Source organism: Taklimakanibacter albus, assembly GCF_016595235.1.
GTDB classification, from domain to species: domain Bacteria; phylum Pseudomonadota; class Alphaproteobacteria; order Rhizobiales; family Aestuariivirgaceae; genus Taklimakanibacter; species Taklimakanibacter albus.
In genome coordinates this window covers 2,101,282-2,215,258 of the sequence record NZ_JAENHL010000007.1, presented here as the reverse complement: position 1 = coordinate 2,215,258, position 113,977 = coordinate 2,101,282, and the positions used below count along the sequence as shown (strand labels likewise).

The 113,977-nt window shown below is 62.7% G+C and carries 107 protein-coding genes and 1 tRNA gene (2 of these 108 running past the window's edge); 56 read left to right on the top strand and 52 right to left on the bottom strand.

The annotated features are described in order from the left end of the window. Positions 1-431 carry the 3' end of a signal peptidase I gene (gene lepB / locus JHL16_RS22010; RefSeq protein ID WP_200186957.1) on the top strand. It extends 559 nt beyond the left edge of the window, so the window shows 431 of its 990 coding nt (coding positions 560-990); the start codon falls outside the window, past its left edge; it ends in the stop codon at positions 429-431. On the opposite strand, the gene JHL16_RS22005 is transcribed toward lepB, so the two are convergent. From JHL16_RS22005 to obgE, 17 genes are all read right to left on the bottom strand, one after another. Next, positions 418-1,092 (bottom strand): RES domain-containing protein, encoded by a 675-nt coding sequence (locus tag JHL16_RS22005; protein ID WP_200186956.1) that lies wholly within the window; start codon positions 1,090-1,092, stop codon positions 418-420. The two genes, lepB and JHL16_RS22005, sit on opposite strands and share 14 nt — an antisense overlap. After that, entirely contained in the window at positions 1,089-1,625 is a 537-nt protein-coding gene (locus JHL16_RS22000; RefSeq protein WP_200186955.1) for an MbcA/ParS/Xre antitoxin family protein, read from the bottom strand. Before JHL16_RS22000 ends, JHL16_RS22005 begins: the two co-directional genes overlap by 4 nt. Before the next feature lie 82 nt (positions 1,626-1,707). Next, the gene (locus JHL16_RS21995) at positions 1,708-3,003 is read right to left on the bottom strand and encodes a DEAD/DEAH box helicase (protein ID WP_200186954.1); all 1,296 of its coding nucleotides are present in this window, start codon (positions 3,001-3,003) and stop codon (positions 1,708-1,710) included. A gap of 216 nt (positions 3,004-3,219) precedes the next feature. Beyond that, complete coding sequence (locus JHL16_RS21990) at positions 3,220-3,885, bottom strand: HAD family hydrolase (RefSeq protein WP_200186953.1); 666 nt, start codon at positions 3,883-3,885, stop codon at positions 3,220-3,222. A 13-nt stretch (positions 3,886-3,898) separates the two neighbouring features. Then, positions 3,899-4,396, bottom strand: a complete 498-nt coding sequence (locus tag JHL16_RS21985; protein ID WP_200186952.1) for an RNA pyrophosphohydrolase — start codon at positions 4,394-4,396, stop codon at positions 3,899-3,901. A gap of 89 nt (positions 4,397-4,485) precedes the next feature. Further along, positions 4,486-5,673, bottom strand: a complete 1,188-nt coding sequence (locus JHL16_RS21980) for a divergent polysaccharide deacetylase family protein (protein WP_200186951.1) — start codon at positions 5,671-5,673, stop codon at positions 4,486-4,488. 107 nt (positions 5,674-5,780) lie between these two features. Next, complete coding sequence (locus JHL16_RS21975; protein ID WP_200186950.1) at positions 5,781-6,215, bottom strand: hypothetical protein; 435 nt, start codon at positions 6,213-6,215, stop codon at positions 5,781-5,783. An 11-nt stretch (positions 6,216-6,226) separates the two neighbouring features. Beyond that, the gene (locus JHL16_RS21970) at positions 6,227-6,568 is read right to left on the bottom strand and encodes a hypothetical protein (RefSeq protein ID WP_200186949.1); all 342 of its coding nucleotides are present in this window, start codon (positions 6,566-6,568) and stop codon (positions 6,227-6,229) included. A 117-nt stretch (positions 6,569-6,685) separates the two neighbouring features. Next, a complete protein-coding gene (locus JHL16_RS21965) occupies positions 6,686-7,057 on the bottom strand; it encodes a hypothetical protein (protein ID WP_200186948.1) in 372 nt (123 codons plus the stop codon). 127 nt (positions 7,058-7,184) lie between these two features. Beyond that, positions 7,185-8,537, bottom strand: coding sequence for a S41 family peptidase (locus JHL16_RS21960; protein ID WP_200187227.1), 1,353 nt, complete (start codon positions 8,535-8,537; stop codon positions 7,185-7,187). 14 nt (positions 8,538-8,551) lie between these two features. Then, positions 8,552-9,823 carry a murein hydrolase activator EnvC family protein gene (locus JHL16_RS21955; protein WP_200186947.1) on the bottom strand — a complete coding sequence of 424 codons (1,272 nt, stop codon included), beginning with the start codon at positions 9,821-9,823 and terminating at the stop codon, positions 8,552-8,554. A gap of 92 nt (positions 9,824-9,915) precedes the next feature. After that, positions 9,916-10,398, bottom strand: coding sequence for a 23S rRNA (pseudouridine(1915)-N(3))-methyltransferase RlmH (gene rlmH, locus JHL16_RS21950; protein WP_200186946.1), 483 nt, complete (start codon positions 10,396-10,398; stop codon positions 9,916-9,918). A 101-nt stretch (positions 10,399-10,499) separates the two neighbouring features. Continuing rightward, positions 10,500-10,868, bottom strand: a complete 369-nt coding sequence (gene rsfS, locus JHL16_RS21945; protein WP_348647250.1) for a ribosome silencing factor — start codon at positions 10,866-10,868, stop codon at positions 10,500-10,502. 160 nt (positions 10,869-11,028) lie between these two features. Beyond that, positions 11,029-11,652 (bottom strand): nicotinate-nucleotide adenylyltransferase, encoded by a 624-nt coding sequence (locus JHL16_RS21940; protein WP_200186945.1) that lies wholly within the window; start codon positions 11,650-11,652, stop codon positions 11,029-11,031. 7 nt (positions 11,653-11,659) lie between these two features. Then, positions 11,660-12,940, bottom strand: coding sequence for a glutamate-5-semialdehyde dehydrogenase (locus JHL16_RS21935; RefSeq protein ID WP_200186944.1), 1,281 nt, complete (start codon positions 12,938-12,940; stop codon positions 11,660-11,662). After that, complete coding sequence (gene proB, locus JHL16_RS21930; protein WP_200186943.1) at positions 12,937-14,064, bottom strand: glutamate 5-kinase; 1,128 nt, start codon at positions 14,062-14,064, stop codon at positions 12,937-12,939. The genes JHL16_RS21935 and proB overlap by 4 nt, the downstream gene beginning before the upstream one ends. Further along, entirely contained in the window at positions 14,061-15,107 is a 1,047-nt protein-coding gene (gene obgE, locus JHL16_RS21925; protein ID WP_200186942.1) for a GTPase ObgE, read from the bottom strand. The genes proB and obgE overlap by 4 nt, the downstream gene beginning before the upstream one ends. A 182-nt stretch (positions 15,108-15,289) precedes the next feature. Between obgE and JHL16_RS21920 the strand changes: the two genes are divergently transcribed. Beyond that, positions 15,290-16,000 carry a transglycosylase SLT domain-containing protein gene (locus JHL16_RS21920; protein WP_200186941.1) on the top strand — a complete coding sequence of 237 codons (711 nt, stop codon included), beginning with the start codon at positions 15,290-15,292 and terminating at the stop codon, positions 15,998-16,000. 98 nt (positions 16,001-16,098) lie between these two features. Here JHL16_RS21920 and JHL16_RS21915 read toward each other — a convergent pair whose 3' ends face one another. The 3 genes from JHL16_RS21915 to JHL16_RS21905 form a co-directional block, all read right to left on the bottom strand. Continuing rightward, a complete protein-coding gene (locus JHL16_RS21915; RefSeq protein ID WP_200186940.1) occupies positions 16,099-16,644 on the bottom strand; it encodes a GNAT family N-acetyltransferase in 546 nt (181 codons plus the stop codon). A 115-nt stretch (positions 16,645-16,759) separates the two neighbouring features. Then, complete coding sequence (rpmA, locus tag JHL16_RS21910; protein WP_137857092.1) at positions 16,760-17,026, bottom strand: 50S ribosomal protein L27; 267 nt, start codon at positions 17,024-17,026, stop codon at positions 16,760-16,762. A gap of 18 nt (positions 17,027-17,044) precedes the next feature. After that, complete coding sequence (locus JHL16_RS21905) at positions 17,045-17,719, bottom strand: 50S ribosomal protein L21 (RefSeq protein ID WP_200186939.1); 675 nt, start codon at positions 17,717-17,719, stop codon at positions 17,045-17,047. Between the two features lie 223 nt (positions 17,720-17,942). Between JHL16_RS21905 and JHL16_RS21900 the strand changes: the two genes are divergently transcribed. Next, positions 17,943-18,032: transfer RNA gene (locus JHL16_RS21900), tRNA-Ser, on the top strand. Positions 18,033-18,053: 21 nt separating this feature from the next. Here JHL16_RS21900 and JHL16_RS21895 read toward each other — a convergent pair. Continuing rightward, positions 18,054-19,748, bottom strand: coding sequence for a tetratricopeptide repeat protein (locus JHL16_RS21895; RefSeq protein WP_200186938.1), 1,695 nt, complete (start codon positions 19,746-19,748; stop codon positions 18,054-18,056). 1,148 nt (positions 19,749-20,896) lie between these two features. Between JHL16_RS21895 and pcaF the strand changes: the two genes are divergently transcribed. The 8 genes from pcaF (at position 20,897) to JHL16_RS21855 (ending at position 29,437) form a co-directional block, all read left to right on the top strand. Next, complete coding sequence (pcaF, locus tag JHL16_RS21890; RefSeq protein WP_200186937.1) at positions 20,897-22,102, top strand: 3-oxoadipyl-CoA thiolase; 1,206 nt, start codon at positions 20,897-20,899, stop codon at positions 22,100-22,102. A 22-nt stretch (positions 22,103-22,124) separates the two neighbouring features. Next, positions 22,125-23,183: a maleylacetate reductase gene (locus JHL16_RS21885; RefSeq protein ID WP_200186936.1), complete on the top strand. Its 1,059-nt coding sequence runs from the start codon at positions 22,125-22,127 to the stop codon at positions 23,181-23,183. Between the two features lie 152 nt (positions 23,184-23,335). After that, on the top strand, positions 23,336-23,611 hold the full coding sequence (locus tag JHL16_RS21880) for a DUF1427 family protein (RefSeq protein WP_200186935.1): 276 nt from the start codon (positions 23,336-23,338) through the stop codon (positions 23,609-23,611). After that, the gene (locus tag JHL16_RS21875; RefSeq protein WP_200186934.1) at positions 23,611-25,587 is read left to right on the top strand and encodes an amidohydrolase family protein; all 1,977 of its coding nucleotides are present in this window, start codon (positions 23,611-23,613) and stop codon (positions 25,585-25,587) included. The genes JHL16_RS21880 and JHL16_RS21875 overlap by 1 nt, the downstream gene beginning before the upstream one ends. A gap of 36 nt (positions 25,588-25,623) precedes the next feature. Beyond that, on the top strand, positions 25,624-26,052 hold the full coding sequence (locus JHL16_RS21870) for a DoxX family protein (protein ID WP_200186933.1): 429 nt from the start codon (positions 25,624-25,626) through the stop codon (positions 26,050-26,052). After that, positions 26,049-27,689, top strand: a complete 1,641-nt coding sequence (locus tag JHL16_RS21865) for an MFS transporter (protein WP_200186932.1) — start codon at positions 26,049-26,051, stop codon at positions 27,687-27,689. The genes JHL16_RS21870 and JHL16_RS21865 overlap by 4 nt, the downstream gene beginning before the upstream one ends. 61 nt (positions 27,690-27,750) lie before the next feature. Beyond that, positions 27,751-28,437 carry a hydrolase gene (locus JHL16_RS21860; RefSeq protein WP_200186931.1) on the top strand — a complete coding sequence of 229 codons (687 nt, stop codon included), beginning with the start codon at positions 27,751-27,753 and terminating at the stop codon, positions 28,435-28,437. A gap of 85 nt (positions 28,438-28,522) precedes the next feature. After that, positions 28,523-29,437, top strand: a complete 915-nt coding sequence (locus JHL16_RS21855; RefSeq protein WP_200186930.1) for a ring-cleaving dioxygenase — start codon at positions 28,523-28,525, stop codon at positions 29,435-29,437. A gap of 10 nt (positions 29,438-29,447) precedes the next feature. Here the strand turns inward: JHL16_RS21855 and JHL16_RS21850 are convergent, their stop codons facing one another. Genes JHL16_RS21850 through JHL16_RS21840 form a run of 3 tightly spaced genes read right to left on the bottom strand, consistent with a single transcriptional unit; the run spans position 29,448 to position 32,008 of the window. After that, positions 29,448-30,374 (bottom strand): helix-turn-helix domain-containing protein, encoded by a 927-nt coding sequence (locus JHL16_RS21850; protein WP_200186929.1) that lies wholly within the window; start codon positions 30,372-30,374, stop codon positions 29,448-29,450. A 42-nt stretch (positions 30,375-30,416) separates the two neighbouring features. Further along, positions 30,417-31,073, bottom strand: coding sequence for an alpha/beta hydrolase (locus tag JHL16_RS21845; RefSeq protein ID WP_200186928.1), 657 nt, complete (start codon positions 31,071-31,073; stop codon positions 30,417-30,419). A 2-nt stretch (positions 31,074-31,075) separates the two neighbouring features. Beyond that, positions 31,076-32,008 carry a ring-cleaving dioxygenase gene (locus JHL16_RS21840; RefSeq protein WP_200186927.1) on the bottom strand — a complete coding sequence of 311 codons (933 nt, stop codon included), beginning with the start codon at positions 32,006-32,008 and terminating at the stop codon, positions 31,076-31,078. 129 nt (positions 32,009-32,137) lie between these two features. Here JHL16_RS21840 and JHL16_RS21835 point away from each other — a divergent pair, with 129 nt between their 5' ends. The 4 genes from JHL16_RS21835 to JHL16_RS21820 all read left to right on the top strand — a co-directional run bounded on the left by JHL16_RS21835 (position 32,138) and on the right by JHL16_RS21820 (position 38,546). Further along, the gene (locus JHL16_RS21835; protein ID WP_200186926.1) at positions 32,138-33,034 is read left to right on the top strand and encodes a LysR family transcriptional regulator; all 897 of its coding nucleotides are present in this window, start codon (positions 32,138-32,140) and stop codon (positions 33,032-33,034) included. A gap of 138 nt (positions 33,035-33,172) precedes the next feature. Beyond that, positions 33,173-34,579 carry an alginate export family protein gene (locus tag JHL16_RS21830; protein ID WP_200186925.1) on the top strand — a complete coding sequence of 469 codons (1,407 nt, stop codon included), beginning with the start codon at positions 33,173-33,175 and terminating at the stop codon, positions 34,577-34,579. Positions 34,580-34,728: 149 nt separating this feature from the next. Further along, complete coding sequence (locus tag JHL16_RS35435) at positions 34,729-37,401, top strand: CHAT domain-containing protein (protein ID WP_200186924.1); 2,673 nt, start codon at positions 34,729-34,731, stop codon at positions 37,399-37,401. Then, positions 37,401-38,546 carry a serine hydrolase domain-containing protein gene (locus JHL16_RS21820; RefSeq protein ID WP_200186923.1) on the top strand — a complete coding sequence of 382 codons (1,146 nt, stop codon included), beginning with the start codon at positions 37,401-37,403 and terminating at the stop codon, positions 38,544-38,546. Before JHL16_RS35435 ends, JHL16_RS21820 begins: the two co-directional genes overlap by 1 nt. A 117-nt stretch (positions 38,547-38,663) precedes the next feature. Here JHL16_RS21820 and JHL16_RS21815 read toward each other — a convergent pair whose 3' ends face one another. Further along, entirely contained in the window at positions 38,664-39,635 is a 972-nt protein-coding gene (locus JHL16_RS21815; protein ID WP_200186922.1) for a sugar-binding transcriptional regulator, read from the bottom strand. 141 nt (positions 39,636-39,776) lie between these two features. On the opposite strand from JHL16_RS21815, the gene JHL16_RS21810 reads away from it, so the two are divergent. Genes JHL16_RS21810 through JHL16_RS21780 form a run of 7 tightly spaced genes read left to right on the top strand, consistent with a single transcriptional unit; the run spans position 39,777 to position 46,661 of the window. Continuing rightward, positions 39,777-41,168 carry an ABC transporter substrate-binding protein gene (locus tag JHL16_RS21810; RefSeq protein WP_200186921.1) on the top strand — a complete coding sequence of 464 codons (1,392 nt, stop codon included), beginning with the start codon at positions 39,777-39,779 and terminating at the stop codon, positions 41,166-41,168. Between the two features lie 29 nt (positions 41,169-41,197). Further along, positions 41,198-42,103 (top strand): carbohydrate ABC transporter permease, encoded by a 906-nt coding sequence (locus tag JHL16_RS21805; protein ID WP_200186920.1) that lies wholly within the window; start codon positions 41,198-41,200, stop codon positions 42,101-42,103. Beyond that, entirely contained in the window at positions 42,093-42,959 is an 867-nt protein-coding gene (locus JHL16_RS21800; RefSeq protein WP_200186919.1) for a carbohydrate ABC transporter permease, read from the top strand. The genes JHL16_RS21805 and JHL16_RS21800 overlap by 11 nt, the downstream gene beginning before the upstream one ends. After that, positions 42,956-43,900 carry a carbohydrate kinase family protein gene (locus tag JHL16_RS21795; protein WP_200186918.1) on the top strand — a complete coding sequence of 315 codons (945 nt, stop codon included), beginning with the start codon at positions 42,956-42,958 and terminating at the stop codon, positions 43,898-43,900. The genes JHL16_RS21800 and JHL16_RS21795 overlap by 4 nt, the downstream gene beginning before the upstream one ends. Continuing rightward, a complete protein-coding gene (locus tag JHL16_RS21790) occupies positions 43,897-44,697 on the top strand; it encodes an amidohydrolase family protein (RefSeq protein ID WP_200186917.1) in 801 nt (266 codons plus the stop codon). Before JHL16_RS21795 ends, JHL16_RS21790 begins: the two co-directional genes overlap by 4 nt. 23 nt (positions 44,698-44,720) lie before the next feature. After that, positions 44,721-45,557: a BtpA family protein gene (locus tag JHL16_RS21785; protein WP_200186916.1), complete on the top strand. Its 837-nt coding sequence runs from the start codon at positions 44,721-44,723 to the stop codon at positions 45,555-45,557. Between the two features lie 39 nt (positions 45,558-45,596). Beyond that, positions 45,597-46,661, top strand: a complete 1,065-nt coding sequence (locus JHL16_RS21780; protein WP_200186915.1) for an ABC transporter ATP-binding protein — start codon at positions 45,597-45,599, stop codon at positions 46,659-46,661. Positions 46,662-46,671: 10 nt separating this feature from the next. On the opposite strand, the gene JHL16_RS21775 is transcribed toward JHL16_RS21780, so the two are convergent. Next, positions 46,672-47,226: a hypothetical protein gene (locus JHL16_RS21775; protein ID WP_200186914.1), complete on the bottom strand. Its 555-nt coding sequence runs from the start codon at positions 47,224-47,226 to the stop codon at positions 46,672-46,674. A 246-nt stretch (positions 47,227-47,472) separates the two neighbouring features. Between JHL16_RS21775 and JHL16_RS21770 the strand changes: the two genes are divergently transcribed. The 4 genes from JHL16_RS21770 to JHL16_RS21755 all read left to right on the top strand — a co-directional run bounded on the left by JHL16_RS21770 (position 47,473) and on the right by JHL16_RS21755 (position 51,676). Continuing rightward, positions 47,473-48,735 (top strand): ABC transporter substrate-binding protein, encoded by a 1,263-nt coding sequence (locus JHL16_RS21770; protein WP_200186913.1) that lies wholly within the window; start codon positions 47,473-47,475, stop codon positions 48,733-48,735. A 126-nt stretch (positions 48,736-48,861) separates the two neighbouring features. Further along, positions 48,862-49,728, top strand: a complete 867-nt coding sequence (locus JHL16_RS21765) for a carbohydrate ABC transporter permease (protein ID WP_246771001.1) — start codon at positions 48,862-48,864, stop codon at positions 49,726-49,728. Positions 49,729-49,738: 10 nt separating this feature from the next. Further along, complete coding sequence (locus JHL16_RS21760; RefSeq protein ID WP_200186911.1) at positions 49,739-50,581, top strand: carbohydrate ABC transporter permease; 843 nt, start codon at positions 49,739-49,741, stop codon at positions 50,579-50,581. An 18-nt stretch (positions 50,582-50,599) separates the two neighbouring features. After that, positions 50,600-51,676 carry an ABC transporter ATP-binding protein gene (locus JHL16_RS21755; protein WP_200186910.1) on the top strand — a complete coding sequence of 359 codons (1,077 nt, stop codon included), beginning with the start codon at positions 50,600-50,602 and terminating at the stop codon, positions 51,674-51,676. On the opposite strand, the gene JHL16_RS21750 is transcribed toward JHL16_RS21755, so the two are convergent. The 11 genes from JHL16_RS21750 to JHL16_RS21700 form a co-directional block, all read right to left on the bottom strand. Continuing rightward, positions 51,673-52,074, bottom strand: coding sequence for a VOC family protein (locus tag JHL16_RS21750; protein WP_200186909.1), 402 nt, complete (start codon positions 52,072-52,074; stop codon positions 51,673-51,675). The two genes, JHL16_RS21755 and JHL16_RS21750, sit on opposite strands and share 4 nt — an antisense overlap. Then, on the bottom strand, positions 52,067-52,471 hold the full coding sequence (locus tag JHL16_RS21745; RefSeq protein WP_200186908.1) for a RidA family protein: 405 nt from the start codon (positions 52,469-52,471) through the stop codon (positions 52,067-52,069). The genes JHL16_RS21750 and JHL16_RS21745 overlap by 8 nt, the downstream gene beginning before the upstream one ends. Next, on the bottom strand, positions 52,472-53,161 hold the full coding sequence (locus JHL16_RS21740; protein ID WP_137857061.1) for a GntR family transcriptional regulator: 690 nt from the start codon (positions 53,159-53,161) through the stop codon (positions 52,472-52,474). A 30-nt stretch (positions 53,162-53,191) separates the two neighbouring features. After that, entirely contained in the window at positions 53,192-53,584 is a 393-nt protein-coding gene (locus JHL16_RS21735; protein ID WP_200186907.1) for a VOC family protein, read from the bottom strand. A gap of 84 nt (positions 53,585-53,668) precedes the next feature. After that, positions 53,669-54,859 (bottom strand): tetratricopeptide repeat protein, encoded by a 1,191-nt coding sequence (locus tag JHL16_RS21730; RefSeq protein WP_200186906.1) that lies wholly within the window; start codon positions 54,857-54,859, stop codon positions 53,669-53,671. 114 nt (positions 54,860-54,973) lie between these two features. After that, the gene (locus JHL16_RS21725; RefSeq protein WP_200186905.1) at positions 54,974-57,832 is read right to left on the bottom strand and encodes a patatin-like phospholipase family protein; all 2,859 of its coding nucleotides are present in this window, start codon (positions 57,830-57,832) and stop codon (positions 54,974-54,976) included. A gap of 16 nt (positions 57,833-57,848) precedes the next feature. Beyond that, a complete protein-coding gene (locus JHL16_RS21720; RefSeq protein WP_200186904.1) occupies positions 57,849-59,381 on the bottom strand; it encodes a c-type cytochrome in 1,533 nt (510 codons plus the stop codon). A gap of 9 nt (positions 59,382-59,390) precedes the next feature. After that, complete coding sequence (locus JHL16_RS21715; protein ID WP_200186903.1) at positions 59,391-60,971, bottom strand: c-type cytochrome; 1,581 nt, start codon at positions 60,969-60,971, stop codon at positions 59,391-59,393. After that, positions 60,968-61,933, bottom strand: coding sequence for a hypothetical protein (locus tag JHL16_RS21710; RefSeq protein WP_200186902.1), 966 nt, complete (start codon positions 61,931-61,933; stop codon positions 60,968-60,970). The genes JHL16_RS21715 and JHL16_RS21710 overlap by 4 nt, the downstream gene beginning before the upstream one ends. Continuing rightward, positions 61,851-62,795: a hypothetical protein gene (locus JHL16_RS21705; protein WP_200186901.1), complete on the bottom strand. Its 945-nt coding sequence runs from the start codon at positions 62,793-62,795 to the stop codon at positions 61,851-61,853. Before JHL16_RS21705 ends, JHL16_RS21710 begins: the two co-directional genes overlap by 83 nt. A 2-nt stretch (positions 62,796-62,797) precedes the next feature. Beyond that, positions 62,798-65,260 (bottom strand): cytochrome c, encoded by a 2,463-nt coding sequence (locus JHL16_RS21700; RefSeq protein WP_200186900.1) that lies wholly within the window; start codon positions 65,258-65,260, stop codon positions 62,798-62,800. A gap of 225 nt (positions 65,261-65,485) precedes the next feature. Between JHL16_RS21700 and JHL16_RS21695 the strand changes: the two genes are divergently transcribed. The 4 genes from JHL16_RS21695 to JHL16_RS21680 all read left to right on the top strand — a co-directional run bounded on the left by JHL16_RS21695 (position 65,486) and on the right by JHL16_RS21680 (position 68,541). After that, entirely contained in the window at positions 65,486-66,232 is a 747-nt protein-coding gene (locus tag JHL16_RS21695) for an SDR family oxidoreductase (protein WP_246771000.1), read from the top strand. Positions 66,233-66,356: 124 nt separating this feature from the next. Continuing rightward, the gene (locus tag JHL16_RS21690; RefSeq protein WP_200186898.1) at positions 66,357-67,337 is read left to right on the top strand and encodes a SphA family protein; all 981 of its coding nucleotides are present in this window, start codon (positions 66,357-66,359) and stop codon (positions 67,335-67,337) included. A gap of 92 nt (positions 67,338-67,429) precedes the next feature. Then, positions 67,430-68,215 (top strand): DUF2092 domain-containing protein, encoded by a 786-nt coding sequence (locus tag JHL16_RS21685; protein WP_246771118.1) that lies wholly within the window; start codon positions 67,430-67,432, stop codon positions 68,213-68,215. Next, the gene (locus JHL16_RS21680) at positions 68,212-68,541 is read left to right on the top strand and encodes a hypothetical protein (protein WP_200186896.1); all 330 of its coding nucleotides are present in this window, start codon (positions 68,212-68,214) and stop codon (positions 68,539-68,541) included. Before JHL16_RS21685 ends, JHL16_RS21680 begins: the two co-directional genes overlap by 4 nt. A 31-nt stretch (positions 68,542-68,572) precedes the next feature. Here JHL16_RS21680 and JHL16_RS21675 read toward each other — a convergent pair whose 3' ends face one another. Then, a complete protein-coding gene (locus JHL16_RS21675) occupies positions 68,573-68,977 on the bottom strand; it encodes a response regulator transcription factor (RefSeq protein WP_200186895.1) in 405 nt (134 codons plus the stop codon). Between the two features lie 171 nt (positions 68,978-69,148). Then, positions 69,149-70,612 (bottom strand): MltF family protein, encoded by a 1,464-nt coding sequence (locus JHL16_RS21670; protein WP_200186894.1) that lies wholly within the window; start codon positions 70,610-70,612, stop codon positions 69,149-69,151. Between the two features lie 160 nt (positions 70,613-70,772). Between JHL16_RS21670 and JHL16_RS21665 the strand changes: the two genes are divergently transcribed. Then, on the top strand, positions 70,773-71,957 hold the full coding sequence (locus JHL16_RS21665) for a patatin-like phospholipase family protein (RefSeq protein WP_200186893.1): 1,185 nt from the start codon (positions 70,773-70,775) through the stop codon (positions 71,955-71,957). 3 nt (positions 71,958-71,960) lie between these two features. Here JHL16_RS21665 and JHL16_RS21660 read toward each other — a convergent pair whose 3' ends face one another. The 4 genes from JHL16_RS21660 to JHL16_RS21645 all read right to left on the bottom strand — a co-directional run bounded on the left by JHL16_RS21660 (position 71,961) and on the right by JHL16_RS21645 (position 76,758). After that, positions 71,961-73,904: an adenylate/guanylate cyclase domain-containing protein gene (locus JHL16_RS21660; RefSeq protein WP_246770999.1), complete on the bottom strand. Its 1,944-nt coding sequence runs from the start codon at positions 73,902-73,904 to the stop codon at positions 71,961-71,963. Positions 73,905-73,916: 12 nt separating this feature from the next. Next, positions 73,917-74,732: a transporter gene (locus tag JHL16_RS21655; RefSeq protein ID WP_246770998.1), complete on the bottom strand. Its 816-nt coding sequence runs from the start codon at positions 74,730-74,732 to the stop codon at positions 73,917-73,919. Positions 74,733-74,822: 90 nt separating this feature from the next. Next, a complete protein-coding gene (locus JHL16_RS21650; protein ID WP_348647249.1) occupies positions 74,823-75,440 on the bottom strand; it encodes a response regulator transcription factor in 618 nt (205 codons plus the stop codon). Next, positions 75,427-76,758, bottom strand: coding sequence for a PAS domain-containing sensor histidine kinase (locus JHL16_RS21645; RefSeq protein WP_200186891.1), 1,332 nt, complete (start codon positions 76,756-76,758; stop codon positions 75,427-75,429). The genes JHL16_RS21650 and JHL16_RS21645 overlap by 14 nt, the downstream gene beginning before the upstream one ends. Before the next feature lie 454 nt (positions 76,759-77,212). On the opposite strand from JHL16_RS21645, the gene JHL16_RS21640 reads away from it, so the two are divergent. Together JHL16_RS21640 and JHL16_RS21635 are read left to right on the top strand one after the other, a co-directional pair. Further along, positions 77,213-78,034: an alpha/beta hydrolase family protein gene (locus JHL16_RS21640; RefSeq protein WP_200186890.1), complete on the top strand. Its 822-nt coding sequence runs from the start codon at positions 77,213-77,215 to the stop codon at positions 78,032-78,034. Between the two features lie 95 nt (positions 78,035-78,129). Then, positions 78,130-79,245, top strand: coding sequence for an ABC transporter substrate-binding protein (locus JHL16_RS21635; RefSeq protein ID WP_200186889.1), 1,116 nt, complete (start codon positions 78,130-78,132; stop codon positions 79,243-79,245). A 52-nt stretch (positions 79,246-79,297) separates the two neighbouring features. On the opposite strand, the gene JHL16_RS21630 is transcribed toward JHL16_RS21635, so the two are convergent. After that, positions 79,298-80,107: a helix-turn-helix transcriptional regulator gene (locus JHL16_RS21630; protein WP_200186888.1), complete on the bottom strand. Its 810-nt coding sequence runs from the start codon at positions 80,105-80,107 to the stop codon at positions 79,298-79,300. Between the two features lie 268 nt (positions 80,108-80,375). Between JHL16_RS21630 and JHL16_RS21625 the strand changes: the two genes are divergently transcribed. The 16 genes from JHL16_RS21625 (at position 80,376) to JHL16_RS21550 (ending at position 98,880) form a co-directional block, all read left to right on the top strand. Then, positions 80,376-82,412, top strand: a complete 2,037-nt coding sequence (locus JHL16_RS21625) for a N,N-dimethylformamidase beta subunit family domain-containing protein (protein ID WP_200186887.1) — start codon at positions 80,376-80,378, stop codon at positions 82,410-82,412. 19 nt (positions 82,413-82,431) lie between these two features. Next, entirely contained in the window at positions 82,432-83,394 is a 963-nt protein-coding gene (locus JHL16_RS21620) for an ABC transporter substrate-binding protein (RefSeq protein ID WP_200186886.1), read from the top strand. Positions 83,395-83,455: 61 nt separating this feature from the next. Beyond that, on the top strand, positions 83,456-84,271 hold the full coding sequence (locus JHL16_RS21615; protein WP_246770997.1) for an ABC transporter permease: 816 nt from the start codon (positions 83,456-83,458) through the stop codon (positions 84,269-84,271). Next, positions 84,268-85,068, top strand: coding sequence for an ABC transporter ATP-binding protein (locus tag JHL16_RS21610; protein WP_200186885.1), 801 nt, complete (start codon positions 84,268-84,270; stop codon positions 85,066-85,068). The genes JHL16_RS21615 and JHL16_RS21610 overlap by 4 nt, the downstream gene beginning before the upstream one ends. 15 nt (positions 85,069-85,083) lie before the next feature. After that, positions 85,084-86,403, top strand: a complete 1,320-nt coding sequence (hisD, locus tag JHL16_RS21605) for a histidinol dehydrogenase (RefSeq protein ID WP_200186884.1) — start codon at positions 85,084-85,086, stop codon at positions 86,401-86,403. Between the two features lie 100 nt (positions 86,404-86,503). Continuing rightward, the gene (locus tag JHL16_RS21600) at positions 86,504-87,028 is read left to right on the top strand and encodes an invasion associated locus B family protein (RefSeq protein ID WP_348647263.1); all 525 of its coding nucleotides are present in this window, start codon (positions 86,504-86,506) and stop codon (positions 87,026-87,028) included. Between the two features lie 61 nt (positions 87,029-87,089). Continuing rightward, positions 87,090-87,437 (top strand): DUF488 domain-containing protein, encoded by a 348-nt coding sequence (locus JHL16_RS21595; RefSeq protein ID WP_200186882.1) that lies wholly within the window; start codon positions 87,090-87,092, stop codon positions 87,435-87,437. 198 nt (positions 87,438-87,635) lie between these two features. Beyond that, complete coding sequence (locus tag JHL16_RS21590; RefSeq protein ID WP_246771115.1) at positions 87,636-88,619, top strand: substrate-binding domain-containing protein; 984 nt, start codon at positions 87,636-87,638, stop codon at positions 88,617-88,619. Between the two features lie 61 nt (positions 88,620-88,680). Further along, complete coding sequence (locus JHL16_RS21585) at positions 88,681-90,201, top strand: sugar ABC transporter ATP-binding protein (protein ID WP_200186880.1); 1,521 nt, start codon at positions 88,681-88,683, stop codon at positions 90,199-90,201. Between the two features lie 5 nt (positions 90,202-90,206). Further along, positions 90,207-91,217 (top strand): ABC transporter permease, encoded by a 1,011-nt coding sequence (locus JHL16_RS21580; RefSeq protein ID WP_246771114.1) that lies wholly within the window; start codon positions 90,207-90,209, stop codon positions 91,215-91,217. Positions 91,218-91,225: 8 nt separating this feature from the next. After that, entirely contained in the window at positions 91,226-92,197 is a 972-nt protein-coding gene (locus JHL16_RS21575; protein ID WP_200186878.1) for a sugar-binding transcriptional regulator, read from the top strand. Positions 92,198-92,201: 4 nt separating this feature from the next. Continuing rightward, a complete protein-coding gene (locus JHL16_RS21570) occupies positions 92,202-93,203 on the top strand; it encodes an aldo/keto reductase (protein WP_200186877.1) in 1,002 nt (333 codons plus the stop codon). A 20-nt stretch (positions 93,204-93,223) separates the two neighbouring features. Next, a complete protein-coding gene (locus JHL16_RS21565; RefSeq protein ID WP_200186876.1) occupies positions 93,224-94,987 on the top strand; it encodes a glycerol-3-phosphate dehydrogenase/oxidase in 1,764 nt (587 codons plus the stop codon). Continuing rightward, positions 94,938-95,783, top strand: coding sequence for a class I fructose-bisphosphate aldolase (locus JHL16_RS21560; protein ID WP_200186875.1), 846 nt, complete (start codon positions 94,938-94,940; stop codon positions 95,781-95,783). Before JHL16_RS21565 ends, JHL16_RS21560 begins: the two co-directional genes overlap by 50 nt. Then, positions 95,780-97,279 carry an FGGY-family carbohydrate kinase gene (locus JHL16_RS21555; RefSeq protein WP_200186874.1) on the top strand — a complete coding sequence of 500 codons (1,500 nt, stop codon included), beginning with the start codon at positions 95,780-95,782 and terminating at the stop codon, positions 97,277-97,279. Before JHL16_RS21560 ends, JHL16_RS21555 begins: the two co-directional genes overlap by 4 nt. Continuing rightward, entirely contained in the window at positions 97,276-98,880 is a 1,605-nt protein-coding gene (locus JHL16_RS21550) for a GMC family oxidoreductase N-terminal domain-containing protein (protein ID WP_200186873.1), read from the top strand. Before JHL16_RS21555 ends, JHL16_RS21550 begins: the two co-directional genes overlap by 4 nt. Before the next feature lie 9 nt (positions 98,881-98,889). On the opposite strand, the gene JHL16_RS21545 is transcribed toward JHL16_RS21550, so the two are convergent. Next, entirely contained in the window at positions 98,890-99,237 is a 348-nt protein-coding gene (locus tag JHL16_RS21545; protein ID WP_200186872.1) for a COG4315 family predicted lipoprotein, read from the bottom strand. A 194-nt stretch (positions 99,238-99,431) separates the two neighbouring features. Here JHL16_RS21545 and JHL16_RS21540 point away from each other — a divergent pair, with 194 nt between their 5' ends. Further along, positions 99,432-100,595 carry a M20 aminoacylase family protein gene (locus tag JHL16_RS21540; RefSeq protein ID WP_200186871.1) on the top strand — a complete coding sequence of 388 codons (1,164 nt, stop codon included), beginning with the start codon at positions 99,432-99,434 and terminating at the stop codon, positions 100,593-100,595. 6 nt (positions 100,596-100,601) lie between these two features. On the opposite strand, the gene JHL16_RS21535 is transcribed toward JHL16_RS21540, so the two are convergent. From JHL16_RS21535 to JHL16_RS21505, 7 genes are all read right to left on the bottom strand, one after another. Then, complete coding sequence (locus JHL16_RS21535; RefSeq protein WP_348647248.1) at positions 100,602-101,378, bottom strand: ABC transporter permease; 777 nt, start codon at positions 101,376-101,378, stop codon at positions 100,602-100,604. After that, on the bottom strand, positions 101,375-102,598 hold the full coding sequence (locus JHL16_RS21530; protein ID WP_200186870.1) for an ABC transporter permease: 1,224 nt from the start codon (positions 102,596-102,598) through the stop codon (positions 101,375-101,377). Before JHL16_RS21530 ends, JHL16_RS21535 begins: the two co-directional genes overlap by 4 nt. Then, a complete protein-coding gene (locus tag JHL16_RS21525) occupies positions 102,595-103,638 on the bottom strand; it encodes an ABC transporter substrate-binding protein (protein WP_200186869.1) in 1,044 nt (347 codons plus the stop codon). Before JHL16_RS21525 ends, JHL16_RS21530 begins: the two co-directional genes overlap by 4 nt. Before the next feature lie 38 nt (positions 103,639-103,676). Beyond that, positions 103,677-104,768 (bottom strand): ABC transporter ATP-binding protein, encoded by a 1,092-nt coding sequence (locus JHL16_RS21520; protein ID WP_246770996.1) that lies wholly within the window; start codon positions 104,766-104,768, stop codon positions 103,677-103,679. A 100-nt stretch (positions 104,769-104,868) separates the two neighbouring features. After that, on the bottom strand, positions 104,869-106,173 hold the full coding sequence (locus tag JHL16_RS21515) for a pyridoxal phosphate-dependent decarboxylase family protein (RefSeq protein ID WP_200186867.1): 1,305 nt from the start codon (positions 106,171-106,173) through the stop codon (positions 104,869-104,871). A 76-nt stretch (positions 106,174-106,249) separates the two neighbouring features. Continuing rightward, the gene (locus tag JHL16_RS21510; protein WP_200186866.1) at positions 106,250-106,798 is read right to left on the bottom strand and encodes a helix-turn-helix domain-containing protein; all 549 of its coding nucleotides are present in this window, start codon (positions 106,796-106,798) and stop codon (positions 106,250-106,252) included. A 95-nt stretch (positions 106,799-106,893) separates the two neighbouring features. Further along, positions 106,894-107,613: a FadR/GntR family transcriptional regulator gene (locus JHL16_RS21505; protein ID WP_200186865.1), complete on the bottom strand. Its 720-nt coding sequence runs from the start codon at positions 107,611-107,613 to the stop codon at positions 106,894-106,896. 79 nt (positions 107,614-107,692) lie between these two features. Here JHL16_RS21505 and JHL16_RS21500 point away from each other — a divergent pair, with 79 nt between their 5' ends. The 6 genes from JHL16_RS21500 to JHL16_RS21475 all read left to right on the top strand — a co-directional run. Further along, a complete protein-coding gene (locus JHL16_RS21500) occupies positions 107,693-109,255 on the top strand; it encodes a sugar ABC transporter ATP-binding protein (protein ID WP_200186864.1) in 1,563 nt (520 codons plus the stop codon). Further along, positions 109,252-110,274, top strand: coding sequence for an ABC transporter permease (locus JHL16_RS21495; protein ID WP_246770995.1), 1,023 nt, complete (start codon positions 109,252-109,254; stop codon positions 110,272-110,274). The genes JHL16_RS21500 and JHL16_RS21495 overlap by 4 nt, the downstream gene beginning before the upstream one ends. Before the next feature lie 70 nt (positions 110,275-110,344). Then, the gene (locus JHL16_RS21490; protein WP_246770994.1) at positions 110,345-111,271 is read left to right on the top strand and encodes a substrate-binding domain-containing protein; all 927 of its coding nucleotides are present in this window, start codon (positions 110,345-110,347) and stop codon (positions 111,269-111,271) included. An 81-nt stretch (positions 111,272-111,352) separates the two neighbouring features. Continuing rightward, positions 111,353-112,414, top strand: coding sequence for an alanine racemase (locus tag JHL16_RS21485; RefSeq protein ID WP_200186862.1), 1,062 nt, complete (start codon positions 111,353-111,355; stop codon positions 112,412-112,414). Beyond that, positions 112,414-113,184 carry a 2-dehydro-3-deoxy-D-gluconate 5-dehydrogenase KduD gene (gene kduD / locus JHL16_RS21480; RefSeq protein ID WP_210346040.1) on the top strand — a complete coding sequence of 257 codons (771 nt, stop codon included), beginning with the start codon at positions 112,414-112,416 and terminating at the stop codon, positions 113,182-113,184. The genes JHL16_RS21485 and kduD overlap by 1 nt, the downstream gene beginning before the upstream one ends. 57 nt (positions 113,185-113,241) lie before the next feature. Then, positions 113,242-113,977: the 5' portion of a transporter substrate-binding domain-containing protein gene (locus JHL16_RS21475; protein ID WP_200186861.1), read on the top strand. 95 nt of this gene lie beyond the right edge of the window; 736 of the gene's 831 nt are visible here — the first part of the coding sequence; its start codon is at positions 113,242-113,244; its stop codon lies off the right edge, out of view.

The window sequence follows — 113,977 nt, the reverse complement described above, 5'->3', positions numbered from 1 at the left end:
ATGAGACCGACTACATCAAGCGGTTGATCGGCATTCCCGGAGATCGGATCCAGATGAAGGATGGGATAGTCCATCTCAATGGCCAGGCGTTGCCGCTGACCCGCGTTCAGGACATTCCCTGCATCGAGGGGGAAAGGTGCAATTTCTTCCGTGAGACGCTGCCGAACGGGCGATCCTATGTCATCAACAACGCGACGCAGAATGGTTCGGTCGACAATACGGAAGAGTATGTCGTCCCCGAAGGTCACTATTTCATGCTCGGCGACAATCGCGACAATTCGCTGGATAGTCGCTTCGGCGAGCCGAATGGAATCGGGTATATTCCGTATGAGAATCTCGTCGGGCCTGTAACGCTCATCTTCTGGAATTCGATGGGCATGCGGATTGACGACCGGCTTGCGGGTTATCCCAGCCGGCTTACGACGCCGTGAGCTTCCTGACCTCGATACGCTTTGCTTCGGCCGCGACCGAAATCTCGAAATGATCGGCCTGGGTCACATCCAGGATGGCGGTCGGGCGGAAGACGGCGGCGTTGAGGCCGCCGGTGAAGCGCACGCTGTCATAGAGGAGTCCGGTCTCGCCGTTCTTGCGCAGATTTTCGCCGAAGGCTTGCGAGGCCTGGTAGGCGTCCGGCGCATAGAGTTCCGGCAGCACGGATTGCCGGCCTCTGATATCGACATAGGTGCCATCGAGACGCGCCGAATAAGCCCTGAAGGTGCGTGACAGAGTGGGGATGCGACGCGCTACCGCCTCGCGGCGCAGATGATGGCCGACTTCCGCCGCCGCCGTCTTGATATCGGCCGAGGCATACCAGGCGCCGAGATCGCGGCCATTGAAGCGCGCGCCGGTTGGCGCGGCATGCAGGAAAGCCGCCATCACGATGCTCGAATTGGCGCGGCCGAAGATCCATTCGGTCTGTGGCAGGCGCGCGACGCGCTCGGCGACGAGGCGGTCATTGGTCCAGCCGGCGAGCTCCATCACCGCGTCGAGATCGGCGGCGGTCGTGACCGTGTCGAAAAGGCCGATCGGCGGAAAACGTGAGGGAATCAGCCGATAGGACGGATGAAAGGCCGGCGCATGCGCATGGCTCACGTCAGCACGATGTCCGTTTGCGAATAGGGCGTGAAGCCGGCATCGATGCGGTTCGGCTCCATATACTGGCCGCCGCGCGCGGCATCGAGGAACCGGCGCACCAGCAGGATACCGTCCTGCGCGCCGCTGGTGATCAAAGTGAGCGGCGGCTTGCCGCCGAAGACGATGCCGTCATGGGGATTGCGCAGCCAGGCCACGGCGTCGTGCTCATGGGCGTGGAGAACCCCCAGCGCCTGGTGGATGCCGAAGACGGCCGACAGGCGCATGAGCACATCGACATCGAGGGTGATGTCGTGGTGCTCACGCGCGAGCTTGGCCCAATGGTGATAGGTGGAGCGCGACGGATAACCGAGCACGAGCCGGCGCTCTTCCTCGTTGAGGCCCCACAGATCGGCTATGGCGAGGAAGCTGCGCAAAGCCGGCGCGCTGAGGCGCCGGCGATTGGCTGGTGCGAAACGCTCGAGATCCAAAGCCAGATAAGGCCGCGAAGTTTCTTCGAGGCCTTTCTGGCGTCGGCGTTGAAGTGAAGCCATCGTTCTCGTCCTTGTCTGTATTTGAATATAGTCCAAATATGGACATTAGACAAGGTATCAGAAATCCAGGCTTCTCAAAGGGTTAGCGGGACTGGCCGCCGCCACCGCCGCCTTGACGCTGCTTGGGACGCCACTTGCCATTGCCTTGCGGGCGCTGGCCGGGCTTCTTGCGCCAGGACGGCTGGTTCTGCTGCGGCCGGTGATGGCCCTGCGGAGCCCCCGAGCGCTCATTACCCTCCGGTGTGGCGATGCTCAGCGCATGCTGGGTGACCGGCACCTTCTGGCGGATGGTGCGCTCGATGTCGCGCAGCAACGGACGCTCTTCCGGATCACAGAAGGCCACCGCTTCGCCCGAGGCGCCGGCGCGCGCGGTGCGACCGATGCGGTGCACATAGGAATCCGGCACGAAAGGCAGGTCGTAATTCACCACATGCGACACGCCATCGACGTCGATACCACGTGCGGCGATGTCGGTTGCCACCAGCACGCGCAGCTTGCTGCTCTTGAAGCCGGCAAGCGCGCGCTCGCGCTGGCTCTGCGACTTGTTGCCGTGGATCGCCGCCGCTTCGACGCGCTCCTTGACCAGCCCCTTCACCACCTTGTCGGCGCCGTGCTTGGTGCGGGTAAAGACCAGCGTGCGCGGCATGGCGTTGTTCTTGAGGAGATCGAGCAGCAGGTTGAGCTTGTTGCGGGTCTCGACATGGATGATGCTCTGCGTGACGCGCTCGGCAGTGGTCGCCACCGGCGTGATCTCGACACGCACCGGATCTCTGAGGAGAGCCGCGGCAAGGCCGGCGATTTCCTTCGGCATGGTCGCCGAGAAGAACAGGTTCTGGCGCTTAGCCGGAAGCAGGCCGGTGATCTTGCGGATCGCATGGATGAAGCCCAGATCGAGCATCTGATCGACTTCATCGAGAACGAAGACCTCGATCTTGGAGAGGCTCAGCACACGACGATCGATGAGATCGACAAGCCGTCCGGGCGTGGCGATCAGGATATCGACGCCATTGCCGACGGTACGAATCTGGTTGTTGATCGAGACGCCGCCGAAAACGGTCGCCTGCGTCAGACGGAGAAACTTGCCATAAGTGCGGAAGCTCTCGCCGATCTGGGCGGCGAGCTCGCGCGTCGGCGAGAGGATGAGGGCGCGGCAGGTGCCGCGGTCGGGACGGCCCTTCAGCTTCGACAGACGATCGAGGATCGGCAGCGCGAAAGCCGCGGTCTTGCCGGTGCCGGTCTGGGCAATGCCGAGCAGGTCGCTGCCCTTCAGGAGTTCGGGAATGGACGCCGACTGAATTGGGGTAGGGGTCTGATAGCCCTGCTGCTCCAGCGCTTTGAGGAGCGCAGCGTCAAGGCCGAGGTCTTTGAAATGAGTCAAAATACTGCTTTCAAATCGGAACGGATGAGCAGCACCGACCTGTCCGATACGGGCATACGCGATGAGGCGCAGACCCTGGGCGCGGCGCTGAAACCTTCCGCGTGACAGGAATGTTTGGAGATGCTCGCAAAAGCCGGACGGGGCGCTTAGGCGCCACTTCACGCATCCGTTGTTGTGCAACGAGCAGGCTTCATATGGGACACAGGGGCCGGAAAGTCAAAGACTTAAAGTAGAAGCAATTGCCGCAGGCAAATCGGCATGATCGGAGATAACTTTCCTAGCCCCGAGGCGCAGAAGTGCCTCACCGAGGATGTTGCCGTCATGGGCGAGCCCGGTGAAGCCGATGACGGCGCAGCCGGCAGCCACGGCCGAGGTCACGCCCGCTTTGCTGTCCTCGATGGCGAGACAGGCCTCGGGCTCATAACCGGCGCGCCGTGCCGCCTCGACATAGACGTCGGGCGCCGGCTTGCCTTGCGCGACATCCTCGAAGGTGGTGATGCGGCTGCCGAAGAAAGGCGTGAGGCGCGCGATGCGGAAGGCCGCCTCGACGCGGTGGCGCGGGCTGTTGGAGGCGACGCTTGTCGGCAGCGCCATCGCGCTCAGTATGTCGTGGATGCCGGGCGCGGCCGTGAGCTTGCGCTCATAAAGCGCGAGCAGGCGGCGGTTCTTGTCTTCGGTCACATCGGCCGGCAGCCTGATGCGGTAATCGCTTTCGATCTTCCGCACGAAGTCCTCGAAAGTAAGGCCGATGAATTGTGCGCCGACCTCTTCGGTCGTCATGGCGATGCCGTTCTCGGCCAGGATGTCGCGATCGACTTCCATCGACAGCGGCTCGCTGTCCACCAGTACGCCGTCACAATCGAAAATTACGTGCTTGAACATGATAGAGGCCCGCTCACGCGCCGAGATGGCGGAAAGCGGCGATCACCTGGACATAGACCTCACGCTTGAAGGGCACGATCTGGTCCTGGATATCGTCCATGCCGGCCCAGCGCCATTTGTCGAATTCCTGCTTATGGCCGGGCGGACTGAGATCGATCTCACTGTCCTTGCCGGTGAAGCGCAAGGCGAACCACTTTTGCGTCTGGCCGCGATATTTGCCGTTCCAGGATTTGCCGATGAGATGTTCCGGCAAATCGTAATTGTACCATTGAGGCGACTCGGCGAGCACTTCCGCCGAAGTGACTGAGGTTTCCTCCTGCAATTCGCGCAACGCGGCTTCGCGCGGATCCTCGCCCTTGTCGATGCCGCCTTGCGGCATCTGCCACCACTGGCCGGAACCTTCGTCATTGGGCTTGTCGGCGCGCCGGCCGATCCAGACGAGGCCTTGGCGATTGATCAGCATGACGCCCACACAGGGACGGTAGGGCAGGTCGGAAAATTTCTTGTTCATGAAGGCGGAATTCCTGTCGGTGCGAGCGGCCTTATATCAGGAACCTCGTGCCCGGCACATAGCGCTGTCGCGCTAAGACTAGATTCCGCCTAGCTCGCGCGGCCGCGATAGGCGGCGCTGACGGGAACCAGCAATATGCCCTTTTCGGCGAGCGAGCGCGCCCATTGATCGACGGCATCGATGGTGACGTCGAGGCCGGTTCCGGTACCGATCGCGAAGCCTTTCTCGCGGGCCTCGGTCTCGAGCTCGGTCAATGCCTGATCGATGCCCTGCTCGGTCGGATCGGCGTCGATCACCTTCATGCCATTGCGCACCGGCAGGCCGACGATCTGGCCGATCTGAGATGACATGCTGCGGCCCGCCGTGCCGTCATCGAGGAAGACCAGGCCGCGTTTCTTCATCTCGGCGAAGACCGGCCGGAGCGCCTGGACCTCGGTGAGGAACCGCGCGCCCATGTAATTGGTGATGCCGGAATAGCCGGCGAAACGACCCATATGCCAGGTGAGCGCGTCGAGATTGGCTTCGGCCTTTCCCCCGGCCATCAATGTCTTGGGGCCGGGATTGGCGGCCGGATAGCCGAAGGGCTCGAGTGGCAGCTGCAGCAGGATCTCATGGCCTTGGGCGCGGGCCCGGTTCACTTGCGCCTGCAGATCCTCGCCATAGGGCGCGAAGGCGAAGGTCACCTCGCCGGGCAGGGTCTTGACCGCCTTCTGGGTCAATTCCGCATTGAGGCCCATGCCGCCGAGGACGATCGCCACTTTCGGCATGTCGGAATGAATGATGCTGGCGGAAACCGGCCGCGCATAGACATTCTGCGGCTTGCGGTTGCCGTTGCCGATGCGCGGCAAGGGGCCGTAGGGTCCGTCTTCGCTCACTTCGGCGAAGGGGGCTGGCTTCAGGCTGCGGCGGGGCGAAACGATGATCGCCGCTTCGGTCTCCACCGTTTCCTGCGGCTGCGCTTCCAGAATCTCGACCTTCCGGCGATCATCGTCTTCAGGAGGGGCTTCGGCCGGCTCCGCCTCGGCGGACTCCGCCGCTTCGGGTTTCGGCGCCTTGTCGGTCGAGGCCGTCGCCAGCTCAACGACGGGGGGAATCTTGACCATCACCACCGGTTCACCGGCATAGGGATGGGGGATGCGGGCGAGGCCAAGGGCGGCGGCGGTGAGGAGGAGGGCGGCCGAAACCGAAGCTGCCGACAGAGCGGACGGCCGCTTGGCCCAGAGCTTTTCCCAAGCTCCGCGCCGGCGCAAAGGCTGCCGCAGTTCGTTTCGCCGCATGGCCGAATCGTCTCCCTCCCGGCCATGCTGCGCCCGGAAGGGTTAATTTCGGGTTTACCTGTTGAATTACAACGGGAATTTCAGGCAGGCCGGCGCCGGGAGAGGGCTTACTCCCAGACGTTGACGAAACCGGTATCCTTCTTGTCGTCGGCCGCCGTCTTGCAAAAGCTCTCCTTCTTGGCATTGCCCTCGGCCAGGAAAAGACCATAGGTCGTCCCCAGCGTGAGCAGGATGTTGGTGTGGCGGGCGAGCTTCTGCTGGTCGTCGAGCTTGTCGGCGTTCGACAGGATGATGTCGTTCACGCCCTTGGCGTATTTGTCGAGATGGAGCTTGAAGCCGTCGCAGACACGCGCCACCGCCGCCTGATAGGCGAGCAGATTGAGCTGAGCCTGCTGTTGCGGCGTCACGACCCCTTCGAAATCCTCGAGCGCATCGCGCCAGGCTTCATCGAGCCGGTTGTCGTCAGGCTGTTGGGACAGCGCGGCCGTTGCCGTCAGGACGCTGAAGGCCGACGCGGCGAGCATGTTGGTCTTGCGGGTCATGTGCCGTCTCCTCAATAGCCGAAGGTGCGGGCGGTCCAGCCGCCGGCGAAATCACCGTCGAGGTGATAGCAGGCACGCTGCGCCGGATAGCAGACGACGCCCGGACTGGGCGAGAAGGATTGATTGAAATAGGGATTGTAGCCGCCGGCAGGATAGGGCGGCGCATAGCTCGGATAGTAGATGGTCTTGTCGTGGTGATGATGGCTCGACAGCGCCGCGCCGGCCGCCAGGCCGATGATGCCGCCGGCGATGGCGGCACCCACGTCGTCATGGGCGATGGCCGGGGTGGTCAGGGACAAACAGGCCGGAAGCAACGTCATGGCCAAAGCAAGACGAATATCGGAGAGTTTCATGGAGCGCTCCGTGCAGGGATATGGTTCGCCAATGCTGGAAAGATCGCCGCGGCGAGTCAAGGACATCCGCCCTGAACCCGGCTAGTTGCTCCCTTAATGATTAATCGGCGGGTGGGGTCAGTTCCGCTTGCCGTCGCGCTTGGTCTTTTTATTGCCGTCGAAGAAGTTGTTGCGCGTATCCGCCTTGGCCGACTTCTTGGTTTTGTCCACCTTCTTACGCGCGACCCGTTCGAAGCCCCGGGCCTTCATGCAGTCCTTGATATAGCTGTCGCGGGCAACCATCATGCCGATGACACCGGCGATGATCGTGCCGGCAATTACTTTGCCCGACCCTTGGGCCTGCGCAGAGCATTCGTCCTCGGCGATCTGGGCCGCAGAACGTTTGTCGGGACCGACCTTCTTGTAGTCGGCAAAGGCGCTCTGGGGTTGCAACAAAAGAACCGTGGCGAGGCTCGCAACCGCGAGCCGGCCGGAAAGCCGTCCAAACATAAGAGATTATTCCCCCGGGATAGTGTTAGTACCGGCACAATAGCGAAGTTGCGCGGGCGCTACAATGGCCAACAAAAAACGCGGCCGTTTCCGGCCGCGTCTTGAATTCTTGGGCTTAAGCCTAACCTCAGTTGGCGTTGGTCTCGTCGTCCGCGCCGCCCGTCTTCTGATTGGGCTTTGCGGCTTCCTTGGGCTTGGCGTTGCTCGCTACCTTCACGCCATGCAGCACGTCGATCGCCGCCTTGAGTTGCAGGTCCTTGGTCTTGTCTTCCGGCACATAGGCCGAAGATCCGCCGCCCTCGTCGCCGCCGCCTTCATTGGTGAGGTGGCCCTTGAGGCTCGCCTCGCCCTTGGTGGAGGTGTCCTTGCCGAGGAGCTCCGGCGGCAGGTCCTGCTCGATCACGGTATCGGGATCGATGCCCTTGGCCTGGATGGAACGGCCGGCCGGGGTGTAATAACGCGCTGTCGTCAGGCGGAGCGCGCCCTGGCTGCCGAGCGGAATGATGGTCTGCACCGAACCCTTGCCGAAAGAGCGCGTGCCGATGACGGTGGCGCGCTTGTGATCCTGCAGCGCGCCCGCGACGATTTCGGAGGCCGAGGCGGAGCCGCCATTGATCAGGACGACCACCGGCTTGCCGTCGGAGCCGTCACCCTTCTGGGCGTTGAAGCGCTGCGTCTCGTCGGCATTGCGGCCGCGTGTCGAGACGATCTCGCCGCGATCGAGGAACGTATCCGACACCGAGATCGCCTGGTCGAGCAGGCCGCCCGGATTGTTACGCATGTCGATGATGTAGCCCTTGAGCTTGTCGCCGGCGTCCTTGCGCAGCTGGGTGATTGCCTGATCGAGGCCTTCCTGCGTCTGCTCGGTAAATGAGGAGATGCGGATATAGCCGACGTCCTTCTGCGGACCCTCGACCTCGAACTTCACCGATTTCACGCGGATGATGTCGCGCACCAGCTTGAATTCGAGCGGCTCCTTGGCACCCTGGCGGGCGACCGTCAGGGTGATCGGCGTGTTCACCTTGCCGCGCATCTTGTCGACCGCCTCATTGAGGGAAAGCCCCTGCACTTCGGCGCCGTCGAGCTTGATGATGAGGTCGTTGGCCATGACGCCGGCCTTGGCCGCCGGCGTGTCGTCGATCGGCGCCACCACCTTGACCAGGCCGTTCTCCATCGTGACCTCGATGCCGAGGCCGCCGAACTCGCCCTTGGTCTGCACCTGCATTTCCTGGAAACGCTTGGCGTTCATGTAGCTCGAATGCGGGTCGAGGGAGGTGAGCATGCCGTCGATGGCGGCCTCGATCATCTTCTCCTCATCCGGCGGCTCGACATAGTCGGAGCGCACACGGTCGAACACGTCACCAAACAGATTGAGCTGTTTGTAGGTGTCGGAGTTGGACGCCGCGATGGCGCCACTGAATGCCTGCCACAGTACCGTCGCCGAGACAGCGCCTGCCAGAACCAAACCAACTGATTTCATCTTCATTTCAGGCCTCATCCTCGGGCTTGCGCGAAACCGCCGATCCACCAGGGTGATGAATCGATCGCCTCGCCGTTCTTCCGGAATTCTATATATAGTACGGGCCGGCCGTCTTGCAGCTGGTCACCCGTCAGCGTCCCCGGTGCGGCGCTTTTTCCCATTATTCCTACAGGCTCTCCGGCTCGCAGAAACTGTCCCTGCTCGGCCGTAATCTCACCCAAGCCTGCGAGCAGAACATGATAGCCGCCGCCGGTGTTCAAGATCAAGAGTTGGCCATAGGAGCGGAAGGGACCGGCAAATTCCACATGGCCGTCGGTCGGGGTGATGACCTGGGCGTCGGCCCGGGTGGCGACGAATATTCCTCGCGTGGTTCCGCCGAAGCCGTCATTCGCGCCATAGACTTTGAGGATCTGGCCCTGGGCCGGATATTGCAGGCTCGCCTTGATGTCGGCGAAGGCCATGCGCGGCTGGAGCTTCTTGGCGGCGTCGATGCGGGCCTGGGCCTCTGCCTTGGCCTTGACCTCAGCCGCCGTCTTGGCTTCCGCCTCGGCCCTGGCCTTTTCGGCGGCCTCGGCCTTGAGCCGCTCCTCCTCCAGGGTGGCGAGGAGCTGCTTCATGTCCTTGGCCTTCGCGGCCAGCTCGCGGGCGCGCTGTTTCTCGGCCTTGAGCCGTTCATTGGTGTCGGCGAGCAATGATTTCTTACGGGCCTGGAGGTCGGTCATCTCGCGGCGCGACGACAGGAGCCGGGTGACATGGTCCTTGAGGCTCTCGCGCTCGCTCAGGGTCTGGGCCTGCAAGGTTTCGAGCCGGGCCAGCTGGGCCGAAAGGGCGGCCGCCTCCTGGCGCAGCTCCGGAACGATCGTCCCGAACATCATGGCGCTGCGCAGAGCGGACAGGACGTCGGTCGGCTCGACAACCAGAGGCGGCGGCGGATTGCGTTCGATGCGCTGGAGGCCGGCGAGCAGCCGGGAGATTTCCTCGCGCCTTGCGGCGAGGCCGGTGTGGATCTTCAATTGTTCGGCATCGAGTTCCTGCAGGCGCTCCTCGGCGGCGAGGATGGCGGCCTCGCGCGACTGGATCTTTTCGGCGAGCGCGATCAGCTTCTGCGACAGCGCCGCCTGTTCCTGGACGATCGCCTCTCTTTCGGCGGCGATCTGCTGCTGGAGACTCTTGGAGGCGTCGAGCTGCTGCTCCAGGGTGTTGAGATCATCCGCCGTCTGCGCCCAGGCAGTCGGCGTCAAGGCGGCAAAAGCCGCCAGGGCCGCCAGTATCGGGCGCAGTTTCAAGAGTGATGAGCTCATTGGGTGGGCAAGCTATCCAGGTGAGATGTCCAAAGTAGGGCTTCCGTAAGGCAATACCTGTCCGCCCGCATCCGGACTCAAATGCGATGATAGGGATGTTTCACTAAAATGGTGACCGCCCGGTAAATCTGCTCGGCCAGCATGACCCGGGCGAGCCGGTGCGGCCATGTCATGGTTCCGAGCGACAGCAGAAGACCGGCCTTCTTGCGCAAGTCCGGCCCATGCCCATCCGGCCCACCGATGAGAAAAGCGAGCGAGGACGTGCCCTGATCGAGATGGCGCTGGAACAGCTTGGCGAAATCGTCGCTGGTGATGGATCTGCCGCGCTCGTCGAGAACGACGGTGAAAGCAGAATCAGGAATGGCGTCGGTGAGGAGGGTGGCTTCGGCCGCCATGCGGCCCGGCGCGTCGGCGAGCTTCGATTCCGCGAAGTCGCGCGCGGCGAGGTCGGTTATGCCGCAGGTGCGGCCGAGGCCACGGGTCCGCTTGGCATAGTCGTCGAACAGTTCCAGCTCAGGACCGGCCTTGAGCCGGCCTATCGCCAGAATAGCGAGCTTCACTCTAGAGCGCCTGGTGTTCGGGCGGAATCACCGGGGCACCCCATTTGCCTGCACATCGAATGAGCCGAAAACCGCTTCGCACTTTTCGGTCCGATGCGCTCTTATACCGCGACGCGTTCGTCGGGCGCGTGATCCGACCAGAGCTTCTCGAGATTGTAGAAGCTTCTGACTTCCGGCCGGAAGATATGCACGACGATGTCGCCGGCATCGACCAGGACCCAATCGGCATGCGGCAGGCCCTCGACGCGGAGGTCCTTGTGGCCTTCGCCCTTGAGCTTCTCGACCAGCTGGTCGGCGATGGCGCCGACATGGCGGTTCGAGCGCCCGGAGGCGACGATCATGCCGTCGGCGATGACGGCCTTGCCATTGAGATCGATGGTGACGATGTCCTCGGCCTTGGCATCTTCGAGATGGCTGAGGATGGAGGTGAGGAGAGGGTTCTTCGTCTTGCGCTTCGGCGCAGACTTCACCGCTACGGCGCGCTTAGGCGCGCCGGTTTTCTGTCTTGGCGCTGTCAGTTGGGATGTCCTCTTCAATAAGGCAGTGCTTCATAGAGACTGCGTCAGTATCCTTCAGGGATCACGACACCCTAAGAATAGGTGTACGAACGATTCTATTCAAGCGCTTCGCTCATGACGCGGTCATGACGATTTGTTTCCGCTTTTTGGCGCGCTCACGGATCGCGGTGGAACTTTCCGACCGCAGCGGCATAGGAATAAAGCACCAGGCCGGGGGTGGCGCACCGGGAAGCTCGCGGGCCTCTTCGGTGGCGATCCGCCGGCTCTCATAGCGCAGCGCCGCCGGGCTCTCCAGCGCCCGCATGGCAAAGCCGGGACGCGCCAGGATGGCGAGCGGAATGGCCTCCGGAATATCGGTCCAGTCGTTCCAGTGGTGGAGATTGGCGAAGCTGTCGGCGCCCATGATCCAGACGAAACGGCCGCGCCTGAGCACCGGGGTCAGAGCGGCGAGCGTCGCCGCGGTGGTACGGGTGCCAAGCTGCTCCTCGAGATCGGTGACGACGAAGCGCGGATGGCGGGCCACCAGCCGGGTGATCTTGAGACGCTCGTCATAGTCGCGATAGTCGCCCGCATCCTTCAGCGGATTCTGCGGCGAGACCAGCCACCAGACCCAGTCGAGCGCCAGGCGCTTCAGCGCATAAAGCGCCACAGCGCGATGGCCGCTATGGGCCGGGTTGAAGGACCCGCCGAAAAGCCCGATGCGCTGGCCGGCGCCGAAGGGAGGGGGGAGGATCACGCAGCGCTCACGGGCGGATCTGCCCCGTGCCCGACACCTGATATTTGAAGGTGGTCAGCTGCTCGAGGCCGACCGGGCCTCTGGCATGCAATCTCCCGGTGGCGATGCCGATCTCGGCACCGAAGCCGAATTCGCCGCCATCGGCGAATTGCGTCGAAGCATTGTGCAAGGTGATGGCGCTGTCGACTTCGGTGAGGAAACGGCGCGCCGCCACCTCATCGGCGGTGATGATCGCATCGGTATGCTGCGAGCCATAGCGGGCGATATGATCCATCGCCGCGTCGAGGCCGGCGACGACCTTCATCGAGACGATGGCGTCGAGATATTCGGTCGACCAGTCCTCCTCGCTCGCCTTTGTGACGCGCGGATCGGCCGCCTGGGTCTCGGCGCACCCTCGCACCTCGCAGCCGGCATCGGCCAGGGTGGCGATGAGCGGCTTCAGATGCGTCGCCGCCACGGCGCTGTCGACGAGAATGGTCTCGGCGGCACCGCAAATGCCGGTGCGCCGCATCTTGGCGTTGCGGACGATCTCTCTCGCCATGTCGAGATCGGCGGCCTTGTCGACATAGACATGACAGATGCCTTCGAGATGGCTGAAGACCGGCACGCGCGCTTCCTGCTGCACCCGCGCCACAAGACTCTTGCCGCCGCGCGGCACGATGAGATCGACGGTGCCGTCGAGGCCCGACAGCAACAGGCCGACGGCGTCGCGGTCCATGGTCGGCACCATCTGGATCGCTTCTTTGGGCAGGCCGGCCTCGGCCAGGCCGCGCTGCAGCGCCGCCACGATGGCGGCGGAGGAGCGATAGCTGTCGGAGCCGCCGCGCAGAATGGCGGCATTGCCGGATTTCATGGCGAGCGCGCCGGCATCGGCGGTCACATTGGGCCGGCTCTCATAGATGATGCCGATGACGCCGATCGGCACGCGCACCCGGGCGATCCTCAGGCCATTGGGTCTGGTCCAGCTTTCGGTGACATGTCCCACCGGATCCGGCAGTGCGGCGATTTCGTCGAGTCCCTTGGCCATCGCCTCGATGCGTTCGGGCGTCAGCGTCAGGCGGTCGACGAAGGAGGATTTGAGCTCCTTGTGCTTCGCCGCCTCGAGATCGGCGGCGTTTTCGCGCGCGATGAGCGCGGCATCGGCGCGGATCGCTTGCGCCATGAGGCCCAGCGCCTTGTTCTTGGTCTCCGAGGAAGCGAGCGCCAGCTGGCGGGCGGCGCGGCGGGCGGCCTTGCCCATGGCGAGGAGGGCTGCTCTGGTGTCGGAGGTGGATTCGATCTTGTTCATATACGCGCTCCTGCCGTCATCACCAGGTCGTCCCGATGCACCATCTCGTCACGGCCCCTGAAACCCAGGGCATTTTCGATCTCGCTCGTCTTGCGCCCGGCGATGCGTGCCGCATCGTCGCGATCATAGGCGACGAGGCCGCGGGCGATCTCGGCGCCGGTGGTGCTCACAATACTCACCGCATCGCCCCTGGCAAAGCTGCCTTCGATGCGCTTGACGCCGGCGGGCAACAGGCTCTTGCCCTTATTGAGGGCGGCGGCGGCGCCGTCATCGATATGCAGGCGGCCCATCGGCACCAGCGTGCCGGCGATCCAGCGCTTGCGCGACTGCAAGGGATTGGCGCCCGACAGGAACCAGGTGCAGGTCTCGCCCGTCTCGATGCGCTGGAAAGGATGCAGCGCATGGCCGGAGGCGATCACCATGTTGCAGCCGGCCGCCAGCGCGATCTTGCCGGCCTCGATCTTGGTGATCATGCCGCCCGAGCCCAAGCCCGACACCGGCTTGCCGGCCATGGCCTCGATCTCGGGCGTGATCTCGCTGACCTCGGGGATGAGCTGGGCGCCCGGCGTGCCGGGCGGCGCCGTATAGAGCCCATCGATATCGGAGAGCAGCACCAGGCAATCGGCCGACATCATGGAGGCGACGCGGGCGGCGAGGCGATCATTGTCGCCATAACGGATCTCGGATGTGGCGACCGTGTCGTTTTCGTTGATCACCGGCACGGCGCCGCGCGCGAGCAGCGTCGAGAGAGTCGAGCGGGCGTTGAGATAGCGGCGGCGCTCCTCGGTGTCGTTGAGCGTCACCAGCACCTGCGCCGCGACGATGCCGTGTTTGCGCAAGGCTTCCGACCACGCATGGGCGAGCGCGATCTGGCCGACCGCGGCCGAAGCCTGGCTTTCCTCGAGGCGGATGACACCTGAGGCGAAGCCCAGATTGCGGCGGCCGAGCGCGATGGCGCCCGAGGAAACGATGATCACATCCTGGCCGCGCGCGCGGGCTTTGGCCAGGTCTTCGACCAGTGACGCAAGCCAGTCGGCCTTGATCGCGCCGGTCTTGCCGTCGACGAGCAGCGCCGAGCCGATCTTGACGACGATGCGGCGGGCTTTGTTCAGTCTCTGGGTCACGGCTGCCAGTTCTCGATCTTGACCTTGTCGCTCGTCTCGCCCCTTTCGGCGCGGCGCGTGTCGCTGATGACCTTGAGGAGTTTCTTCATGACGTCATCGACATTCGTGCCGGTGGCGCCCGACATCAGGATGGGGGTCTTGCGGATACGGCGCTTGAAGTCGGCGAGCTTCTGGGCGAGATCATCCTCCGAGACGGCATCGACCTTGTTGAAGGCGATCACTTCCGGTTTCTCGGAGAGATGCCCGCCATAGGATTTGAGCTCCTTGCGGATGATGCGATAGGCGGCAGCGGGATCATCGGCGGTCACGTCGATGAGATGGAGCAGCACGGCACAACGTTCGACATGGCCGAGAAAGCGGGTGCCGAGGCCATGGCCCTCATGGGCGCCCTCGATGAGGCCCGGTATGTCGGCGAGGACGAAGCTCGATCCCGCCGCGCGCACGACGCCCAATTGCGGCGTGAGGGTGGTGAAGGGATAGTCGGCGATCTTCGGCTTTGCCGCCGAAACGGCGGCGAGCAGCGTCGACTTGCCGGCATTGGGCAGGCCCAGAAGACCGGCATCGGCGATGAGCTTGAGGCGCAGCCACAGCCAGCGCTCCTCGGCGTCTTCGCCTGGATTGGCGCGGCGCGGCGCGCGGTTGGTCGAAGATTTGAAATGGGCATTGCCGAAGCCGCCATTGCCGCCGCGCGCCAGCCGGATGCGATCGCCGATCTTGGCGAGATCGCCAACCAGGGTTTCGTTGTCTTCCTCAAACACCTGGGTGCCGGCCGGCACCTTCAGCGTGATGTCGGGCGCATTGGCGCCGGCGCGCAAACGGCCCATGCCATGGACGCCGGTCTGCGCCTTGAAATGCTGCTGATAGCGATAGTCGATGAGGGTGTTGAGCCCGTCGACAGCCTCGATCCAGATGTCGCCGCCGCGGCCGCCATCGCCGCCGTCGGGTCCGCCCAACTCGATGAACTTCTCACGGCGAAAGCTGACGCTGCCCGCGCCGCCATTGCCGGAGCGGATGTAAATCTTCGCCTGATCCAGAAATTTCATAATTTTTGCCTAACTCGGTAAGTCTCAATTGTGGCAAATGTCCTTACGTAATTTGCCTGCAAATGGCACAGAAAGCTCCTCATTCTGGACACATCCGGCAGGCTTTTAGCACCCTTCATTGCTGAGTGTGACAGGGACAGTACACCAGCAAGGGGACATCTAAAAAGACGAGGGATTCCTGAATGAAGTCTGTTTTTGCGTTGATTCCGGCCGCTTTCCTGGCCGGTACCGTCCTTGCCGCGCCCGCTTACGCTAATAAAAGCGGAGATCCGGGCGCCCATGCCGAGCGCGTCAGCGCGCAAAAGAAGCATTTCAAGTCGCTGACGGCGAAGAAGCCCGGCAAGCGCGCCAAGGCGGCAACGCTCAAGACCCGCAAGAAGGTGGCCGCCAAGACGGCGCGCAAGGCCGCCCAGGCCAAGACCCCCAAATTTTCGCAGACCAGCCTGACCAAGAAGATCAAGCCGAAGCGCCAGGTGACGGCGATGAAGATGTCGGGCACCAAGATGAACATGTCCGACCAGGCGCTCAATATCAGCGGCGCCAGCGACATGCGCGTCGCCCAGATCATCCGCGACATGGCGCCGTCCTATGGCGTGCCGACCTGGTTCGCCTTGCGCATCGCCAATGTCGAATCCGGCTACAATCCCTACGCCCGCGGCCGTGCCGGCGAGATCGGCGTCTATCAGCTCAAATGCCAGACGGCGCGCGGCATGGGCTTCGAGGGCAACTGCTCGCAGCTCACCGATGCGCGCACCAATGTGCGCTGGGGCCTGCAGCATCTCTCGCTCGCCATCCAGTCGTCGGGCGGCAATCTCAAGCTCGCCGCGTCGAAGCATAATGGCGGTCTCGGCCGCAAGTCCCTGGTGCACAGCTACGTCGCCAAGGTTTTTTGATCTGCTCGAACGCCGGACGCTGTCCGGCATTCCAGCTCCCTGTTTTTGCGCATCGGCTTCTCCGAAAACCGCGCACACTTTTCGGGCCGATGCTCTCGTCATCGCGCCAGGCTTTCCCAACGCTCGCGCGTGAGGACAAAACGATGGCCCGGCACTTTTGCTTTGAGCACCAGCGAGTCGATTTCATGCTGACCGCTGTGCTCGAAGCCAGCCTTCTCCAGAACCCGGCGCGAGGCCAGATTCTGCAAGCGGCAGCCTGAGAGCAGGCGCTCATGCCGCGCCACCGTGAAGGCATGCGCGATCACCGCCTTCACCGCCTCGCTCATATAACCTTTGCCCCAATAGGGTTCGCCCAGCCAGTAGCCGAGCTCCGGATGCTCGCCGTCGCGGCGTTCATAGCTGCACACGCCGATGAAGGTGCGGGCTTCGTCTCTGAGACAGAGAACGAAGATCGTGTGGCCTTCGGGCTGCCCTTTGACCCAATCGATGAACTGATGCGCATGCTCGATGCTGTAGGGATAGGGCAGGCGCGCCAGCATCACGGCGACCTTGTAGTTGTCGGCGAGCGCCGCGATGGCTTCCGCGTCGCTCGCCGCGACAGGGCGTAAGATGAGACGCTCGGTGGTGATCAGAAAATCGGTCATGGGTTTCGTCCAAACAAAAAGGGGAGATGGTTTGCCCATCTCCCCGTTTGTCGAATGTCGAAACACTTTCATTCGCACCGGTTCGATGAGCCCGGTGGAATGATATGATCCACCGTTATTCTGCGGCCTTCGGCGGGATCACGGACACGAGCTGCTTGTTGTCCTTGCTGGCGCGGAAGTTCACCGTGCCGGCTACGACGGCGTAGATCGTGTGGTCGCGGCCGATGCCGACGCCCGTGCCCGGATGCCACTTCGTTCCGCGTTGGCGGATGATGATGTTGCCCGGGATGACGGCTTCGCCGCCGAAATGCTTGACGCCGAGACGACGGCCGGCCGTATCGCGTCCGTTGCGGGATGAACCGCCTGCTTTTTTGTGAGCCATGGGGTGGTGCTCCTTACCTTATTCTTTGCTCTTGGTCGCCTTAGCCTTCTCGGCCTTGGCTTCCTTGTCGACCTTGGCGCGCGGCGGCTTGCCGGCGGCGAGTTCCTTGGCCTGCTCGATCCATTCCTCGCGGCCGATACGGCCCGTCGACTTGATCTCGGTCTCGATCTTCTCGATCTCGTCGGCGGTCAGATTGGCGATCTGGGCATAAGTCGTGTAGCCCATGTCGGTCAGGGACTTGAGGATCTTGGGGCCGACGCCGCCGATGAGGGAGAGATCGTCAGCCGCCTTCTTGTCGCCCACCGGGGCGGCGAGGGGAGCGGCTTCAGCCTTCTTCTCGGCCTTGGCGGGCTTCGCGGCCTGCTTCGCCGGCTTGGCGCCGCCGGTCAGGATCTCGGTGATCTTCACCGAGGTCAGGTCCTGGCGATGGCCGTTCTTGCGGCGGAAATGCTTGCGGCGATGCTTTTTGAAGATGATGACCTTGGGGCCGCGCACCTGGCCGAGGATCTCGGCAGCGACGGTGGCGCCGGCCACGAAGGGCGCGCCCACATCGACGGTGCCGTCGGAGCCGACCATCAGCACATCGGTGAATTCGATGATGTCGCCGGCTTCACCGGGAAGCTTTTCGATCTGGAGCTTGTCGTCGGCTGCAACGCGATACTGCTTGCCGCCGGTCTTGATGACTGCGTACATTTCTGTTCCTTTTCCCGCGCCCATCGGCGCCGCCAGATGGCGGACTTCGGTCGAATTTGGCCTGAGGCAGCGTTTTAGATGCGGGGACAGAGGTCCCCACAAGTCGGCGCGGTTCTAGCCAGGGGGAAATATAATGTCAAGGAAATCACAGTCCGGGGTTGCCCGGCGCGGTTTCATTCGCTATCTAGCCCCCGCCGCTTAAAAAAGCGCCTCGTTTCTCTGCGGAGAGGTGGCTGAGCGGTTGAAAGCACCGCACTCGAAATGCGGCATACGGGCAACTGTATCGGGGGTTCGAATCCCTCCCTCTCCGCCATAAATCTTTGATTTAGTTGTATTATTCTGATGTGCTACAGCACTGAGCGGGTGCCTTTGGGCTTGTCCGGCACAGGCAGGACGAGCTGACCAATATATCGGCCTTGGCGAGGGCGGCGGCGAGCGCGGCCTGCAGCACCGGAAGCTCGGCGGTGTCGCCGCGCAGTTTCAGACATTCGACCAGGCCGTGCAGCGCCCAGACATTGCCAGGATGCTGGGTGCAGCGCTGGACCTTGCCGGAGAGGCCCAGGTCGTCGCGATAAACCGCTTCGGCCTCCGCGCAATGGCCCTGGTCGAGAAGCAATGCCGCCAGAGCGTGGCGCGGCGGGTGCATCCAGGCCCAGGGCTCGGTGTAGGAGAGGTTGTCGTCGAGTTCCACCGCCGCGCGCAAATGATCATAGGCTTCGGCATGCCGGCCCTGGTGATAAGCGAGTTCGCCGTCGAGCAAAGCGGCGCCCACCGCGAGTGAGGCGCGGGTCGGGTTGCTCAGAAAACGCCGCTCAGGCGGAATGAGTGCGAGACGCCGGTGAAAGCTTTCGCGCTCCCGGTCCGCCTCGGCAAACTCTTTCAGCGTCGCATGCGCGACGCCTTTCGCATAATGCTGCAGGACCGAGGTCAGCACATAGAGTTCAAGCTCCTCGACCATCGGCTCGGCGATGATGTCGTGCCAGCGGCCGAAGCGGACCAGCACATGTGATTTCATCGCATGATAGCCTTCCACCGTCTGGGTGAATTTCGGCCGGTCCGCCAGGCTCACGACATCGCGCGTCACCAGGCTCCGCACTTTGTCGGCCGCCCACAGCGCGGGTTTGTGCTGGCCGAGGAACATGCAGGTGAACATCATCAGATGCAGGTCATGGCAGCAGCCCAGCAGATAGTAGGTGGGCTCACCTGCATAGTTGAGATACTTGTCATTGGCGCGTACCGCCTTTTCACTGGCGAGCTTCGCCTTCTCATATTCGCCGCACAGGACATAGATATGTCCCGGCATGTGATTCATGTGGCCGGCATCAGGGCACATTTCGCCGAGCCGATCGGCCGAGCGCAGCGCGCGTTCCGGCATGGTCGACATTTCCAGCAAATGAATATGCAGATGAAGGATCGCCGGATGCGGTGCAGTGCCGGCCGCGTCGGTGAGGCTGATGGAGCGCTCGCAGACTTCCAGCGCTTCGACTGCGTCGGAGTCGGGCGCGGGCGCACCGGTCTTGAGATCCCACAGTTTCCGCACATTGCGCATCATCAACGCCTCGACGAACAGCGCCATGACATCATGGTCGTCGGGAAAGTCGTGATAAACCTGCCGCATCTCGGCGGCATAGGCGTCATCCCACTGCTTGAATTCCGGCATCGTCACCCGGCGCGGCTCTTGGAAACGCTTGCCGAGCGCTTCGATCAATCGTCTTTCGACGGCGCTGGCGGAGTCCGCTTTGGCGCGCGCCAGCTGGACATGGTCGAAACATCTTTTCGCCGTCCTCTCCGCTTCGACCTCGCCGAGTTCTTTCCAGGTCAGGTTGTAGAAAGGCCCGGCCGCATAGGCTATGCCCCAATGGACAAAGGCGCAGTCCGGATCCGTCTCGAGCGCCTTATCGAAGCATTTGATGCCTTCGTCGTGATTGAAGCCGTAGCACCAGTTGAGGCCGATATCGAACCAGCGCTGCGTCTCCGCCGATCCGGTGGAGATGCGGCGTCCATAGGTGCCGAGATTAAAGCGGTCCATGCCTTCATCCGCGATTGCCCATAGCGGGCGAGTCTTGCCTCGCACGCACCTTATCATCCTTGCTCGCGGTGTGCAGGATGCCGTTGGTCCCAGAGTGAATGCGGTAAATCACCGGCTGAGGCGAAGATCAGTATCTGCGAGACCAGTTCATTCTCACCGATGATCAGGAGAGCTCAGTCTCAACGATCCAAGCTCTCGTTTCTGGCGGCCACCCTCGTGTGATAAGCGTTTCGATCGCTTCATTCCTTGACGGATGGCCGGGTTGGCGTCCACGCCAGGCATCGAGAAGCTCCAGCACGATCGGCATGGAGGCAGGGAGAGGTTCGTCACTTTCGGCCAATGCCGATGCGGATCGGCCCAAATTCGACCCCCCTTTTCTTCCCGGAAAAACTAGCAAATGTGGATCCTGCATGAGGCGCGCCCGGAGCGATCATTATTCCTGTCGTATCGCTTTAGCCCCCAACTTCCGCCGGAGGCCGGCAATCGAACGTCCCAAGCGAGCCAGCCAATTCGGCTGGTAAGGGGAGGCGTTGCCCAGGCAGTGGTCACATCTTTGCGTGTTGTTGAATTTCGGCAGCATTCGGGCCGCATAAGCCTCGGCTTCAAAAAGAGTAGGGAGAGCTGGTGACCAACCCATGCTGTTGCGGGTCTCGCTATCAATGGCGCTTCCGTTTCGACAGTAAAGGCAATGGCCCAAGTGAATGCGACTCTTCCTGATGCGGGAAGAGAAGGATACGTAGAAAGCCATTTTTGCCTCTCGCCGCGGTTTGTGCTGATTTTCGCCCGCGCACCGCTATGGGCGCTCAATTCTTGGTGAGCGGTCGGCGATATAGGTTTGCGATGAGAGTAAGAAGAGTTGAAATTTTCATGAGTAGCCTCCCATGCCTGTCGGCGGGAGCAGCTATCTCTCTGCCATCGGGGTGCCAGGGGATCAACGGCGATGGTGGTCCACATATGCGCTCTAATATGCTGATCACCTAGCTAATTCTTCGGTGGACAGACTGTTTCACCGGCCGAATGCCGTCTTCTGCTCCGCGCTTGCTCCGGCCTATGCGGTGATATAGATGCCGGCGGTCCAGGCCTGCCGCGGCACACTGTCGAGACGAGGACCGCGTGGTGCCAAAGCGGGCCGAATGAGGGAATATCCAATGCGTAACGCCGTCCTTCTCGATTTCATCCGCACGCCGATCGGCCGCTTCGCCGGCGCCCTGGCGCCGGTGCGCCCGGATGATCTCGCCGCTCATGTGCTCAAGGCGCTGCTGGCGCGTCATCCCGCGCTCGACCCGGCGCTGATCGAGGAAGTCGTGCTCGGCTGCGCCAACCAGGCGGGCGAGGACAATCGCAATGTCGCCCGCATGGCGCTGCTGCTCGCGGGGCTCCCTGTCTCGGTACCGGGCAACACGATCAACCGGCTCTGCGCGTCCGGGCTCGATGCGGTCGGCAATGCCGCCCGGGCCATAGAGGCGGGCGAAATCTCGCTCGCCATTGCCGGCGGCGTCGAGTCGATGTCGCGCGCGCCCTTCGTGCTGCCGAAAGCGGAAACGCCGTTTCAGCGGCAGACCTCGATCGAGGACACCACCATCGGCTGGCGCCTCGTCAATCCGCTGATGAAGAAGCAATATGGAATCGACTCGATGCCGGAGACGGCGGAAAATGTCGCCGCCGAGCATCAGGTGGCGCGCGCCGACCAGGATGCCTTCGCGCTCAGAAGCCAGGAGCGTCATGCACGCGCCCAAGCGGCCGGCTGGTTCGACGGCGAGATCGCGCCCGTCGAGATTCAGGGCCGCAAAGGCGCCGCCCGGGTGATGGCGGATGAACATGCGCGGCCCGATACGACCCTCGACGGTCTCGCCAAGCTCAAACCGATCGTGCGCGACGGCGGCACGGTGACGGCCGGCAATGCCTCAGGCGTCAATGATGGCGCGGCAGCGTTGCTGATCGCGTCGCAAGCCATGGCGGAGAAGCTTGGTGTGAAGCCGCTGGCGCGCATCATCGGCATGGCCTCGGCCGGTGTCGCGCCGCGGGTGATGGGCATCGGCCCGGTGCCGGCGGCGGCCAAGCTCTGTGAACGCCTCGGCCGCAAGGTTTCCGATTTCGACGTCATCGAGCTGAACGAGGCCTTCGCCGCCCAGGCGCTCGCCTGCACGCGCCAGTTCGGGCTCGCCGATGATGCCGAGCATGTAAATCCACATGGCGGCGCCATCGCGCTCGGCCACCCGCTCGGCATGTCGGGGGCCCGGATCGCCGGGACGGCGGCGCGGGCGCTTGTGGCGCGCGGTGGACGTTATGCGCTCGTGACGATGTGCGTCGGCGTCGGCCAGGGCGTCGCCATGGCGCTGGAGAGCATCGACTGAGCAGGGTGCCGGGAGGCCGACGATGCGGAGTTTCATCTACGAAGCGCTTCCGAGCCGCGTCATCTTCGGCGTGGGCGCCCTCGATCAACTCGCTGGAGAGATCGAGCGGCTTGGTCTCGCCAAGGTCATGCTGCTGTCGACGCCGCATCATCGCAAATTGAGCGAAGCGGTGGCCGCGGCGCTCGGCGAGCGCTCCGCCGGCGTCTATGACCAGGTGGTGATGCATGTTCCCGTGGAAGCGGCGCAGGCGGCGCGCACGGAGGCGGTGCGGCGAGGCGCCCAAGGCTGCGTGGCGCTCGGCGGCGGATCGACTATCGGTCTCGGCAAGGCGATCGCGCTTGTCTATGATCTGCCGATCATCGCAGTGCCGACGACCTATGCCGGCTCGGAGATGACGCCGATCTGGGGCATGACCGAGAACGGCGTGAAGAAGACGGGACGCGACGCGAAAGTCCTGCCCCGCACGGTGATCTATGATCCTAATCTGACCATCTCGCTGCCCGTGCCGCTTTCGGTCGTCAGCGGCATGAATGCCATCGCCCATGCGGTCGAGGGGCTCTATGCGCAAGACGCCAATCCGATCGTGTCGCTGATGGCGGAGGAGGGGATCAGGGCGCTCGCCGCGGCGCTGCCTCTCATCCATGCCGACCCGCGCGATCTCGCGGCGCGTGCCGATGCGTTATATGGCGCATGGCTGTGCGGCGCGGTGCTGGGCGCCGTCGGCATGGCGCTGCATCACAAGATCTGCCACACATTGGGCGGCACCTTCAGTCTGCCGCATGCCGAGACACATGCCGTCATCCTGCCGCACGCGGCCGCCTATAACCGCGCCGCCGCGGCGTCCGCCATGGCGAAGGCCGCGCGCGCCCTTGGAGCGAACGACGCACCGGCCGCTCTTCACCATCTGGCCAAGCGACTCGATGCCCCTCTGGCGCTCAAGGATCTGGGCATGCGCGAGGCCGATCTCGATCGCGCCGCCGAACTCGTCGTTGCGCAGCCCTATTGGAATCCGGCGCCGGTGGAACTGAAGCGGGTCCAAGCTCTGCTGGAGCGCGCCTGGCGGGGACTGCCGCCGGCATAGAAGCGGTGCCGCGCCGGCGCGGGCGCGCAAAATCAGGCAAATGACCTGCCAATCCGACAAGACTTATCGGCTCCCGTTCCGCACCCTGCCGCGCTATGGTCGTCTGGCATGGAATGTCCGAGCGGCCTCCTTTTCGTGGTAGGAGCACATGCATGAAGGTCTATCTGATATCCCTGGGCGCGGGCCTTCTCGTCGGCGTCATCTATAGCCTCATCAGTGTCCGCTCGCCGGCGCCGCCGGTCGTGGCGCTCCTCGGTCTTCTGGGGATGCTGATCGGCGAGCAACTGCCGCCGCTTGTCCGAAATCTTCTGTCCAAGGAGCCCGTGCTCCAGTCCTGGCATCATCAGGTCAAGCCGCATGTCTTCGGCCATCTGCCGCGCGGCGCCAAGCCGGCAGTGGACGAGACGTCAGACAAGGAGAAAGCGTGATGTCGACACGTCGTACCGTTCTTGGCGGCCTTGTTTTGCCCGGTTTCGCCCTGGCCGCCTTCGCGCAAGACCAATCCCAGCAATCCGGAGAAAAGCCCATGACGGCAGATGTCATCCTCCATAGCGGCCTCATCACCACGCTCGACCGAACGAAGCCGACGGCGAGCGCGGCCGCGATCAAGGATGGCGTGTTCCTCGCGGTCGGCGGCGAGGCGGAGGTCATGGCCCATGCCGGCCCGGAGACGAAGATCATCGATCTCAAGGGGCGCCGGGCTCTCCCCGGGCTGTTCGACAATCATCTCCACATCATCCGCGGCGGCTTGAACTTCAACATGGAGCTGCGCTGGGACGGGGTGCGCTCGCTGGCGGATGCGATGAGCATGCTGAAGCGCCAGGTCGCGGTGACGCCGCCGCCGCAATGGGTGCGCGTGGTCGGCGGCTTCACCGAGCATCAATTCGCCGAGAAACGGCTGCCGACGATCGAGGAGATCAATGCCGTCGCTCCCGATACGCCCGTCTTCCTTCTGCATCTCTATGACCGCGCGCTGCTCAATGCGGCTGCGCTCAGAGCCGTGGGCTATACCAAAGACACACCCAATCCGCCCGGCGGCGAGATCACCCGCGATGCGAATGGCAATCCGACCGGCATGCTCATCGCCAAGCCCAATGCCGGCATTCTTTATTCCACCCTCGCCAAGGGTCCGAAGCTGCCTTTCGAATATCAAGTCAATTCGACGCGTCATTTCATGCGCGAGCTCAACCGGCTCGGCGTGACCGGCGCCATCGATGCCGGCGGCGGATTTCAGAACTACCCGGACGACTATGCCGTCATCCAGAAGCTCGCCGACGAGAAGCTCCTCACCATCCGTCTCGCCTACAATCTCTTTACGCAGAAGCCGAAGCAGGAAAAGGACGACTTCCTCAACTGGACCAGGACCTCGAAATACAAGCAGGGTGACGACTATTTCCGCCACAATGGGGCGGGCGAGATGCTGGTCTTCTCGGCCGCCGATTTCGAGGATTTCCGTGAGCCGCGTCCCGACATGCCGCCTGAGATGGAAGGCGACCTCGAGGCGGTGGTGCGTATACTTGCCGAGAACCGCTGGCCGTGGCGGATGCATGCGACTTATGACGATACGATCTCGCGCGCCCTCGACGTCTTCGAGAAGGTCGACCAGGACATCCCGTTGCAAGGCCTCAACTGGTTCTTCGATCATGCCGAAACGATCTCCGAACGCTCGATCGACCGCATCGCCGCGCTTGGCGGCGGCGTCGCGGTGCAGCATCGCATGGCCTATCAGGGCGAGTATTTCGTCGAGCGTTACGGCCTCGGCGCCGCCGAGGCGACGCCGCCGGTGAAACGTTTGCTGGACAAAGGCGTGAAAACGTCCGCCGGCACCGATGCCACTCGCGTCGCCTCCTATAATCCATGGGTTTCGCTCTCCTGGCTCGTCACCGGGCGCACCGTCGGGGGCTTGCGCCTCACCCCGCAACGCAATTGCCTCGACCGCGAGACCGCGCTCAGGATGTGGACCGAGAAGGTCACCTGGTTCTCCAACGAGGAAGGCAAGAAAGGTCAGATTGCCGTCGGCCAGCTCGCCGACCTGATCGTGCCGGATCGCGATTTCTTCTCCTGCCCGGAAGATGAGATCTCGCATATCACCGCAGAGCTAACGGTGGTCGGCGGCAAGGTCGTCTATGGCGCGGGAGACTTCGCGCGCCTCGATGAGAGCGCGCCGCCGCCCGCCATGCCCGACTGGTCGCCGGTCAGAACGTTCAAAGGTTATGCCGCCTGGGGTGAGCCGGACGGCGCCGGCAAGAATTCGCTGCGCCGCACCGCCATGACCAATTGCGGATGTGCCAGCGCCTGCGGCGTCCATGGCCATGACCATGCCGGCGCCTGGTCGAGCAGCCTGCCGGTCTCGGATCTGCGCAGTTTCTGGGGGGCGCTTGGCTGCGCCTGCTGGGCGGTATGAGATGGCGCGCGCGATGATGAGGAACAGGAGGTTGCGATGGCGATAGCGGATTTTGCGGCCGCGATGGCGCAGCGTGTTCCGGCCTTGCGCTGGCTCGCGCTGCTGCTGCTCTGTGCCGCCTATATCCAGGGGCCGGTGACCAAGATCCTCGATTTCGACGGGGCCATCGCCGAGATGACCCACTTCGGACTCGCGCCGGCGTCTCTCTTCGCCGTCCTGGTCATCATCTTCGAACTCACGGCGAGCGCACTGATCCTGATCGGCCGCTGGCGCTGGCTCGCGGCGCTCGGCCTGGCTGGCTTTACGCTGATGGCGACCTTCATCGCCCTGCGTTTCTGGGAAATGCCCGCCGGACATGAGCGTTCGATGGCGACCAACTCGTTTTTCGAGCATCTCGGCCTGATCGGTGCTTTCCTGCTGGTCGCGCTCGACGATCACGCAAAGTCCCGAGGAGCACAGAAGTGAGCCCGACCTCTCCACAGCCCGCGGCTTCCGGCTTTGCGCCGCTCCGTCAAAAGGTCTTCGCCGTTCTCTGGCTGGCGACCATCGTCGGCAATATCGGCAGCTTCATGCGTGATGTCGCCAGCGCCTGGCTCGTCACCGATCTCTCGGGCGCGCCGGCGGCCGTGGCGCTGGTGCAGGCCGCGGCGACGCTGCCAATTTTCCTGCTGGCGATACCCGCCGGCGTTTTGTCCGACATCCTGGATCGCCGGAAGTTCCTGATCGCCATTCAGGTCATGCTCGGACTGGTCAGCCTGTCGCTGATGGCGCTGTCGCTGAGCGGCCTTCAGAGCGTCAGCTCCCTGGTGGCGCTGACCTTTCTCGGCGGCGTGGGTGCGGCACTCATGGCGCCGACCTGGCAGGCGATCGTGCCCGAGCTCGTCGCCAAGAGCGATCTCAAGAGCGCCGTCGCGTTGAACTCGCTGGGCATCAACATCGCGCGCTCCATCGGTCCCGCTCTGGGTGGCCTGATCCTCGCCGCCTTCGGCGCGGGCGTCACCTATGGCGCCGACGTCGCGAGCTACATCGTCGTCATCGGGACGCTGCTCTGGTGGCGGCGGGCACCTGATGCCGACGATGCGCTGAGCGAACGCTTCGGCGGCGCCTTCCGGGCCGGTCTGCGTTATGCGAAGGCCAGCCCGGAACTGCACGTCGTGCTGCTGCGCGCGGCGGTCTTTTTCGCCTGCGCCAGCGCCGTCTGGGCGTTGCTGCCGCTCGTCGCCCGCAATCTCCTGGGCGGCGGGGCGGGCTTCTACGGCGTGCTGCTTGGTGCGGTCGGGGCCGGCGCCATTCTGGGCGCGATCGTCCTGCCGCGCCTGCGGGCCAGATTGTCGGCCGACAGGCTGCTGCTCTTGTCGGTGGTTCTGACCGCGGCGGTGATGGCCGCGCTCACCATCGGCATGCCGCAATGGCTCGCGGTGGCGATCCTTCTCCTGCTCGGCATGGCCTGGATCATCGCGCTCACGACCCTCAACGGCGTCGCGCAGGCGATCCTGCCGAACTGGGTGCGCGGGCGTGCGCTTGCCGTCTATCTGACCGTCTTCAATGGCGCGATGACCGCCGGCAGCCTCGGCTGGGGCGCGGTCGCGGAAGCGGCGGGTATCCGCGGCACGCTGCTCATCGGCGCCGCCGCGCTCCTTGTCGCGGGCCTCGTCATGCATCTCGTCAAGCTGCCGGTGGGCGAGGCCGATCTCACGCCCTCCAACCACTGGCCGGAGCCGCTTGCCGCATCACCCGTCGAGAACGACCGGGGTCCGGTCGTGATCCTGATTGAATACCGGGTTCCGCAGGCCGAACGGGAAGCGTTCCTGCAGGCGATCCACACGCTCTCCATCTCGCGCCGGCGCGACGGGGCTTATGGCTGGGGCATCACCGAGGATACGGCCGACCCGGAGAAACTCGTCGAGTGGTTCATCGTTTCGTCCTGGGCCGAGCATCTGCGCCAGCATCACCGTGTGTCGAAGGCCGATGCCGATCTGCAAAGCGAGGTCGCGCGTTTCCATGCTGGCCCCGATGGCCCGGTCGTGCGGCATTTCATTCATCTCAACAAGCCGCCGTCGCGGCGCAAATCGCCAAACCGCGAGGCTGATATGCAAGCTTGAAACGACGCGTCCGCCGATAATGCCACCACCTGGATCAAAGAATCGTCACCTGGAGAAAGCCATGTCCAAATATCTGGAAGTCCTCACACCCAAGAACAGCCAGCTCATCATCATCGACCAGCAGCCGCAGATGGCGTTCGGCGTGCAGTCGATAGACCGGCAGGTTTTGAAGAACAACGTCGTGGGCCTGGCGAAGGCCGCGAAGGCGTTCAAGGTCCCGACGACGATCACCACGGTCGAGACGGAAAGCTTCTCGGGCCATACTTACCCTGAGCTGCTGGCGGTATTTCCCGAGAACAAGATTCTCGAGCGCACCTCGATGAATTCCTGGGACGACCAGAATGTCCGTGACGCGCTGGCCGCGAATGGGCGCAAGAAGGTCGTCGTCGCCGGTCTGTGGACCGAGGTCTGCAATACGACCTTCGCGCTGTGCGCGATGCTCGAGGGTGACTACGAGATCTACATGGTCGCCGATGCGTCGGGCGGCACCTCTGTCGATGCTCACAAATATGCCATGGACCGCATGGTCCAAGCCGGCGTCGTGCCGGTGACCTGGCAGCAGGTGCTGCTGGAATGGCAGCGCGATTGGGCGCGCCGCGACACCTATGATGCGGTGATGGCGATCGTGAAGGAGCATTCCGGCGCCTATGGCATGGGCGTCGACTATGCCTATACCATGGTGCACAAGGCGCCCGAGCGCGTCAGCCATGGCCAGCGCATTGGGCCAAACCCGGCAAAGGTTTCTTGAGCCCCGGAGCCGCGCGGGACGTGACGAGCGCTCCTGCGGCGGCAATGGCGGGCGACCACTCCGCTTAACTGACGGATCCAGGAGAATGACTTCGCGCGGAATCCACCATCTCACGACGATCATCAGTAATGCCCCGCGGATCGCGCGTTTTTATTCCGCTGTCCTGGGGCTCAGATGTGTGAAGAAGACCGTTTGCTACGACGATCCAGGAAGCTATCACATCTATTTCGGTGATCCGGCCGGCAGGCCGGGCACGGTCATCAGCGCGCTTGCCTGGCGATGCGTGCCGCATGGGATGGTTGGGGTTGGTGAAGTCGTGCAGACGACTTTCCGAATTCCATTGGGATCACTGGATGCTTGGGCCGAGCGCCTGGGCGAAGCCCAGGTCGCTTTCGCGCGTCACCTGTCTCCGTTCGGAGAGCCGATGATGTGTTTCACCGATCCCGAAGGGACCTCCCTTGCCTTGGTCGAAGCAAAGGCAACCCGTCCCGTCGGGTCGACCGCGGACGCTGACTGGCCGGTATATGGGCTTGACGATCTCACTCTCAATGTTCGCGCGGCTGATGCCACCATCGATATCGTGCAGGATGTTCTGGGGTTCGAGTGTGTGGCCAGCAGAAACGAGGTGATGCGATTCGTTGCGCATGACGGACCTGGCGGCCAGCTCACCCTGCGCGTGATCGGGCCCTCTTCACGAGGGCGTTTGGGCGGCGGCACCATTCGCCATGTCGCCTTTCGTTGCGCGGATGCTGACGATCAGTCGCAGATGGTGGAAAAGCTCCGCTCTACCTACGGCATGACGGTCAGCGATCCTATCGAGCGGACTTATCTGAATACGGTTTGCTTTCGGGCGCCATGCGGCGTGCTTTTCGAGATTGCGACCGACGGCCCTGGCTTCGTCGTCGATGAGGCGCTGGACAGGCTTGGTGAGGGGCTGCAGCTTCCCACTTTCCTCGAAGACCGTCGCCACGAGTTGCAGGCGATCTTGCCGCCTCTCTAAAACGGCATCGCTATCCCGCTGACCGGGTGCGGCGCCAGGCTCCCGGGCTCTCGCCGACATTGCGGGAAAACATGCGCGTGAAATAACTCTGATCGCCAAATCCGCAGATCAGCGCGATATCAATCAGCGCAAGCTCGGTGCTCAGCATCAAGCGTTTGGCCTCTTCGATCCGCAGTCGCAAGAGATATTCATGCGGAGCGATACCCGTGCTGCGCCGGAACGCGCGGGCGAAGTGGCTCGGAGTCAACCGGCACTCGGCCGCGATATTGGCGATCGTCAATTGGCTGGCCAGCCGCGACTGCATGATCTCCTTGGCGCGCCGCTCCTGCCAAGGTGCGAGACCGCCGTTGGAGCCTCCCTCGGATACACGCAGTCCCCCATAGGACTGCGCGAAATGCGCGATCAGGCTGAGCCCGATTTGATCGACAAAGAGCTGATTCGTCGCGCGATCCTGCTCTACGGCGCTCAACAGGATGTTCGATAGCGTCGACAGGAAGGGGTCGCGCTGATCCCTGTGCCATTTCAGCGTGGAAACGGGCTTGGCCCTGTGCTCGTGCGCGAATTCATCGAGAGCCTTCTGCGGAACGTAATATTGGATCGCGTCGATCGGGCCCTTGAATTCAAATTGCGGGCTGTCGCGAAGATCGATCACACTCACCGACCCGGCGCTGAAGGCTCCTGAATATTGTGGCCGTCCGGCAAGCCAGCAGGAATGGCGCTCGAGATCGCCGAGCTGATGCAGAATGCTGAAGGCCGCCTCGGCAGGGACCGGCGCACTGCGCTCGCGGATAAAACGCGAGCAAGTGAGCCGGGTCACTGCGAGAGCCAATTGTCCATTGCGCCTGATGCGCCAGAGACAATCACCGTCCATGCCGAGGTGCTGAGTGAGACGGCTGCCGTAGAAGCCTTCGGGCGTACTGTTGGACCGTTCGATCATGGAAGTGCCTCAGCTGCAGACGCAATCGCGTTTCGATCCCTGTCAGCAGGCCGATACGGCATGCTTCTGTCGGCCGGAGGCGAGTGCCACATCGGCCAGCCATGTCCTGGCGAGCGCGATATCGGTCTGCGAAAGCTGATGTCCGGTGGGGAGGATCTGGTGGTCCACCTTCGCTCCCGCTTTTGACAGGATGGTCGATAGCCGGCGCGCATTGTCGGCGGGAACGATCGGGTCCTGCCGTCCCGACAGGATCAGCACAGGTTTTCCGTCGAGATCGACCGCGGGCGGATCGGACAACGGGACCATGGCGCGCAGCAGAACTGCGCCCGCCAATGTTTCCGGCCGCGTCAATAGAAGGGCCGCGGCTATATTGGCGCCGTTGGAAAAGCCCACCGCGATCGGCGCGCCGATACCGTAGCGATCCCGCGCATAGGAGACGAAATCTCCGAGCTCCACGGCGCGGTAGCGGACGTCCTCTTCATCGAACCTGCCTTCGGAGAAGCGGCGGAAGAAACGCGGCATGCCGTTTTCGAGGACACGGCCGCGCGGCGACAGAAGCGCCGAGCCGGATGACATCATCTGACCCAGTTGCAGCAGATCGTTTTCGTCGCCGCCGGTGCCGTGCAGGAGCAGAAGCGGCGGCGCCTCTGCCTGGGCGCCGGCTTCGAAGCGATAGGTGAAGGGAGACTTCGCGGTCATACTCAAGCTCCTTGAAGTTCGGGCAGCACGCCCTCGATCTCGCTGCGATGCGGCTCGAGGAAACGCGGCAGTTTCAGATCGCGGCCGAGCGTTGCGACAGGCTCGTCCACCGCAAAACCCGGAATATCGGTGGCGATCTCGAACAGGACGCCGCCGGGCTCGCGGAAATAAATCGAGCGGAAGTAATTGCGGTCCTTCTGCTCGGTGGCATGGAGGCCGTGATTGCCGACCAGCTTCTCGGCCATCAAGGCCTGTTCGGCATCATCCTTGGCGCGGAAGGCGATGTGATGCACCGAGCCGCGGCCCTGACCGCCCCGCGCCAGGCCTTTCACCTCCTGGATATCGACGATGCTGCCTTCCGCGGCACCCGAGGCCTTGAAGCGGATCACCGAACCCTCGCGCGCGATCTCGCGGAAGCCGAACACATCGGTCAGGACTTTGGCGGTTTTGCTCGCGTCGGCAACGAGGAGCGTCACACCATGGAAGCCACGGATCGCGTGCTCGGCCGGTATGTCGTCATTGCTCCAGGCAGGATCATCTTCCGCGCCCGCCGCGCCGACAAGCGCCAGCGCCGTGCCGTCCGGGTCAGAGAAGGTCAGGACCGGTTCGCCGAACCGATTTTCCGGCGTCTCGAACGTAATGCCCTTCTGCTGAAGGCGCTGGCTCCAATAGCTCAAGGACCCTTGCGGGACGCGGAACGCCGTCTCCTGGGTTTCACCGACGCCGCGGCGGCCGGCCGGCGCGCCTTCCCATGGGAAGAAGGTGAGGATGGTACCGGGCCGGCCCGACTCGTCCCCGTAGTAGAAATGATAGGTGCCCGGATCGTCGAAATTGACGGTCTTCTTGACGAAACGCAGGCCGAGATCGCGCGTATAGAACGCGAAGTTCCTGAGCGGATTGCCCGCGATGGCTGTGACGTGATGAATGCCCGACATCTCTATTTTCTCCTCCGAATTCAAATGAAGGCCCTTGCCTCGCCCGCAAATATTGGGCAGCTTTGAATTGGAGACAATCCATGGTTCTGTGCATGGTCTGTCTATGATTTGGAGACAATCGGATTTCACATGGATAAGGTGGCCAGCCTTCGGGCATTCGTAAAAGTGGTGGAAAACGGCAGTTTTGCCGAAGCGGGCCGGCAATTGCGGCTGTCCCGGTCGGCAGTCAGCAAATACATCGCGGATCTGGAGGAAAGCCTCGGGGTGCAGCTCCTGACCCGCACGACGAGGCATGCGAGTCCGAATGAGAACGGCCAGCTCTATTTCGAGCGGGCGCTCGTCATCCTGTCGGAGATCGATGCTGCCGACCAGGCCGTCACCAGCCAGCAGTCCACGCCGCGAGGGCTTCTGCGTATCAACGCGCCGATGTCCTTCGGCACGATCAAGCTCGGGCCGGCACTGGCCGATTTCATGATCAGCTATCCCGAGATGCAGCTCCAGCTCGTGCTCAGCGACGATCTCGTCGATCCGGTGGAGGGCGGGTTCGACGTGACGCTGCGCATCGCCGAACTCGAATCGTCGAGCCTCATCGCCCGCAAGATCGCGCCGATGCCGAGGCTGGTCTGCGCTTCACCCGACTATCTGGAGCGCCATGGCGCACCGACTCATCCGGAGGATTTGCGCAAACACCACACTCTGACATACGGATTTCTTTTGACGGGCAACCAGTGGAAGCTGACGGGTGACGACGGCGTCCATTGGATCCAGCCCGCCTGGTCATTGTGCGTCAACAATGCGGAAGTGCTGCGCGACGTTGCCGTGAAGGGACGAGGAATTGCGCTGATTCCCAAATTCATCGCCGACGAGGCCTTGAAGAACGGAAAGCTCAGGACCATTCTCGATGAGTTCCAGGCCCCGCCGCTTTCGCTCTACGCGGTCTATCCTTCGACCAGGCATTTGTCGATCAAGGTCCGTCTGTTCATCGACTTCCTCGTCGAGCGCTTCGGGCGCGAGGATGCCGGGTGACCTTCCGCTTGTCCAAAAGACGGACAAAAGGGACAAGACGTTCGTGAGAGCTCTCCGCACTATGCCGACGTTATTCGGCCAATAGTAAAAGAGGATATCCATGCCGATCGAGGCGGCCGCGACCGGCGGCTTGGCTCCATGAGGTGGGCAGGTGCAGCCATCGGCGCCGGACTCGCGGTGGCATTGTTGGGGATCGGTCTGGGCGATGCGGCGCGAGCCGACGGGAGCAGGCCGGCTTATTCCAGCTCGCGCTTCAACGAGGATTGGTCCGTTCTTCGCGATCCAGCTCTGCGCAGTGATCCATTCGATCCGATCAAGTGGATCCCGCTGAATGAAGACGGCTCCTGGTACGCCACATTGGGCGGTGAGCTGCGGGCCCGCTACGAAGCCTCAAACAAGCCGGTTTTCGGCCTCGGTGCGCCGGACCAGAACGACTATCTGCTGAATCGCTTGTTCCTGTTCGGCGATATCCATTATGGCCCGCATCTGCGAACCTTCGCCGAACTGGCGAGCGGATATGCGCCGGGCTTCGATGGAACGCCGCCGCCGACGCAAGAAGACAAGCTCGACCTCCTGCAGGGATTTGGCGAGCTGTCTGCGCCCATATTCGACGGTGAGGGCAGCCTGCGCGCCGGTCGCCAGGAAATGAGCTTCGGATCGTCACGTCTCGTCTCGGTGCGGGAAAGCCCCAATATCCGCCGCTCCTTCGACGGTGTGCGCGTCTCATGGTCCGATCGGCAGGACATCCGCATCGACGGCTTCCTGGCGAGACCGGTATTGCTTTTCCCGGGGACCTTCGATGATGAAAGTGATCCCGGCCAGCTGTTCTGGGGCGTCTATATCACCGCCGCCGTGCCGGGTGTTTCCGGCCTGAAGGCGGATTTGTACTATCTCGGTCTCGAGCGGGAGGATGCGCGTTTCGCGCAAGGCCTCGCGACAGAGCGCCGCCACACAATCGGGACACGCTTGTTCGGTCAGCGCTCGGGCTTCGACTGGAATGTCGAGGCGGCAGTCCAGTTCGGATCGTTCGGCGCCTCCGATATCGATGCGTGGACGGTTTCTTCCGACATCGGTTACACTTTCTCGGATTGGACATTCTCACCGCGTTTGGGATTGAATGCCGACGCGATCAGCGGCGATGACGATCTCAATGACCGCACGCTTGGCACATTCAATCCGCTCTTTCCCAAGCTGCCTTATTTCTCCGAGGCCAATCTCGTGGCGCCGGCAAATCTGCTCGATATCCAGCCTAATCTGACACTGTCCTTGACCAGCACGGTGGATCTGAACATCGGCTGGAATCCTCTATGGAAGGAAAGCACGGAGGATGCGATCTATGGCGCCTCCCTTTCGCCCCTCAAGGGCACGGCGGGCGGTTCGTCCCGCTTCATCGGGCAACAGGTCAGCACGACGGTGAACTGGGCGGCGACAGATCACGTGAATATCGGCGGCACTTACGTGCATTATGAGCCGGGCGATCGCGTTCGGGACGCCGGGGGGCGGGCCGGAGACTTCGCCGCCATCTGGGCGCAGTTCCTCTTCTGAAGATCCGTTGAGGGCGATCCGATCCCATTGACGTTGGGGAATATTGTTGTCTAATGTTATCCCGCTTCTCCTGCGAAGGCGGGGCTTTCGAGGGCAGATGATCTCATACCAAGGCACGCCGGTTGTCCGGTCGTGCGGGAGCAATGCTCGTGACAAAGATCATTTGTCGACCGAAGGTACTGACGCTCGCTCAGCACGAGAATTTTCTGCGCCGCAGCGTCGAAATCAATCCGGCAAATGAGGACGAGCGACGCACCGTCGAGCGCACCCCCGTCGGGCGGCGTGGCGGGCCGCGGCGCCTCACTCTCATTGTCGGGCGCAAATGGCCGAAGTCCGGCGTCCGGCTCAGCGTTCAGTTCCTCGATACGCCGCCGCGCGATCTGCGCGAGCGCATTCTCTTGCATATGAATGCCTGGGCGAAGACCGCGAATGTCCGGTTCGACGAGACCAACGGCGTCGGCCAGGTGCGCATCTCGCGGCTCGATTCGCCGGAGGACATGGCAGGCTATTGGTCCTATGTCGGCACCGAGATCCTCGGGATCGAGGAGGACCAGCCGACCTTCAATCTCGATGGCTTCACGATGAAGACGCCGGAATCGGAGTTCAAGCGCGTGGTGCGCCATGAGGCGGGCCATACGCTCGGTTTCGATCACGAGCATATGCGGGCGGAGCTGATCAAGAAGATCGATCGCCGGAAGGCCTTCGCTTTCTTCGATCAGGATCAGGGCTGGGATGAAAAGGAGACGACCGAGCAGGTTCTGACGCCTTTGTCCAAGTCCTCGATCATGGGGACGCGCGAGGCCGACCCGCTGTCGATCATGTGTTACGAGATTCCGGGTGCCATCACCAAGGACGGCAAACCCATCGTGGGCGGTCGCGACATCAATCCGCGCGACTTCGAATTTGCCGCCAAGATCTATCCGAAGCCGGCCCGCCGCGACATGCCGGTTCCTGAGCCTGAAGCCGCGCCGGAAGCGCCGGCTGTCGCGCCGCCGCGCGCTCGGCGCTCTCCTGTTGCGGGCGACACGTTCCATATCGTCATCTTCGATCGTTTCACGCCTGATGCGCCGGCGACCGGCACTGAAACGGGGCCAGTGAAATATGTCCGCCTCTATGCGAGTTATGCCGGCGCCAGGGTGACGGTCCCGATGCGGGTGCGCGCCGACAAGGGCGAGGAGCCCACCGCCTTCGGAACGATCATCCGTATGCATGAGCGCATCCAGAGCTACACCAATCGGGAAAGCGGAACCCTGCCCGGCGACAGTGAGATGATCGAGTTCGGCAGCAGTCTCTTCGAAACGATTTTTCAGGGCGATGTGCGGCGACTCTATGACGAGGCGCGCTCGCGCCAGCATGGCAACAGGCTCGATTTCGTCTTCACCTCCATGGTGCCGTGGATCGCCGAGAAGCCGTGGGAATTCGCCTATGATGCGTCACGGCGCAGCTTCCTCGCCACCGAGGACGTGCATTTCATTCGCAATGTGCTGACCGCCGTTCCGGCCGATGATATTCCGCTCAGCACCGGCCCATTGCGCATTCTCGTCGCTTCGGCGCAACCGGTCGGCTTCGGGCAGTTGTCGATCCAGCAGGAGGAAGCGGTCATCCGGCGCGGCTTCGATCCGCTGATCAAGGCCGGCCTCGTCGAGGTCGTGCCGCTGGCGCGCGCGACACCGCGGAGCATTCACGCCGCTTTGTCGACCGGAGAGTTCGCCATCGTGCATTTCATCGGCCATGGCGCGTTTGACGAGGAAACCCAGGAAGGTTCACTGGTGTTCGAGAATGACCGCGGTGGCGAGGCCCGCCTCGGCGAGCGCTCGGTGCGCGAGATTTTCTGCCAGCGCGGTATCAAGCTGGTCTTCCTGAATGCCTGCCAGTCCGGCTCGGGAGGACGGGCGGATTTCAACAAGGGACTGGCGCAGTCGCTGGTGGCGCATGGCCTGCCGGCGCTTGTCGCCAACCAGTACAGTGTGCTCGATGTCTCGGCCACGGAGTTCGCCCGGCATTTCTACTGGGCGGTGGCCAATGGCTTCAGCGTCGGCGAGGCGGCGCGCGAAGCCCGCATCGCGGTCAATTATTCGCTGCAGGGCGAGATCATCGATTGGGCGGTGCCTGTCGTCTATGCCCGCGATCCCGACATGACATTGTGCCTGAAGACGGACGGTGCCGCCGCGGCCTCGGTCACAGCGGCGCGGGCGCTGAGGCGCGGCGCCACCGATGGCCGGCCGGTCAAGGTCGCGGTCTGGGACATCGACAGTATTTTCCCGTCGCTTAGCGCGACGCTCGATCGCATGAATGCCGGGCAGACCCATATCGGTTTCGAGCTCGTCGATCTATCGGCGCCGGTCGATGCCTGGGACCTGAAGAAGCGGGCCAGGGACGGCACACCCTATCTGTGGGCCGAGCCCTTCGCGAAGCGCCTCGCCGGCTTTCCTCTCGAGCTGCATGTCAATGTGCTGGCCTGTGTCACCCGGCATTGGCTGCGCTCCAACACGGATGTCGACATCTATTCCTGGTGGCCCGGTGAAAATGGCCCGCCGGTCTTGATCTTTTCCTGTGCCGGCTTCGAAGGCATGTCGGCGGAAGGGCCGGCGACCGACCGCGCCATCGCCAATGCGCTGGTGCAGGCTCTGGCAGGTTTCCTGGGCCAGATCGATACGCATAAGAGAGGCTCCAAGGATTGTCCGATGGCCAATAATGCCGAGCGGAATATTGCCCATATCGCCGGCATGCAGGCCTTCGATGCGGACTGCCGGCGCAAGCTCGAGAAGAAGATTCCAGACGAGCTTCCGGCCCTCGAGGCGCTGCTGCAGGTCTTTCGCTGATGCGCCATGGGCTGGCCGTGCTGATCGGCGCGGCGTTCGTTGCTCTTTGGCCGGTCTCGTCTTCAGCGCAGGATCGACTGTGTGGTGTTCCGGTTTCCGGTATCGACGACTGGAAGATCGCGACGCAAGCCGAAGCCGGATTCGATCCGCGCAAATTGTGCGCGATGATCGACGAGCTCGATCGCCGCGATTCCAATATTCATGGGGTCGTCGTGGTCCGTCATGGCTCACTGATCTTCGAGCACTACCGCGCCGGCCAGGATGAAAGATGGGGCACGGATCAGGGCCGGGTCGAGCATGGGCCCGATGTGAAACATGACCTGCGCTCGGTCAGCAAAAGCGTGACGTCGCTTCTCGTCGGCATCGCGCTCGACCGCAAGATCATCAGTGATATCGACCAACCCGTCTTCAGTTACTTTCCCGACATGGCGGCCCTGCGCACAGCGCAGAAGGACCGCATCACGCTGCGCCATCTTCTCACCATGGCATCCGGCCTCGCCTGGGATGAAACGCGCCCCTATGACCGGGAGGCGAATGACGAGCGGCGGATGATCTATTCGGCCGATCCTTATCGCTTCACGCTCGGCAAGCCGGTCGCCGCGAAGGCCGGCGCCAAATGGAACTACAGCGGCGGCGATACGCAACTCCTGGCCGGTATGCTGCAGCGGTCGAGCGGAAAATTCATTGCCGACTTCGCCAAGGAGGCCTTGTTCACGCCACTCGGCATCGGCGATTTCGAATGGCTGAAGATGCCGGGCAATGGCGAGCCCGCGGCGGATTCGGGTGTGAGGCTACGCCCGCGCGATATGGCCAAGCTCGGCGAGCTCGTGCTGCGGCGCGGACAATGGAACAAGCGGCAGGTCGTTTCGCAAGACTGGATCCATGAATCGACACGCACCCATATGGCGCATTTCGACAGCTACCCATCGATCGGCTACGGCTATCAATGGTGGACGGATTACGAGGATAAGGATGGCCGGCGCTCGTCGTGGATTTCCGCGCAAGGGTTGGGTGGCCAGCGCATCTATATCCATCCTGGGCTCGATCTCGTCGTGGTGATTACGGCGGGTTTCTATGCCGATGATCGCCAGGATGCGCTGCCCTATGAGATCTTCAGCACCTATGTGATCAACGCGATCCGGTAGATCACGATGAATTTGGATCGTTACGATCCAAATTCATAAACGTGATCGATTCTCATATGTTAGCGCGGGATTCTCGCGAAAAACCGGCATCCACTTTTTCGCATCCCGCGCTAATGATCAGTCTCCCTTAGTCAAGACCTTGGCGAGATCACCATCGACGATGAGTCGATTGATCAGCCCTGAGCGCAGCAGGGCTTGCGCCGCTTCCGCCTTGGCGAGGCCGGCAGCGAGCAGGACGATCTCATGCTTCGCCAGATCGTCCATCGAAACGCTGGGGGTGCGGAAGTTCAGCTTGCTCGGGACGAGCTCGCCCTTCTGGTTGAAGAACTTGCCGAACATGTCGGCCACCGCGCCCGAGGCGAGGACGTCCTCGATCTCGCCTGAGCTCAACAGGCCATATTGGTGGATGAAGGAGTTCATCGAGCAGTCGCCGAAGCTCGCTATATAGAAGTCGGCCTTGCGCGCCAGAGCGAGGGTCTCGCGCACCAGGCTCTGCGCCATGATGATCTGATAATCTTCCTCGCTGTCGGTGATGAAGGGCGCGGGGAGGATATAGGCCTCGCCGCCGCAGGTCTCGGCGAGCTTCTGGACGACTTCAAAGGGATTGGTGCGGGCGGTGCGGCTCAGCGATCCCATCAACGACACGAAACGGGCGTCGGGGCGGTTGAGCTTCGGCATCTCATCGACCATCGCAGCGATGGTGCGGCCCCAGGCCAGGCCCACGACCGGCGGGGTGGCGCCTTGCAGCCGGCGCGCCAGAAAGGCCGCGGCGCAGATGCCGACGGCGCGGCGGGCGCGCATGTCATCGGCATTTGGATCGGAGGTGGCGCCGAGCGGCGGCGTCACGATGCATTCGACCAAGCCGAAGCGGCGGGTCAGCGCATCGGCGAGCTGATGCGTCTCGATCGAATGATGGTCGATCGAGATCTTCACGATCTTCGCCTCGCGGGCCTTTGACAGGAGCCGCAAGATCTTGAAACGCGACAGACCGGTCTGCTCGGAAATCTCCTCCTGGCTGTGGCCGCCTACGTAATAGAGCCAGGCTAGGCGGACGAGGAGTTGCTGTTCCTGATCGGTGTTGTGATCCATGGCTTCACTTTACTGCACTTTGTGCACTTTTGTGTTGACGGTCAATCTGAGCATGATACGTTTATGTGCATGGATTGCACAAAAGTGCAATTCCTTTGCGTCATATCGAGCGAGCCGGCAAACGGCCTGGAGGAAACAGACATGTTCGAGTTGAAGCGTGGAGCCGCGATCAGGGGTTCGGTGCGCGGGATGGCTTTCGCCCTTATGTGCTCCCTGGCGGGTGTCGCCATGGCGCCGGCGACCGCCTGGGCCGAGGTCAATTGGAAGCAGGCCGAGGGCGCGACCCTCAATCTCCTGCTGATTTCGCATCCTTTCGTCGATGCGCTGAAGCCGATGCTGGCGGAATTCACGGCCAAGACGGGAATCAAGGTCACCTTCGAGGAGCTCGCCGAGCAGCCGGGCTTCGAAAAGTTGCTGGCCGACCTCTCCTCCAAGACCGGCGCCTATGATGTCTTCATGACGTCGCCTTTGAACAACTGGCAATATGCCTCGGCGGGCTGGCTCGAGCCGCTCGACGACTACATCGCCAATGACAAGCTCACCGACGCCGCCGAATATGACGTCAAGGACTTCATCCCCGGCATTCTCGCCTCCGGCCGCTGGACTCTCGAACCGATGAAGGGGCTGGGTGAAGGCAAGCTCTGGGCGCTGCCGATCAATGCCGAAAGCTATCAGATCGCCTATCGGCCGAGCCTCATGAAGAAGCTCGGTCTCGAGGTGCCGAAGACCTATGCCGATCTTCTCGCCATGGCGTCCAAGCTCAAGACCGAAGGTCCCGACGGACCGATCCATGGGCTGATCACGCGCTTCGATAAATATTGGGATCTGCCCTATCTCACTTTCGGAACCATGCTGCAGTCCTATGGCGTCGAGATGGTCGATGCCTCGGGCAAGCTGCAGATCTGCTCCGATGCGAGCGTCAAGGCGACGGAAGATTTCGTCAAGCTGATCCGCACCGCCTCGCCCGAAGGGGCTGGCGCCTTCACCTGGGACCAGGCCATGCAGGGTTTCGCTTCCGGGCAATATGTGATGTCGCTCAACGAGGCCAATCTCTTCGCCTCCGTCTACGAGGATCCGAAACAGTCAAAGATCGCCGACGATGTCGGTTATGCGCTGACGCCGCTCGGGCCCGACGGTAAGCGCGCCGCCGCCGCCTGGGTGTGGTCGATGTCGCTGAACTCGGCCTCGAAGCAGAAGGATGCCGCCTGGCTGTTCCTCGAATGGGTCACGTCGAAGGACGTGATGGTCAAGATGCATCTCGCCGGCAATATGAACCCGGTCCGTCATTCAGCCTGGGCCAATCAGGAACTTGCCGCCAAGGTCGAAAGCTGGGGCGCCGAGCCTGGCCAGTATCGCAAAGTCACCGAGGAGGAGAGCGAGGTCGCCGCGGTGCGTTTCCCGCCGCATCCGGAGCTGACGCGCATGCTCGACCGTTGGGCAGAAGCCGTCCAGCAGTCCTATTTCGACAATGGTAATGTGAAGGAAAATCTCTGCGCGGCGCAGGACGCCGTCCAGCAGATGCTGGACGAGTAAGGCGCTCGGGATAGAGATCGGATCGACAGATGGCCAGCGCGGCAAGCGGAAAAGGTGCCCTCGCGGGCGGGCGGGTGGTCTACATCGCCATGCTCGCCCCGGCGCTGTGCCTTCTGTTCCTCACCATCGTGCCGTTTCTCGACGGCGTCTATACGAGCCTCACCAATGAGAAGCTCTATGCCGGCGTCACGCGTTTCGTCGGCTTCGCCAATTATCTGAAGCTGGCGCAGAACCCGACCTTCTGGATCGCCCTCGGCAATACGCTGCTTTATGCCGGGCTCGCGACACTGATCCAGATTCCGCTCGGTCTCGCCGTGGCACTGCTGCTCGATGTGCCGAGCAAGGTGCAGTGGTTCTTCCGCAGCACCATCGCGCTGCCGCTCCTCATCCCGCCGGTCGTCGCCGGATTGATGTGGAAGACGATGATGCAGCCGCAAAGCGGTGTCTTGAACTGGCTCCTGGCGCAGGTCGGCTTGCCACCCTTCGCCTGGCTGAGCGATCCTTCGACGGCGCTGGTCTCGATCGTGCTCATCGACACCTGGCTGTTCATGCCGCTCGCCGCGATCATCCTGCTCGCAGGATTGCAATCGATCTCGGGCGAGGTGCTCGAAGCGGCACGTATCGACGGGGCGAATGCTTGGCAGACGATCCGCCATATCAAGCTGCAGGCGTTGAAACCCTATATCGTGCTGGTGGCGATGTTCCGCATTCCGGACGCGCTCAAGTCGCTCGAGATCATCTATGCGACCACGCGGGGCGGGCCGCTCAATGCGACACGCACATTGCATGTGATGGCTTATGAAGAGGCCTATCGCTGGTCGAGCCTCGGCCGCGCCATGGCCATCGTCTTCATCCTCTGGGTGCTTTCCTACATCTTCAGCGCCATCCTGCTCACGCTGTGGCGCAAGGAGGAGACGAGGTTCCATGGCCGCTAAGCTCACGCCACGCAAGATGACGCATGGGGCGCTGCTCACTTTGGGCTATGCGCTGCTCGGCTGCTTCGTCCTGTTTCCGATCTATTGGATCTTCACGATGTCGCTCAAGGAGTTTGGCGACATCATCGCCTATCCGCCGCGCTTCAGCTTCGTCCCGACGTTCGAAAACTACCGGGAGATCCTGTTCGGCAACGAAGCGGATCAGGCGGGCGGCGTGATGCCGGACCTCCTGCGTTTCCTGCGCAATTCGGTGATCATCTCCTCGGGCGCCGTGCTGCTGTCTGTCATTCTTGGCCTGCCGGCGGCCTATGCGCTGGCGCGTGGCGAGGCGAAACGGGCCAATCGCGCGCGTTTCACCATCCTGTCCTTCCGCTTCGCGCCGGAGCTCGCGATCATCCTGCCGCTCTACGCTTTCTATACGAGGACCGGCCTCTATGACAGCTATGTCGGCATGATCCTGGTGCATCAGCTCATCACGCTGCCGCTGATGATCCTGATCCTCATGAGCTTCATCCGCGACATCCCGATCGAGATCGAGGAGGCGGCGCGCATCGATGGCGCAGGTCCCCTCACCATCCTCCTGCAGATCATCGTGCCGATCGCCAAGCCCGGTCTCGCCAGCGCGATGATCATCGCCTTCATCTTCAGCTGGAACAATCTGATCTTCGGTCTCGTGCTGGCGGGTGGCGAGACGCGGCCGATCACCATGGGCATCCTGCAGGCGATGACGTTCGACCAGATCAAATGGGGATTGATGGCCGCTGCGGCGATGGTCTCCGCCGTGCCGGGCATGATCGCGTCGCTTCTCTTCCAGCGCCAGATCACGCGCGGCCTCACACTGGGAGCGGTCAAATGAGCGGGCTCGAACTCTTCTCGATCGGCTCGTGGTCGATCTTCGATCATCTGCTGCGCATGCAGCGTCTTCCACAGGAAGGCGAGACGGTGCCGCTCGACATGCCGATCAGCGAAATGGAGCGTCTCCATTTCGGCGATTGCAGCGCCAATATCGCCGCGGTGGCGGCGCGGCTCGGGGTGCGCACCGGTCTTGGCATGGTGGTGGGGGATGATTTCGAGACTTCGGGGTATGCCGCGCATCTGCGGAACCTGGGCGTTGATCTCTCCGGCGTGGAAATTCGCGCGAACGAAAAATCCGGTCACAGCTTCAATTTCTTCGATGCCGAAAACCGCAGCTTCTGCGTGTCGCATCTGGGCGTCGCCGCGCAGCAGGACGATTGGCGCATTCCGGAAGCGATTATCGCGAGCGCCAAGGCGCTGGTGGTGAGCGAGATGTTCAGCGTCTACACGCTCGCCGCCATCGAGGCGGCGAAACGCGCCGGCCGGCTCACGGCGATCAACGGCATGGTGGCGACCGCCGGCGATCTCGCCTCGCGCTTTCTCGCAGCTGCCGATGTGCTGATCCTCAGCCGCGGGGAGGCTGCGGATCTCATGACAAGGCTTTCTCTCGGCTCCCCGAGCAAACTTCTCGATCTCGGCCCGCGCCTGGTGGTGGTGACGGAAGGCAGCAACGGCAGCCGCTGGTATCAGGCGCAAGGTGAAATTCATCTGCCGGCGGTGAAGACCGACCATTTCGTCGATTCGACGGGCGCCGGCGACAGTTTCGCTGCTTCAGTCATGTGCGGCCTCGTGCGCGGCTGGCCGGTCGAGCAGATCGGCAAATTCGCCGCGACCGTCGCGAGCTTCGTGGTCGAGGCTTGGGGCTGCCAGACCAATCTGCCCGACATGGACCAGGTGGCCGAGCGCTACCGCAATTTCTTCAAGGAGGTACTGATCCGATGAAGGTCATCGACTCTCACATGCATTACGGCACCGACGCCAATGTGGCGGCGCATACTTGCGTGCCGTATCTGGTGAACGGCCAGCCCGACAGCGTCATCCGGCTGCTCGACGAGCAGAATGCCTCACATGGCGTGCTCTTCCCGCATGACCGGCGCATGAGCCCACCCTGGGACTGCGATTACGACAAGGCGAACGCGCTGATCGGCGAGGCGGCCCGCAAATATCCCGACCGCATCGTCGGCGTGGCGCGCATCGACCCTACTTTCGGCGCCCAGCATACTCAGGCGCTCATCGACCGGTATGTCGGGGAATGGAACTGCCGTGGCCTCAAGCTCGTCGCCGGCTACGACTTCTACCGGCCGAACGATATGAAGGTGATGGGGCCGATGCTCGACAAGGCCGAGCAATATGGCCTCACCGTGCTCTTCCATTCGGGCGATGCGCCGCGCGACCTGCCCTATCTGCAGGCGCAGGCGGCCAAGGCCTATCCCAAAGTGCAGTTCGTGCTCGCCCATATCGGCATGCACGCCTTCCTGTGGGAATGCATCCTCGCCTGCCAGGAATATCCCAATATCAGCGTCGACATGTCCCAGGCTTTCGCCTTCGACATCATGACCTTCATCAAGAATGTCTCGGCCGACCGGCTCCAATATGGCTCCGACGTTCCCTATCAGTCGACGAAGATCGAGCAGTTGAAGCTCCGCGAGATCGGCCTCAGCGATGCCGATCTCGAAAAGGTCTTCTGGCGCAACGCCGCCCGCGTCTGGGGCATCGACCGGACCGACAATCAATCATGAACCCGCAGATCAGGACGACAACCATGCTCGATCAACCGCCCGCCAGCTCCAATCCCTTGCGCCAGCTCTTTTCGGTGAACAAGCCGATCATCGGCATGGTCCATGTCAAGCCGCTGCCCGGCTCGCCGCGCGCCAAGGCCGTCGATCTCTCAGCGGTTTACGACGCCGCGGTGGAAGAGGCGTTGCGGCTCGTCAAGGGCGGCGTCGACGGACTTCTGCTCGAGAATGCCGGCGACATTCCCTTCCTCAAGCCCGAGGATATCGGCTACGAGACGGTAGGCGCCATGTCGGTCGTCGGCGATCGCATCCGCAAGGAAACGCGCGTTCCCCTGGGCTTCAACATCGTCGCCAATGCCGCGCGCGCCTCGCTCGCCTGCGCCCGCAGCTCGAACGCCGATTTCGTGCGCGTCAATCAGTGGGCCAATGCCTATGTCGCCAATGAAGGCATCATCGAGGGCGCCGCGCCGCGCGCTCTGCGTTACCGCAGCGCCATCGGCGGCGACAATATCCTCGTCTTCGCCGATGTGCATGTGAAACACGGCAGTCACGCCATTGTCGGCGACCGCGATCTTTCCGAGCAGACGCGCGACGTCGAATTCTTCGGCGCCGATGTGCTGATTGCCACCGGCAACCGCACCGGCCATGCCGCCGAGGTCGAAGAGATCGAAGGCATCCGAAAAGGCGCGACGCGGCCGATCCTCGTCGGCAGCGGCATCACACCCGACACCGCAGAAACGCTGCTCACCGCGGCGGATGGCGCCATTGTCGGCAGCTGGTTCAAGGACACTAACAACATGTGGGGCGTCGTGGTGCCCGACAAAGTGTCCCGTCTCATGGAGAAGGTGCAGCGCTTCCGCTAGCTGCCGCCGTCCACTCATATACAAGCGAGACGAGGGCCCATGGCATCGGTCGTGATCAAGGACGTTCGCAAAGCCTTCGGGCAGGTCGAGGTCATCAAGGGCGTTTCGCTCGATATCGCCGAGGGTGAATTCGTGGCGCTGGTCGGTCCCTCGGGCTGCGGAAAGTCGACGCTGCTGCGGATGATCGCCGGTCTCGAAGCCGTCTCCGATGGCGAGATCCGGATCGGTAATCGCGTCGTCAACGACATCGAGCCGAAGGACCGCGATGTCGCAATGGTGTTCCAGAGCTACGCACTTTATCCGCATATGACGGTCGCGGAGAATTTGAGCTTCGCGCTCCGCCTCAAGAAGACGGCGCGGGACAAGGTCGACAGCCGCGTCGATCATGCGGCACGGATGCTGGGTCTCTCCGACCTCCTGCAACGGCTGCCGCGCCAGCTGTCCGGCGGCCAACGGCAGCGTGTCGCCATGGGGCGTGCGCTGGTCCGCAATCCGCAAGTCTTCCTGTTCGACGAGCCTCTGTCCAATCTCGACGCCAAATTGCGTGTCCAGATGCGGGCCGAGATCAAGAAGCTGCATCAGAGCCTCAAAGTGACGACTGTCTATGTCACCCATGATCAGATGGAGGCGATGACGCTGGCCGATCGCGTCGTCGTGCTGCAAGGCGGCGTGATAGAGCAGGCGGGCCGGCCGCTCGATCTCTATGACCGTCCGGCCAATGCTTTCGTCGCCGGCTTCATCGGCTCGCCGGCGATGAATCTCCTGTCCGGCCGCATCTCCGCCGATGGCGCCGATTTCGAGCTTTCACCGCAGACAAGACTGCCGCTGCCGGAGCCGCTCAGGTCTTTCGCCGGCCGGCCGGTCACCCTGGGCGTCCGGCCTGAACATCTGAACGTTGCCAGGAATAAGGACGGGGCACCGGCAAAGGCGCTCGTCATCGAGCCCACCGGGGCCGAGACCCATGCGGTGCTCGATCTCGGCGGCCGGGAGCTGACGACCGTCTTCCGTGAGCGTATTCCGATTGCCCCAGGCGAAATGGTCGCCATGTCGATCGCGCCCGGCGCCGTGCATCTCTTCGATCCGGCTTCGGGTCAGCGAATCTGACGCCTGACACCTATTGCGTACCGATATCGATCGAGTCGAGCGTCAGAAGCACGGAATCCGCTTTCGACTGCCGCTTCACCGTCAGCGTGGCGCCGATCACGAAAGGATCGGGCAAACGGCTGCCGACCGTGTCGACCGTGAAGGTCCGGTAGACTTCCTCGGAGATCGGCTTGCCGCTTTCCCACTTATAAGTCTGCTCGGCATTTCCGACCGTGACCTTGAGCTCGGCCGAGCCGTTCCCGATGGTCGTCACATGGCCGCGAATATCCGCGTTGAACTTTTGAATAGGCAAAGACTTCGGCTGGCTCAGCGCGAAATGGCGCTTAAAGACGATCTCCGGCCCTTCCTTCTCGCCATCCGATTGGGTCACGAGGCGATCGAACAGGATGGATACGCTCGACCCGTCCGGACTCTCGCTCACCGCCCAGAATTTCTGCTCCTCGGGCGCGCCGTCCTCGGCGAGCAGGTCGCCCCAGACCAAATGCGGAATGTCGGCGGCAAAGGCCTTGGCGCTGTGACACAGCGCGAAGCCCGTCAGCATCGTCACGAAATAGCGTCTCTCCATCAGCGTGCGCTCCTTGGCTCGCAGAGAGGCTCCCATATGCCGAGGGAATAGACAATGCCCTAGGGGAAGATAAGAGTGGACGATTGACTTTGATCAAATGATCTTTATATTTTTTGACCAAGAAGGTACCGAGCAACTGTCTCGGCGCCAGGGGGAAGCCAAAATCGGTCGGGTAACGGCCAAGTACCGTGACCTGCCGCCAAGAATTCGAACGCCATTCGTTCGAAGACCACAGGGAGGGTTTCAATGATCAGGAAGATGCTGCTTGCCGCGACCTTGTTGAGCGGATTCTGGGCCAGCCAAGCCCAGGCCGACACGACGCTGCGGTTCGTCCAGACCAATACCAGCGACGAGTCGCTCGCCGTCCTCAATACGCTGATCAAGAAGTTCGAGGCGGAGAATCCCGGCGTCAAGGTCGAGCTCATCTCGATCCCCTGGGACAATTCCTTCGAGAAATTCGCCACGATGATCGCCGCCGGCGATATCCCCGATGTGGCGGAGATGCCGGACAATTGGGTGGCGCTCTATGCCAATGCCGGACATCTCGAGAATCTCGAGCCCTATCTCGAGAAGTGGGAACATACGAAGGATCTCAACAGCCGCGCGCTGGAGCTCGCCCGCAAGGTCAAGGATACGGCCTATGTCATTCCCTACGGCTTCTTCGTGAAATCCCTGTTCTACAACAAGAAGCTCTTCGCCGAAGCCGGTGTCGCCGGGCCGCCCAAGACGGTCGACGAATTCATGGAGGCGGCGAAGAAGGTGTCGGCGCTCCCCGGCAAATTCGGCTATTGCCTGCGCGGTGGTTCGGGCAGCTTCAATGGCTGGGCGATGATGGGTGCCGCCGCCAATGGCGACAACACCTTCTTCGACAAGGACGGTAAATCGGCCTTGGGCGAACCGGGCTGGGTCGCGGGATTCCAGAACCTGATCGACATCTACAAGAATGGCTGGGCGCCGAAGGACGCCGTCAACTGGGGCTATAAGGAAACCGTCGCCGGCTTCTATAGCGGAACCTGCGCCATGCTCGACCAGGATGCCGATGCGCTGGCGCCGATGGCCGAACATATGGGCGCCGATGACTTCGGCGTCGTGCCGATGCCGAAAGGCAAGGACGGCAAGGCTTTCCCGGTGCTGAGCTATGGGGCCTGGGGCATCATGGCGAAAAGCCAGAACAAGGAGCTCGCCTGGAAATTCCTGACGACCATCGACAGCCCGGAGGCCGATCCGCTCTGGACGAAAGCGGTCGGCGCGCTGCCCATTTACACCAGCGCCGAGAAGGATCCGGGCTATGCGGATCCCAAATACCGCGCCTGGTTCGACACGCTCGCCGACAAGGACACCACGCCCACCCTCACGCCGTCCTATCTGCCGGAATATGGTCTCTTCGCCGGCTCGACCGCGGTGAAGCTCGGCCAGCAGGCGCTGCTCGGCCAGATCACGGCCGAGGAGCTCGGCAAGCAATGGGCGGAGCATCTGACCAAGGCGCAGCAGAAATATCTCGCGAAGTAGTCACAGGCGATTCACGATGGTGGTGATGCCACAAGTCATCACCGCCATCGCGGATGAACAACAGGGCCGGGCATGAGCGCGACTGTTTCCCTACCAACCGGCAGTCGCGCGCGGCGGCGGCTCCTGATGTTCGAGCCCTATCTCTACAGCGCGCCCGCGCTGCTGCTCGTCGCTGCCACGACGCTGATTCCGATCGTCATCGGCATCTCCTATGCCTTCCGCAACATCATGCTGCTCGATCCGACATCGGGCGACTTTGTCGGGCTCGATAATTTCCGTGAGCTGCTGCGTGATGCGAGCTTCTGGAACGCGCTGAAGAACACCGTCGTCTGGACCGCGAGCTGCGTCGGTTTCCAGTTCCTGTTCGGTCTGATCCTGGCGCTGATGCTCAACCGTCCGTTTCCCGGCCGCGCGCTCATCCAGGCCACTATCTTTCTGCCCTGGGCCATTCCAACCTTTCTCGTCGGGATGAACTGGTCGTGGCTGCTCAATCCGGCGATCGGGCCTCTGCCACATTGGGCCTATGCGCTCGGCCTCATGAATGCGCCCGACAATATTCTCTCCGATCCCGACTATGCTCTATGGGGACCGATCTTCGCCGGCATCTGGTGGGGCACGCCGTTCTTCGCCATCACGCTCCTGGCGGCGCTGCAGTCGATCCCGCGCGAGATCTATGAAGCCGCCGAAATCGACGGCGCCGGCGGTCTCGAACGCTTCCGCTCGATCACGCTGCCCTTTCTCGCGCCCACCATGGTGATCACCGTCCTGCTGCGCACCATATGGGTCGCCAATTCGCCGGAGCTCATTGTCGTCATGACCAAAGGCGGGCCGGCCGATGCCTCGCAGATCGTCGCCAGCTATGTCTTCACCCAGGCCTATCAGGGGCTGAATTTCGGCTATGCCTCGGCGGTCGCGACCGCATTGGTTCTTCTACTTCTCGTCTATGCATTTCTGCTGATTGCGATCCGGCAGACGATGCTGGGTCGCAGGTGAGGAACGGCAGATGCGCGGTTCACCACGAGTCCGATTGATCAAATGGAGCCTTCATTACGGCGTGCTCTTCTTGTTCGTCGTGGCGGCGCTGTTTCCGCTCTACTGGCTGGTGAAGATTTCGCTCACGCCCAATGATAGCCTCTATACACACAGCATCGATCTGTGGCCGGCGACGATCAGCCTGGAGCATTACGCCACGGTGATCGGCAACAGCGACTTCCTGCTGTTCTTCCGCAATTCGATCATCGTTTCCGGCGTCACCGCGATCGCCTCGACGCTGCTCGCGGCGGCCGCGGGTTATGCCTTTTCGCGCTTCGTCTTCCGCGGGCGGTATTGGATCGTCGGCGTGATGCTCGTCACCCAGATGTTTCCGCTGGTGATCGTCATCACACCCATCTTCAGCATCTTCGGGCCGCTCGGACTCACCAACAGTCTTACCGGCCTCATCATCATCTACACCGCCTTCAACATTCCCTTCGCCACCTTCCTGATGCAGTCCTTCTTCGACGGTATCCCGAAGGAGCTGGAGGAGGCGGCTATGATCGACGGCGCGACGCGCTTCAAGGCGCTCCTCCAGATCATCGCGCCACTGACCTTGCCCGGCATCGCCGCGACGATGGGCTTCTGCTTCACCGGCGCCTGGGGCGAGATCCTGTTCGCGCTGCTCCTCAATTCGGCGGCCTCGACCAGCACGTTTCCGGTCGGGCTGCTTCTCTACTCGACCCGCGCGACGATCGAGTTCGGGCCGATGATGGCGGCGGGCGTCTTGGCGCTGCTGCCGGTCTGCATCTTCTTCTTCCTCATCCAGCGCTATCTCGTGCAGGGCCTGACCGCCGGCGCGGTGAAGGGCTGAAACAACGGGTTCCCGGGCATGGCCTCGATCGACATCAAGAATGTACGGAAGGATTTCGGTCCCGTTTCGGTTCTGAAGGGCGTCGACCTCGCCATCGCGTCTGGTGAGTTCGCGGTGCTGGTCGGGCCCTCGGGCTGCGGCAAGTCGACTTTGCTGCGCCTCATCGCCGGGCTCGAGGACGCGTCATCGGGCGAAATCCATATTGGCGGCCGCCGCGTCGACGACCTGCCGCCGCGTGACCGCGACATCGCCATGGTGTTCCAGTCCTATGCGCTCTATCCGCATATGAATGTCAGGGACAATATGGGCTACAGCCTGAGGCTCAAGCGCACGCCCCAGGCGCGCATCGCCGAGATCGTCGGCCGGGCCGGCGCCAAGCTCGGCCTCGAGGCGCTGGGCGAGCGCAAGCCGCGCGAGCTGTCCGGCGGCCAGCGCCAGCGTGTCGCCATGGGGCGCGCCATCGTGCGCAACCCGAAAGCCTTTCTGTTCGACGAGCCGCTCTCCAATCTCGATGCCCGGATGCGCGAGCAGATGCGCTTCGAGATCCGGAAGCTGCATCGCGATCTCGGCGCCACATCGGTCTATGTCACGCATGATCAGATCGAAGCCATGACCATGGCCGATCGTATCGTCGCGATGAATGCCGGCATCATCCAGCAAGTGGGCACGCCGCTCGAGCTCTATGATGATCCGGCCAATGTCTTTGTGGCGGGTTTCATCGGCTCGCCGGCGATGAATTTTCTCACCGGCGAGGCGCGCCGCGGCGAGACGGGCGTAGCGCTCAGCGTCGGCGGCAAGGCGTTCTGCACGCTGCCGCAGGCGGTGGCCGTGCCGGAGGACGGGCGGGTCACGATCGGCATCAGGCCGGAGCGTATCCGGATTGGCGTCGGCGCCGGTCAGGCGGTGGAGGCCGCCGCAGATCTTGTCGAGACGACCGGTGCGGCCAGCGTCGTCCATGTCGATCTCGCGGGCCAGGCGATGAAGATCTTCACGACCGAACGGCTGCAGCTCTCGCAGGGCCAGCGGATACCATTGGCGATCGAGGCCAAGGATGTCTGCCTGTTCGATCCCGCTGGCGGAGGCCGACTGCGTTAATCGCGGCGGTTGAAGCGGAAGAACTCCACCGTGTAGCCGCCCGGATCGCTGAGCATGAAGCCGGTGATCATCCTCTCGGCGGCCGCGGCGAAATCAGGGTGAGACTGGAGCGCGACGCCATGGGTCTTCAGCCGCTCATACCAATCCTCGAGATCAGGCGTCTCCATGCTGAGCATGACGCTCTTCTGATCGAGCGCCTTGTGATGTCCGCGTGCTTCGTCCACCAGGCCGACATAGGAGTGATCGGTCAGCTGGAAGAACTTCACCCAGCCCTTGTCGAAAGTTTTGCGGAAACCGAGCGTTTCGCCATAGAAGCGTTCTGGCGGCGCCAGGTCCTTGTAATAGAAGAATGTCACCTGCGCGGAGACGGGGAGCGCATCGGCGCCGGCTTCAGCCATGGGCAGATCCTCTTCGCTTGAGGGCGGTGACTTCCAGCTCGACCTTGATGTCCTCGACCGGAAAGCCGCAGATGATCGTCGTATTGGTGGGGCGCGGATCGCTGAAGGTCTCGCGCAAAATGGCCGAGACGGTCATGACGTCGGCGCGGTTCGCCAGATAGGCGCGCAAACGGACGACGTCGCCCAGATCGGCATCGGCTTCCGCCAAAGCCCGGCTGATCGTGGCGAGCGACTGGCGCGTCTGCTCGGCCACATCGGGCGAAAATTTGCCGGCCGGATCGGCGCCGGTGGTGCCCGAGACGAAGACCCAGTCGCCATCGGCGACGGCGCGCGAATAGCCGGCGATCTCTTCGAATTTCGAGCCCGATGAAATGGCTCGGCGGTTTGGGTTCGGCATTCAGTCCTCGCGGCACAATTCCCGGAGCAGGTCCTGGGTGGCGGTAATGTCGGCGATGATCGCCTGGCGTAGAGCGAAAGAGTCGCCGGCTTTCAGGGCGACGAGCGCCTCGTGGTGATGGGTGGTGAAGGTCTCGCCGCTTTCCGATTTGAGGATCGGCTCGACGTGAAGGGTAAGGGTGCGCATATAGGGGCCGAAGCGCAGCCACAGGGTTTCGATGAGCTGGATCAGCACGTCTGAGCGCGAGGCTTTGTACAGCAGGAAATGGAATTCCTGATTCTTGCCGAGCATCTCGACGACGCTGCCGCGGCGCGCCATGATCTCATGTTCGAGAATGAGGGCCTTGAGCTGGCCGATCTCGGCGGCGCTGATATGCGACACGGCAAGGTCGGCCGCCAGGCTCTCGAGCGCCACACGCGCGCGGCAGAGATCGTCCAGGCGCTCCAGGCTGACCGCGGGGATGCGGGCCGAGCCATTGGCCGCGATTTCAAGCGCGTTCTCCGCCGCCAGCCGGCGCAGAGCCTCGCGCACCGGCATATGGCTGGTGCCGAAGGACTCGGCGAGCGAGGAAATGGTCAAAGTCTGTCCGGGGTCGAAACGGCCCGTCATCAAAGCATGGCGCAGTTGCCGGTAGACGACGTCCTGCACGGTGCTGCGGGATGAAACGGGGGCAAAGCCTTCAACGATCATCGAAGCGTTTCTCCCATTCTCATCGTGGCATCATCCATGATCTCCAGCATGCGGCCAGTCGGGATCGCGCATCTCCAGGAATTCGACAGTGTTGCCGTCGGGATCGGTGGCGTAAAGCACATAGATGCCGAATTCGCTCTTGAAGATCGGCTTGCCCTTGTTGGGAACGCCTGCCGTGTCGAGGCGCGGCAGCCAGGCATCGGCATCCTTGACGATCAAGGTCAAAGCCGAGCTGCGCTGGGCCCCGGCCGGAAGCTCGGCGGGCACCAGGCCGATGAAGCTGCTCGCATTCGCCTTCAGGATGATCACCTTGCCGTCGCGGGCATAGACCTGCGGCAGCCCGAGTATCTCTTTATAGAAGCGCAGGCTGCGCGATATGTCGTTGACCTTGAGGAAGGTGATAAGTTGGTCAAATTCGGCCATGGAAACCGCGTTAGATCGTTTGATCAAATCTAACATTGATATGGCTTAGGGAGAAGCCAAAAATTCAGGGCCGGATATCCCGTACTAGTTGATGATCTGCCGCTTGGCGCCGCTGTCGGCCGCCGCATCGCTCACATAGGCGCCGGGCTTCTCGAACATCCGGCAGGACTTCTCCGTCCGGATGAAGGAGAAGGCGACGCAGGTATCGCTGATCTGGCAGGTCGCCTCGCAATCCTCGAAGCGCTTCTCCTGGCTTTCCCTGACCGGCTCGCCCGGAAAGGCCTTGTTGCGGAAGCGGACCATGGCGATGCCGGCATCGGAGATCGGCGGCGGATAGGTTTCGCTCTTGAGGCCGCTCATGGTGCTGGGCTCGAGATAGCGCATGGCGGGGTCGCCCTTCAGGAAGCACAGCCCGTTCCACATATTGAAGGAGTAGGCGCGGCAATAGCTGTTGCCGGCGCAAGCGGCCTCGCAGGCATCGAGATTGTCGGTGGTCACGGTGTCGAGCAGAGCGCCGGCGAGATCGGTATTGGGCATGCGCCGGAAGCTCATCGGCGCGGCGGTGAGGTCGACCGCCTTTGCCGCGATGCGCGCCTCGAGCGCCGCCAGACCGGACTTGGCCGTTTCATTGGGACGCAAGGCCATCGACTGGCGGAAATCGTCGGCGGCTTCCGCATATTGGCCGAGCGCGCCATAGGCCATGGCACGGTTGTTGTAGGCGCCGACATAAGAGGGCTTCAGCACGATCGCCTGGCTGTAATCCTGGACCGCCATGCGGAAGTCGCCTTGCTTGGCGCGGATATTGCCGCGGTTGTTATAGGCGCTGGCATAAGCGGGATGGATGGCGATCGCCTGATCGTAATCCTGAATGGCGCGGTCGAAGTCGCCCATGTCGCCATAGACGATGCCGCGATTATTATAGGCCAGCGCATGGGCGGCGTTCAGGGCAATGGCCTTGTCGAAGTCGCGCAGCGCTCGCGGATAATCGCGCTTCGCGTGATAGGCATTGCCCCGGTTGTTGTAGATGTCGGCATTCTTGCCGTCGAGCGCGATGGCGGCGGTGTAATCGGCGACGGCCTGATCGTAATCGCGCCGGGCGAAGTTCTCGAGGCCGCGGTTGAGATAAGCAACGGCGAGGTCGTTGGCGCCGTAGGAGCCCGCCTCGATCACCTGCGTGCAGGCCTCGATGCTGGCGAGGCCTTTTAGCTTCTCGCAGTCCTCGCGCTCGTCGGCCGCCGCCGGAAAAGGCAGAGCGAGCCACGCCATGACGCACATGGCGGCTAATCCCGATCTGTTCGTCACATAGGCCGGCCGCACCCGTTTCCCCCTGGACCCGAGAAAGACTGCTCCGGGCGTCACTATGGTGGCGCGATATCACCAAACGATTAATCAGGCCTCGCGGTAGCGGGAGTTCTGCCTGAGATCGTCCAGGGAAGGTGGTTCATTTCCGAACAGCCTGGTAAGGCCCAGCTCGGCGACCATCTGCTCGCAGATCCGGAAGCCCACCTCACGATAGGCCTCGAACTGCTCCTCATCGAAGAACTGATCGCCGGTCGTCTCATTGGGGAAGTCGGGATTGGCGCCGCGATACCCCTTGGCGCCGACGGCCAGTTCCCGAATGAGCGCCGACTTCAGATAGATCACGATGCCCTCTTTTGGCCAGCCATTGCCGCCCCGTTCGCCATAATCGATCCGGGCGACGAAATAACCTTTCTCGGCGAACTCGGCGCCTTTCGGATAGTCGGTGAGCGTCGGCTTGGCGATCATCTGGGCCGGCCCGCATCTCTCGAATTTCCGGCCGTTCCTGACCGCCATGTCGAAATGCACGGTGGCGCCGAAATCCTGACCGACACGCTGCACCGCGGTGACGAGATCGGCATAGGAGGAGGCGTTGTCCTGGCCGCCGTCGCAGACGATGATCAGGCCGCAGCGCCGGCGCACCAGCTCATAGACGGCGAGATTCTCGAAATGACCGCCGTCGGCGAGCTCCAGCCACTTGGAGGTCTCGAGATAGCCGCGCGAGGTCAAGGCATAGAGGCCGCCGGGCCAGAAGTGATTGGGCCTACGGAAGAGCATCCGCGGATCACCGCGCTTGGGATTGGGAATCCAGAAGCCGAGCCGGATATTCAACAAGCTCATGACCAGCGATACGGTGGCGCTGCGGGTCAGGCCACGGCCGCCGGCACCGCCGCGCGGATTGGCGGCGGCGCCCGAGATCGCCATGGCGGAGGCGAGCGTCATGTCGGAACTGGCCGATGTCTCGGTGCGATACCATTCAGTTGCGTTCGAGCCGATGAATTGGGGCGTGAGGACGAAATTGTCACCGCCGCGTTGACGGTATTTGCGGTCCTGAGATTTCGCCAGCACCATATTCGTGTTGATGATCTGATAGGGGCCTTTCGCCTGCTTTGTGTCCCAGCAATCGGTGAGCTTGAAGTCATTGGCGCGGGTCGCCGCGGCGTTGGTGTCTCTTGCCAATGCATCGTCGTCGGGAAGAAACGCTTCCATCAGCCGGTCGCGATAGAAGCGATGGAGACCGATCTGGTTCGTATTGACGAACCAGCCGGCGACGATCGCCACAATGACGGCGCCGGCAATCAAAGCCCGCATCGTCGCGTCGCCGTCCATGAAGGTCAGGGCGAGGCGATGACCGATCAGGAGAATGCCATAAGCGAACAGGGCCGCGCCGGCCACGATGGCGATGTCGGCGAGCTTGCTGTTGCCACGCACGCGGCTCCACAACTGTCCGCCAAGGGTGAAGGCGAGCCCTAAGGCCGTCCAGGTGCCGCCGAGGCCATATTCTATGTAATGACCAACGAGCGGCAGGGTGCCGATGACGAGGAGAACGACCATGCCGGACAAAGCCCGGCCATAGAACCACTCGAAGGTCCGCCGCGCGCGATATTGCAGGAGCGACTGGGTCGCGGGCGCCGGGCTTTGCCGGGCATCGTCCATCTTTTCGTTCCGGAGCAGATGGCGGATCAGGAGGCCGATGAGATAGTTGACGAAGATGAGATAGGCCACGGCGAAGAGGAAGAGCAGGAAGGGTCCGATCCGGCCGACCCCCGGGAGCGTCGAGCCGGCGAGGATGCAATCAAGGACATAGCCGGCAACGGCAATTCCGATGAGGCCACCCAAAGCGAGGTATACGGGTTTCTGGGTCTTGTCGCGCCAGATGGCCGGTGGGCGGATTTTCTTGCCCATGAACCGAAAACAAAGAAGCGTAAAAAGTGTGATGATGGCCCATAGGATGAGACCGATCACCAAGCTCGTCCATAAGGAGCCGTGTGCGGCTTGGAGAGCGTCGCTGTCCGCGAAGAGTCGTTTCACGACCGGCATGAAGCTTATGAGAACGACAACGACGAGAAGCACGTCCAGCAGGCCGGCGATGCCTACTGCGGGCCAGCTGTACCACGCCGGCCGCTCCGCCGGGGGCTGCGCGCCGCGCCCCGCCCGCAGTTCCGTTTCCGTGAGGCCTGTCCATGACAACAAAGAGTGATTGATGCTGCCCATGACGAACAGCACAGCGAGACCGATGGCGAAGACCAGCATCAAGAGAAACATCGGCGGAATGGTCTCGTTGGCGCCGAGACTCCGGCTCGTGCCGACGATTTCCGCCGTCGTCTCCAATGTGCCCGGTGCCGCCATCTGCACTGCATAGGGCAGGCCACGGATGCCGGGAAGATAGCCCAAGGCGTAAAGCACGCCCATCACCAATGCGGTGACCGGAATCCAGATCATCAGATTCAGGAGAATGGCGCGCAGGACGATGGCGATGCTCGACCACAAGGTGATGCCATTGCCGGGAATGAGGTAATTGCCCTGGCTGCGCAGGAAGCGCAGCACCATAAGGCCGCGGCGATCGACAAGGGTCGATTCGGGCAGCCGTGGATCAAGCGTCGTGAAGGGAAATTTTTTACCCGTATCGAAAGGGCTCTGATGGGTGGGGTTGTCCGGCGTGCTGCCGCGCAGCCACCAGGTGAGAGCGGAACCGATATAGCCGCCACCCGACACGGTCGACAGATAATCGACATGTTTCAAGAGGCCGATATCGGCAAGCTTCTGCATGACGCCGAGCGAGACGGTGGCCGACCGGATGCCGCCGCCCGACAGAGCGAGGCCGATCATATAAGGGCCTTCCTTTCCCTTGCCGTCGATATTCGCCAGCAGCTCCTTTGCCCGGGTGCGCACGTCCTTTATGGCCCCCAGCTCCTCCTTGAGCATCTCGTCTTCAGGCAAGGCGGTCATTTCGGCGTCCCTTCGCTCACAAGGTCTTCAGATATTCGATCAACTGTGTCTTCTGCTCGCCTGTCAAATCGGTGCCATAAGCATGGCCAAGTCTGCCGTTGCCCGGCAGGCGCGTGTCGAACAGGAAATTGCTGGGGCAGGACGGCTCGGGTCGGTCAGAGACGAAGCCCATCTTCTCCTGATCGTAGAGATCGCAGCCGCGATAGAAGGTTTCGCGACGGTCTTCCGGGCGGGTCAGCAACTGGTCGAGATTCGCCACCGCGCCATTGTGGAGATAAGGCGCCGTGAGCCACAGGCCAGAGAGCGGTCCCGCCACATAACCCTTATCCTTGACCATGTTCTTGCGGGTGACGCCCATCTCGAGTGCGACGCGGTTGGCGCCATCGGCGTCCTCCTGCTGCCAGGTATCGAAGCGCTCGCGGTCGGTGCCGATGTCCTCGATGGGAATGACCTTGCCGTAATACTCCCCCTTCGTATCGTGGCACTCGGCGCAATGTGCCTTGTAGAGCTCGGCGCCCTTGACGACCAAACTATCGGAGGTTTTGGGCGCCAAGGGATATTTGGGCGGCGCCTTGCGCTGCAGATAGGCGCGCAGATCGCGCATCTGCTTCTCGAAATGGGGGCCCGGAGGGGCGCCGAGACCCAAGGCCGAATCCATGATCACCGCGAGCGGATCCTGGGTCTCACCGCCCCAGTTCAGCGAATGTCCCTCGCGCGCCGAGAGGTCCCAGATCGCTGGGAAATCCGCATTGCCGGTGGTCTTGTCCTTGTTGCGGTCGGCATTGAGGAGGAAGAACTTGGTGAGATTCATTGGATCATCGCGGCCGGGACCCCAGTCCGGCCGTTTCATGCCGTCGCGAAACTCGATCTGATCCATCCAGTCGAAACCCTCGACCTGGTCGCGGATGCGGCTGCGCACGATCGGGATCAGGAGATGATAGATCGCCCAGTCGTCGAGACCCATCTCGAAGTTGCGCTTGATCTCGTCCCACATGCCGTCGAAGCTGAATTTGCGGTCATTGGCGGCGCAGCGCAGAAAGCGCAGGAACTCCTGCGATGTCGTGGTGTGCGACGGTCCCGTCGGCACGATGACCGGCTTGTCCGCGATATCCATGCGATAGGTCGCGGTGTGGCAGATGGCGCAGGTCTGGGTGATGCGCTCGAAACCAAGACGGCGCTTCGAGAAGCCTACCGGCAATTCGCGTCCCTCTTCCCAGGGCAGGCCGAAGGCGCGGTAGCCGCCGAGCCGATTGCCCGGCAGGCACTGCGGAAAGATGCGCGGCATGACATAGAAGATCGGATAGGGAATGCCGCGATCATTCTCGGCGTTGAGCGAACCATATTTGAACTGCTCGTCGGCGATATTGTCGAGACAATCGGCATGGCGCGACGACTCGACATCGGCGCAGACATCCTGCGGCTCGGTCTTGAAGAACTTGAAATTGGCATAATAGAGGGAGATGGCGGCGACGATGACGAGCATCCAGGGGCCGAGGAAAAAGGTGCGAAGCCCTTGCTTGATACGTTTGCCGGTCCTTCTGTTGGGCATGGCGCGTCCTCAGAATGTCTTGAGATATTCGATGAGCGCGTCCTTGTCGGGATCGGACAGCGCGGTGCCGTAATCATGGCCGTCATTGCCGTTGCCCGCGCAGGTCGTGGCATCGCAGGTATTGCGATTGTCCGGCGCATCCGCGCCGCAATCGGCCAGGCCTTGCAGATTGGTGGCATAGCAGAACGGAGAATCCGTCTTGTTCGCGATGCTCGCGTCCGGTCGTGAAACGAAGCCCATATTCTCCGCGTCATATTCGGTGATGCCGCGATAGAACATCTTCGGCCGGTCCTTCGGTTTGGTGAGAAGGTCGCGCAATGTCGGCACCGAGCCATTGTGCAGATAGGGCGCCCTGAGCCACAGACCGTCGAGCGGCATGTTGGCATAGCCGTCACTCTTGCGGAAATGCTGGAAACGCTCCTCGGCATTGCCGACATAAAGCGTGCTCTGATTGAGCATCAGATCATAGGTGTAGTTGTCGAAGCGGTAGCGATCGGTGCCGATGTCGCCGATGGCGGTCGTCTGTCCCACCGATGCGCCGGTGAAGTCGGTGCCGGACTGGCCATGGCAATCGGCACAGAAACTTACATAAAGGGTCTTGCCGTGTGCGGCCTTGGCTTGATCGATCTCTTTGCCGAGCGTGGTAGCGAAATCGGGCGGCCTTGCCGTCAAGAGCCAGGTCTCGATCCGCTTCACCGACTCGCGGTCGAGATTGGGGAAATTGGCCCCGGTGCCGAAGGCGGCCGAGCGGTTGCGCTCCTCGAGCTTGTTGTTGTTGCCGTCCCAATGCAACCACATATGGCGCTTCTTGTCCTGCAGCCAGACGGACGGAAAATCGACGACGCCGATGCGCTCATGAGCGGGAATGTTCTCGAAGGGCCAGGCCATCAGCGCCTTGGCGGGTGAAAAAGTGTCGAAGCGGCCAGGGCCGAAAGCGGGCTCGGCTTTGGTGAATTCGAACCGCTTGCTGATGCCCTTGATCAGGTCCTTCATCTGCTGAACGCCGATGAAGCGCAGCGCCAGGCGGTTGAACCAGTCGATGTCGATCTTGTTCTTGTCGATGGCGTCCAGGATCGTGCTGGCGTTGAAGTCCGGGTCATCGGCGATTGCCGTCAGGAAGTTCTGGAAGGCTTCCAGGTCGACGGTATTGGACGGCATGCCGGTCACGACGAGGCGGCGGCGATCAGGTCCCGGCCCGGTCACGACACCGGCATGGCAGGCGGCGCAATTGAGGAAGATGCGATCGAGACCCATATAGTCGCGCAAGGTGGTGCCGACCGGGCGTGGGCGTCGCGGCTGCACGGCGCCTTCGGGAAAGTCCTCCATGATGAAACCGAAAGCGGCCCAGCCCTGATCCTGACGGCCCTCCGGCAGCTTCTTGGCGAAGAGGATCGGCAGCACTTCCCAGATCGGATAGGGAATGCCGAAATTCTTGTCGCCGCCGGTCGAGCCATATTTGAACTGCATCTCGCCGGAGGCAAAGGTCTCGGGCACATCGCGGCTGAGACGCTGATAGAGCCAGACTCCCGCCAGGATCGCGACCGGCAGCAGGACATACAGGCATAACCATCGGAACTGAGCGCGGGTCATGGCAACTCGGCCTCCTCGATCAGGCGGGCCGCATCTTCGGCGGCGGTCAGGCCGGGTTTCCACAATTGGAGGAAAGGTCGCGGCGTCTCGGGCGCGAAGGCGCCGGAGGTTTCGAGCGTCTTGTCGGGCGCCATGCCGGAGGCGATGAGGCCCAAGGGATCGCGATTGGGAATCTTCGGCTCGATGACGGCGAGGCCTTGCGGGAAAGCCTTGGCAAAATCCGACCCGCTTTGATCCACTACACTCTTGAGCTGCTTGGCGATGAGCAGCCGGTTGGCACGAGTGACCGAGCGGGCGAACTGATCGAGGCCGTCGAAATCCTGGTGGATGGCAAGGCCTTCGATATTCGCCGGCAAAACGGCAACGATGCGCGGATTGGCGTTCGTCTCGTCCCAGGGCGGTGCGGAGAAGATCGGCGCGCGTGACTGATGACACGTGGCGCAGACATCCTCGCTGAGCTCGGCCGCGACGGGGCGGCCTTGCGGGCCGTAATCGTCGATCTGGGTAAAGTGAAAGCGGCCCTCTGTTTCGTCGAAGGCGATGATCTCGATAGCGCGCGCGGCCGGCTGATAACCCATGAACAGGCGGTCGCGCAGCGCCGGCCCCTGAGCACCATTGCCGATCACCGCCAGCAGAATGCGCGGCGAGGTGAAATAATTGGGATCGGCCGCGTAGCGTTGCAGCGAGCGGCCGAGCGGCACGAAGCCCAGCTGGATCTCGGCGCCGGTTCGCGCCTTCACGTCTTCGACCAATCTTGCGAAGGGATAGGGCAGAGCGAGGCTGCCCTGCTCAGTCGGATAGAGACGCTCGAATACCGTCTCGGCGCGGACGGCGCCGGCCGTTACCGCGAGACACAGCAGCAGGGTGGATGCGCGCGCGCTAGGGCGCCGCCGCCATGCCCTGTTCGCCCGCCCAGCAATCCTCGGCGACGGGCTTGCCGTCCAGAAAGGCCTGAAGGCCATTTTCGGCGGTCTCCGCGTCATAGACGGTGAAATTCAGAAGGAAGATGCGGTTGGCATAAGCGCGGCCCAGATAAAAACCAGGCCGCACCATGCGGATCTCATCGCGGATGGCGAGGCCGCCGCGGCCCGCCAGCGCATCGGGCCGTTCCATGTAGCCCGGTAGGTCGTTGGTATAGGCGTAATCGATGATGATCGATTCGCGCCTGCCGTCGACGAGACTCTGGCCGCAATAGAGCTTGGCCGGAAACAGCAGCCAGGCGGTGCTGTTCGGGCTCACATAGGACAGGAGGCCCTGGCGCGGAATCTCGACGGTCTGAAGCCTATCCGGCGCCTCGATCAGGGCTTCCAGCGGCTTGAAGTCCTCGATCACATTGCGCAGCACGCGTTCGTCACGAAAGAAATATTTGCCCTTCCACATCGACCGGCCGAGCTTCTCCAAAGTGTCGATCTTCGCATCGGCGACGGTGCCGAGGCCGCCGCCGAGAATCTCGGCGAGCCTCGATTTCAGGCCGTCGACACCGTTCTCGAAGAAGAGATTGCCGCGCATGAAGCCATCGGGAACGGGACCGGCAGTGAGGCGGGCATAGATCTGGTCGATTTCCTCCTGGCTCAGGACCGTCAGATTCTCGGGCGTGAGCTTGGCGCGGTCGGCGCGGCTCAGCGGCAGGTCATGTTCGAGCTTGGCGAAGTCGACATGGAATATCTTCAGTGGGTTGTCGGGATCCTTGAGCGCGCCATCGGTAAGCGGCGCAAAGGAAATGACGGGACGCTCCGGCGTGCCGTGCTTGGTGTAGCAGACGTAGATGCCCGCGCCGAGCAGGAGCACGCCGATGACCGCAATCGCGCGAAGTAGGTTCTGCATGTTCATAACGTGGCCACGAAAGCGATGAGGGCGTCCTTGTCCTGATCCGACAGCGTCTCGCCGAAGCGATGGCCGCTGTTCTCGACGCGCCCGAGATTGTTGGAATAGAAGCGCTGCACGAACCGGTCGCGATCGGCGGCGAGCTCGAGCACGGTGGGCCGGTCCTTCAGGATGGCGTCGAGGATCAGGCGCTGGAGTCCGTCCTTCAGATCGGCGAGCTGTTTCGCATTGAGAAGGCCCGCATATTTCTCATCGAGTTTCTGGGCGTCGGTGCGGCGCAGCACCGTGTCCTGGATCAGGTCCTTGAAGCGCAGGCTGTTGATGGCGAGGGCCGGATAACCTTTCGGGATCCGCACGCTGATCTCGAGTCCTAATAGTTTATTCAGCTCCGGATTCTGCAGTTTGGGCGCGATGTCGATGATGATGTCGTCATCGAGGAGATGCATTTTGTCGATGCGCTTGCCGGGATTGAGCATGTCGCGCATCGAGGCGACATAGAGCTGGTATCGCCCGGCGACACTGGTGTCGTAGCTGAGGCAGGCGGGCGGCGATGCGATCGGCTTGCCTTCAGCATCGACATAGGGCGAATCGTAGAAATCGACCTGCTTGTCGGCGGGCTTGCCACAGATCTCGGGCCCGATGGCGTTGTTGTGCATGAAGGGCGCATGCGCCCAGGCGGACAAGAGCGAGATATTGCGATAATAGCCGCGGCCGGCGCCGGCCATCACTTCCGGCCGCGCCGGGTCGCGCGGTCTCTCGTGAATGTCGAGCGCCGCATATTGCTCCCAGACGCGCGTCCGCATGTGGTTCGAATGCAAGGAACGGCCGGCATAGGTGCCGATCTCGCTCGCCGGCTCCAGCTCGTCATTGCCCAGCCAGTCGGCGCGCAAGGTCGGATCGCCCGGCACGGTGGCCCGGAAATCGGTGTTGTCGAAAGGCGGCTTGCCGCTCGAATGGCAGCTCGCGCATTGCCGGGCATAGATGTCGCGGCCGCGCTTCACCGCGCCGGGGAAGAATTGCTGATCGAGCTCGGCTTCCAGCGCCTCAGGTGAGGCGAGGCCGCGCGCCTTCCACAGGTCGGTCGGGCGTGCCGTGAAGAAGAAGGCCTCGATATCGTCGAGACGATCCTCGATGGCGCGGAAGCTGGCGCAGTCGCGCCGGCATTGGCCGATATCGAATGGCGTCTGGCCGTAATTGCGCTGCTTGGGATCGGCGGCGCGCAGATCGGGAATGTGGTTCAGCCAGCATTGCTCCGAGCACGAGCCGATATTGAAATACACGCGCTGGATCGCCTCTTTGATGCCGATCGAATCCTCGCCGCCTTTCAGGATGTTGGGCTGCAACTCCTTCTTGGTCGAGCGCTCCCAGCATTTTCCGAGCTTACCGGGCTCGCACCAGCATTTCTCGGCCTGAGTTCCCGCCGGACAGGCCGCGGCGCGGCGCCATTTCAGGATCTCATGCTCATGCAGCGGGCGCTGCTTGAAATTGATGATCGCATTCATGGTGCCGGGATTGGAGACATAATCCATCGGCAGGGCCGAGGTATCGACGATGCCGGGCCTGGCGCGCGCGATGAGCTGCCATTCGAGCGCATGTTTGCCGAAGCCCGAGCCCAGGATATTCGAGACGCGGCTATATTGGTTGCCGACCAGGCCGTCGATATTCTCCCAGGCCGGATGGTTGGGATCGGCCGGCGGCTTGTCGGGCTTGTAGCCTATGTGGCACGCGCCGCAGGCCATGCCGATGCGGTAGGGCGGCTCGATCGAGCCGTCGAACAGCCTGCTGGTCCGGTTCTGCGCATCGGTCGGAAAGACGTTGAGCGCGCCGCGATAACCTTCCCAGGATTCGGGCTTGTCACCGTTGAGCTTGAGCCAGGCGCTGCGGTCGAAGCGCGGATTGGGGAACTTGCGCAGGCCCAGAATGCCGGTCGATGTGCCGAAATGAAGATCGCAGGCGCTCTGACGCTGGTCGGCGCCCTGGGCCGGCACATCCGTGAGATCGCAGGCCGGATCAGGATAACCATATTTGCCGATATATTTCAGCAGCACGTCGTCGCCCGGACACCACTGGAAACCATAGGTCTCGCTGAGGCTCTTGGCGGGGCAATTGGGCTCGCCCGGTACGCAGCAATCGGGATCGGGAATGCCGCCCCAGGCCTGGAAGATGTCCTTCTTCTTCTCGGCGGCGAGAATGCCATACCAGTCGATGAGGCCGCCGACACGCTGCTGAAAGCCATATGTGAAGAAGCGGTCGTTGAAGGCCGTGGCATTGAACCAGACCTCGCTGCCGACGCGCTCGGTGGCGGAGAGGGGCGCTATTTCACGCGCATAGCCCTCGCTCAAGCTCGATTGTGCCTTGGCCGTTATGGCCATGGCCAGAAAGAGCACGACCGGCAGTGATCGGCTCAGCAGCCGCGCAGGACGGAATGGACGAGACGCGGGGCGGTCGTCGATGGGACAATACACGAAACACTCCAGTGGTTATTGCACCGGTGAATGCTTTTCTGTCTTTCCCAGAAAATCAGCTGACGCTGAGCCCTCTGATAGGACCATACACCTTACGTTGGAATTCCGCAATCGCCTGTGCGCCACATGGCGGCGCCAAGCCTCGCCCAAATCGTCTTGTGGCGTCTCTTTCACTTTGATTCTATTGTGATAATGGTTGCGACAGATACAGCAAGGAGACGCGATTTGACTGCTCTCAAAGTTGCCTTGGTAACCGGTGCCGGCTCGGGAATCGGCCGTGCGGTGGCGAAAGGACTGGCCGAGGCCGGGTATGCCGTGGTTCTCACCGGACGCAAGAAGGATACGCTCGAGGCCGCAAAAGCCGAGATCGGCGGGCAATGTCTCGCCGTTCCGAGCGATGTGGGCGATCCGGACTCGGTCGCCCGGCTGTTCCAGGAAACGGCCAAGGCCTTCGGCCGGCTCGATGTCCTGTTCAACAATGCCGGCATCGGCACGCCGCCGGTGCCTTTGGAGGACCTGACACCGCAGCAATGGAAGGCGGTGGTCGACACCAATCTGTCGGGCGCTTTCTACTGCACCCAGGAGGCGTTCCGCCTGATGAAGGCGCAGTCGCCTTCGGGCGGCCGCATCATTAATAACGGCTCGATCTCGGCCCATGTGCCGCGACCCTTGTCGGCGCCCTATACGGCGACCAAACATGCGATCACCGGCCTGACACGCTCCACCTCGCTCGACGGACGCAAATACAATATCGCCTGCGGCCAGATCGACATCGGCAATGCCGCCACCGACATGACGGCGCGGATGAAAAGCGGCGTCCTGCAGGCCGACGGCTCGCTGAAGCCGGAGCCGACCATGGATGTCCGCCATGTGGTGAATGCGGTGGTGCATATGGCTTCCCTGCCGCTCGACGCCAATGTCCTGTTCATGACGGTGATGGCCAATGAGATGCCCTTTGTCGGGCGCGGCTAGATCCTCATCAACTCTTTGATTTTCCTGTCTGCTTCGCCCGATGGACCTTGGTCCAACTGGCTCCGTGACGGCCCGCCCGGCATAATATTGGAGTCGGGCGGTATGGGGAGTTGCGGGAGGGAGCATGTCCACTGGACGCGCATCGAAGGGCCTGATGACGGTCCTGGGAATCGCGACGCTCGGCGCCATGTGCGTCGCGTCGCCGGCCCGCAGCGATGAAGGCGGTGTCAGCTTCTGGCTGCCGGGGCAATTCGGCAGCCTCATCGCGGTGCCCAATGCGCCGGGCTGGACGGCCACCGGCCTTGCTTATCATTCCTCGGTGAAATCAGGCGGCGGCAAGGCTTTTCCACAAGGCGGCGAGATCCGCGCCGGTCTCGATGCGGATGTCGATGTCATGGGCTTCGGCCCCGGCTATACGTTCGACACGACCATTTTCGGCGGCCGGCCGTCGGTCAGCGTGCTGGGCCTCGTCGGTCATGTCAAAGCCTCGGCGGAAGCGACGCTCACCGGGCCGAACGGCAACGAAATCTCAGGGCATCGTACCGACACGCTGGTCGGCGTCGGCGATCTCTTCCCGATGGCGACGATTAAATGGAACTCCGGCGTTAATAATTTCATGCTCTATGCCACCGGCGACATTCCGGTCGGCGACTACGATCCCGACCGGCTCGCCAATCTCGGCATTGGCCATGGCGCGATCGATGGTGGTCTCGGCTACACCTATTTCAATCCGCATTCGGGATATGAATTCTCGGCCTCGGGCGGTGTCACGTACAATTTCGAGAACGAGGACACGGACTACCAGAATGGCATAGACAGCCATTTCGATCTGGCCGCCTCGAAATTCCTGTCCGAGCAGGTCCATGCCGGCGTCGCCGGCTATTACTACCAGCAACTCACCGGCGATGATGGTGACGGCGCCACGCTCGGTGATTTCAAGTCGCGTGTCTTCGGCGTCGGGCCGCAGATCGGCTATTTCGTCCCGGCCGGCGAGATGCAGGCCTATGTCAATCTGAAAGGTTTCTATGAATTCGGTGCCGAGAACCGTTCGGAAGGCTGGAATGTCTGGCTGACCTTCGCCTTGACGCCGAAAGCCGGCCCGTGATGCCATTGGCCCTTGGGCCAACTACTTTGTGATCGCCCGAGACGCCATACTCGCTTGGTGCCGGGACAGTTCATCGCGAGGTGACCATCATGATGCGTCCACCGTCTCTCCGTTGCTTGAAGGGAAGTCTCGCCTGTGCCGCGTTTCTCGTCGGGCTTGTTCCGGCGAGCGGCGCTTTCGCGGATGACGCCAAGGCGTTGCTCAAGGCGATGTCCGACTATATGGCGAAGCAGAAGGATTTCTCCTTCACCTATGAATCGACGGTCGAGGCCGTCACGCCGGATTTCCAGAAGCTGCAATTCGTGAGCTCCGGCAAGGCCAATGTGAGCCGGCCGGATAAGGTCCATGTCACCCGCACCGGCGGATTCGCCGATGTCGATGTCACCTTCGACGGCAAGACCCTGACCGTCTACGGCAAGAATCTCGATGCCTATGCGCAGATCGAGGCGAAGGGCACCTTGGACGAATTGCGTGACAGGCTCGCCGATGCGGGTGTCGAGACGCCCGGCGGCGATCTGCTCGGGTCGAATGTCTATGATACGCTTATTGCCGATGTGACCGACGCCAAACACATCGCGTCGGCCTATGTCGATGGCGTCGAATGCGAATATCTCGCTTTCCGCACGCCCGACACCGACTGGCAGATATGGATCCAGACAGGCGACACGCCGATACCGCGACGCTATGTGATCACCAGCAAGCATGTCGTTCAGGCGCCGCAATACACTTTCCAGCTGAATAATTTCAAGAGCGGCGCGGAAGCCGGCACGGCGAGCTTCACCTTCGACAAGCCGGCATCGGCGAAGCAGGTCGATCTCAGTGCGCTCGAGCTCGTCGATGAATTGCCGGCGCCGGTGAACCAGGGAGACGCGCCATGACCATGTGGAAAAAGTTTCTCGCCTTCGCTCTCGCCGTCGCCTTTCTCTCGGGTGAGGCAGCGGTCGAATGGGGCGTGCCTGCGATCATCGGCCTGGGGTTCGTGTCCAAGGCCGAGGCCAGGATCGGCCATCCGCTGACGCCCTTATCCTATGCGGGTGTCGCGCGGCGCACCACCCGGCGTGTTGCGCGCCGGACATCGATCAGGCTCAACGCACTGCCGGCCGGCTGCGTCTACGGGCCCTATTATGGCGCCTATTACTATAATTGCAGCGGCGTCTATTATGTGAAGAGCAGCGGCGTCTATGTGCAGGTGATCATCCAATAGAGCGCTTCGCATCTCGCCTGATTTCCTCAAATCAGTGGATCGCCTGCTTACGCTTGAGCGTGGCCTGCTTGGCCGTCGCGTCGTGAATGGCGGTGAGCAGAAGCATCTCGTCGACCGGTTTGGTCAGATAGGCGCTGGCGCCGTCGCTCAAGCACTCCGTCCGGCTCTTCGAGCTGTCATGGCCGGTGATGACGATCACCGCGATATCGGACTCCGTCTTGGCGACAAGCCGCTGCACCTCGCGACCGCTCATGCCTGGCATATGCAGGTCGATGATCGCGCAATGCGGGTGGAAGCCGTCTATGGCGGCGAGGAATTCTTCACCCGTTCCATAGGCGCGCACATCGAAGTCCGAAGCACGCAACAAGCGGCTGAGAGCGTTGCGGACCGAGACGTCGTCATCGAGGACGGAGATGCGGATGCGAAGCTTTCCCATATCGTTCCGACGCGCCGTATTTCCGACAGACGGGAAGCTGCGCGCCATCTCATTGTTTCACACACCGGCTGACCGAAAACCCGCATCCCCCATTTCCGGGACCGATGAAATAGGCCTAGCGCAACATGAAAGCCCGTCCTAGTTGGACCTAGGGCCCACCCGCCGACATATTCACGGTTTTTGCGTTTCGGTCCGGTTTTCGGCCGCTTCGCGATCGGCCTCGATCCGGGCGGCAAGCGTGTATGCGATATAATATTTATATATATTGCTCACATATTGGACGGTCTCGCGGCCGACGATGGCGGCGGCGCCATTCTCCACATTGCCGAACCAGAGATTGGGATCGAGCCCCATCGCCGACGCCTTGGCGCGGAACTTCTTGAGGTTGCCCGGGCCCGCATTATAGGCGGCGAAAGCGAATAGGACGCGGTTGAGATCGTCGATGCCGGCATCGGTGATATAGGTGGTGATCAGGTAGCGCAGATATTTCGCCCCCGCGTAAATATTGCGGTCGGCGCTGCCGACGATGTCGGTGACACCAATGCTCTTGTCGGCGGCGGTCGAGGGCAACAACTGCATCACGCCGACGGCGCCCCTCGGGCTGCGCCTGGTCTGGTCGAGCTCCGATTCCTGGTAACCCTGCGCCGCGATGAGGAAATGCTCGAAGCCGAACTGGTTGCCATATTTCTGGAACGCGTCGGAAAATTCCTCGAAGCGCTTCTGCGCCTCGGTGGAGAGCGCGCGGCGCGCCATCTTGTCGCTCGTGTAATAACGCTTCTTCAGGATGTTCCCGAAAGTCGTCCCGAGTTTGTGTTTCGCAACGAAGGCATCGACCGCGGCCTTGAGCTGCGGGCTGTTCTTGCGCATGGCCCAGGCGATCTCGCCGCCCTCATTCACGACAAGGTCGTTGCGCGCGGTGAGATTGGGCAGCACCTTGGCCCAGATCTCCCCTTTGTAATCGTCGACGACGGCATAGGGCAGGAGGCCGGCGCTGACCATTTCGAGGAGATCCTCGTCCTCGAGCGCCTCCTCTGCGGCAATGAGATCGATCGGAGTCTTGAGCCTAGCGTTCAGCGCGGTCAGATGCTCGTAATAGCTGCTTGTTTTGCGGACATAAAGCGGACGCCCGGCACGGTCTTCGATATGGGCGATAGCGGGAGACGCCGGACCGGTGACCAGCACTTCCTTGACATTGCCGGCGAAGGGCTGGCTGAAATCGACGAGGTCGCGGCGCTCCGACGTAATGGTCAGGCCGCCGGCGGCGAGATCGCCCAGGCCTTCATTGAGGGCTGAAAAAAGCCGGGCACGTGGCATCGGCACAAAAACCACATGCACCTGTTCGGTCGCTTTTTTCTTGTCCTTGTTCAGGACCTTCTGGAAAGCGTGGCCGATATCCACCGCAGTGCCGAGCTCCTCGCCCTTGTCGATGAAATAAATGGTCTTGCTGTAGGGAACGAGAATGCGGACGATGCGGCGCTTCTCCATGGCGTCGAAATCGCCGGTCCAGGGCTTGACCATATCGAGCCCCAGCGGCTTCTCGGCGTCTTCGGCGCGCAAAGGCGCTGTGAAGAGGACAAGAAAGGAAAGGAAAAGGAAGGTGCCGGCCTGGGTCAGCCGGCGCGTGATGCTGGTCATGAATGCCGCCGTCAGCAATTGTCGATCCGGGAGCGGAGAGAGCTACCATGATGACTTTTGATGGAAATTCAATGCACTGGGCAGTTGGACCAAGGTCCAACCGGATTTGCGGCACGGAAGGAGATATGACAGACTGAGGGATGTCGTGAGGGGTCGGAAAGTGCGTCAGTTTCTTTCCTATGCGTTGGGTTTTGCGGGACTTCTCTGGCTCGGCGGCTGTGCCACGGAAATACGCGACCCGGTGCCGGAGTCCCTGGTCGCGGTGGCCGGCGTTCCCGGCTATTCCCACATCCGCTTCTGGGGCGACAATGCCAGCAACCTGGATCCCGCCATTCTGCACAGCCAGGCCACCCAGGTGGTGCGGGCCGCCAAGTCGGACAAATCGATCAATCTCTATGACCGCAAGTTTCTCGCCATTTCCGGCGGTGGCAGCAACGGCGCTTTCGGGGCGGGGCTCCTGGTCGGCTGGACGGCGGCGGGCACCCGGCCCCACTTCGACGCGGTGACCGGGGTGAGCACCGGCTCGCTCATCGCTCCCTTTGCTTTTCTGGGTCCTGCCTATGACCGGCAATTGCGCGAGGTCTATACCGAGGTCTCGGGCAAGGACATCTACAAGACCAAAGGGCTTTTCAGCATCATCGGCGGCGACTCGGCCGTCGACGACACGCCGCTCCGGCACCTGGTGGCGCGTTATGTCGATGACGACCTCCTGGCCCACATCGCGCGCGAGCATGCCAAAGGGCGGCGCCTCCTGGTCGGCACCACCAATCTCGACGCCGAGCGCCCGGTCGTGTGGGACATGGGCGCCATCGCGTCGAGCCGCGAGCCCAACCGTCGGCAGCTTTTCTGCGACATTCTCGTCGCCTCGGCCTCGATCCCCGCGGTGTTTCCGCCGACGCGCCTGACGGTCACCGCCGACGGCCAGAGATATGACGAGATGCATGTCGATGGCGGCACGACCAACCAGGTCTTCCTGTTTCCGTCCAATTTCACGGCGCGCGATGTCAACCAGATGATCGGCCGATCGCCGAAGCGCACGCTTTATGTGATCCGCAACGGCAAGGTTTCACCGGAATGGAGCGCGGTGAAGCCCAGGATCACCGCCATCGCCGCCAAGTCGCTGGCCTCCCTGATCAAGACGCAAGGCATCGGCGATCTCTACCGCATGTATGCCAATGCCAGGCGCGACAGCATCGACTTCAATGCGATCTGGGTCCCTGGGAGCGTCGAGCTCAAGGAAAAAGAGCCCTTCGATCCGGTCTATATGAAGAGCCTCTTCAATCTCGGCTACCGGATGGGCCAAGGCGGCATTCCGTGGTCCAAGGTTCCGCCGAACGAAGAGTAAGGCTCATTTCGCGGCGACGAGCTCGAACAACTCGACCTTCTCCGTGCGGCCCTTGGCCTGGTGAAAGCCCAGCGGCCGGAAGACGAAGCGCTTCTCGCAGCGATCCTTGACGGCGCGGCTCGCCAGGATCGTGGTGCCGAATTCCTTGTTGATGCCTTCGAGGCGCGAGGCGACATTCACGGTGTCTCCCATCGCGGTATAGACCAACCGGCGCTCGGCGCCGACGCTGCCGACGACCGCCGGTCCGCTGTGGAGACCGAAGCGGGTCACGAATTCGGGTTTGCCCTCGGCGCGCTGCCGGGTGTTGAAATCGCGCAAGGCGGCGGCAAGGTCGAGCGCCGCGCGGCAGGCATTGTCGGCGTGGTCGGGGTCGTTCACCGGCGCGTTCCACATGGCGAAAACGGAATCGCCCAGGAACTGGATGATCGCGCCATTGTGGCGCTCGACGCCCTTGTTCATGAGCTCGAAATAGGTCGACAGCATCGCCACGACCGCTTCGGGCGAGTGGCGCTCGCTGATGGTGGTGAAGTCGCGGATGTCGGTGAACAGCACCGTCACCTCCTGGCGCGCCGCGCCGCTCTGCGCATCGCCGCGCGAGGTCACGATCTTGCGCACCAGCTCGCGCGGCACATAAAGCGCGAAGCTGCGGATGGCGTCACGCGCCGCACCGAGCGCATCGGCAAGGGAGTTGATCTCCCTGATGTAAGTGCGCCCGGATGCGGGCTGATCGAATTCGAAGTCGCTGAGATGAACCGCCTCGTCGGTCAAGGCGGAAAGCGACCGGGTGATGAGGCGGGCGATCAATATGGCGATGATGATGCCGCTCGCGAGCAGGAGGCCCGACACGACAAGCCCGCGGCGCAGCAATTGATCATTGGCCGCGGTGAAGTCGGACAAGGGAGCCATGACCACCAGCCGGTTGCCGGCGAGGAGCGGCGAGAAGCGGATCGCCGCCATCTGGCCTAGATAGGTTTCACCGGCCGCCGTGAAGGCGAACGGGCCGTCGGTCGCGGGAAGTGCCGCGCGCGCCGCCACGACGGTGGCGTCATGGATATTGGGGTCGTCGGTGCCGGTGCGCCGCTTGCGGGCCTGCAGGAGCAGCAGCTTCTCCATGAGAGCGGGATCGGAATGGATGACGAGATCGCCGGCGCTGTCGAGGACGAAGGCGCGGCCGCGCGGCGAGACCTTCTCGTCGTCGAGAAAGCGCCCGACGGTCGTGAGCAGGATATCGGCCCCGGCGACGGCGTCCTTGCCGGAATGATGGCGTTCGGCGAGCGTCAGGGCCAGCGCCCGCGTCGTCGCCGTGACATAGGGGCCGACGGAGACTGTGCCTGGCGTCGCCAGCGCCTGCCGGTACCATGGCCGCCGCCTGGGATCATAGGCGGCGTCCGTCGGGGCGAGTTCGGCCAGCATCTCGCCGTTGCTGCCGAGGAAACGCCAGACCGATGCCGCGGAAGCCTCCGCCGATGTTCGGCTGATGATACGCAGCGCGAAAGCGGCGTCTTTCGGCGCGCTCAGTAGCTGGCGCCAGGTCTTGTCGTTGTCGAGGCTGACGGCATGAATGAAGGAGCCGTCGCCATAGCCCGTATAGAGGCCGTCCAGATGCGACGAGCTCGCAAGCCCTTTGACGAGAAGGCGTGTCTTGGCGGCGAGATCGGCGGGCGGCGGATCGGCGAAGGCTTCCGACAGCGCCGCCATCGCGACGAGGGGAACGGCGTCGCCGAAAACGATGCGAAAGCGATCGCCGGTGCGCTCGGTCAGAAGCTGCATCTTTTCATGGGCGGCCATTTCGGCGGCAGCCTGGCCGCGCTGATAGGCCATCCAGATCAAGGGCAGCGCCACGGTGAGCAGCAGCAGGATGATGAGCAGGCTCAGATGCAGCTTGAGCGGACCGGCCCACTGGGGCGGGTGCGGGCGGTCGGGATGCTGCGGGTCAGGCGACGGCAATCTGGATTGCGCCTATTCCGGGAACAGGAAAGTTATGGTGGCGCGGGCGCCGAGGCCATGCGGGCCGCCATCGGTGCTGTCGGCCCAATAACGCACGGCGCCACCCAGGCTCACCGGCTGATGGCCGATGGTGACGAGCTTGCTCACCGTGAAATTGACCGGAATGCTCCATTGCTCAGCTTCCCAGTCATAGCTCGATTCGGCATTGACGCCGAAGGTCCAGGCATCATGCGTCGTGAAATTGATGAAAGGCTGCAGGAAGGTGGCGCTCACATCGTCGCGGTCGGCGTCGCCGGCGAAGGACCAGATGTGATTCATGAGCGCGCCATAGGTCCAGCCGCCGGATTGCCGGAGCACGACAAGCGTGGGGCCGGCGCCCCATTTCTCGGCCGACAGCAATTCATCAGTGCCGGTCGGCACCAGGAAAACCGGGCCCAAGCCCCAGATGATGCCGCTTTCGCCCGGATGCGTCGGTGAGAAGAACAGGCTCTGAGTGATGTCGCCCAGCCCGAACTGGCTGCCGGCGCCGGGGAAAATGTCGTCCTGGTCGATGATCGGCAGGATGGTGCGCGAGATCATGTTCCAGTCGTCATTGAGCGGAACGGGGATCACCGGCTGGAAGTTGAGCTGAATGCGCTCGCCGTCGCGCTCCGGGCCGATTTCCGAGTCGTAGTTGAACTGGAACGGCACGCTGATCATGGCGGCGACGGGGTTGTTGAGCTTCTTGGCGAGGTCGGCGCCGTCTTGGCCGGCCTCCTGGGCCCCGGCGGCACACGCCCAAATCAGCGACGCGATGCCCGCCAGACCGGTCTGAACAACCCGGCTCATTTTCTCCCTCGTCGATTTGGCGTCCGTCACGAAGCCTAGGCACCCCATCGCATAGTGGATAGTTGGACCAAGGCCCAATGAGGCGAGGGATTACGCTTCCGGGGACGGCTCGTCGTCGGCGAGCCCATATTTGTAGGCGAGACGCACCAGCTCGGCCAGCGAGCGCGCGCCCATCTTCTTCATCACCCGGGCGCGGTGCACCTTGACTGTCTTCTCGACGATCTGAAGATCGGCGGCGATCTGCTTGTTGAGCCGCCCGGCGATGACGCGGGCGAAGACGGCGCGCTCGCGCGGCGTCAGGCCGGCGAGACGCGCTGCGATGTCGCTGACCTCGGCCTCCTCCTCGCGTGATACGGCGTCGCGCGCAATGGCGGCGCGCACCGCGGCGAGCAGCACCGTCTCGTCGAAGGGCTTGAGGAGGAAATCCATGGCGCCGCTTTTCAGCGCCGTGATCGTCGCCGGCACATTGTTCGCGCCCGACATGAAGATCACCGGCTGGCGGTGCGCGGTGGCGGCGAGTTTGCTCTGGACGTCGATGCCGGAGAGGCCCGGCAGCGCCATGTCGAGCAGGATGCAGCCCGGCGTCGCCGGATTGTGCTCGGCGAGGAACAGAGCCGGATCGCTATAGGCTTTGGTGTCGAAGCCGCCGGCGGTGAGCAGCCGCTTTACCGCGCGCAGAACCGACGGATCGTCGTCAACCAAATACACGAGAGGACTCGGTGTCCTCATTTTCCACCTCTATGGGTAACGGGAGATCGAAGGAGAATGTCGCGCCGCCGCCGGGATTGCCCTGTGCGAAGAGCTGGCCGCCATGCGCCATGATGATCCAGTTGCAGATCGGCAGACCGAGGCCAAGGCCCAGCGCCTTGGTCGTGTGGAACGGCTCGAACAGAAACTGCAGATTGCTGTCCGAAATGCCTTCGCCGGTGTCGGTGACCGAGACGCGCAGGTGCCCGGCCCTGGTCCTCTCGGTGACGATATGCAGCGATTTCTCAGGCGCGGGCATCTGGTTCATCGCTTCGCCGGCATTGACGAAGAGATTGAGCAGCACTTGCTGCAGCTGCACCGGATCGCCCTCGATCATGGCGCAATCGGTGCAGAAATCCTTGGTGACGCGCACCCCCTTGAGGACGAGATCGCTCTTGGAGAAGGCGAGCACACCGTCGATGAGCTGGTTCATGTCGACCCGGCGGCGCGCCATCTCGTCCTTGCGCAGAAGCGAGCGCAGATGGCTGATGATGTCGCCGGCGCGCATATTGTCGGCCATGATGTCTTCGAGGATCTGGCGGATCTCGGCAATGTCGTAGCGCTTGTGCGAAAGGATGCGGCGCGCCGCCTGGGCGTTGCTGAGGATGGCGGTCAATGGCTGGTTCAGCTCATGGGCGAGCGCGCCCGAAAGCGCGCCCAAGACCGACACACGGGTGAGATGGGTCAGCTGCTTGCGCTGCTCGACCGCTTCCTGTTCCGCCTGCTTGCGCGAGGTGATGTCCATGAGGACGCCCAGCAGATGGTCGGGCTTGCCGCCACGCCGGCTGCGCGGCGTGGCGCGCGATGCGATCCACTGGATGGACCCGTCAGGCTGGAGGAGGCTGTACTCCGCTTCGCATTGCCGGCCTGTGATCATGGCCTCCTTCATGCGCGTTTCGGCCAGAGCGCGTTCTTCGCCTTGCAGGCAGTCGAGGAATTTTTCGCGCGGCATCGTCGTGCCGCCGGTGAGCCCGAGCATCGTGCGGCAATGGTCGGAGGTCCACACCATGTCGGTTAGCGGATCCCAGTCCCATAGTCCCAGATTGGCGGCGGCGACCGAGATCTCGATCTGGTCGCGGCTGTCATGGGCGGCCTCCTCGGCGTGGCGCCGGCTTTCGACCTCGCGATGGAATTTGAGGACGAGATAAGTGAGGCCGGCGACGATTATGAAAATAAAAAGGAAGGTGCCGCTCGTCATATGCCAGGCGGCAACGAGAAGCGGGGCGCTCGCCAGCGACTCCATGCCGAATGCCGCCGGCGCGATCGCCGCTGCAAGCATCGCGACTAACGGAATCAGGCACAGCAATCTGATGATCGCATCCGGGACAGGCTGTACTGACTCAATTGCCTCGAGCGTCAAGCGCAATGCTGACACCTCCCAAGCTCGGCGTTGCCGTCCCCGGCTTAGTCAGTGCTCCCGGTATACCGAGAGAATAGTTCAATGATTGTCCGTTGATCAAGCGTCTTGAACGTTCAACAGGCAAGTTGTTTCACTCGCACAAGTTGTGTTGGGGGTGGGTTTTGTTTAAATTACCAGACCCTGGAAAGTATTCGTTCACCTTCTGCGGGCTCTCAGTCTTCTCCAATCTCCTAGAGGTGATGTGAAACTGAGAAAGTGAAAGTATAGAGCGCAGCGGGATCTCGCGCAGCTTTGTTCGGCCCGGCAGCGTTCCATTTTGACATATCGCACTCATGCGGTAGAGCGGGGTCTCGTTGTCTCCCGGACTTTAGCCATGCCCCGCCTTTCCGTTTTCGAGCTCGATGATACCGGGCTGATCGCGCTCCAGGCCGATCAGCGTTTCAGCTATGCGCTGCATGTGCCGGAGGCCTACCGCCCGGAGGCCGAGGCGGTCCAGGCGTTCGACGTCATCATCGCGGTGCATGGCTCGGACCGGCCGGCGATGGGATATCGCGACGGCTTCTCCGGCCTCGCCCGCAAGCTCGGCTGTTTCGTGCTGGCGCCGCTGTTTCCCATCGGCATCATCGAGCCCGGTGAGGTCGACAATTACAAATTCATCGACTTTCGCGGCCTGCGTTACGACCAGTTGCTCATCACTATGATGGCGGAGATCGAGGCCCGTTATCGCATCCGCTTCCGCCGCGCCGTCATGCACGGTTTCTCGGGCGGCGGCCAGTTCGTCCACCGCTTCTATTATCTTCACCCCGAGAGGCTCACGGCGGTGTCGATCGGGGCGCCCGGTCGCATCACGCTTCTCGATGATACGCGGCCCTGGTGGGTGGGCACGGCGGATGTGGCGCGCCGCTTCGGCCGCACGATCGATGTCGGCCGGCTGCGCGAGGTCAAGGTGCAGCTGGTGATTGGTGCGGACGATACGGATATGCGCGGCATGGTGATGACGGAGGACAGCCCCGGCTGGATGGCGGGCGCCAATGATGCCGGACGCAACCGGCGCGAGCGGCTCGAGACGCTCAGGAGCAATCTCGCCGATCACGGCATCACGTCGCGGCTCGATATCGTGCCGGGCGTCGCCCATGTCGGACAAGGTCCGATCCTCGATGCAGCGGCGGTATTTTTCGAGGAGTGTCTTAAGTAGGCGGCCTGGCACCGCGAAGGCGAAGGAGCTGGTCGGCGACAAGACAAACGGGATGATCCATAAAGGGACATGGATCCAAAGGACGGGAGGAAACGATGAAGAAGATGAACCGCCGCACGACCCTGAAGCTTGGGGCCTCTGCCGCATTGTTCGCGCCGGCCATTATCGGGCGCGCACCGGTCGCTTCGGCGCAGGACGCGTTCAAGGACGAGAGCCTGATCGTCGTCTCCTGGTCGGGCAATCACGAGCTCAATTTCCGCGAGGCGGTGATCAAGCCTTTCAATGAGAAATACGGCACCAAGGCCGAGACGGTCGGCGGCTGGGATCAGATGGTGGCGCAGATCGTCGCCGCACCCGCCGACAACCCGCCCTTCGATCTCACCATCGCGGACGAATATACGACCGCCGCCGGCCTTGCCGAGAAGCTCTTCCTCGAAACCGACCGCAGCAAGATCAAGGGCCTCGACACCGTCTTCCCGTGGTTCGACGAATTGCGCGGCGAGGCGAAGAAATTCGGCGTTCCCTTCGGCGGTGGTTCCTTGTGGATGCTCACCGCCAAAAGCACGGGCTTCAAGCCCGACAGCTGGAAAACCTTCTGGGACGAAAAACTGCGCGGCAAGACGACGATGGACGCCGCCGCCTTCTATTGGGATCTGTGCATTCCCGCTTTGCTTTCCGACAAGCTGCCGGGCATCGGCGAAGTGTTCCAGAAGCCCGCCGACATGGAGCCGCTTTTCCTCGAGCTCGAAAAGCTCAAAATGGCGAAGTGGTACAAGGACGGGGCCGAGCTCTCCAATCTGATGCTGCAGGACGAGGCGCAGGTGGCGATGATGTATTCCTCCGACGCCTATGGCTTCATGAAGGATCATGGTGGCGATTTCGACGCGGCGATCCCCAATGAGGGCACCGCTTCCTACACCAACTGGTTCATGAAGGTGCGCGGCACGAAACATGGCGATCTCTCCGATCTGTTCATGAGCTACCTGCTCGAGAAGGAGACGCAGCAGGCCTTCCTCAATGTGGCGACCGACTTCATGGCGCGTTCCGATCTCGAAGCGCCGGCGCATTGGCCGAATTATCCCAAGTCGAATGACGACATGAAGCGCATGTTCAATCTGTTCAGCCTCGATGGCTGGACGACCTTCGGGCCCAACTGGGACGTGCTCGATGCACGCATGAAGGAGACGATCACCCGTACGACGCAAGGGTGATGCCGCGGCGGAGGCTGTTGTCCTCGGGATCTGGCTGCGTTTTATGTAGCCATCATCTATCAGCGTTCTTCTGCGCATATTCGAGGAGCGGCATCATCAGGGCGAAGAGCTCGGCCTGCGATGAGAGATTGCATTTGCCGTAGAGCTGCTTGCGGAAGACCTTCACCGTCTGCGGGCTGATATCGAGGTGGAGACCGATCGAGGGTGATGAATGGCCCTGCAGGATGAGCAGGGCCACTTCCGCTTGGCGCCGGCTCAAGGTGACATTGTGCAGCGCGCGCATCGCGGCGATGAGGCTGTCGGTGATCGATTGCGCTGGTGTTTTCGTCGGTAGCGGCGTCTCTTGCGCCGCCGCCCGATGCGCCTTGAGCAGGGCCATGATCACGCTCTCATAGCGGCGCAGATTTTCTTCCGCCTTCTGGGTGAAGAGCTGATCGGATGAGATGTCCTTGCCCATCGAGATGGTGAGCGTGGCATTGTCGCCTTGCGGCAGGATCACCGAGATCTCATCGGTGATGCCGATCTTGCCGTAATACCATTTGTAATAGCGGCTGCGGCGGAACTGATCGGGCGCCACCTCAAGCAGGCGGTAGAGGCCGGCGGCGCCGCGCTTGAGATGATAGTGGTAGATCGGGTCGAGCAGATAAGCGGCCGGCAGATATTGCTCGTCGAGATAGCTGAACACATCCGGCCCATGGATCTCGCGATAGAGCACCGCCGGCGTGGCGGTGCCTTGGAAGGCGATGACGATCACATTGTCATAGGCGATGCACCGCCTGAGGAAATGAGCGACGGCCGGGTAGAAGCCGGGCTTGCCGATGGTGCCGATCGCGGTGCTGAGGCTGTCGAGGTCGGAGTCCATAATATAATGCCCGATATTCATACCCCGATGGGGGTATATACCCCTCATTTTGGTCATATGTAAGGTAAAATCAAGATAGAGAGGGGTATGGGAAAAGACGGAAAACCGTCCGCCCGGGAGACCTCTCTATCCCGCCTGATGATAGCGCGTGACAGGAAAAGTGGGCACCGGTTTTCCGCCCGGTCACGCGCTAAGTATAAGATTCCGATCACGTTTATCACTTTAGGTCGAGCCGACCTAAAGTGATCGTGATCTAGAGGACGGAGATATGAAGCGTGACGTGGACCACGGCGCCATGGCCGTGGTCGGCTATACGACGCCCTGGGCTGTCCAAGCCGGGAAGCATGTCGAGCTGCATCTTTCCTGCGGCCGCCCGGTCACGCACGTTTCCGTCCGCCGGTTGGACGTTCCGGATCCGGAACGAGTGAGCTGGCCCGTCGACGTCCTCAATGTGCCGTTCCGGCGTACCTTCGAGCAGGGATCGTATCTGCAGGTCGCGGCATCCGAGCTCGCCAAGGCGCCGCCTATCACCGGGATATCCTTCGAGCTTTATCTCACCCGCAATGACGGGGAGCGCTGCATCGCCGCCTGCGATGCCTTCGAGCTCCAGCTGAAGGATGGGGTGGTTTCGCTCCTGCAGGCAGGGCGGACACTGATCGATTCGGTTCCGATACCATCCTTTGTCTGGTTGAGCATCGCCCTCGCACAGGAAGCGCAGGGCCTTTCGCTGTCCATTCGTGGCCATGATCTCCTGGCGCCTGTCGAGGTCCGCCGCCATCTGGTCGACGCCGTCTGGAAGGCTCCCGCAGCCGAGCTGCGCTTCGGCAGCAGCGGCAAGGACGACGAAAAGACGCTCAACGCGAAATTTGCGAGGCTGACGCTCGCGACCCAAAGCGGCCCCGTGACATGGGGCTTCCCGACACTCCTGCCGGACGGTCCGATCCTGTCGGAAAACGGGCTCGCGCTCGACGCGGTCAATCTGCCGGCCTTCTGCATGACGTCGCCGCGCTGGGACGGCTCGAGCTACGAGCCCCGCCTGGTGCCGTCGCATTATGACGCCGTCCATTGCCATGACGACGACATGGCGCCACTCGCTTGGCCCGCTTCCCATCGTCTGCGCGTGCCCGTAGACGCAGCGCCCGGCATCTATGCCTTCGACGCCGACCATGACGGCGGGAGCGAAGAGATCGTGTTCTTCGTCACCTCATCGGTGAAGCGGGCGCCGCTCCTCTTCCTGGTGCCGACCGCCACCTATCTCGCTTATGCCGATGAATATCTGCCGAAGCATCTCTATGACTGGAAATGCGAGGACCGCGCGCACGCCTTCGCCGTCGCCAACAATCTGAAATCGCTCTACGACTATCATGGCGATCTGTCCGGCGTGTCGATCTGCTCATGGCGCAAGCCCAAGACGACGTTGCGCAGCGACTATCTCTATCCGCTGTGCGGCGCGCCGCATAATTTGCCCGTCGACCTGCATCTCCTGCGTTTCTGCCACGCCAATGGCATCGCATACGATCTGATCACCGATCACGATCTCGACCGGGAGGGCAGCGCTGCACTCGCTGGTTATCGCGCCGTCGTCACCGGCAGTCATCCCGAATATATGTCGGTCGGGATGGAAGGCGCCTTGCGGAACTTCGCGGCCGAAGGCGGCTCCATCGCCTATCTCGGCGGCAATGGTTTTGCCGGCACCGTCGCTTTTCGTGACGATCTGCTCGAGCTGCGCCGCGGGCCTACCGAAGCGGGACGCACCTGGGATGGAAAGCTCGCCGAGCAATCTCTGGCGCTCACCAACGAGCCCGGCGGCTATTTGCGCTCGCGCGGACGTGGCGAGTTCTCGCTCATCGGCGGGGCGATCTCGCTGATGGGTTTCGACGGCGCCAGGCCCTTCACCCGCACGCCTGAGAGCTTCGGCGAAAAATGCGCCTGGCTGTTCGAGGGTGTCGAGAACGAGACATTCGGCGATCATGGACTCGTGCTCGGTGGCGCGGCGGGCTACGAGGTCGATGCCACCGATCTCACGCTCGGCACCGCGCCCGACACGATCGTCGTGGCCACCGCGACCGGCTTCCCCGAGAGCTTCGGCCACGATCCGACGCGCTGGTATGAAGGCGGCGAGGCGCAGATGCAGACGCAGCGCGTCGCCGAAATGACCTTGCGCTTTCTCGCCAAAGGCGGGCTCATCTTTTCAGCGAGCTCGGTCGCCTGGTGCGGCGCGCTGCCCGAACCCGGCCGTATGAACGATGTGGGCCGCATCACGCTCAATCTCTTGCACTCCCTTTCGCAACCAAAACCGGAATAACAACAGAGGAGATCCCGGAATGCTGAAGAAACTAGCCCTGGCGGCGGCGCTGATGGCGGCGTCGATCACCACCGCGGTGGCGGAGCCGGTCAAGCTCGGCCTGCAGCCCTGGCTCGGTTATGGCCCGCTCTGGGTCGCCGAGCAGAAAGGCTTCTTCGCCAAGCATGGCGTCGAGGTGGAGCTCACTACCTTCAACTGGGACCAGGACATGACCGCCGCCCTCGCCAGCGGCAATCTCCATGTCATCGCCGCGGCCACCAACGGCCTCATCACCAATTTCAACCAGGGCGTCGATCAAAAAGGCTTCCTGGTGATGGATCTGTCCTTCGAGGCGGACGCCGTCGTCGCCGGCGCGGCGATCGGCACCATCCCCGAGCTCAAGGGCAAGAAGGTTGCCTTCGAGGCCGGCACCACCAGCGATCTCCTGATCAACTATGCGCTGAAGGAGAACGGCCTGTCGCTCGCCGATATCGAGCATGTGCCGATGGGCGCGTCGGAAGCAGGTCTCGCTTTGATCTCCGGCCGCGTCGACGCCGCCGTCACCTATGAGCCCTATGTCTCGACCGCGCTGGCGCAAGACAAGAGCTACAAGGTGATTTTCACCTCGGCCAAGAAGCCGGGCCTCATCTCCGACATGCTGACCGCCAACTCGACCTGGATCAAGGAGCATTCGAAAGAGGTGCAAGGCATGATCCGCGCCTGGGACGAGGCGATCAACTTCATCCGTGCCAACCCGAAGGAGGGCGGTGAGATCATCGCCAAAGCGGTCGGCAGTCCGATGGCGGAGTTCGAGCCGGCCTTCAAGGGCGTGCGCTTCTACAATGTCGCCGAGAACATGGACTTCCTCAAAGGCGACTTCCAGGCGACGATCCAGGAGATCGGCGAGATCATGAAGGCGACCAATCCGAAGGAGATCACCAAGGTCCCGACGGCGGACGAGCTCCTGATGCTCGACGACCTCAAGGCCGTCGCGGCGAAGTAATCCCCGATATCGTCGCGGGGCCTGGTTCAGGTCCCGCGACCAACATGTGATGGAAAGCGATATGTCCCAGAACCCGCGTCAAGGCATCGGGAGGCTGTTCCGCCTCCGGCAGGAAATCCCGGCGAGCATCTTCTCCGCCGCGGGCTTCGTCGTGCCCGTCGCCCTGCTTTTCCTGTGGTGGCTGATCACCAGTCTAGGGCTCGTCAAGCCGCTGTTCCTGCCGAGCCCCGGCGCGGTGCTGGAAGAGGGCTGGCGCCAGCTCAGCGAAGGCATTCTCGTCTCGGACGCCTCCGTCAGCATCTATCGCATTCTCATCGGCTGGCTCGCCGCCACGATCGTTGCGGTGCCGGTCGGCATTCTCATGGGCAATTTCCGCATCATCGAAGGGGCGCTCGAGCCCTTGATCTCGACGGTGCGCTACATGCCGGTGGTGGCGCTCATCCCGCTCTCCATCCTGTGGGCGGGCATCGGCGACATGCAGAAAGTGCTCATCCTGTTTCTCGGCACGTTCTTCCAGCAATCCTTGATGATCATGGACAATGTGAAGAACATCGACCGCAATCTCATCCGCGCCGGGCAGACGCTGGGTTTCAGCAATTTCGAGATCCTCTACCGCATCATCCTGCCGGCCGCTCTGCCCGGCATCTGGGACACGTTCCGCATCACCATCGGCTGGACCTGGACCTATCTCGTGGTGGCCGAGCTCGTCGCCGCCAGCGAAGGCTTGGGCCGGCGCATCATGGACGCGCAGCGTTATCTCGCCACCGACACGATCCTGTTCGGCACCTTGTTCATCGGCCTCATGGGCCTCCTCACCGACTATCTCTTCAAGAAGTCCGGCCGGGCGCTGTTCCGCTGGAACAATCAGTCAAGATGAGCACAGCTTTGAAAACCAAAGTCGCCATAGACGGCGTCGGCAAGATCTTCCAGGTCGACGGCTCGCCCGTCACCGCCATCGAGCGCATCGATCTCGACATCAAGGAGAACGAGTTCGTCTCCATCGTCGGCACCTCGGGCTGCGGAAAATCGACGCTTCTCAATATCGTCGGCGGACTCGACGAGCCGACCTCGGGCGAGATCCGCATCGATGGCGCCAGGGTCTTGGGGCCGGGGCGCAATCGCGGTTTTGTCTTCCAGTCCTACAGCCTGTTCGAATGGATGACGGTCAAGGGCAATATCCGCTTCGCGCTCGAAAAGAGCGCGCTCGGCAAGGCGGAGAAGGACGAGCTCGTCAGCCATTTCGTCCAGGCGGTCGGGCTTTCCGGCTTCGAGAATGCCTATCCGCAGCAGCTCTCGGGCGGCATGCGCCAGCGTGTCGCCATCGCCCGGGCGCTCGTCTACAAGCCCTCCATCCTTCTGATGGACGAGCCCTTCGGCGCGCTCGATGCGCAGACGCGCGGCATGATGCAGGAATTGCTGCTGAAGGTCTGGGAAGACCACAAGGTCACGGTGCTGTTCGTCACTCATGATGTCGATGAGGCGATCTTCCTCGCCGACCGCGTTATCGTGCTGGCGAGCCGGCCCGGCAAGGTGAAGAAGGACCTTACCATCAAGCTGCCGCGGCCGCGGTCCTTCGAGCTCGTCACCGATCCGCAATTCACCGTCTACAAACGCGAGATCCTCACCGATATCCGCGAGGAGACGTTGAAGGTCATGGCGCTCGATCGCAAATAATCAAAGAGAGTATCGATGTCCGAATTTCCCAAAGTCGCTCTGCACGACCTCGCCAGGCTGTCGCCGCCTGAGCGCCAGCAGCTGTTGCTGCGCATCGATGCTGATCTCGATCCTTTCCTCGAGGGCGTCAAGCCGATCATCGCGGCGGTGAAGCAGGAAGGCGATGCGGCGCTGGTGCGTTATGCGAAGATGTATGACCGCGCCGATCTCGATGTGAGCGGCATCGCGGCGAGCGAAGCTGAATTCGACGAGGCCTTTGCCGCGCTCGATCCCGACATGATCAAGACGCTCGACTATGCCGCCGGCAATATCCGCCGCTATCACGAGGCGCAATTGCCGGGCGAGATGTGGATGAAGGAAATCCGTCCGGGCGTGCTCGTCGGCGAACGCTTTACGCCGATCGACAGCGTCGCCGTCTATGCGCCGCGCGGCAAGGGCTCTTTCCCGTCGATGACCCTGATGACCGCCATTCCGGCGGTGGTGGCGGGGGTTCCGCTGCCGATCCTGCTCACGCCCGCCGGTCCCGACGGCAAGGTCGATGCGGCGACTTTGGTGGCAGCGAAGCTCGCCGGCATCACCCACGTCTATAAAGCCGGCGGCGCCGTCGCGGTGGCGGCGGCGGCTTTCGGTACCCAGACGGTGCCGCGCTGTTGCAAGTTCGAAGGGCCGGGAAGTCCCTGGGTGGTGGCGGCCAAGCGGCAGCTGCAAGGCATCATCGGCTCGCGGGTTGCGGCGGGCCCCAGCGAAGTGATCGTCTTTGCCGATGAGACGGCCGATCCGCGCCTGGCCGCTCTCGATCTCCTGATCGAGGCCGAGCACGGCCCCGACAGTTCGGCCTTCCTCGTCACGCCGTCGCGGGACGTGGCGGAGAAGGCGATGGCCGCCTTGCCGGAATTCTGGCGCCAGATGGGCGCGCAGCGCGTCGACTATGCCGGAACCGTGCTCGGGGGGACCCGTGGCGGTATCGCACTCGCCGCATCGCTCGGTGAAGCCTACGACTTCATCAACGACTATGCGCCCGAGCATCTGCAGATACTTTCCAAAGCGCCTTTCGAGCACTTGTCTCATATCCGGAATGCATCGGAGATATTGCTGGGTGAATATGCGCCGGGCTCGATCGCCAATTACCTGATGGGGCCCAATGCGGTGCTGCCCACCGGGGGGGCGGCGCGCTTCAGTTCGCCCTTGGGCGTGCATGATTTCATGAAAAGCGCCTCGATCGGCCATATCACACAAAAGGGCTATCGCGAGATGGCCCCTCATACGCACCGCTTCGCCCGCTATGAGGGTTTCGATGCGCATGCCAATGCCGTCTCTTCCCTGCGCGGGCAATAACATCACCGTTGCGTCAATTCCCTAAAAAGGCTCATATGCACTTATGGGTGCTTTGAATCTGAAGGGGAATTCTATGAGTCGACTGGCGCGTTTCTTGACTGTGGCTGGAATGGCGGCGGGTGTATTGGCGGCGAGCGCCTACGCCGCCACATCGCAGGAAACGGGCAATCAGGAGAGCCAGCCGGCCCAGCAGAAGCAGACCCAGAACGCGCCGCCGCGCGAGGCTTGGGCGACCACTTGCACGTCGCCCGCCCGCGGTCAGCCGCAGGACTGTGTCATGGAGCAGCGCGCCATCGCCAGCGAGACGGGTCAGGCGCTCGCCTTGATCACCATCCGCGTGCCGCAGGACACCAAGAAGCCGGTGACCATGATCCAGATACCGCTCGGCATGTTCCTGCCGGCCGGCCTGTCGATCGATGTCGACGGTAATCTGTCACAGACCTATCCGTTTCAGACCTGCAATGCGAATGGCTGCTTCGTCGGCTTTCCGGTTCCCGATCCGACGATCCAGGCCATGTTCAACGGCAACAAGCTCAACATCACTTTTCAGAATCTGAACAAGAAGCCGGTTGTGCTGCCGATGTCGCTGGCCGGATTCACCGGCGCCTATAACCGGATCAAATAGGCCGGATTGGCCTGATTACGTCGGTTGCGTTATGCTCTCCCCCTCATGAGGGAGAGCATCGATGCCCGTGATCCAGGTGAAGCGCATCTATGAGCCGCCGGCGCGCGGCGACGGCCTGCGCATCCTGGTCGATCGCATCTGGCCGCGCGGCATTTCGAAGGAAAAAGCGGCGCTGGATTTCTGGGCCAAGGACGTGGCGCCCTCGACCGACTTGCGCAAATGGTTCCATCACGATCCGGAACGCTGGGCCGAATTCCGTACACGTTATCTGGCTGAGCTCAAAGCGCACCGCGCGGAGCTCGACGAGTTGCGGGCGAAGATCGCCGGTCATCGCGCGACTTTGCTTTATGCTGCCGCAAACATCACCCAGAATCACGCTCATGTCCTGAAGGACGTGCTGGAGCGATAGTCCTCGCTCCGTTCATTTCATCTCCCTGATCAGGGGCGCTTGACTCGCGCTCAAAGCGCCCTTATTCCTCGTGAGAAATAAATATCAGTATATGAAATTTATTTCATATCAACCATAGCGCAAGGCCCTGGCGCCTTGCGGGTCTCTCGGGAGGAGAACATGAAGATCAAGTCGCTTATCACAGCGCTCGCCGCCGGCATGGTTCTGTCGACGACGGCGGTCAAGGCCGAAGGAAACGCGTTCCGCTGCGCGGAAGGCGAGACCTACTACATGAATGTCATGGTCTCGGGCGTCGAATACTGGTTCCCGGTCTATGAAATGTTCAAGCAGGCGGCACACTCGATGGGCTGCAAGACGGCCTATACCGGCACGCCCGAATATGACGTCAACAAGCAGATCGCCAGCTTCGATCAGGTGCTGGCCAAGAAGCCGGCCGGCATTCTCGTTCATCCGATGAATTCCGATCCCTTCATCGAGCCGATCAACCGTGCGGTCGAGTCCGGCGTGCCGGTCGTCACCTTCGCGGCGGATTCGCCCAACAGCAAACGCATCTCCTATGTCACCTCCGACAACAACCGCGAGGGCGCCTATGCCGCGGACGTGATCGCCAAGGCGCTGGGCGGCAAGGGTGAATATGGCATCCTCGAGAATCCGGGCCAGGACAATCACGACAAGCGCGTCGCAGCCTTCATCGCCCGGATGGCAGAGAAATATCCCGACATCAAGCTGGTGGCGCGCGCCGCCTCGAACCAGGATCCGACCAAGGCCTATAACGCCGTGCTCACCATGGCGCAGGCGCATCCCGATCTCGGCGCCCTGTTCATGCCGGAAGCCAATTCGGCACTGGGTGCGGCGCAGGCCGCCCAGGAGCTCGGCGGCAAGATCAAGGTCATGAATGCCGATGTGAACGGCAAGATCCTCGACATGATCAAGCAGGGCCAGGTCTATGGCGCGATCAATCCCAATCAGGGCATGCAGGGCTATATGGGCTTCATGCTACTGTTCCTCGCCGCGCATCCGGATCTGATCGACCCGATGAACGACTATAAGCGCGCCAGCTACAATCCGATGGGACTGCCGGTGGTCGACAATGGCTTTGCCGTCGTCACCAAGGACAATGCCGACGACTTCTATTGGGATGCCTATCTCAAGCGTCGCGGCACCAAGGGCATCGAGGAATAACAAGGCCTGGGGCGGGGCGCTCCGGCGTCCCGCCACCTACCTTCTTCGCGATCGGCATTCCATGACACACGCTCTCGCTCTCGAAGCCAGAAACATCTCCAAGGCCTTCGGCCCGGTCAACGCGTTGAGCGATGTCAGCTTCGGCCTGCGCAAGGGTGAGGTGCATGCGCTGGTGGGCGAGAACGGGGCCGGCAAATCGACGCTGATGAACATCATCGACGGCATCCTCAAGCCCGATGCCGGCGAAATCCTGATCGATGGCGAGAAGGCCGACATCGCCTCTCCAGAAACAGCGCAGCGCCTCGGCATCGGCTTTGTGCACCAGGAAATCGCCTTGTGCCCCGACATCTCGGTCGCCGAGAACATCTCGATGGCGGCTACCAATCGCCGCCGCGCCTTCCTCATGAATTATGCCGAGACATGGGCACGGGCCGAGACGGCACTGGCCAATCTCGGTGACGTCGACCCCTATGCCAGGACCGGTGACCTCTCGATTTCCGAGCAGCAGATCGTCGAAATCGCCAAGGCGCTGACGCTCGACTGCTCCATCCTGATCCTCGACGAGCCGACCGCCGCCTTGACCGAACGCGAGGCGGTGAAGCTCTTCGACATCATGGCGCGGCTCAAGCAGCGCGGCATCAGCATCATCTATATCAGCCACCGTATGGCCGAGATCTTCGCCCATTGCGACCGCATCACGGTGTTGCGCGACGGGCGCCATGTCTGCACCAAAGATGTCGCCGAGACCGATCCCGAAGACATTGTGCGACGCATGGTCGGCCGCCATCTGGGCGATCTCTATCCACCGAAGAACGCGGCGAGCGCCATGGCCGATGATCTGCTCGCGGTCAAAAATCTCAGCGATGGAGAGCGCTTCTTCGATGTGAGCTTCGCCTTGCGCAAGGGCGAGATCCTGGGCATTGCCGGGCTCATCGGGGCTGGGCGCACCGAGATCGCGCTGGGCCTGTGTGGTCTGCGGTCCGTCGTCTCCGGCGAGGTCAGCCTCGACGGCGAGAACATCACGCCCCAGTCCTATTCCCAAAGCATCGCGACGGGCGTCGTCTACCTGTCGGAGGATCGCAAAGGGGCTGGCGTCTTCGTCGACCTGCCGATCGCCGCCAATGTCTCGGCGCTCGCCATAGAGCAGGTCTCACGCAAGCCGGGTTTCGTCAGCCGATCGCGCGAGCAGGCGCAGGCGGCGAGGCTCGGCGCCGCGCTCAAGCTCAAATGCGGCTCGCTCGATGATGCCGTCGCCACTCTATCCGGCGGCAACCAGCAGAAGGTCGCTCTCGCCAAGCTGCTTTCGGTCGGCCCCAAGGTGATCGTGCTCGACGAGCCGACGCGCGGCGTCGATGTCGGCGCCAAGGCGGAGATTCATCGCATCCTGCGCGATCTCGCCACGCGCGGCATCGGCATCATCGTGATTTCGTCGGAGCTGCCGGAGCTCGTCGGCCTGTGCGACCGGGCGATTGTCATCCGGGAAGGCCGCATCGCGGGTGAAGTGACAGGCGACGACATGAATGAGGAGGAGATCATCCGCCTCGCCTCCGGTATGGGGCAAAGGAACGGGAGAGGGGCATGAGCGCCATGGAAGAGATCAGCGGGTCGCAAACCAGGTCTGGCATGTCCTGGCGCAGCCTCGGCAACATGCGGGAATTGGGGCTTGTCCTCATCATCCTCGCTCTGTGCGTGGTGATGAGCTTCGCCTCGCCCTATTTCCTCACCTGGACCAATTTCCGCGCCATGCTGCTGTCCTTCTCGATCGAGGGCATCGTGGTGGTCGGCATGACCGTGCTGCTCATCGTCGGCGCCATCGACCTTTCGGTCGGCTCGGTTGTCTGCTTTTCGATGGTGGTCGGCGGCTTCTTCTTCCTGGCCGGGCTCGATCCGTGGAGCGCCAGCCTGCTCGCCATTGCCGCCTGCGCCGCGATCGGCGCGCTGATGGCGCTGTGCGTCACCCGCATCGGGCTCCATTCCTTCATCGTCTCGCTCGCCTTCATGGTGATCGTGCGGGGCCTCTGCCTCGCCATCACCGGCGGCACGCCTCTGTCGCTGTTCTCGCTGCCGGCGAGCTTCAAATTCATCGGCCAGGGCACCGTCTATGGCATCCCGGTCGTCATCATCATCTTCGCCGTGGTGGTCGCCATCTTCGACTTCCTGCTGCGCAAGGCGACCGTCTTCCGCAAGGTCTTCTATACGGGGAGCAACGAAAAGGCGGCCGAGTATTCCGGCATCCGCACCAACCGGGTGAAGTTCTTCTGCATCGTGCTGTGCTCGACGCTGGCGGGGCTCGCCGGCGTCATCTACATGGCGCGCTTCGGCGCCGCGACGCCCACTTTCGGCCTCGGCATGGAGCTCAACATCATCGCCGCGGCGGTGATCGGCGGCGCCAGCCTGAAAGGCGGCTCGGGCTCCATTCTCGGCGCCATATTGGGCATGGCGCTCTTGTCGGTCGTCTCCAGCTCGCTCATTCTGCTCGACGTCTCGCCCTACTGGCAGGACACGATACGCGGCCTGATTCTGCTCGCCGCCGTGTCGTTCGACCATGTACTGCACAACCGCAAGAAGGCCAGGCCGCAGCGCCCGGCCCGGCAATAGGACGTTTCATGGCAGGCAATGACCAGGCTGACGATTTCGACCGCGCGCGCAAGATCCACCGGGTGCTGGTGATGCATTATGTCGAGGGCCTGAGCCAGGCCGAGATCGCCAAGCGCACCGGGCTTTCACATCCGACCGTCAACCGGCTGGTCAAGGAAGGCCATGAGCGCGGCTATGTGCAGATCAAGGTCACCTCGCCGCTGCAGCCGCTGTTTGAGATCGAGCAACGGCTCATCGCCAAAAGCAGCCTCAGTGAGGCGATCGTCACGCCGTCGGCTTCCGATCAGGAGGACGTCAATCTCGCCAATGCGGGGCGGGCGGCGGCCGACTTCCTACTGTCCAAGCTCAAGGACGGCGACACGATTTGCGTTTCCGGCGGGCAGGGTGTCGGCGCGGTGATTGCCGCGCTGGCACCGTCGCGCGCTTATGATGTGACCGTGGTGCCGGCAACGGGCGGCGTGCAGGGCAAATATTTCACCGACGTCAATCACCTGGCGGCGCAGCTGGCGCGCAAGCTGCAAGGCCGTGCCTTCCAGATCCACGCGCCGGTCTTCGCCGCCTCGCGCGCCGAGCGTGACGTGCTGCTCCAGGTCCAGTCGGTGCGTGAGGTCCTGGCGCGGGCGCGCGACGCGGCCATCGCATTGGTCGGCATCGGCTCGGTCCTGCCGGAGGAATCGACCTATCGCAGCCTCATGCCGCAAGGCGTCAAGGGCAAGGGCGAGCTGGCCCGCATCGGCGCCGCCGGCGAGCTCGTCGCCCATCTGATCAATGGTGACGGCAAGCTCTGCGCCTATGCGCTCAATGACTGCGTGATTGGCCTGACGCTCGACGAGTTCAAGGCGGTGCCGCTCACCATCGGCATCTCGTCTGGCGCCCGCAAGGCCGCACCCATCGCCAGCGTGCTTAAAGGCGGCTTCCTCAATGTGCTCGCCACTGACGAGGCGACCGGCAGTCTCATCATCGACATCTTGAAAGGATAGGATCATGGCAAAGAGCAATTCGACCCGGGCGATGGGCCGATCGGACGTCGCCGCCAGCGCCATCGGGCTCGGCACCTGGGCAATGGGCGGCTGGATGTGGGGCGGCACCGACGAGGCAAAATCGGTCGCGGCGATCCGCGCCTCGATCGACAAGGGCATCACGCTCATCGACACCGCGCCGGCTTACGGCCTCGGCAAGGCGGAAGAGATCGTCGGCCAGGCCATCGCCGGGCGGCGCGACGAGGTCGTGATCGCCACAAAATGCGGACTGGTCTGGCATACCGACAAGGGCAATCATTTCTTCGATGAATTGGGCCAGCGGGTGCATCGCCATCTGGGGCGCGAGTCGATCCGGCATGAGCTCGAGCAGAGCCTGCGCCGGCTCAGGACCGATTTTATCGATCTCTACATCACCCATTGGCAGGACCCGACGACGCCCATCGCCGAGACCATGGCGACGCTGCTCGACCTCAAGAAGGAGGGTAAGATACGCGCCATCGGGGTCAGCAATGTCAGTGCGGAAGAATTGAAGGCCTATGTGGCGGAAGGCCAGGTCGATGCCATCCAGGAGCGCTACAGCATGATCGATCGCGAGATCGAAAGCAGCCTCTTGCCGATCTGCCGGCAGCATGACATCGCGAGCTTAAGCTATTCATCCCTGGCGCTGGGCCTCCTCTCCGGCAAGATCGGGCCCAACCGGGTTTTCGAAGGTGACGACCTGCGCAAGGGCAATCCGCGTTTCGCTCCCGACAATCTCAAGCGCGTCGCCGCCTTCATGGCCGAGATCGATCCTGTCGCTGTGGCGCATCAAGCAAGCCTGGCGCAACTGGTCATCGCCTGGACCATCGCGCAGCCCGGCATCACCTATGCACTGTGTGGCGCCCGTGACAGCGACCAGGCGGTCGACAATGCCGGGGCTGCGGGAATCGTGCTCAGCTCCGAGGAAGTGAAGCGCATCGATAGAGCAATCGCCCAACATCTGGCGCCGGTCGCTGCCGCCGCCTGAACCAGCACCGATCGATCATCATGACCCAGGACCGCCTTCGCAGGCTGGAGAAGCTGCGCCGCAAGGAGCGCCCCGACGTTCTCGTCGTGGGCGCCGGCATCAACGGCATCAGCATCTTCCGCGAGCTGGCGCTGCAGGGCGTCGATGTCGTGCTGGTCGATCGCGGCGACTTCATGAGCGGGGCGAGTGCGGCGCCTTCGCGCATGATCCATGGTGGGTTGCGCTACATGGAGAATGGCGAATTCGGGCTCGTCAAGGAATCGCTCGCCGAGCGCAATGCGCTGCTCGCCAATGCGCCGCATTATGTGCGTCCGCTGCCGACGCTGATCCCGATCAGCGATCATTTCTCCGGCGTGGCATCGGCGGTCCGGCGGTTTCTCGGCGGCAAGGCGCAGCCGGGCAAACGCGGGTCACTGATCGTGCGGCTCGGTTTGACGCTCTATGATCTTTATGCCGGCGCGGGCCGGGTCCTGCCGCGGCATCACTTTCTCAACCGCGACAGCTTGCGGGCGCGCTGGCCGACGCTCCGCTCCGACGTCATCTGCGGCGCCGTCTATCACGACGCCCGCATCACCTATCCGGAACGTCTCGGCATCGAGCTTGTCCTCGATACGGAAATGGCGGCAACGCAGGCGCTCGCCGTCAACCATGTCGGCCTCGTCGCGCAGAAGGAAGGCCGTGTCGTCCTCAAGGACAATCTGACGGGGGCGGAATTCACCGTTACACCGGGTATCGTCGTCAATGCCACCGGCGCCTGGATCGACATGACCAACGGCGCGCTCGCGGTGCGACCGCCGCGGCTGATCGGCGGCACCAAGGGCTCGCATCTCGTCATCGCCAATGACGCGCTTGAGCAGGCGCTCGGCGATACCATGGTTTATTACGCCAATCGCGATGGCCGGGTGTGCATCGTCTTCCGGCATCTCGGTCACGTGCTGGCGGGATCGACCGACATCCGCGTCGACACGCCCGACAATGTGCGCTGTGACGAGGCGGAAAGCGCCTATATCCTCGCCGCCTTGCGCGAGATCTTTCCGGCGATCGCGATCGGCGATGCCGATATCATCTACCGTTTCGCAGGCGTGCGGCCTTTGCCGGCAAGCGCCACGGAAGTGAATGCCGAGATCTCGCGTGATCATCGCTGCGAGTGGCTCGCCGATGATGCCGGCGCGTCCATGCCGGTGCTCAATCTCATCGGCGGCAAATGGACGACGTTCAGGGCTTTTGGCGCGGAAGCGGCGGACGCCGTCCTGGCGCGGCTCGGTGTACAGCGCCGGCAGGGGACGGAGAAACTCTCGATTGGCGGCGGCAGGAATTTTCCCGCTGACAAAGACGCCTGGGTCGCGCGGGTCGCCGCGACGAGCGGCCTGCCGTCGGAGCGGGTGGCGTGTCTTCTCGAACGTTATGGCACTCGCGCCGAAGAGCTGTGCGTGACGTCCGATGAGGCTTTGCGGTCGCTGCCGAATTATGGCCGGGGTGAGATCGAATGGCTGATCGAAAACGAGCAGGTGACGCGGCTCGCCGATCTGGTCCTGCGCCGCATGGCCGTGGCGATGACGGCCGAGCTTTCCATGTCGGGGCTTGAAGAACTCGCCACCATTGCCGCCGCGGCGTTGGGTTGGGACGGGCAGCGGCGCGCCAGCGAGCTGGCGGGACTGCGCAGCCTGCTCGCGCGCGATCATGGACTTACCGCGGAGATGCTCCGCCGACGCAATCTGGAAGAAGGATTATCCGATGTACGACAGCAAGAAACTGCGCATGAACCGGCTGTTTCAGGCCGGTAAATGCCTCGATGTGGCAATCGATCATGGCGTGTGCAACGAGCCCTCGTTCCTCGACGGGCTCGAGGATATGGGGCGCGTGGTCCAGATGCTGGCGGCGGCGGGCCCCGATGCGATTCAGATGAATACCGGCCAGGCCGATCTCCTGCAGGGGATTCCGGGCAAGGCCAAGCCGGCGCTGGTACTGCGCATCGACATGGGCAATCCCTATAACCGGCAGCGCCATCGCGAGATGTGGGCTCTCCTGCAGAATGCGCAGGATCCGGTGCTGCCGGCGGTGAAGCTCGACGCCGCCTGCGTCGTCGTCAACCTGTTCATGCTGCCGGACGAGCCGGGCCTGTTCCGCCAATGCGTCGAGAATATCGCCAGGGTGCGGCTCGATTGCGAGAAATACGCGATGCCCTTGATGATCGAGCCTCTGGTCATGCAGCCCAACAGCGAGCGTGGCGGCTATCTGGTCGATGGCGATGCCGAGAAGATCGTGACCCTGGTGCGGCTTGCCCGCGAGATGGGGGCTGATATCATCAAGGCCGATCCGACCAGCGATCCGCGCGACTTCCACCGGGTCATCCAGGCGGCCCGCTGTCCGGTGCTGGTAAGGGGCGGTGGCAAGGCCGATCTGCGTCAGGTCTTCGCCAATTCCTACGAGCTCATGAAGCAAGGGGCGCATGGCATGGTCTATGGCCGCAACATCTACCAGCATGACGCGCCGGGGCGCGTCGTGAAGGCGCTGATGGCCATGATCCATGACGGCGCCAGCGACGCCGAGGCCTGGCGCCTTTATGAGGCGGCGGCATGAGCGAGCTGCTGCTCGGCATCGATGCCGGCAATACGGTCGTCAAGGCGGTCCTGTTCGACCGGCGCGGCCAGGTCCAGGCCAAGGCGGCGCGCGACGGCCGTTCGCGCGAGCCCGAGCCCGGCCATGTCGAGCGCGATATCGCCGAGCTGTGGCGTAATGCGGCCGATGTCGTCAAAGAGTGCTTGGCGCAAGCGGATGCGAAGGGCGCGGATGTCGCCGCGGTCGGTTTGTCCGGCCATGGCAATGGCCTCTATCTGCTCGACCGAGAGAACCGGCCGCTGCTCGGCATCCAGTCGCTCGATAATCGCGCCGCCGGTTTCGTCGAGGAGCTCGGCCAGGAAGGCGCGGCGCAAAAGGCCTATCCGCTGTGCCTGCAGAAGCCGTGGCCGGCGCAGACCGCGACCTTGCTTGCCTGGGTGAAGCGCCATCGCCCGGAGATCTATCGCTCGATCGGTACGGCCTTTCTCTGCAAGGACGCTCTCGCCTTCATGCTGACGGGTGAGCGAAGCACTGATTTTTCCGATATGAGCGGTAGCGGCCTGATGCATATCGCGGCGCGGTCTTATGACGATGCGCTGCTTGCGGCCTATGGTCTCGAGGACGCCATGGCGTTCCTGCCACGGCTTGTCCAATCGGACAGGATCGCCGGGCGCATCAGCGCTGATGCCGCCGGCCTCACGCAGCTTGCGGCGGGCACCCCGGTCGCCGCCGGCTTCTTCGACATCATCGCCAGCGCGCTCGGCGCCGGCGCGTCCATGCCCGGGCAGGCGGCGATCGTCGCCGGCAGCTGGGGCATCAACCAGATCATCCTCGACCGGCCTTTGGTCGATGAACGCATCTTCCATGCCGCGACCTGGCGGTCGGATCGCTTTGTGGCGGTCGAGTCGAGCGCCACCTCGGCGGTCAATCTCGAATGGTTCGCGCGTGAGATCATGGGCGGCCATGACGCGGCGATCTTTGCGCGCTGTAACGAGCTGGTGTTGCAGGTTGCGGCGGATCCCGACCTGCCGCTGTTCCATCCGTTCCTCTATGGCTCGGCGACGGCACCCGATGCGAAGGGCGCCTTTCTGGGCTTGAGCGGCTGGCACGGCAAGGCGCATCTGCTCCATGCGCTTTATGAAGGCGTCGTCTTCGAGCATCGCCGGCATATCGACCGGTTGCGCGCGGCGGGGGCGCGTTTCGAAGAGGCGACCTTGTCGGGCGGTGGCGCGCGCAGCGCCGTCTGGTGCCAGATGTTCGCTGATGGCATCGGCGTGCCGGTCACTGTCGCCGAATGCGAGGAGACGGGCGCGCTCGGCGCCGCCATCGCGGCCGGCGTCGCGGGCGGTTTGTTCGACAGTCTGGAAGCGGGCGTCGCCGCGATGGTGCGTCCGAAGACGCGTTATGCGTCGCGCCCGGAGACTGGCGGCCTCGGCAAAGCGCGTTATAGTCTCTATCTTGATCTGGCCGAAATGCTGCCACGGCGCTGGAAGGCCTATCGATCGGAGATTTCGTGACGCAACGGCGCCATCTCGGGACCTGGGATTATGTGATCATCGGCGCCGGCTCGGCGGGCTGCGTGCTCGCCAACCGCTTGAGCGCAAGCTCACGCAATCGCGTGTTACTGCTCGAGGCCGGCGGCTCCGACAACTATCACTGGATCCACATTCCCATCGGCTATCTCTATTGCATGGGCAATCCGCGCACCGATTGGGGTTACAAGACGGTGGCGGAAACCGGGCTCAATGGGCGTTCGCTGGTTTATCCGCGCGGCAAGGTGATGGGCGGCTGCTCGTCCATCAACGGCATGATCTATATGCGCGGCCAGGCGGCCGACTATGATCACTGGCAGCAGCTCGGCAATCCCGGCTGGAGCTGGGAAAACGTGCTGCCGCTGTTCCGCAAGTCGGAGCATCACCATGCGTTGGACGGGCCGTTTCACGGCCAGGATGGCGAATTGCGGGTCGAGCGGCAGCGGCTGTCCTGGCCGATCCTCGATGCGGTGCGGGAAGCCGCGGAAGAATTGGGCGTGCCGAAGATCGATGATTTCAATGGCGGGGATAATTTCGGCTCATCCTATTTCGAAGTGAATCAGAAAGCCGGCTTCCGCTTCAATGCCGTGCGCGCCTTTCTGGCCCCAGTGCGGCATCGTTCCAATCTTACCATTTTGAGTTACGCACAGGCTGAACGCATCCTGTTCGACGGCAAACGCGCCAGCGGACTCGAGCTGAAGCTCAAAGGCGAAACCGTCCGTCTCGGCATCGGCAAGGAGCTTGTTCTGTCGGCAGGCGCCATCGGCTCGCCGCAGCTCCTGCAGTTGTCAGGCATCGGCCCGTCGGCGCTGCTCGGCCGGCATGGCATTCCGGTGCTGCATGAGCTTTCAGGCGTCGGTGAAAATCTGCAGGACCATCTGCAGATCCGCACGGCGTTCAAGATAACGGGCGCCGCCACCTTGAACGAAAGACAGGCGCGGCTTTCGGGCAAGCTCGGCATCGCGCTCGAATATGCTTTCCGGCGCTCGGGGCCGATGGCGATGGCGCCGAGCCAGCTCGGCATATTCATGCGCTCGGATCCGCGATTTGCGACACCGAATATCGAATTCCATGTCCAGCCGCTGTCGCTCGAGCGTTTCGGCGAGCCTTTGCATGCCTTTCCGGCGATCACCGTGTCGGTGTGCAATCTGCGCCCGGAATCGCGCGGCTCGGTGCGCATCACCTCGGCCGATCCCTTTGCGCATCCGGAGATTGCCCCAAATTATCTCTCAACCGCGGGCGACCGCGATGTCGCGGCGCAATCGATCACCATCGCGCGGCGATTGATGCAGACGAAACGGCTCGCCCGCTATCAGCCGGTCGAGTTCAAGCCGGGCGTGGAAATCCAGGCGCCGGAGGAGCTGGCGCGTGCGGCGGGCGATATCGCGACGACCATCTTCCATCCCGTCGGCACGGCGAAAATGGGAACCGACGCGCAAAGCGTCGTCGACCCGACACTGCGCGTTCACGGCATCGAGGCTCTGCGCGTCGCCGACGCCTCGATCATGCCGACCATCGTTTCCGGCAATACCCATGCGCCGGCGGTGATGATCGCCGAAAAAGCGGCTCAACTCATCGGCACGTGAAGCTGTTCTCTATTCCTTGACGACGTGCCAGACGCCGCCCTTGCCATCGCCCATGGCATCGCCGGCCTTCTTGTCGTCCATGTAATAATAAAGCGGATGGCCGTCATAGGTCCATTGCATGGCGCCGTCCTTGCGCTTCGACTTGGCCCAGTCCTTGCCCATCTTGTCGCCCTTGTGGACGAGATAAGGCGGCCAGTGCTTGGCGCAGTCGTCATAGCAGCTGGACATCTTACCTTTGTCCTTGTCGAAGGTGTAGAGCGTCATGCCCTTGGAATCGGTCAGCATACCGGCGGCATAAGCCCCCGTCGCCGACAGCAGCACGGTGAGGGTCACTGCAGAGATTGCCAGCTTGCTCATGGGAGGTTCTCCTTGGAGGTAACGCAAATGTCGATCGTCAAAGCCTCCGGCCTTGACGGGATTCGCAGTCCTTTGAATGCCGTTCCTGATTTCCTTTACGCCACCCGCGCGCCGCTATTCCCCATCTCCACATTGCCAAACTGTAATCGATTGGCTTAAGTCAGTGCCTCCCTCCCTTCATGCGGCAAGGTCCGATGCCCCTTCTCAACAATGTTTCCGAAACCCATCCCGAAATCACCGGCTGGCGGCGCCAGCTGCACAGCCGGCCGGAACTCATGTTCGACGTCCATGAGACGGCGAAGTTCGTCGCCGGAAAGTTGCGCGACTTCGGCTGTGACGAGGTGGTGACCGGCATTGGCCGCACCGGCGTCGTTGGCCTGATCCGCGGTCGGCATGGCGATGGCCCGGTGATCGGGCTCAGATCCGACATGGATGCGCTGCCGATCACCGAGGCGACCGGCCTCGACTATGCCTCGCAGGTCACCGGCGTGATGCATGCCTGCGGCCATGACGGCCATACCGCCATGCTGCTCGGCGCCGCCCGCCATCTCTGCGAGACGCGCAATTTCAAAGGCGCCGTGGCGGTCATCTTCCAGCCGGCCGAGGAAGGGGGTGGCGGCGGGCGCGAAATGGTCGAGGACGGCATGATGGAGCGCTTCGCCATCACCCAGGTCTTCGGCCTTCACAACGAGCCGGGGGTCGCGGTCGGCCGCTTCTCGATCCGTGCCGGCGCCTTCATGGCGGCCTTTGACGAGATCACCATCACCGTCACCGGACGCGGCGGTCATGCCGCCATGCCGCATCAGACGATCGATCCGATCTTCATCGGCGCCCAGATCATCACGGCGCTGCAAGGCATCGTGGCGCGCAACACCGATCCGCTCGATTCCCTCGTCGTCTCGATCACCAAATTCCATGCCGGCGATGCGATGAATGTGATCCCGCCCTCGGCCGAGCTTGCCGGCACGGTGCGCACTTTGTCAAAAGAGGTGCGTGAGGCGGCCGAGACACGCATCCGCGAGACGGTGGAAGGTGTCGCGAAGGCTCTGGGCGGCCAGGCGACGCTGTCCTATGTCCGCAAATATCCGGTGACCGTCAATCATTCGACCGAAACCCAACTCGCCATCGCCGCGGCGCGCGACGTCATGGGGCATGAGGCGATCGAGACGGAAGCGAAGCCGATCATGGGGGCCGAGGATTTCGCCTTCATGCTGGAGGCGCGGCCGGGCGCCATGATCTTCCTCGGCAATGGCGATACGGCCTGGTGCCACAATCCCGCTTACGATTTCAATGACGAGGCGATACCGGTCGGTGTCAGTTACTGGGTCAGGCTCACCGAAATGGTGCTCAAGCCTTGATGAAGGTCATCCGGAGAGCTTGCGCAGTCTTTCGACCAGGACGAGCAGAAGAATGGAAATGACCATCAGCACGGTCGCCGCGGCGGTGACCGTGGGCGTAATGCTCTCGCGGGTGCCGGAAAAGATTTCGACCGGCAAGGTGTGAAGCTGCGGCGTGGCCTGGAACAGCGCCACGATGACCTCATCGAAGGAGACCGCAAAAGCGAAAATCGCTCCGGTCAGAATGCCCGGCATGACGACGGGAATGGTGACGGTGCGAAACGCCGCGAAGGGCGAGGCGCCAAGACTTTCGGCGGCGCGCACGAGATTGCGGTTGAAGCCGCGCAAGGTGGCCGTGACCGCAATGGTGACGAAGGGAAGACCCAGAGCCGCGTGCGCCAGGATCAGGCCGAGCCGCGTGCTGGCGAGCCCATACTGGCTGTAGGTGATGAAGGACGCGACGGCGACCACCACGATGGGCACCCCCATCGGCAGGACCAGCCATGCGGTGGCGACGTTCGCCCAACGCGATTTCGCCTCGGAAAGTCCCCACGCCGCCAGGAGGCCCACCGCTGTCGCGACGAAACTCGCGCCGAGCCCGACGATCAGGCTGTTGAACGCCGCCTCGCGCCACTTGGGAGCGCTCACGAGATCGACATACCAGCGCAGCGATACGCCACTCGGCGGGAATACGAAGAAGCGCGAGGGGCTGAAAGACAAAGCGATCACGATGACCAGCGGCAGTACGAGAAAAGCGAGGACGAGGCCGACATAGACGGGAAGGATCAGGCCGCTCTTCTTCACGATCTTTGCCCCGTGAGACCGCGGATGGTGACGAACAGGATCGTGGCGATGACCAGCAGCCAGACCGACAAGGCCGCCGCCATGTTCCAGTTGACCAGCTCATTGGTGAAATAGGCGATGAAATAGCTGATCAGCTGATCATTGGGAGATCCGAGCAAGGCGGGTGTCAGATAGAAGCCGAGCGACAGGATGGTCACGATCAAGAAGCCGGCGCCGATGCCCGGCACGGATTGCGGCAGATAGACGGTGAAGAAGGCCTGCAGAGGGGACGCGCCAAGCGAGATCGCGGCGCGCGTATAAGAAGCTGGAATGCCTCGCATCACGGCATAGATGGGCAGGATCATGAAGGGCAGCATGACATGGACCATGCCGATGATCACCGCCGTTCGGCTGTAGAGCAGGCTCGTCGCTCCGAATCCCGATATTGCAAGGATGCCGGAGGCGAGACCACCTTTCTGGAAAATGACGATCCAGGCCAGAGTGCGCACGAGAAGCGATGTCCAGAACGGCAGCAGCACCGCATACATGCCCCAGAGCGCGAAGCGGGATTGGGAGTTGGCGAGGAAATAGGCCACCGGGTAACCCAGCACCGCGCAAGCGCCGGCGATCAGCAGGCTCATCCACACGGTGCGCAGGAAAACAGCCCGATAGAGAGCGCGATCAGAATCGGTCGAGCGGATCGCGCCGTCATTGATCTCGAGGTCGAGCGCATTCAGCAGGAAGAAGCTGGTCATGGCCCCCGATTCACGATGCAGGACCTGCCAGATATCCCTTTGGCCCCATAGAGGGTCGGCGGCGGTGATCAGCGCGCGCGGTGAAGCGCCAGGTGCTGCCATGCTCACCGCTTCGGAAGCTCTCAGGATCGCGCTGCGATAGCCGGTCTGGTGATAGTTGAGGCGGCGCGCCAGCTGGAAGAGAGGCGGCTCACCCGCGATCGCGCGCAGGTCCCGGGCCAATGCGTCATAGTGACGGTCTTCCGGCATGGCCGTGGCCGTCCAATCGGCGAGCTGCGTCAGAGTGGCGGGCAGATTGTCGCGTATCTCGCTGTTGTCGACGGCCCGATAGAGGAACAGGGCGATCGGAACCGCGATGGTGATCAGCACGAAAAGAACCGCCGGCGCGATCCGCAGCGGGATGCGCGCGCGCCGACGAAGCTCGGCCTTGTCGAGGCTGCGGCGGACAGAATGGCGCGGCAGTGCCGCGCCATTTGCGGCTGTCATTCCGTCACCCATTTCTCGAAGCGCTCGGTCAAGGCTTCACGGTGCTCGAGGAAGAAGGCGGGATCGACCAGAAGCGCGTTCTTCAGGTGAGCTTCCGTTGTCGGCAGGTCCTTCTTTTCTTCTTCCGAAAGGAGGGCGTAGGCCTTCTGGTTGACCTGGCCATAGGGAATCAGGCGCATGAAGGCCGCCTGCTGTTCCGGCTGAAGGGCGAATTTCATGAAGTCGAGGGCTTGCTGCTTGTTCGGGCTGCCTTTGAGAATGACCCACCGGTCGCCATTGAGCACCTGGCCCGCATCCCAGGCGATGGCGAGCTTGGAGCCTTCCTCTTTATTGGCGGTGGTGATGCGTCCATTCCAGGCCATTGCGAGATCATATTCGCCGGTCAGAAGCCCCTGGATCTGCTCGGTGCCCGATGTCCACCAGACAATGTGAGGCTTCAATTCGTCGAGCTTGCGGAAGGCGCGATCCTGCCCTTCCTTGGTGGCGAGCACCTTGTAAATCTCCCCATTGGGCACGCCATCCGCCATCAGCGCCATGGGCAGGGTTTCGGTGATCGCGCGGCGCATGCCGCGTTTGCCGGGATATTTCGTGACGTCCCAGAATTCGGCCCAGGATTTGGGCGGATCGCTGATCTTCTCGTTGTTATAGGCAAGCACGGTGCCGCCGAGGATCGTCATCACGCCGCATTCCGAGATGGCGCCTTTGATGAGATCCGTGCCGTCGAATTGCGACACGTCGATCTTTTCGAACAGGCCCTCGCGGCAACCCTGCTCGACTTCCGGCCATTCGGGATCGGCGACATCCCATTGCAGATTTCCGGCTTCGACCTGCGATTTGATCTTGCCGAATTCGCCACTATAGAGGTCCTCGACAAGCTTCACGCCGCTCTGCTTCATATAGGGCTCCCACATCGCGGCGCGATAGGCATCGCTCACCGCGCCGCCCCAGGACACGATGCGGAGCTCCTGCGCGTGCGCCGTGCCGGCGATCAGCAAGCCGGCAAACGATATGACGAGATGTCGTCCTTTTATCCTGAACATTGGCGTCTCCCTGTTTTGTTTATTTTGGTTTGGCTTGTTCATTCCTTGGCAAAGGCGTGACAGTGGGCGCGCGACCAGCTCAGCTTGATGGTCTTTCCCACCTCCGCTCCGGACGGCATGTCGCCGGCTGGAAGCTTGACAAGGAATTCCGTCGAGTCGGCGACGCGCAGCCTGATCCGGGTGGCGTCACCGAAATAGACATGTTCGAGAACCGAGCCCTCGGCATGGTTGTGTTCGCCCAAGGCGACGGCTCCGGGACGCACGCGTTCCGGCCTGACGCTGATGAGCGCTGCGCTGCCCACCGCGCCGCAATCGACATTCCGGGCCGTTATCTTGAGACCGTCCTGGCATTCGACGAGAACCGCATCACCGCGTATCGCTGCGACATGGCCTGAAAGGAAATTGCTGTCGCCGATGAACCGCGCGACGAAGGCATTGGCAGGCGTTTCATAGAGATCCTGGGGACTCCCGATCTGCTGCAAGGTTCCATCATTGAAGACGGCGATCCGATCCGACATGGTCAGCGCCTCGCCCTGATCATGGGTGACGGAGATGAAGCTTATGCCGAGACGTTTGTGCAGATGCTTGATTTCCATCTGCATGCGCTCGCGCAACTGCCGGTCGAGCGCGCCCAGGGGCTCGTCCATCAGGACGAGATGGGGATCGAAGATAAGTGCCCGGCCGAGCGCCACACGCTGCTGCTGGCCGCCGGAAAGCTGGCGCGGATAGCGATCGCGGAACTGGTCGAGCTGCAGCATGCTCAGTGCCTTGCCGACACGTTCCTCGGTCTCGGCGCGTCCGGTCGCGCGAAAGCGCAAGGGATAGGCCAGGTTCTCGGCGACGGTCAGGTGCGGAAACAGCGCGTAGTCCTGGAAGACCACGCCGAAATTGCGCTGATGCGGCGGCAGAGCATTGAGAGCCTTGCCCTGGAAGATGATCTCACCCCGGCTCGGCGCTTCGAAGCCCGCCAGCATCATCAAGGTGCTGGTCTTGCCCGAGCCCGAGGGGCCGAGAAGGGTGAGAAACTCACCTTCGCATATGTCGAGATTGAGGTCGCGGACGGCCGTTGTTCGCCCGTCATAACTCTTCGCCACGTCTCTGAAGGTTGCCAGAATCTTGCGCGCTGCCATCGTCATATCCCGAGCCGCTGATGCATTCGGCTCTTCTATAGCCAAAGACGATCGCGCTACGCTCAGATTTGTGGCCATCTGCGTTGCCTGTCGTTTGGTTTCAGGTAGAGGCCGTCGGTCGCGCTTCGTTTCCCTTCGCGAGGCGCTGCTTCACCACCACCTTCGAATAGACCGAGCTTTCGCCGCCGCCGGTGCGTTTGCCCTTGCGGATATCCATCGCGATATCAGCGACGGCCTTGGCGAAGGGCTGGGCCACGCCCTCATGCGCGGCGGTGATCATGAGTTGCACCGCCGCCGGTTTCTCGGTGCTGGACACGATCCAGCCTTCCTTGCTGAGTTCGGCGGCAAGAAGGAGATTGTCGAGCCCGGCGAGCGCGAAGTTGAAGTGATAGCAATCCGGGCGCCCGATGACGCTGGCGTCCAGGGCGCGCAGGCGTTCGATGAATTCGTCCCTGATCTCATAGATCTTGCGGGTCCGTTCCATGAAACCGTCGCGACCGAGATAACGCATGACCGCCCAGGCGGAGGCCAGCGCGCCACCCGGCCGCGTTCCCGATATGCTCGGCGTGCCATACATGCCCGATGGCCAATCGGTGAAGACGGTGCGGGTGAAGGTCGCATCGTCGGCTTCGCGGAAGATCAGGGCCGAGATGCCCTTGGCGGAATAGCCGAATTTGTGCAGGTCGACCGAGAGAGAACTCACGCCGTCGATACGGAAGTCGAAGAGCGGCGGCTGACGGCCGAGCATCTCGGCAAAGGGCAGTATCATGCCGCCGAGACACGCATCCACATGCAGACGGATGCCATGTGCTTTGGCGAGTTGCGCCAGCCTGTCGATGGGATCGACTTCGCCGAAAGGATAGGGTGGGGCCGAGCCGACAAGAAGTACCGTATTCCGGTCGAGCGCGCGCGCCAGCCAGTCCAGTTCCGCTTCTTGTGTCTCTTGCGGTGGGGCACGGCGCACATCCATGGCGAGCAGGTGGGTGGCCTTGTCGAGAGCCGGATGGGCCGTGTTGGGAATGACGATGTTGAGACGACCGGTCTTTCCGGTGGCCTGGGCCTTGTCGCGGGCAATATGCACGGCTTCGATCAGGCTTTCGGTCCCGCCGCTGGTCAGGATTCCGGCGGCGCCGGCGGGGGCGTGGAACAGGTCATATAGGGTGTCGAGAACATCGTCCTCGAACTCGCCCAGCGCCGGATAGGAGGTGCGCCCATAGAGCCAGTTCTCGGAGGCGAACAGATTGAAGGCCTTGGTCGCGACGTCGAGGACGTCGGTTCCGGCGAAATAGGAGGGCCGGAACATCCGCGGCCCATACCAGGCGAGATTGCGCTGCTTGGCTTTTTTCAGAGTCTCTTCGAGTTCAGGCAGGGATTGTCCCGCCTCGCCCAAGGCACCACCCAACATGCTGTTTCCTCTCTTTGTTGAGAGGTATGGTGGCAATTATAATGTTGAGTGTCAATTATTTTTGTCATCCTGAGTATCAGAATCCGATGGCCGCGGTCACGAACACATATTCGCACGTGTCCTTCGACACATTGCGGAAGCGCTGCTTCTGCCCCCCTCTGGCAAGATAACCGTCGCCGGCCTTCAGTTGCCGGGTCTCGCCGCCGATCGTCGCCTCCACCGTGCCTGAGACGATGTAGCCGACCTCATCGGTGCCGACCGGATTGCCGACATTACCGGTGTCCGATCCCGGCTGAACGACCACCCGGACAAATTGCATTGGCGCCTTGGGGGTGGAGCGGTGGACTTGCTGATAGTGGATCAGCCCCATAGGGACGCCGACCATCTCTTCCGGGCTGAAGAAGGCCGAGGTCGGGTTGGTCTGGTCCGGCGCGAAGAAATCGGCGAGCGATATGTCGAGGCAATCGCACAAGCGTTTCAATGTCTCGACCGACGGGCTGACCTTGCCAAGTTCGATCGCCGAAACAGCACCGGCGCTTTGCCCTGATCGGCGAGCGACTTCGCGTTGCGACATGCCCAGTCGCTCACGAATCTCCTTCAATCGCTGGCCGACACTGATTTCCATGAATCTATCCTGCAGGAATTGCAAAGCCCCGACTCTCTCAGATATCCCTTAATAGGATTGTCCGGAGAGGCCCCGCAAGAGGGACGGCATTTGGGTCAAGCCCAGATCAGGCGGCTCATGAACTCTCTGGTCTCCGACAATAGATGCCGCATCGCATTTCCGGCGGCATCGCTGTCGCGCGCGATGATGGCGTCGAGCACCCGCTGATGCATCGGCAGGAACACCGCGAAGGATTCGCTCGACAGGCGATGCGCGATATCGAGGCCGACAGCGATGAGATTGCCCATCTGCAGCAGCAGCGCATTATGCGCGGCCGCAAGAATGGCGCGGTGAAAGGCGAGATCGGCCGCGACGCCTGAGGTTCCGGTGCGCGCCGCTTCGCTCATCGCGGCGAAGGCCTTTTCGATGATGGCGATTTCGGCGGTACTGCCGCGTATCGCGGCAAGGCGCGCCGCCTCGGGCTCGATCAGCAGGCGGATCTCGAACAGCTCACCATAGAACTCGGCTTGCGGCATGGTGCTGTAGCGCCAGTTCAGCACCTCGGCGTCGAGCAGGTTCCAGTTGATCGGCTCGAGCACGCGGATGCCGGTGCGGGTCTGGGATGCGATGAGGCCGCGCGCCGCCAGCGATTTGACCGCCTCGCGGATGACCGAGCGGCTGGCGCCGAATTCGGCGCCGAGATCGGCCTCCTTGGGGAAAGGCAGCGCCGGGTTGAGCTCGCCTTTGATGATGCGCAGGCCAAGGCTCGCCACCACATGGGTGAAAAGATTACGCTTCGGGCCGCGCCCGAGGGGAGCTGGGATTTGCTGGGCCATCCGACGTCCTGACCAGACCGCTTGACTCTCGTCTGCATATTATCTGATAATATGATAAAAGAAAGTGGGGAGGGCGGAAATGAGCGGGCGCGAGCACAGGGAAGGGGGCGATCAGGCGCACGGCGCGGCCGCTCCGATACTCGTGATGCGCGGTGTCGGCAAAAGTTTTCCCGGCGTCGTGGCGCTCGAAAATGTCGATCTCGATGTTGCGCCCGGCGAGGTGCTGGGCCTCATCGGTGAGAATGGCGCCGGCAAATCCACGCTCATCAAGATCCTGTCCGGAGCCCATCATGCCGATCAGGGCGAGGTCGTCGTCGCCGGCGAGAAGGTCGACCGCCCGACGCCGCTCGACATGATCGAACGCGGCATCGCCGTCATCTACCAGGAAACCATGCTGGCGCCGCATTTGAGCGTCGCCGAGAATATGTGGCTCGGGCGACTGCCGAAGACCCGCACCGGCCTCATCGACTGGCCGGAAACAAGGCGACGCAGCCTGGATGTGCTGGCGCGCCTCGGCTTCAATCTTGATCCAAAGGCGATCACCGGCACTTTGAGCGTCGCGCAGCGGCAGATGACCGAGATCGCCGGCGCCCTGTCGCGTAAGGCGCGGCTCGTGGTGCTGGACGAGCCCTCGGCGGTGCTGGGCGCGGCCGAGCTCGATAAATTGTTCGAGATCATCCGCCGTCTGTCGGGCGTGGGCGTGAGTTTCATCTATATCTCGCACCGTTTGCGTGAAGTCTTCGAGATCTGCAGCCGGGTCACGGTGCTGCGCGACGGGCGCGTCGTGGGTGGTGGTAAAACCACTGAGCTCGATCACCAGGATCTCGTCGGCCTGATGGTCGGCCGCAAGATCGAGGACATCTACCCCGCGCGGCAGCGCCGGCCGGGCGCCGTCGCGCTCGAAGCCAAGGGGCTCTCGCGGGGTGCTGCTCTGCGCGACGTCGGCATCGCGGTGCGGACCGGTGAAATCCTTGGCATTTGCGGGCTGGCAGGCGCCGGCCGCTCCGAGTTGCTGCGCGCTCTCGCCGGCGCCGATCGCGCCGAGGCAGCGTCCTTCACCTTGCTCGGCGGGAAGCGGCCTTCGAACCCCAGGCAGGCGATCGCACGCGGCCTGTGCCTCCTGCCCGAAGACCGCAAGTCGGAAGGCTGCTTCCTGCCGCAGGACGTCGCCTTCAATATCAGCATTGCGGGTCTCTCCCGCATCCGCCGCAAGGGCCTGCTCGACCGCCGCGTCGAGGATGCAGCCGCCATGGCGCTGATCGAGCGCCTGCGCATCCGCACGAGGAGTCCCGCCGAAAAGATCAGCCAGCTCTCCGGCGGCAACCAGCAGAAATGCCTGATCGCCCGCAGCCTCCATGCGAAATGCCGGGTGCTCCTGATCGACGAGCCGACGCGCGGCGTCGATGTCGGCGCCAAGCGCGAGATCTATCAGCTGATGGCGAAGCTCGCCGACGAAGAGGGCGTCGCCATCATCATGGTGTCCTCGGAGCTTCCTGAAATACTAGGCCTCAGCGACCGCATCCTGGTGATGCGCGAAGGCCGGGTGGCCGCGAATTTCGATCGCGGGCAAGCGAGTGAAGAGATCCTGATGCGCGCCGCCCTCGGTCTCGACCAGCGGCACGTCGAAGGAGCGGCGGCATGATCGACGAGAAGCTCGAGCGGCGGCAGCTTGCCCCCAACTTGACCGCCTTCGGCATCACCCAGCTCAGGCGCCTTGGCGCCATGCGCGCCTCGGGCCTGATCTGGGTGCTCGTCATCATGTGCGCTGTCGCCGCTTTCGTGTCGGACGCATTCCTCAACCCGTTCAATCTCATTAATGTGCTGCGCCAGGTGGCGCTGTTCGGCATCGTCTCAGTCGGCATGACCTTCGTCATCCTGACGGCCGGCATCGATCTCTCGATAGGCTCGATCGTCGCCGTTGTCGCGGTCACGGCGGCGATGCTGCTCGACGCCTCGCTGCCCATTCCGCTCGTCATCGTCGCCGGCCTCGCCATCGGCTCGGTCATGGGCGCCGTCAATGGCGCCGGCATCACGCTCGGCGGCATTCCGCCCTTCATCATGACGCTCGGCACGATGGTCATGGGGCGCGGCCTCGCCATGACCATTTCCGACGGCCATCCGATCCATTTCCGCGCCGTCGCCGACCAGTTCGCCTGGCTGGGGCAAGGGCATCTCCTGGGGCTGCCGGTACCGGTCTGGGTCTTCGTCATCGTCGCGGCGCTGGCGGCCGGGCTTCTGCGCTTCACCGCCTTCGGCCGCAACATCTATGCCGTCGGCAGCAATCCGGAAGCCGCCCGCCTTGCCGGCATCGACGTCAAACGCACCATCTTCCTGGTCTATCTGATCAGCGGCTTTCTCTCAGGGCTGACGGCACTCATCTTCATCTCACGCCTCACCGTCGGCGAACCGGTTGCCGGCACCGGCCTCGAGCTCGAAGCCATCGCCATCACCGTCATCGGCGGCACCAGCCTGTTCGGCGGCGAAGGCCGCATCAGCGGCACCATACTCGGCGCGGCGATCGTCGCGGTGCTCGCCAATATCCTCAATCTGTTCGGCGTCTCGCCCTTCACCCAGCAGATCGTCAAGGGCGCCATCATCGTCGCCGCCGTGCTGTTCGAGATCATTCGGAGACGAAAGAATTCCGTGTCCAAACACGGATGAACGACCATCGGCCGGCAATCCTGTCGGTCGGGGCGATTAACGGGAGGTAGTCATGCACAGAGAATTGAGGATGAGTACCCTATGCGTTGTAAGCGCGCTCGCCATGGGGGTGGCGACGGGGGCGCAGGCGGGCGGCGACAAGCTCAAGATCGGCTTCTCGCAAGGCACGATGGAGAGCTCGTGGCGCGTCAATATGGTGGAGGGCAACCGCAAATATGCAGAGGCCAATCTGCCCGATGTCGAACTCGTCATCACCAATGGCGAGAACAATGCCTCGAAGCAGGTGGCCGATGTCGAAAGCCTGCTGGCGCAAGGCATCAAGACCTTGATCATCAGTCCGGTCACCGCCGATGCGCTCACCCCCGTGGTGAAGCAGGCGATGGATGCCGGCATTCCGGTGGTGACGCTCGACCGCAAGGTCAATACCGACGTCACCTTGCATATCGGCGCCGACAACAAGCTGATCGGCAAATCGGCCGGCAGCTATGTGTGCAAGGCGCTCGGAGGCAAAGGCAATGTGGTCGAGATCCAGGGCACGGCGGGCGCCTCCGCCACCGTCGACCGGCATGACCTCTTCGTCGAGACGCTCGGCAAGGAATGCCCGGATGTGAAGATCGTCGCCAGCCAGGTCGCCAATTATGTCCGCGAGCCCGCCATCAAATTCATGGAGGATACGCTGCAGCGCTTCAAGGACGGTGAGATCCAGCTCGTCTATGCCCACAATGACGACATGGCGCTGGGCGCGGTGACGGCCCTCGAAGCGGCCAACCGCCAGAAGGGCGTCATGGTCGTCGGCATCGACGGTGAGAACGCCGCCTATGATGCGATCAAGGCCGGTAAGATGGTGGCCACCTTCACCTATCACTTCGTGGCGCCGGAAGGCGTCCAGTATGGCTACAAGATCGCCAAGGGCGAGAAGCTCGACAAAGAGATCGTGCTCCCCACCCATCAGGTCGACAGCAGCAATGTCGATCAGTTCCTCGGCAAGGGATTCTGATCGTCGTTGGGCAGCCCCCGGTACTCCCTGCGGGGGCTGTCCTTTAAATTATCATATTAAAATATTAATTGGAAACGCCCCATGCTTCGCGTTGAAGATCTCGACACGCCGGCCGTCATCATCTTTCTCGACCGACTCGAAACCAACATCGAGCGGGTGCAGCGCCTGATCGCCCGGCAGGGCATCGGCAACCGGCCCCATATCAAGACCCACAAGATCCCGGCCATCGGCCGGATGCAGATCGAGGCGGGCGCCGTCGGCCTCACCTGCCAGAAGCTCGGCGAGCTCGAAGTCTTCATCGACGCGAATGTCTGCGACGATTATCTGCTCAGCTACAATATATTAGGAGCACGCAAGACCGACCGGCTGATGCAACTGGCGTCCCGTGTCAAACGCCTGGCGGTGGTGGCCGACAATGACGTCGTGCTGCGCGGCCTTTCCGAAGCCGGCCTGCGTCACAGCCGCGATATTCCGCTTCTCATCGAATGCGATACCGGTTTCGGGCGTAATGGCGTGCAATCGCCGGAAGCCGCTCTCGACTTGGCGCGGCTGGCGCTCAAGCTGCCGCGTATCGTCTTCGAGGGGCTGATGGTGTTCCCCAACAGCGCGCCCAATACACATGAATTCTTCAGTCGTTCGCTCAAGCTCTTCCGCGAGGCGGGCATTGCGCTGCCGATCCTGTCGGGTGGCGGCACGCCGGCGCTCAACCGGCTCGCCGAATTTTCGATGATGACCGAGCACCGCGCCGGCACCTATGTCTATAACGATGTGATGATGGTGCATTCGGGTGTCGCGTCCTGGCAGGACTGCGCCCTGCAAGTGCGCGCCACCGTGGTGAGCCGCCCGACCGCCGGGCGCGCCGTGCTCGATTGCGGCTCGAAGGTGCTCACCTCCGACCAGTATTATGTGCAGCATTATGGCCGGCTCGCTCACTATCCGGGCGCCGTCATCTCAGGCCTTTCCGAGGAACACGCGATCGTCGACCTGACCAATGCGCCCAAGCGGCCGAAGGTCGGTGAGGTGGTGGAGGTGATCCCCAATCATTGCTGCTCGGTCTCCAACATGACCGACGAGGTGCATGGCGTGCGCAATGGCGTGGTCGAGCTCACCTGGCCGGTGGCGGCGCGCGGCAAGGTACGCTGATGCGCGACGAGATCACCCGCTTGTTCGACCTCACCGGCAAGATCGCGCTGGTGACGGGGGCGCGCAGCGGGCTCGGCCAGGCGATGGCGCTGGCGCTCGCCGCGGCAGGCGCCGACATATCGGGCCTCGGCTCCTCGCCGATGCCGGAGACGCGCCGGCTCATCGAACAGGCGGGACGCGCCTTCTGCGAGGTCCAATGTGATCTGGCGCAGCTCGACGATGCGGACGAGGTGGTGTGCGGCGTCACCCATGAGCTGGGACCGATCGACATATTGGTCAATTGCGCCGGCATCATCCGGCGTGCCGAGATATCGAACCACGCGGCCGAAGCCTGGGACGAGGTGCTCGACGTCAATCTGCGCAGCCTGTTCCTGCTGAGCCAGGCGGCGGCACGCAGCATGGTGGCTTACGGACGGCAAGGCCGCATCATCAATGTCGCCTCGGTGCTCGCTTTTCAGGGCGGCATCAGGGTGGCGGCCTATGCGGCGGCCAAACATGGCGTCGCCGGCCTGACGCGGGCAATGGCGAACGAGCTGGCGCCTGCCGGCATCACCGTCAATGCGATCGCGCCCGGTTACATGATGACCGCCAATACGGAAGCGCTGCGTGCCGACGCGCAGAGATCAAGTGAAATATTGGGCCGCATCCCGATGGGACGTTGGGGCGCGCCTGACGATCTCACCACCGCCACCTTGTTCCTCGCCTCGCCCGCCAGCTCCTATGTGACGGGCACGATGGTGGTGGTCGATGGCGGCTGGATGGCGCGCTGATGCAAAGAATTTCGACTTCGCCGGATGGCGGCGGAGCGAGCGACGGGAGGAGTGGACATGAAGAAGATCGTGTTTTGCCTGTTGACGGCGGCGAGCCTCGCCGCCCTCACCAGTGGGGCCGAAGCGGACAAGCTCGCCGATGTCCTGGCGCGCGGCAAGCTCGTCGTCGGCACCGGCGTCGGCAACCCGCCCTGGCATTTCCGCGATGAGGCCGGCAACATGGCGGGCTATGACGTGGATATCGCCAAGATCGTCGCCAAGGGCCTGTTCGGCGACGACACCAAGATCGAATTCGTCAACCAGGCGTCGGATGCACGTATCCCCAATATCGTCACCGACAAGGTCGACATCACCTGCCAGTTCATGACGGTGACCGCCGAGCGCGCCCAGCAGGTCAATTTCACCATTCCCTATTATCGCGAAGGTGTCGGATTGATGCTGCAGGCGGGCGGCAAGTACAAATCGCGCGACGACATGAAGGCGGCCGGCAATGCCGTCACCGTATCGGTGCTGCAGAATGTCTATGCCGAGGACATGGTGCATTACGCGCTGCCCGAGGCCAAGGTCGATCAATATGAAAGCGTCGATCTCGCCTATCAGGCGCTCAATTCCGGCCGCGCCGATACGGTGGCGACCGACATGTCGTCGCTGCAGTGGTTCATGAAGCAGAATCCCGGCAAATATGCCGATGGCGGCTATGGCTGGAATCCACAAACCTATTCCTGCGCGGTGAAGCGCGGCGAGCAGGACTGGCTCAATTTCGTCAATATCGCGCTGCGTGAAGCGTTGACCG

What these genes read in the sequence shown, in the direction of transcription:
- JHL16_RS21485 (WP_200186862.1), top strand. Translation starts at nt 111,353, where the DNA reads ATGCTTCGCGTTGAAGATCTCGACACGCCGGCCGTCATCATCTTTCTC.
- JHL16_RS21685 (WP_246771118.1), top strand. Translation starts at nt 67,430, where the DNA reads ATGCGTCCACCGTCTCTCCGTTGCTTGAAGGGAAGTCTCGCCTGTGCC.
- JHL16_RS21710 (WP_200186902.1), bottom strand. Translation starts at nt 61,933, where the DNA reads ATGGCCTTCAGGCCTTTCTGGACGGCAAGCCCGTCGCCGAGGATTGCT.
- JHL16_RS21815 (WP_200186922.1), bottom strand. Translation starts at nt 39,635, where the DNA reads ATGGATCACAACACCGATCAGGAACAGCAACTCCTCGTCCGCCTAGCC.
- JHL16_RS21645 (WP_200186891.1), bottom strand. Translation starts at nt 76,758, where the DNA reads ATGCTTGCAGCGGCGATCGCGCCGGCGGCATTCGGCATGGAGTCGCTG.
- rpmA (WP_137857092.1), bottom strand. Translation starts at nt 17,026, where the DNA reads ATGGCTCACAAAAAAGCAGGCGGTTCATCCCGCAACGGACGCGATACG.
- JHL16_RS21640 (WP_200186890.1), top strand. Translation starts at nt 77,213, where the DNA reads ATGCCCCGCCTTTCCGTTTTCGAGCTCGATGATACCGGGCTGATCGCG.
- JHL16_RS21850 (WP_200186929.1), bottom strand. Translation starts at nt 30,374, where the DNA reads ATGATCGAACGGTCCAACAGTACGCCCGAAGGCTTCTACGGCAGCCGT.
- JHL16_RS21810 (WP_200186921.1), top strand. Translation starts at nt 39,777, where the DNA reads ATGTTCGAGTTGAAGCGTGGAGCCGCGATCAGGGGTTCGGTGCGCGGG.
- JHL16_RS21540 (WP_200186871.1), top strand. Translation starts at nt 99,432, where the DNA reads ATGCCCCTTCTCAACAATGTTTCCGAAACCCATCCCGAAATCACCGGC.
- JHL16_RS21935 (WP_200186944.1), bottom strand. Translation starts at nt 12,940, where the DNA reads ATGAACAAGATCGAATCCACCTCCGACACCAGAGCAGCCCTCCTCGCC.
- JHL16_RS21920 (WP_200186941.1), top strand. Translation starts at nt 15,290, where the DNA reads ATGAAGTCTGTTTTTGCGTTGATTCCGGCCGCTTTCCTGGCCGGTACC.
- JHL16_RS21500 (WP_200186864.1), top strand. Translation starts at nt 107,693, where the DNA reads ATGAGCGGGCGCGAGCACAGGGAAGGGGGCGATCAGGCGCACGGCGCG.
- JHL16_RS21770 (WP_200186913.1), top strand. Translation starts at nt 47,473, where the DNA reads ATGATCAGGAAGATGCTGCTTGCCGCGACCTTGTTGAGCGGATTCTGG.
- JHL16_RS21735 (WP_200186907.1), bottom strand. Translation starts at nt 53,584, where the DNA reads ATGGCCGAATTTGACCAACTTATCACCTTCCTCAAGGTCAACGACATA.
- JHL16_RS21495 (WP_246770995.1), top strand. Translation starts at nt 109,252, where the DNA reads ATGATCGACGAGAAGCTCGAGCGGCGGCAGCTTGCCCCCAACTTGACC.
- JHL16_RS21635 (WP_200186889.1), top strand. Translation starts at nt 78,130, where the DNA reads ATGAAGAAGATGAACCGCCGCACGACCCTGAAGCTTGGGGCCTCTGCC.
- JHL16_RS21510 (WP_200186866.1), bottom strand. Translation starts at nt 106,798, where the DNA reads ATGGAAATCAGTGTCGGCCAGCGATTGAAGGAGATTCGTGAGCGACTG.
- JHL16_RS21835 (WP_200186926.1), top strand. Translation starts at nt 32,138, where the DNA reads ATGGATAAGGTGGCCAGCCTTCGGGCATTCGTAAAAGTGGTGGAAAAC.
- pcaF (WP_200186937.1), top strand. Translation starts at nt 20,897, where the DNA reads ATGCGTAACGCCGTCCTTCTCGATTTCATCCGCACGCCGATCGGCCGC.
- JHL16_RS21590 (WP_246771115.1), top strand. Translation starts at nt 87,636, where the DNA reads ATGGTTCTGTCGACGACGGCGGTCAAGGCCGAAGGAAACGCGTTCCGC.
- JHL16_RS21755 (WP_200186910.1), top strand. Translation starts at nt 50,600, where the DNA reads ATGGCCTCGATCGACATCAAGAATGTACGGAAGGATTTCGGTCCCGTT.
- JHL16_RS21675 (WP_200186895.1), bottom strand. Translation starts at nt 68,977, where the DNA reads ATGGGAAAGCTTCGCATCCGCATCTCCGTCCTCGATGACGACGTCTCG.
- JHL16_RS21745 (WP_200186908.1), bottom strand. Translation starts at nt 52,471, where the DNA reads ATGCCGAACCCAAACCGCCGAGCCATTTCATCGGGCTCGAAATTCGAA.
- JHL16_RS21970 (WP_200186949.1), bottom strand. Translation starts at nt 6,568, where the DNA reads ATGAAACTCTCCGATATTCGTCTTGCTTTGGCCATGACGTTGCTTCCG.
- JHL16_RS21780 (WP_200186915.1), top strand. Translation starts at nt 45,597, where the DNA reads ATGGCATCGGTCGTGATCAAGGACGTTCGCAAAGCCTTCGGGCAGGTC.
- JHL16_RS21790 (WP_200186917.1), top strand. Translation starts at nt 43,897, where the DNA reads ATGAAGGTCATCGACTCTCACATGCATTACGGCACCGACGCCAATGTG.
- JHL16_RS21895 (WP_200186938.1), bottom strand. Translation starts at nt 19,748, where the DNA reads ATGGACCGCTTTAATCTCGGCACCTATGGACGCCGCATCTCCACCGGA.
- JHL16_RS21580 (WP_246771114.1), top strand. Translation starts at nt 90,207, where the DNA reads ATGGAAGAGATCAGCGGGTCGCAAACCAGGTCTGGCATGTCCTGGCGC.
- JHL16_RS21570 (WP_200186877.1), top strand. Translation starts at nt 92,202, where the DNA reads ATGGCAAAGAGCAATTCGACCCGGGCGATGGGCCGATCGGACGTCGCC.
- JHL16_RS21990 (WP_200186953.1), bottom strand. Translation starts at nt 3,885, where the DNA reads ATGTTCAAGCACGTAATTTTCGATTGTGACGGCGTACTGGTGGACAGC.
- JHL16_RS21845 (WP_200186928.1), bottom strand. Translation starts at nt 31,073, where the DNA reads ATGACCGCGAAGTCTCCCTTCACCTATCGCTTCGAAGCCGGCGCCCAG.
- JHL16_RS21965 (WP_200186948.1), bottom strand. Translation starts at nt 7,057, where the DNA reads ATGTTTGGACGGCTTTCCGGCCGGCTCGCGGTTGCGAGCCTCGCCACG.
- JHL16_RS21560 (WP_200186875.1), top strand. Translation starts at nt 94,938, where the DNA reads ATGTACGACAGCAAGAAACTGCGCATGAACCGGCTGTTTCAGGCCGGT.
- JHL16_RS21525 (WP_200186869.1), bottom strand. Translation starts at nt 103,638, where the DNA reads ATGTTCAGGATAAAAGGACGACATCTCGTCATATCGTTTGCCGGCTTG.
- JHL16_RS21840 (WP_200186927.1), bottom strand. Translation starts at nt 32,008, where the DNA reads ATGTCGGGCATTCATCACGTCACAGCCATCGCGGGCAATCCGCTCAGG.
- JHL16_RS21565 (WP_200186876.1), top strand. Translation starts at nt 93,224, where the DNA reads ATGACCCAGGACCGCCTTCGCAGGCTGGAGAAGCTGCGCCGCAAGGAG.
- JHL16_RS21960 (WP_200187227.1), bottom strand. Translation starts at nt 8,537, where the DNA reads ATGAAATCAGTTGGTTTGGTTCTGGCAGGCGCTGTCTCGGCGACGGTA.
- JHL16_RS21855 (WP_200186930.1), top strand. Translation starts at nt 28,523, where the DNA reads ATGACTTCGCGCGGAATCCACCATCTCACGACGATCATCAGTAATGCC.
- JHL16_RS21680 (WP_200186896.1), top strand. Translation starts at nt 68,212, where the DNA reads ATGACCATGTGGAAAAAGTTTCTCGCCTTCGCTCTCGCCGTCGCCTTT.
- JHL16_RS21490 (WP_246770994.1), top strand. Translation starts at nt 110,345, where the DNA reads ATGAGTACCCTATGCGTTGTAAGCGCGCTCGCCATGGGGGTGGCGACG.
- JHL16_RS21515 (WP_200186867.1), bottom strand. Translation starts at nt 106,173, where the DNA reads ATGTTGGGTGGTGCCTTGGGCGAGGCGGGACAATCCCTGCCTGAACTC.
- JHL16_RS21760 (WP_200186911.1), top strand. Translation starts at nt 49,739, where the DNA reads ATGCGCGGTTCACCACGAGTCCGATTGATCAAATGGAGCCTTCATTAC.
- JHL16_RS21595 (WP_200186882.1), top strand. Translation starts at nt 87,090, where the DNA reads ATGCCCGTGATCCAGGTGAAGCGCATCTATGAGCCGCCGGCGCGCGGC.
- JHL16_RS21670 (WP_200186894.1), bottom strand. Translation starts at nt 70,612, where the DNA reads ATGACCAGCATCACGCGCCGGCTGACCCAGGCCGGCACCTTCCTTTTC.
- JHL16_RS21620 (WP_200186886.1), top strand. Translation starts at nt 82,432, where the DNA reads ATGCTGAAGAAACTAGCCCTGGCGGCGGCGCTGATGGCGGCGTCGATC.
- JHL16_RS21740 (WP_137857061.1), bottom strand. Translation starts at nt 53,161, where the DNA reads ATGATCGTTGAAGGCTTTGCCCCCGTTTCATCCCGCAGCACCGTGCAG.
- JHL16_RS21975 (WP_200186950.1), bottom strand. Translation starts at nt 6,215, where the DNA reads ATGACCCGCAAGACCAACATGCTCGCCGCGTCGGCCTTCAGCGTCCTG.
- JHL16_RS21690 (WP_200186898.1), top strand. Translation starts at nt 66,357, where the DNA reads ATGTCCACTGGACGCGCATCGAAGGGCCTGATGACGGTCCTGGGAATC.
- JHL16_RS21615 (WP_246770997.1), top strand. Translation starts at nt 83,456, where the DNA reads ATGTCCCAGAACCCGCGTCAAGGCATCGGGAGGCTGTTCCGCCTCCGG.
- JHL16_RS21765 (WP_246771001.1), top strand. Translation starts at nt 48,862, where the DNA reads ATGTTCGAGCCCTATCTCTACAGCGCGCCCGCGCTGCTGCTCGTCGCT.
- JHL16_RS21860 (WP_200186931.1), top strand. Translation starts at nt 27,751, where the DNA reads ATGTCCAAATATCTGGAAGTCCTCACACCCAAGAACAGCCAGCTCATC.
- JHL16_RS21880 (WP_200186935.1), top strand. Translation starts at nt 23,336, where the DNA reads ATGAAGGTCTATCTGATATCCCTGGGCGCGGGCCTTCTCGTCGGCGTC.
- JHL16_RS21915 (WP_200186940.1), bottom strand. Translation starts at nt 16,644, where the DNA reads ATGACCGATTTTCTGATCACCACCGAGCGTCTCATCTTACGCCCTGTC.
- JHL16_RS21985 (WP_200186952.1), bottom strand. Translation starts at nt 4,396, where the DNA reads ATGAACAAGAAATTTTCCGACCTGCCCTACCGTCCCTGTGTGGGCGTC.
- JHL16_RS21730 (WP_200186906.1), bottom strand. Translation starts at nt 54,859, where the DNA reads ATGTGCGTCATGGCGTGGCTCGCTCTGCCTTTTCCGGCGGCGGCCGAC.
- JHL16_RS21715 (WP_200186903.1), bottom strand. Translation starts at nt 60,971, where the DNA reads ATGACCCGCGCTCAGTTCCGATGGTTATGCCTGTATGTCCTGCTGCCG.
- JHL16_RS21820 (WP_200186923.1), top strand. Translation starts at nt 37,401, where the DNA reads ATGCGCCATGGGCTGGCCGTGCTGATCGGCGCGGCGTTCGTTGCTCTT.
- hisD (WP_200186884.1), top strand. Translation starts at nt 85,084, where the DNA reads ATGTCCGAATTTCCCAAAGTCGCTCTGCACGACCTCGCCAGGCTGTCG.
- JHL16_RS21505 (WP_200186865.1), bottom strand. Translation starts at nt 107,613, where the DNA reads ATGGCCCAGCAAATCCCAGCTCCCCTCGGGCGCGGCCCGAAGCGTAAT.
- JHL16_RS21705 (WP_200186901.1), bottom strand. Translation starts at nt 62,795, where the DNA reads ATGCAGAACCTACTTCGCGCGATTGCGGTCATCGGCGTGCTCCTGCTC.
- JHL16_RS21830 (WP_200186925.1), top strand. Translation starts at nt 33,173, where the DNA reads ATGAGGTGGGCAGGTGCAGCCATCGGCGCCGGACTCGCGGTGGCATTG.
- JHL16_RS21905 (WP_200186939.1), bottom strand. Translation starts at nt 17,719, where the DNA reads ATGTACGCAGTCATCAAGACCGGCGGCAAGCAGTATCGCGTTGCAGCC.
- JHL16_RS21785 (WP_200186916.1), top strand. Translation starts at nt 44,721, where the DNA reads ATGCTCGATCAACCGCCCGCCAGCTCCAATCCCTTGCGCCAGCTCTTT.
- JHL16_RS21555 (WP_200186874.1), top strand. Translation starts at nt 95,780, where the DNA reads ATGAGCGAGCTGCTGCTCGGCATCGATGCCGGCAATACGGTCGTCAAG.
- JHL16_RS21575 (WP_200186878.1), top strand. Translation starts at nt 91,226, where the DNA reads ATGGCAGGCAATGACCAGGCTGACGATTTCGACCGCGCGCGCAAGATC.
- JHL16_RS21725 (WP_200186905.1), bottom strand. Translation starts at nt 57,832, where the DNA reads ATGACCGCCTTGCCTGAAGACGAGATGCTCAAGGAGGAGCTGGGGGCC.
- JHL16_RS21720 (WP_200186904.1), bottom strand. Translation starts at nt 59,381, where the DNA reads ATGCCCAACAGAAGGACCGGCAAACGTATCAAGCAAGGGCTTCGCACC.
- JHL16_RS21805 (WP_200186920.1), top strand. Translation starts at nt 41,198, where the DNA reads ATGGCCAGCGCGGCAAGCGGAAAAGGTGCCCTCGCGGGCGGGCGGGTG.
- JHL16_RS21885 (WP_200186936.1), top strand. Translation starts at nt 22,125, where the DNA reads ATGCGGAGTTTCATCTACGAAGCGCTTCCGAGCCGCGTCATCTTCGGC.
- JHL16_RS21585 (WP_200186880.1), top strand. Translation starts at nt 88,681, where the DNA reads ATGACACACGCTCTCGCTCTCGAAGCCAGAAACATCTCCAAGGCCTTC.
- JHL16_RS21750 (WP_200186909.1), bottom strand. Translation starts at nt 52,074, where the DNA reads ATGGCTGAAGCCGGCGCCGATGCGCTCCCCGTCTCCGCGCAGGTGACA.
- JHL16_RS21610 (WP_200186885.1), top strand. Translation starts at nt 84,268, where the DNA reads ATGAGCACAGCTTTGAAAACCAAAGTCGCCATAGACGGCGTCGGCAAG.
- JHL16_RS21875 (WP_200186934.1), top strand. Translation starts at nt 23,611, where the DNA reads ATGTCGACACGTCGTACCGTTCTTGGCGGCCTTGTTTTGCCCGGTTTC.
- JHL16_RS22000 (WP_200186955.1), bottom strand. Translation starts at nt 1,625, where the DNA reads ATGGCTTCACTTCAACGCCGACGCCAGAAAGGCCTCGAAGAAACTTCG.
- JHL16_RS21520 (WP_246770996.1), bottom strand. Translation starts at nt 104,768, where the DNA reads ATGGCAGCGCGCAAGATTCTGGCAACCTTCAGAGACGTGGCGAAGAGT.
- JHL16_RS21545 (WP_200186872.1), bottom strand. Translation starts at nt 99,237, where the DNA reads ATGAGCAAGCTGGCAATCTCTGCAGTGACCCTCACCGTGCTGCTGTCG.
- JHL16_RS21980 (WP_200186951.1), bottom strand. Translation starts at nt 5,673, where the DNA reads ATGCGGCGAAACGAACTGCGGCAGCCTTTGCGCCGGCGCGGAGCTTGG.
- JHL16_RS21655 (WP_246770998.1), bottom strand. Translation starts at nt 74,732, where the DNA reads ATGAGCCGGGTTGTTCAGACCGGTCTGGCGGGCATCGCGTCGCTGATT.
- JHL16_RS21530 (WP_200186870.1), bottom strand. Translation starts at nt 102,598, where the DNA reads ATGACAGCCGCAAATGGCGCGGCACTGCCGCGCCATTCTGTCCGCCGC.
- JHL16_RS21800 (WP_200186919.1), top strand. Translation starts at nt 42,093, where the DNA reads ATGGCCGCTAAGCTCACGCCACGCAAGATGACGCATGGGGCGCTGCTC.
- JHL16_RS21870 (WP_200186933.1), top strand. Translation starts at nt 25,624, where the DNA reads ATGGCGATAGCGGATTTTGCGGCCGCGATGGCGCAGCGTGTTCCGGCC.
- JHL16_RS21630 (WP_200186888.1), bottom strand. Translation starts at nt 80,107, where the DNA reads ATGGACTCCGACCTCGACAGCCTCAGCACCGCGATCGGCACCATCGGC.
- JHL16_RS21795 (WP_200186918.1), top strand. Translation starts at nt 42,956, where the DNA reads ATGAGCGGGCTCGAACTCTTCTCGATCGGCTCGTGGTCGATCTTCGAT.
- obgE (WP_200186942.1), bottom strand. Translation starts at nt 15,107, where the DNA reads ATGAAATTTCTGGATCAGGCGAAGATTTACATCCGCTCCGGCAATGGC.
- JHL16_RS21775 (WP_200186914.1), bottom strand. Translation starts at nt 47,226, where the DNA reads ATGGAGAGACGCTATTTCGTGACGATGCTGACGGGCTTCGCGCTGTGT.
- JHL16_RS21625 (WP_200186887.1), top strand. Translation starts at nt 80,376, where the DNA reads ATGAAGCGTGACGTGGACCACGGCGCCATGGCCGTGGTCGGCTATACG.
- kduD (WP_210346040.1), top strand. Translation starts at nt 112,414, where the DNA reads ATGCGCGACGAGATCACCCGCTTGTTCGACCTCACCGGCAAGATCGCG.